The sequence below is a fragment of the Allochromatium humboldtianum genome (assembly GCF_013385175.1).
Classification (GTDB): domain Bacteria; phylum Pseudomonadota; class Gammaproteobacteria; order Chromatiales; family Chromatiaceae; genus Thermochromatium; species Thermochromatium humboldtianum.
This window is the reverse complement of record NZ_JABZEO010000003.1, coordinates 1-115,343: the sequence shown is the minus strand read 5'-3', so window position 1 is coordinate 115,343 and position 115,343 is coordinate 1. Positions and strand designations below refer to the sequence as shown.

Annotated in this window: 88 protein-coding genes (1 of these 88 running past the window's edge); 41 read left to right on the top strand and 47 right to left on the bottom strand. The window is 65.4% G+C overall.

The genetic code is table 11. The annotated features are described in order from the left end of the window. Both HW932_RS05205 and HW932_RS05200 read left to right on the top strand, forming a co-directional pair. Nucleotides 1-1,005: the 3' portion of a circularly permuted type 2 ATP-grasp protein gene (locus HW932_RS05205; RefSeq protein ID WP_176975440.1), read on the top strand. The gene continues 471 nt to the left of window position 1, outside the view; only the last 1,005 of its 1,476 coding nucleotides appear in the window; its start codon lies beyond the left edge, outside the window; the stop codon is at nt 1,003-1,005. A 14-nt stretch (nt 1,006-1,019) separates the two neighbouring features. Continuing rightward, nucleotides 1,020-1,970, top strand: coding sequence for an alpha-E domain-containing protein (locus tag HW932_RS05200; RefSeq protein ID WP_176975439.1), 951 nt, complete (start codon nt 1,020-1,022; stop codon nt 1,968-1,970). Between the two features lie 52 nt (nt 1,971-2,022). Here the strand turns inward: HW932_RS05200 and nikR are convergent, their stop codons facing one another. Next, nucleotides 2,023-2,445: a nickel-responsive transcriptional regulator NikR gene (gene nikR, locus HW932_RS05195; protein WP_012969743.1), complete on the bottom strand. Its 423-nt coding sequence runs from the start codon at nt 2,443-2,445 to the stop codon at nt 2,023-2,025. 164 nt (nt 2,446-2,609) lie between these two features. On the opposite strand from nikR, the gene HW932_RS05190 reads away from it, so the two are divergent. After that, nucleotides 2,610-4,295 carry an ATP-binding protein gene (locus HW932_RS05190; protein ID WP_176975438.1) on the top strand — a complete coding sequence of 562 codons (1,686 nt, stop codon included), beginning with the start codon at nt 2,610-2,612 and terminating at the stop codon, nt 4,293-4,295. 8 nt (nt 4,296-4,303) lie between these two features. Beyond that, nucleotides 4,304-4,789, top strand: a complete 486-nt coding sequence (locus tag HW932_RS05185) for a hypothetical protein (RefSeq protein WP_176975437.1) — start codon at nt 4,304-4,306, stop codon at nt 4,787-4,789. Nucleotides 4,790-4,810: 21 nt separating this feature from the next. Here HW932_RS05185 and HW932_RS05180 read toward each other — a convergent pair whose 3' ends face one another. The 14 genes from HW932_RS05180 to bioB all read right to left on the bottom strand — a co-directional run bounded on the left by HW932_RS05180 (nt 4,811) and on the right by bioB (nt 17,582). Further along, nucleotides 4,811-5,569, bottom strand: a complete 759-nt coding sequence (locus HW932_RS05180; protein ID WP_176975436.1) for an energy-coupling factor ABC transporter ATP-binding protein — start codon at nt 5,567-5,569, stop codon at nt 4,811-4,813. A 43-nt stretch (nt 5,570-5,612) separates the two neighbouring features. Further along, nucleotides 5,613-6,386, bottom strand: a complete 774-nt coding sequence (gene cbiQ, locus HW932_RS05175) for a cobalt ECF transporter T component CbiQ (protein WP_176975435.1) — start codon at nt 6,384-6,386, stop codon at nt 5,613-5,615. After that, complete coding sequence (locus HW932_RS05170; RefSeq protein WP_176975434.1) at nt 6,383-7,027, bottom strand: hypothetical protein; 645 nt, start codon at nt 7,025-7,027, stop codon at nt 6,383-6,385. The genes cbiQ and HW932_RS05170 overlap by 4 nt, the downstream gene beginning before the upstream one ends. Further along, nucleotides 7,020-7,640, bottom strand: coding sequence for a cobalt transporter CbiM (gene cbiM, locus HW932_RS05165; protein ID WP_176975433.1), 621 nt, complete (start codon nt 7,638-7,640; stop codon nt 7,020-7,022). The genes HW932_RS05170 and cbiM overlap by 8 nt, the downstream gene beginning before the upstream one ends. A 25-nt stretch (nt 7,641-7,665) precedes the next feature. Beyond that, nucleotides 7,666-8,439, bottom strand: coding sequence for a DUF4198 domain-containing protein (locus HW932_RS05160; RefSeq protein ID WP_176975432.1), 774 nt, complete (start codon nt 8,437-8,439; stop codon nt 7,666-7,668). A gap of 78 nt (nt 8,440-8,517) precedes the next feature. Then, a complete protein-coding gene (locus HW932_RS05155) occupies nt 8,518-8,880 on the bottom strand; it encodes a hypothetical protein (protein ID WP_176975431.1) in 363 nt (120 codons plus the stop codon). Nucleotides 8,881-9,003: 123 nt separating this feature from the next. After that, the gene (locus tag HW932_RS05150; RefSeq protein ID WP_176975430.1) at nt 9,004-10,458 is read right to left on the bottom strand and encodes an SPOR domain-containing protein; all 1,455 of its coding nucleotides are present in this window, start codon (nt 10,456-10,458) and stop codon (nt 9,004-9,006) included. 139 nt (nt 10,459-10,597) lie between these two features. Further along, on the bottom strand, nt 10,598-11,497 hold the full coding sequence (locus tag HW932_RS05145) for a trypsin-like peptidase domain-containing protein (RefSeq protein ID WP_176975429.1): 900 nt from the start codon (nt 11,495-11,497) through the stop codon (nt 10,598-10,600). Between the two features lie 12 nt (nt 11,498-11,509). Then, complete coding sequence (locus HW932_RS05140; protein ID WP_176975428.1) at nt 11,510-12,739, bottom strand: D-alanyl-D-alanine carboxypeptidase/D-alanyl-D-alanine-endopeptidase; 1,230 nt, start codon at nt 12,737-12,739, stop codon at nt 11,510-11,512. A gap of 67 nt (nt 12,740-12,806) precedes the next feature. Continuing rightward, nucleotides 12,807-13,475: a dethiobiotin synthase gene (bioD, locus tag HW932_RS05135; protein WP_176975427.1), complete on the bottom strand. Its 669-nt coding sequence runs from the start codon at nt 13,473-13,475 to the stop codon at nt 12,807-12,809. Next, nucleotides 13,472-14,347 (bottom strand): malonyl-ACP O-methyltransferase BioC, encoded by an 876-nt coding sequence (bioC, locus tag HW932_RS05130; protein ID WP_176975709.1) that lies wholly within the window; start codon nt 14,345-14,347, stop codon nt 13,472-13,474. Before bioC ends, bioD begins: the two co-directional genes overlap by 4 nt. A 32-nt stretch (nt 14,348-14,379) precedes the next feature. Further along, entirely contained in the window at nt 14,380-15,165 is a 786-nt protein-coding gene (bioH, locus tag HW932_RS05125; RefSeq protein ID WP_176975426.1) for a pimeloyl-ACP methyl ester esterase BioH, read from the bottom strand. Nucleotides 15,166-15,349: 184 nt separating this feature from the next. After that, nucleotides 15,350-16,528: an 8-amino-7-oxononanoate synthase gene (bioF, locus tag HW932_RS05120; protein ID WP_176975425.1), complete on the bottom strand. Its 1,179-nt coding sequence runs from the start codon at nt 16,526-16,528 to the stop codon at nt 15,350-15,352. 10 nt (nt 16,529-16,538) lie between these two features. Beyond that, nucleotides 16,539-17,582, bottom strand: a complete 1,044-nt coding sequence (gene bioB / locus HW932_RS05115) for a biotin synthase BioB (RefSeq protein WP_176975424.1) — start codon at nt 17,580-17,582, stop codon at nt 16,539-16,541. A 180-nt stretch (nt 17,583-17,762) separates the two neighbouring features. Between bioB and HW932_RS05110 the strand changes: the two genes are divergently transcribed. Further along, complete coding sequence (locus HW932_RS05110) at nt 17,763-18,479, top strand: double zinc ribbon domain-containing protein (RefSeq protein WP_176975423.1); 717 nt, start codon at nt 17,763-17,765, stop codon at nt 18,477-18,479. 14 nt (nt 18,480-18,493) lie between these two features. On the opposite strand, the gene HW932_RS05105 is transcribed toward HW932_RS05110, so the two are convergent. The 6 genes from HW932_RS05105 to HW932_RS05080 form a co-directional block, all read right to left on the bottom strand. After that, on the bottom strand, nt 18,494-19,735 hold the full coding sequence (locus HW932_RS05105) for a YfiM family lipoprotein (protein WP_176975422.1): 1,242 nt from the start codon (nt 19,733-19,735) through the stop codon (nt 18,494-18,496). Nucleotides 19,736-19,762: 27 nt separating this feature from the next. After that, complete coding sequence (locus HW932_RS05100; protein WP_176975421.1) at nt 19,763-20,650, bottom strand: transglutaminase family protein; 888 nt, start codon at nt 20,648-20,650, stop codon at nt 19,763-19,765. After that, nucleotides 20,647-23,232 (bottom strand): circularly permuted type 2 ATP-grasp protein, encoded by a 2,586-nt coding sequence (locus HW932_RS05095; RefSeq protein ID WP_176975420.1) that lies wholly within the window; start codon nt 23,230-23,232, stop codon nt 20,647-20,649. Before HW932_RS05095 ends, HW932_RS05100 begins: the two co-directional genes overlap by 4 nt. Before the next feature lie 139 nt (nt 23,233-23,371). Further along, nucleotides 23,372-25,741 carry a phosphoketolase family protein gene (locus tag HW932_RS05090; protein WP_176975419.1) on the bottom strand — a complete coding sequence of 790 codons (2,370 nt, stop codon included), beginning with the start codon at nt 25,739-25,741 and terminating at the stop codon, nt 23,372-23,374. Between the two features lie 96 nt (nt 25,742-25,837). Further along, entirely contained in the window at nt 25,838-26,461 is a 624-nt protein-coding gene (locus tag HW932_RS05085; protein ID WP_176975418.1) for a LysE family translocator, read from the bottom strand. A 62-nt stretch (nt 26,462-26,523) separates the two neighbouring features. Beyond that, nucleotides 26,524-26,661, bottom strand: a complete 138-nt coding sequence (locus HW932_RS05080) for a hypothetical protein (RefSeq protein WP_176975417.1) — start codon at nt 26,659-26,661, stop codon at nt 26,524-26,526. A 171-nt stretch (nt 26,662-26,832) separates the two neighbouring features. Here HW932_RS05080 and rimO point away from each other — a divergent pair, with 171 nt between their 5' ends. Continuing rightward, nucleotides 26,833-28,197 (top strand): 30S ribosomal protein S12 methylthiotransferase RimO, encoded by a 1,365-nt coding sequence (gene rimO / locus HW932_RS05075; RefSeq protein WP_176975416.1) that lies wholly within the window; start codon nt 26,833-26,835, stop codon nt 28,195-28,197. A gap of 12 nt (nt 28,198-28,209) precedes the next feature. Here the strand turns inward: rimO and HW932_RS05070 are convergent, their stop codons facing one another. Next, nucleotides 28,210-28,410 carry a YgaP family membrane protein gene (locus HW932_RS05070; RefSeq protein ID WP_012970253.1) on the bottom strand — a complete coding sequence of 67 codons (201 nt, stop codon included), beginning with the start codon at nt 28,408-28,410 and terminating at the stop codon, nt 28,210-28,212. Between the two features lie 161 nt (nt 28,411-28,571). On the opposite strand from HW932_RS05070, the gene HW932_RS05065 reads away from it, so the two are divergent. Together HW932_RS05065 and HW932_RS05060 are read left to right on the top strand one after the other, a co-directional pair. Beyond that, complete coding sequence (locus HW932_RS05065) at nt 28,572-30,215, top strand: bifunctional aminoglycoside phosphotransferase/ATP-binding protein (protein ID WP_176975415.1); 1,644 nt, start codon at nt 28,572-28,574, stop codon at nt 30,213-30,215. A gap of 147 nt (nt 30,216-30,362) precedes the next feature. After that, nucleotides 30,363-31,667 (top strand): EAL and HDOD domain-containing protein, encoded by a 1,305-nt coding sequence (locus tag HW932_RS05060; protein WP_176975414.1) that lies wholly within the window; start codon nt 30,363-30,365, stop codon nt 31,665-31,667. Here HW932_RS05060 and HW932_RS05055 read toward each other — a convergent pair. From HW932_RS05055 to HW932_RS05035, 5 genes are read right to left on the bottom strand one after another with little or no spacing between them, the layout of a single operon-like run. Continuing rightward, nucleotides 31,639-32,514, bottom strand: a complete 876-nt coding sequence (locus tag HW932_RS05055; RefSeq protein ID WP_176975413.1) for a DMT family transporter — start codon at nt 32,512-32,514, stop codon at nt 31,639-31,641. The two genes, HW932_RS05060 and HW932_RS05055, sit on opposite strands and share 29 nt — an antisense overlap. Further along, a complete protein-coding gene (dusA, locus tag HW932_RS05050; RefSeq protein WP_176975412.1) occupies nt 32,511-33,506 on the bottom strand; it encodes a tRNA dihydrouridine(20/20a) synthase DusA in 996 nt (331 codons plus the stop codon). Before dusA ends, HW932_RS05055 begins: the two co-directional genes overlap by 4 nt. Before the next feature lie 16 nt (nt 33,507-33,522). Further along, nucleotides 33,523-33,867 carry an HVO_A0114 family putative DNA-binding protein gene (locus HW932_RS05045; protein WP_343046959.1) on the bottom strand — a complete coding sequence of 115 codons (345 nt, stop codon included), beginning with the start codon at nt 33,865-33,867 and terminating at the stop codon, nt 33,523-33,525. 10 nt (nt 33,868-33,877) lie between these two features. Beyond that, nucleotides 33,878-34,153: a toxin-antitoxin system TumE family protein gene (locus HW932_RS05040; RefSeq protein ID WP_176975410.1), complete on the bottom strand. Its 276-nt coding sequence runs from the start codon at nt 34,151-34,153 to the stop codon at nt 33,878-33,880. A 52-nt stretch (nt 34,154-34,205) separates the two neighbouring features. Beyond that, on the bottom strand, nt 34,206-36,104 hold the full coding sequence (locus HW932_RS05035; protein ID WP_176975409.1) for an LTA synthase family protein: 1,899 nt from the start codon (nt 36,102-36,104) through the stop codon (nt 34,206-34,208). A 227-nt stretch (nt 36,105-36,331) separates the two neighbouring features. Between HW932_RS05035 and HW932_RS05030 the strand changes: the two genes are divergently transcribed. Both HW932_RS05030 and HW932_RS05025 read left to right on the top strand, forming a co-directional pair. Beyond that, a complete protein-coding gene (locus HW932_RS05030) occupies nt 36,332-39,706 on the top strand; it encodes an ABC transporter substrate-binding protein (protein WP_176975408.1) in 3,375 nt (1,124 codons plus the stop codon). 83 nt (nt 39,707-39,789) lie between these two features. Next, a complete protein-coding gene (locus HW932_RS05025) occupies nt 39,790-40,461 on the top strand; it encodes a DUF3334 family protein (RefSeq protein ID WP_176975407.1) in 672 nt (223 codons plus the stop codon). A gap of 65 nt (nt 40,462-40,526) precedes the next feature. Here HW932_RS05025 and HW932_RS05020 read toward each other — a convergent pair whose 3' ends face one another. Continuing rightward, the gene (locus tag HW932_RS05020) at nt 40,527-40,973 is read right to left on the bottom strand and encodes a DUF2934 domain-containing protein (protein ID WP_176975406.1); all 447 of its coding nucleotides are present in this window, start codon (nt 40,971-40,973) and stop codon (nt 40,527-40,529) included. Nucleotides 40,974-41,186: 213 nt separating this feature from the next. Between HW932_RS05020 and HW932_RS05015 the strand changes: the two genes are divergently transcribed. The 6 genes from HW932_RS05015 (at nt 41,187) to HW932_RS04990 (ending at nt 50,003) form a co-directional block, all read left to right on the top strand. Further along, nucleotides 41,187-42,587, top strand: a complete 1,401-nt coding sequence (locus HW932_RS05015; RefSeq protein WP_176975405.1) for a glycoside hydrolase family 57 — start codon at nt 41,187-41,189, stop codon at nt 42,585-42,587. A gap of 11 nt (nt 42,588-42,598) precedes the next feature. Then, complete coding sequence (locus HW932_RS05010) at nt 42,599-44,068, top strand: glycosyl hydrolase family 57 (protein ID WP_176975404.1); 1,470 nt, start codon at nt 42,599-42,601, stop codon at nt 44,066-44,068. Between the two features lie 519 nt (nt 44,069-44,587). Further along, nucleotides 44,588-45,670, top strand: a complete 1,083-nt coding sequence (locus tag HW932_RS05005) for a DUF2333 family protein (protein WP_176975403.1) — start codon at nt 44,588-44,590, stop codon at nt 45,668-45,670. A 114-nt stretch (nt 45,671-45,784) separates the two neighbouring features. Continuing rightward, a complete protein-coding gene (locus tag HW932_RS05000) occupies nt 45,785-46,444 on the top strand; it encodes an ABC transporter ATP-binding protein (RefSeq protein ID WP_222932249.1) in 660 nt (219 codons plus the stop codon). Then, a complete protein-coding gene (locus tag HW932_RS04995; protein WP_176975402.1) occupies nt 46,441-48,798 on the top strand; it encodes an FtsX-like permease family protein in 2,358 nt (785 codons plus the stop codon). The genes HW932_RS05000 and HW932_RS04995 overlap by 4 nt, the downstream gene beginning before the upstream one ends. Continuing rightward, the gene (locus HW932_RS04990) at nt 48,795-50,003 is read left to right on the top strand and encodes an efflux RND transporter periplasmic adaptor subunit (protein ID WP_176975401.1); all 1,209 of its coding nucleotides are present in this window, start codon (nt 48,795-48,797) and stop codon (nt 50,001-50,003) included. Before HW932_RS04995 ends, HW932_RS04990 begins: the two co-directional genes overlap by 4 nt. Nucleotides 50,004-50,018: 15 nt before the next feature. Here HW932_RS04990 and HW932_RS04985 read toward each other — a convergent pair whose 3' ends face one another. Beyond that, nucleotides 50,019-50,900, bottom strand: coding sequence for an HDOD domain-containing protein (locus HW932_RS04985; protein WP_176975400.1), 882 nt, complete (start codon nt 50,898-50,900; stop codon nt 50,019-50,021). Nucleotides 50,901-51,047: 147 nt separating this feature from the next. Then, on the bottom strand, nt 51,048-54,209 hold the full coding sequence (locus HW932_RS04980) for a response regulator (RefSeq protein WP_176975399.1): 3,162 nt from the start codon (nt 54,207-54,209) through the stop codon (nt 51,048-51,050). Between the two features lie 241 nt (nt 54,210-54,450). Between HW932_RS04980 and HW932_RS04975 the strand changes: the two genes are divergently transcribed. Genes HW932_RS04975 through HW932_RS04965 form a run of 3 tightly spaced genes read left to right on the top strand, consistent with a single transcriptional unit; the run spans nt 54,451 to nt 60,943 of the window. After that, a complete protein-coding gene (locus tag HW932_RS04975) occupies nt 54,451-58,581 on the top strand; it encodes a PAS domain S-box protein (RefSeq protein WP_176975398.1) in 4,131 nt (1,376 codons plus the stop codon). Next, nucleotides 58,578-60,242 (top strand): sensor histidine kinase, encoded by a 1,665-nt coding sequence (locus tag HW932_RS04970; protein WP_425485095.1) that lies wholly within the window; start codon nt 58,578-58,580, stop codon nt 60,240-60,242. The genes HW932_RS04975 and HW932_RS04970 overlap by 4 nt, the downstream gene beginning before the upstream one ends. After that, complete coding sequence (locus tag HW932_RS04965; protein WP_176975397.1) at nt 60,227-60,943, top strand: response regulator; 717 nt, start codon at nt 60,227-60,229, stop codon at nt 60,941-60,943. The genes HW932_RS04970 and HW932_RS04965 overlap by 16 nt, the downstream gene beginning before the upstream one ends. A 97-nt stretch (nt 60,944-61,040) precedes the next feature. Here HW932_RS04965 and queG read toward each other — a convergent pair whose 3' ends face one another. Next, nucleotides 61,041-62,111: a tRNA epoxyqueuosine(34) reductase QueG gene (queG, locus tag HW932_RS04960; RefSeq protein ID WP_176975396.1), complete on the bottom strand. Its 1,071-nt coding sequence runs from the start codon at nt 62,109-62,111 to the stop codon at nt 61,041-61,043. A gap of 260 nt (nt 62,112-62,371) precedes the next feature. Here queG and mnmL point away from each other — a divergent pair, with 260 nt between their 5' ends. The 3 genes from mnmL to ubiV are packed head-to-tail and all read left to right on the top strand — an operon-like array spanning nt 62,372 to nt 65,311. After that, entirely contained in the window at nt 62,372-63,346 is a 975-nt protein-coding gene (mnmL, locus tag HW932_RS04955; protein WP_176975395.1) for a tRNA modification radical SAM protein MnmL/YtqA, read from the top strand. A 20-nt stretch (nt 63,347-63,366) separates the two neighbouring features. Beyond that, complete coding sequence (gene ubiU / locus HW932_RS04950) at nt 63,367-64,362, top strand: ubiquinone anaerobic biosynthesis protein UbiU (protein ID WP_176975394.1); 996 nt, start codon at nt 63,367-63,369, stop codon at nt 64,360-64,362. A 28-nt stretch (nt 64,363-64,390) separates the two neighbouring features. Next, nucleotides 64,391-65,311: a ubiquinone anaerobic biosynthesis protein UbiV gene (gene ubiV / locus HW932_RS04945; RefSeq protein WP_176975393.1), complete on the top strand. Its 921-nt coding sequence runs from the start codon at nt 64,391-64,393 to the stop codon at nt 65,309-65,311. 106 nt (nt 65,312-65,417) lie between these two features. Here ubiV and HW932_RS04940 read toward each other — a convergent pair whose 3' ends face one another. Together HW932_RS04940 and HW932_RS04935 are read right to left on the bottom strand one after the other, a co-directional pair. Further along, nucleotides 65,418-67,445: a diguanylate cyclase domain-containing protein gene (locus tag HW932_RS04940; protein WP_176975392.1), complete on the bottom strand. Its 2,028-nt coding sequence runs from the start codon at nt 67,443-67,445 to the stop codon at nt 65,418-65,420. Nucleotides 67,446-67,567: 122 nt separating this feature from the next. Beyond that, a complete protein-coding gene (locus HW932_RS04935) occupies nt 67,568-68,908 on the bottom strand; it encodes a sensor histidine kinase (RefSeq protein ID WP_176975391.1) in 1,341 nt (446 codons plus the stop codon). Between the two features lie 106 nt (nt 68,909-69,014). Between HW932_RS04935 and HW932_RS04930 the strand changes: the two genes are divergently transcribed. The 3 genes from HW932_RS04930 (at nt 69,015) to HW932_RS04920 (ending at nt 74,987) form a co-directional block, all read left to right on the top strand. Then, nucleotides 69,015-69,761, top strand: a complete 747-nt coding sequence (locus HW932_RS04930) for a response regulator transcription factor (RefSeq protein WP_222932231.1) — start codon at nt 69,015-69,017, stop codon at nt 69,759-69,761. A 299-nt stretch (nt 69,762-70,060) separates the two neighbouring features. After that, nucleotides 70,061-72,775, top strand: coding sequence for a transporter substrate-binding domain-containing protein (locus HW932_RS04925; protein WP_246296669.1), 2,715 nt, complete (start codon nt 70,061-70,063; stop codon nt 72,773-72,775). After that, on the top strand, nt 72,768-74,987 hold the full coding sequence (locus HW932_RS04920; protein ID WP_176975389.1) for a two-component system response regulator: 2,220 nt from the start codon (nt 72,768-72,770) through the stop codon (nt 74,985-74,987). The genes HW932_RS04925 and HW932_RS04920 overlap by 8 nt, the downstream gene beginning before the upstream one ends. Before the next feature lie 4 nt (nt 74,988-74,991). Here the strand turns inward: HW932_RS04920 and HW932_RS04915 are convergent, their stop codons facing one another. The 7 genes from HW932_RS04915 to HW932_RS04885 all read right to left on the bottom strand — a co-directional run bounded on the left by HW932_RS04915 (nt 74,992) and on the right by HW932_RS04885 (nt 84,998). After that, entirely contained in the window at nt 74,992-75,381 is a 390-nt protein-coding gene (locus tag HW932_RS04915; RefSeq protein WP_176975388.1) for a type II toxin-antitoxin system VapC family toxin, read from the bottom strand. Next, nucleotides 75,368-75,628 (bottom strand): AbrB/MazE/SpoVT family DNA-binding domain-containing protein, encoded by a 261-nt coding sequence (locus tag HW932_RS04910; protein ID WP_176975387.1) that lies wholly within the window; start codon nt 75,626-75,628, stop codon nt 75,368-75,370. The genes HW932_RS04915 and HW932_RS04910 overlap by 14 nt, the downstream gene beginning before the upstream one ends. A 150-nt stretch (nt 75,629-75,778) precedes the next feature. Beyond that, nucleotides 75,779-76,150, bottom strand: a complete 372-nt coding sequence (locus tag HW932_RS04905; protein ID WP_176975386.1) for a calcium-binding protein — start codon at nt 76,148-76,150, stop codon at nt 75,779-75,781. A gap of 132 nt (nt 76,151-76,282) precedes the next feature. Next, on the bottom strand, nt 76,283-80,134 hold the full coding sequence (locus HW932_RS04900) for a helicase C-terminal domain-containing protein (RefSeq protein WP_176975385.1): 3,852 nt from the start codon (nt 80,132-80,134) through the stop codon (nt 76,283-76,285). Next, nucleotides 80,127-83,276: a hypothetical protein gene (locus HW932_RS04895; RefSeq protein WP_176975384.1), complete on the bottom strand. Its 3,150-nt coding sequence runs from the start codon at nt 83,274-83,276 to the stop codon at nt 80,127-80,129. Before HW932_RS04895 ends, HW932_RS04900 begins: the two co-directional genes overlap by 8 nt. A gap of 134 nt (nt 83,277-83,410) precedes the next feature. Beyond that, a complete protein-coding gene (locus HW932_RS04890) occupies nt 83,411-84,730 on the bottom strand; it encodes a HipA domain-containing protein (protein ID WP_176975383.1) in 1,320 nt (439 codons plus the stop codon). Continuing rightward, nucleotides 84,720-84,998, bottom strand: coding sequence for a helix-turn-helix domain-containing protein (locus tag HW932_RS04885; protein WP_176975382.1), 279 nt, complete (start codon nt 84,996-84,998; stop codon nt 84,720-84,722). The genes HW932_RS04890 and HW932_RS04885 overlap by 11 nt, the downstream gene beginning before the upstream one ends. A 288-nt stretch (nt 84,999-85,286) precedes the next feature. Between HW932_RS04885 and HW932_RS04880 the strand changes: the two genes are divergently transcribed. Further along, on the top strand, nt 85,287-89,138 hold the full coding sequence (locus HW932_RS04880; protein ID WP_176975381.1) for a DUF3683 domain-containing protein: 3,852 nt from the start codon (nt 85,287-85,289) through the stop codon (nt 89,136-89,138). A gap of 54 nt (nt 89,139-89,192) precedes the next feature. Here the strand turns inward: HW932_RS04880 and HW932_RS04875 are convergent, their stop codons facing one another. Both HW932_RS04875 and HW932_RS04870 read right to left on the bottom strand, forming a co-directional pair. Continuing rightward, a complete protein-coding gene (locus HW932_RS04875) occupies nt 89,193-90,758 on the bottom strand; it encodes an OpgD/OpgG family glucan biosynthesis protein (protein ID WP_176975380.1) in 1,566 nt (521 codons plus the stop codon). A gap of 97 nt (nt 90,759-90,855) precedes the next feature. Beyond that, nucleotides 90,856-91,791, bottom strand: a complete 936-nt coding sequence (locus tag HW932_RS04870) for a LysR substrate-binding domain-containing protein (RefSeq protein WP_176975379.1) — start codon at nt 91,789-91,791, stop codon at nt 90,856-90,858. Nucleotides 91,792-91,883: 92 nt separating this feature from the next. Between HW932_RS04870 and clpB the strand changes: the two genes are divergently transcribed. The 5 genes from clpB (at nt 91,884) to kdsB (ending at nt 99,322) form a co-directional block, all read left to right on the top strand. Continuing rightward, complete coding sequence (gene clpB, locus HW932_RS04865; protein ID WP_176975378.1) at nt 91,884-94,481, top strand: ATP-dependent chaperone ClpB; 2,598 nt, start codon at nt 91,884-91,886, stop codon at nt 94,479-94,481. 191 nt (nt 94,482-94,672) lie between these two features. Beyond that, on the top strand, nt 94,673-96,535 hold the full coding sequence (locus tag HW932_RS04860; RefSeq protein WP_176975377.1) for an AAA family ATPase: 1,863 nt from the start codon (nt 94,673-94,675) through the stop codon (nt 96,533-96,535). Beyond that, on the top strand, nt 96,532-97,404 hold the full coding sequence (locus HW932_RS04855) for a general secretion pathway protein GspB (RefSeq protein WP_176975376.1): 873 nt from the start codon (nt 96,532-96,534) through the stop codon (nt 97,402-97,404). The genes HW932_RS04860 and HW932_RS04855 overlap by 4 nt, the downstream gene beginning before the upstream one ends. A gap of 118 nt (nt 97,405-97,522) precedes the next feature. Further along, nucleotides 97,523-98,527: a tetraacyldisaccharide 4'-kinase gene (lpxK, locus tag HW932_RS04850; RefSeq protein ID WP_246296668.1), complete on the top strand. Its 1,005-nt coding sequence runs from the start codon at nt 97,523-97,525 to the stop codon at nt 98,525-98,527. Beyond that, a complete protein-coding gene (gene kdsB / locus HW932_RS04845; protein ID WP_176975375.1) occupies nt 98,528-99,322 on the top strand; it encodes a 3-deoxy-manno-octulosonate cytidylyltransferase in 795 nt (264 codons plus the stop codon). 82 nt (nt 99,323-99,404) lie between these two features. Here kdsB and HW932_RS04840 read toward each other — a convergent pair whose 3' ends face one another. The 5 genes from HW932_RS04840 to HW932_RS04820 are packed head-to-tail and all read right to left on the bottom strand — an operon-like array spanning nt 99,405 to nt 105,459. Further along, nucleotides 99,405-99,812 carry a hypothetical protein gene (locus HW932_RS04840; protein ID WP_176975374.1) on the bottom strand — a complete coding sequence of 136 codons (408 nt, stop codon included), beginning with the start codon at nt 99,810-99,812 and terminating at the stop codon, nt 99,405-99,407. 11 nt (nt 99,813-99,823) lie between these two features. Beyond that, nucleotides 99,824-101,167, bottom strand: coding sequence for a hypothetical protein (locus HW932_RS04835; RefSeq protein ID WP_176975373.1), 1,344 nt, complete (start codon nt 101,165-101,167; stop codon nt 99,824-99,826). A 3-nt stretch (nt 101,168-101,170) separates the two neighbouring features. Then, on the bottom strand, nt 101,171-103,960 hold the full coding sequence (locus HW932_RS04830) for an ATP-binding protein (protein WP_176975372.1): 2,790 nt from the start codon (nt 103,958-103,960) through the stop codon (nt 101,171-101,173). A 37-nt stretch (nt 103,961-103,997) separates the two neighbouring features. Next, entirely contained in the window at nt 103,998-104,903 is a 906-nt protein-coding gene (locus HW932_RS04825) for an alpha/beta fold hydrolase (RefSeq protein WP_176975371.1), read from the bottom strand. A gap of 55 nt (nt 104,904-104,958) precedes the next feature. Further along, nucleotides 104,959-105,459, bottom strand: coding sequence for a YMGG-like glycine zipper-containing protein (locus HW932_RS04820; RefSeq protein WP_222932230.1), 501 nt, complete (start codon nt 105,457-105,459; stop codon nt 104,959-104,961). A gap of 153 nt (nt 105,460-105,612) precedes the next feature. Here HW932_RS04820 and glyA point away from each other — a divergent pair, with 153 nt between their 5' ends. The 10 genes from glyA to HW932_RS04770 all read left to right on the top strand — a co-directional run bounded on the left by glyA (nt 105,613) and on the right by HW932_RS04770 (nt 115,273). Then, nucleotides 105,613-106,869: a serine hydroxymethyltransferase gene (gene glyA, locus HW932_RS04815; protein WP_176975369.1), complete on the top strand. Its 1,257-nt coding sequence runs from the start codon at nt 105,613-105,615 to the stop codon at nt 106,867-106,869. A gap of 115 nt (nt 106,870-106,984) precedes the next feature. Next, the gene (gene nrdR, locus HW932_RS04810) at nt 106,985-107,497 is read left to right on the top strand and encodes a transcriptional regulator NrdR (protein WP_176975368.1); all 513 of its coding nucleotides are present in this window, start codon (nt 106,985-106,987) and stop codon (nt 107,495-107,497) included. Between the two features lie 50 nt (nt 107,498-107,547). Then, nucleotides 107,548-108,642 (top strand): bifunctional diaminohydroxyphosphoribosylaminopyrimidine deaminase/5-amino-6-(5-phosphoribosylamino)uracil reductase RibD, encoded by a 1,095-nt coding sequence (gene ribD, locus HW932_RS04805; protein ID WP_246296667.1) that lies wholly within the window; start codon nt 107,548-107,550, stop codon nt 108,640-108,642. 72 nt (nt 108,643-108,714) lie between these two features. Further along, nucleotides 108,715-109,374, top strand: a complete 660-nt coding sequence (locus tag HW932_RS04800; RefSeq protein WP_176975366.1) for a riboflavin synthase — start codon at nt 108,715-108,717, stop codon at nt 109,372-109,374. Between the two features lie 46 nt (nt 109,375-109,420). After that, nucleotides 109,421-110,551 (top strand): bifunctional 3,4-dihydroxy-2-butanone-4-phosphate synthase/GTP cyclohydrolase II, encoded by a 1,131-nt coding sequence (gene ribBA, locus HW932_RS04795; RefSeq protein WP_176975365.1) that lies wholly within the window; start codon nt 109,421-109,423, stop codon nt 110,549-110,551. A 30-nt stretch (nt 110,552-110,581) separates the two neighbouring features. Beyond that, nucleotides 110,582-111,052, top strand: a complete 471-nt coding sequence (gene ribH / locus HW932_RS04790; RefSeq protein WP_012970971.1) for a 6,7-dimethyl-8-ribityllumazine synthase — start codon at nt 110,582-110,584, stop codon at nt 111,050-111,052. 1 nt (nt 111,053) lies between these two features. Beyond that, the gene (gene nusB, locus HW932_RS04785; protein ID WP_176975364.1) at nt 111,054-111,569 is read left to right on the top strand and encodes a transcription antitermination factor NusB; all 516 of its coding nucleotides are present in this window, start codon (nt 111,054-111,056) and stop codon (nt 111,567-111,569) included. A 10-nt stretch (nt 111,570-111,579) separates the two neighbouring features. After that, the gene (thiL, locus tag HW932_RS04780) at nt 111,580-112,551 is read left to right on the top strand and encodes a thiamine-phosphate kinase (protein WP_176975363.1); all 972 of its coding nucleotides are present in this window, start codon (nt 111,580-111,582) and stop codon (nt 112,549-112,551) included. A gap of 10 nt (nt 112,552-112,561) precedes the next feature. Beyond that, complete coding sequence (locus tag HW932_RS04775) at nt 112,562-113,065, top strand: phosphatidylglycerophosphatase A family protein (protein ID WP_176975362.1); 504 nt, start codon at nt 112,562-112,564, stop codon at nt 113,063-113,065. 159 nt (nt 113,066-113,224) lie between these two features. Continuing rightward, nucleotides 113,225-115,273 carry a response regulator gene (locus HW932_RS04770; protein ID WP_176975361.1) on the top strand — a complete coding sequence of 683 codons (2,049 nt, stop codon included), beginning with the start codon at nt 113,225-113,227 and terminating at the stop codon, nt 115,271-115,273. Nucleotides 115,274-115,343: the final 70 nt, after the last annotated feature.

Below are 115,343 nucleotides of genomic sequence, written 5' to 3'. Positions count from 1 at the left end.
ATCCATATCAGCGGCGTCGATCTGATCCGTGACGAGAGCGGGCGCTATCTGGTACTGGAAGACAATCTGCGCACCCCGTCCGGCGTCTCCTACATGATCGAGAACCGGCTGATCGAGCGCCGTATTCTGCCCGAGTTCTTCCAGCGTTATCGGGTGCGGCCGGTCGAGCACTATCCCGAGCGTCTGCTCCAGCGCCTCAGACGGCTCTCGCCGCGCGGCGCGGAGGACGCCGTAGTGGTGGTCCTGACCCCAGGGATCTTCAACTCGGCCTATTTCGAGCACAGTTTCCTCGCCCGCGAGATGGGCGTGGAGCTGGCCGAGGGACGCGATCTGGTCTGTCGCAACGATCGGGTCTATCTCAAGACTACGCTCGGGCTGCGTCAGGTCGACGTCATCTACCGGCGTCTCGACGACGACTATCTGGACCCGCTGGTCTTCCGCCCCGATTCGCTGCTCGGGGTTCCGGGGATCATCCGGGCCTGGCGGGCCGGCCACGTCGCACTGGTCAATGCCCCCGGCACCGGGATCGCCGACGACAAGGCGGTCTATGCCTATGTGCCCGACATCATCCGCTACTATCTGGGCGAGGAGCCGATCCTGCCGAGCGTGCCGACCTATCAGATGACCGATCCGCAGGACCGCGACTATGTGCTCGACAACCTGGAACGCATGGTGATCAAGGCCGTCTCCGAGTCGGGCGGGCACGAGATGCTGATGGGACCGACCTCGACGGCCGGCCAGCGCGACGACTTCACGCGCCGCATCCAGGCCGATCCGCGCCGCTACATCGCCCAGCCCGTGATCCAGCTCTCGCGCCACATCTGCTATCTGGATGGCGAACTGGAATCGCGTCATCTGGATCTGCGCCCCTTCGTGCTCCACGGCGGTGATGAAATCGAAGTCATCCCCGGCGGTCTGACCCGCGTGGCCCTGACCAAGGGGTCGCTGGTGGTCAATTCCTCGCAGGGCGGGGGCAGCAAGGACACCTGGGTACTGGCCGACTGACGGGAGCCATGCGGATGCTGAGTCGAATCGCCGAATCGCTCTACTGGATGGCCCGCCATCTGGAACGGGCTGACAACACCGCGCGGGTGCTGGACATCAATGTCGTCCACCGGCTGGCGGCCGAGGAGGGACTGACCGAGGAGGGGCAATGGCTGCCGCTGCTGACCATCCTGGGCGCCGACGACCGCTATGCCGAGACCTACCCGGACGGTCGGGTGAGCGTGCCGCGTGTCATCCAGTTGCTGACCCAGGCCGAGGGCAATCCAGGCAGCATCCTCAACTGTCTGCGTCTGGCGCGCGAGAACGCCCGCGCGGCACGCGACCGGATCTCGACGCCGGTGTGGGAGACGATCGACGCCCTCTGTCGCACCGCCGAGGCGCGTCTCAAGGCCACGTTGCCGCCCTGGCAGGCGGCTGAGTTCCATGCCTTCGTCCATCGCGAGGTGGCCACCGTCTATGGCCTGGCACAGGGCACTATGATGCGCGGCGAGGCCCACAGCTTCACCCGCTTCGGCGCCCTGCAGGAACGCGCCGACATGACCGCGCGCATCCTCGACGTGCGCTATCACCTGCTGCTGCCGGACCCCAGTCTGGTGGGTTCACCGCTCGACTATTATCAATGGGGCGTGCTGCTCAAGTCGCTCTCGGGCTTCGATGCCTACCGGCGGCTCTATCAGACCGGGGTGCGTCCGGTCGACGTCATCGACTTCGTGATCCTGAATCCGGACTTTCCGCGTTCACTGGTCTATTGCGTCAGCCGCCTGGAACGCTCGCTGGAACGCATCGGCCAACGGCCCGAGGGCGAGGTGGGTGCTTGTCTGGAACGACTGCGCGCGCATCTCACCGGGGTCGGAGCGGCGGACATCATCGCCCAGGGGCTGCACGAGTATCTGGATGCCTTCCTGACCGCCTTGCTGGATCTGAGCGACGCTCTGACGCGGGATTACTTCAATCACGAGGTGTGATGGGGCAGGGCGTTATGCACGCTCGTGGTGCACGAAGTCGCTGGAAACCGGGTCAATGCTCGACTTTGGACGCGCGCGTCAATTCGGCGAAGCGCACGCCGCGCAGTCCGCCGATCTCCAGACTGAGCCGTTCGATCTCGGCCGGCATCCCGCGGATGATGATGGTCTCCAGACAGTTGTGGTGGTCCAGATGGACATGGGTCGTGGCCACCACATGGACGTACTGACGGTGCTGGATGTCCAGGATCTGCTGGGTCAGCTCGCGCTGATGATGGTCGTAGACGATGGTCAGCACCCCGGCGACCTCGGCGTCGCCGCGCTCCCAGGTCTCCTCGACAATCCGCTCACGGATCAGGTCTCGTACCAGCTCGGAGCGCGAGGCATAGCCCTTGTTCACCAGACGCCGATCGAGTTCGTCGAGCAGTGTCTTGGGAAGCGAAACGGTGAAGCGGATGGTTGATTCGGTGCTCGACATCGGCGGGTCCAGGGCGTTGATCCAGCGCCAAGGATACCAATCCGGACCGCACCCTTGAACCGCCGTGTGTTCCCACGTCAAATCGCGTGCGAGACGTATCCGGGCCAAGCGCGCGATAATCGGCCGGGTCGTACAAGCCCAAGCCACATGGAGTCCAGTCGCCAATGTCCACGCCAGATCCCACGCTCATCGGCCGCGTCATCGACATCCAGGGCGGGCGCCTGATCGCCACGCTCTTTCCGTCCGAAGACGGCTTTGCCTCAGCCAAGACGCTGGAGGACGAGTCGCTCCCGGTCGGTCAGTTGGGGAGTCTGGTGGAGGTCCGGGATCAAGCCGGACACATCCTCGCCGAGATCGCCCGCAGCCACGAAGAGGCGGTTGGCACGCGCACCATCAAGGGCGAGGCCAACGCCGCCCCGCGTCAGGTCACGGTGCGCGAGCGGCGGCTGGAGCTGACCGCGCTCGGCGAGATCAATGGCGGCGGCCGGCTCGAACCCGGCGTGAGTCGCTATCCGGTGGTCGGTGCGAGCGTGCATCTGATTCCCACCTCACGTCTGGCGGTGCTGCTGACGCGCCAGACCCAGGTCGCGCTGGAACTGGGACGGCTGTCGGTGCGCTCGGCGCTCAAGGCCACCCTGGAGCCGACGGCCCTGTTCGGGCGCCATCTGGCCATCCTCGGTCAATCGGGCGCGGGTAAGTCCTGGACGCTCTCCAGTCTGATGCAGCGCGTGGTCAAGACCATGCCGCACTCGCACATCGTGCTGCTCGACCTGCATGGCGAATACGGCTGGAAGCGCCCTGACGGCACGACCGAGGGTATCTTTCCGCCCGGCACGGCGCGCTATCTCGACGCGCGCGAGCTGGAGATCCCCTATTGGCTGCTGACCTATTCGGAGCTGGTCGATCTCTTCATCGACCGCGCAGACGTCAATGCCTCGCTCCAGATCGCCTTTCTGCGCGAGAGCGTCTATGCCCTGCGCAAGCAGTCCAATCAGCACGCCGGCATCGACCGGCTCTCGGTCGACTCGCCGGTCTATTTCCCGATCGATGAGCTCTATCAGCGCTTCAAGAAGGCCAACGAGGAGAAGCTCGAATTCGGCAAGGTCAAGGGACCGCTGTTCGGCGCCTTCGACGACTTCCTGGTGCGCTTCCTCTCGCTCTACAACGACGGGCGCTACGATTTCTTCATGCACCCGCGCAAGAACAAGAGTTCGGCCAGCCTGGAAGGGCTGTTGCGTGACTTCGTCGGGCTGGGCGAGCCCAAGCGTCAGGTGACGGTGATCGATCTCAGTCCGGTCCCGGTCGATCTGCGGCCGGTGATCTCGGCCCAGATCGGCCGGCTGGCCTATGAGTTCAATTACTGGAATCCGCGTCGGCACGAATTTCCGCTGCTGCTGGTGTGCGAGGAGGCGCATCAGTACATCCCGCGCGAGTCCGACACCCGTTTCGTCGGTACGCGCCGGTCGATGGAGCGCATCGCCAAGGAGGGGCGCAAGTACGGTGTCACGCTCTGCATCGTCAGCCAGCGTCCGACCGAGCTGTCGGAGACCGTGCTGGCGCAGTGCGGCAACTATCTCTGTCTGCGCATCTCGAACGCCGATGACCAGGAGTATGTGCGCCGTCTGCTGCCCGAAGGAGCGAAGAATCTGGCCGATCGGCTCGCCTCGCTGCGTCGGGGCGAAGTCCTGGCGGTGGGCGATGCCGCGTTGCTGCCGACGCGCATCCAGGTCGACCGGCCCGATCCGCCGCCGTCGAGCAGTGACGCGCCCTTTTCCCAGAGCTGGATGGAGGGGCCGGAGGATCTGGACGTCAACGACATCATCGATCGCTGGTGGCGGCAGGTGCGGTGAAAGGTGTCATGAGCGACGAAAACGGCCGTCGTCGGATTTGGCTCTGGGTGGGGCTGGGGGCGGTTCTGGGACTCGGCGCGATCCTCGTCATCGTCCATTCCGTCTGGCCGGTGCTGTATCCGTCGGCGTCATACGTCGCGTCATTCGATCCGCGCTGCGATCTGCGGGCCGGACCCTGTGAATCGCGTTTCGGCGGCGGTGGCCGGGTGCGCTTCGGGATCGAGCCGCGAACCCTTCCGGTGGCCGCGCCGCTGCGGCTCGAAGTCGAACTCTCGGGACTGGCGGCCGAAGCGGTCGAGGTCGATTTCGTCGGCGTCGAGATGTACATGGGCTTCAACCGCGTGGCGCTGGAATCGCTCGGCGAGGGTCGCTATGCCGGGCACGGCATGATCCCGGTGTGCACGAGCGAACGCATGACCTGGGAGGCGCGCGTGCTGATCCACACCCCGGATGGATTGCTGGCCGCGCCCTTTCGGTTCGAGAGCGCGCCCTGAGTCGTGCGTCGAGCGCAAGGCTCAGTGCGGATGCCGGTGTTCCAGGCTAGTGTGCGGGCCAGTCAGTTCATCCGCTGAGTGCGGGTGCGGATGGCTGTGTCGATGCGCATGGGCATGGCTGTGCAGAATGGCGTCCACGAGCCGACCCTCGACGAGCCGGACCGCCCGTGTCGCCAGCCGCGCCAGGAATGGCCAGTCGTGCGAGACCAGGATCATGGCTTGTTCCATTCCATCCAGATGGGCGATGAGCCGCTCGGCGGTCGCTTCGTCCAGGCCGTTGGTCGGCTCGTCGAGCAGTAGCACTTCGGGACGCATCGCCAGCACGGTCGCGAGCGCGACCAGTCGCTTCTCGCCCGCCGACAACCGGTAGGTGATGCGCTCGGCGAAGTCGGCGAGTCCCAGATGATCGAGCGTCTCCAGGGCGTCGGCGCGTGCCTGTTCGGGCGAGCGACCCAGGTTCAGGGGACCGAAGGCGACGTCCTCCAGCACCGTCGGGCAGAAGAGCTGATCGTCCGAGTCCTGGAACAGCAGTCCGACTCGTGCTCGTACTTGGTGGAAGTCGCGCTCGCTGGCGCGTTCGCACCCGAAGGCGAGGATCCGGCCCGCACTGGGCCGCTTGAGTCCGACCAGCAGATGCAGGAGCGTCGTCTTGCCCGCGCCGTTGGAGCCGATCAGCGCGACCCGATCGCCGGGGGCGAGCCTGAAGTCCAGTTCGCGCAGGACGGTTCGGTCGTGATAGTCGAAACGGACTCGTTGCAGCTCGATCAGGGGCGTCGTCATGGAAGGCGGATGTCGGTGATGAGGGCGGTTGCGCAAGCGGCCATCATACGCCCGGCAGGCCCAAGCCGTGATCCAGCCAAGCCAGAGCGCCCAGCAGTGTCATCAGACCGAGCGCCGCGAGCGTGTCGCCCGGCTGCCAGTGCGGTGTGTCGAGCCGATACAGCCGTCCCCGAAAGCCACGACAGCGCATGGCGTCCATCAGACGCTCGGCGCGCGCGAGACTGCGCACCAGCAACATCCCCATCAGCCAGCCATAGGCGCGCCAGGTGTGGCGGTCGGTACGCGGCACGAAGGCGCGTGCGCGCATGGCCTGACGCAGCCGGACGAATTCGGCATGGATGAGATGGATCTGGCGGATCGTCATCAGCAGCAGATGCGTCAGCTTGTCCGGCACGCCGAGCCGTCCCAGTGCCTGACCGAGCGCCACGGGTTCGAGCGTGCCGACCAGGGCCATGAGCGCGAGCACCACGGCGTTGGCTTTGAGCAGGATCATCAGGGCCAGATCGCGCCCCGCCGTGCTCGCGCTCAGTGAGCCGAGTTCGAACCAGGACGCACCCGGCGTGGTGAAGGGCAGGGTCAGCACCAGGATGAGCATGAAGCCTTCCAGTGCCAGCAGACGCCGGGCCAGATCGCGCGTCTTCAGTCCGGCGGCGAGTGCCAGACCGAGCGCCAGCCCCAGCGCCGCCGCCGTGCTGCCGGGATGATCGAGCCCGACCGTGATCAGCGCGAAGGCGAGCGCCGCACCGACACGCAGACGCGGATCGCGCGCGACGATCCAACCCGAACCGGCGAGATGGGGGATGGGCGTGGCGGTCACGCGCGCTCGCCCGCGCGACGACAACGCCACCAGAGGGCCAGTCCGGTCAGGCCCAGGATGTAGCCGATCCCGCCCAGGACATCCTGGAAGCGGACACGCTCCTCGAGGGCATTCAATCGCTCGGCCAGCGGGTGTGTCTGACGGGCCAGTGCCTGCTCGATGGCGCCGATCAGCGCCGGGTCGAAGGTTTGGGGGGCGACTGGGTCATGGTCGAGCGGAACCTGTGGTGCGGGGATGTCCGCTGGCGGCTGAGTCCGAGTCGGTGGCAGCCCCGAGTCGTCGCTCGGATCGGCTGCGGGCGGGGTGGTGGGCGGCGAAAACGCGCCTTGCAGTGTCTCGCCCGCGATCGTCCATCGAGCACCATGACCATCGCCCGTGCGCGCGACGAGCCGATGCTCGACCGGCGCGAGTGCGCGATAGGCGAAACTCCCGTCGTCCGCCGGCGTCAGTTCGGCGAGCACGCGGCCCTCGCTGTCCTGGACTTCGACCCTGGCGCCGCCCGCCCCGGCACCGCCGACGAAATAGGCGCGACCCCGAATCCAGTCGCCCTCGGTCTGGGCGAAGACCTTGAGCTTGTGGGCCAGGGCCGGCTGGCTCATCAGCGCCAGGAGCAGGAACCAGACGGGAGATGTTCTAGACATGCGAGCGCGCTCCAGTCGACAGCAGCTCGGGCGCGACTCGTTGCAGGAAACCGACGATGGTGGCCGTGACTAGCCCCTCGACCAGGGCCAGCGGCGGATAGGTCAACAGCAGCACCTGTGCCGCCGGGCGGAAGGGTTCGCCACTCAGGGCCAGGGTCGCGGCCACCAGCCCACCCGTCAACATGACCCCCAGGAAGCCGGCCGCGAAGCCGATCCAGACCCGACGCGCCGGACGCACGCGCCCCAGCGCCGGAGCCAGCACCCAGGCGCAGACGAGCGCCGGCAGCGCCATGTTCAGGGTATTGACGCCCAGCACCAGAGGTCCGCCGAAGCCGAAGAAGGCCGCCTGGAGCGCGAGCGCAACCAGGATCGCCGGCACCGCCGTCCAGCCGAGCAGCAGTCCCATGAACCCATTGAGCAGCAGATGGACGCTGGTCGGCCCGAGCGGGACGCTGATGAGCGAGGAGACGAAGAGCGCCGCCGAGAGCACGGCGGCGCGGGGCAGATGATCATAGTCGAGCCGACGCAGTGCCACGGCCAGCAGACCGACCGATGCCAGTCCGCCGCCGATCAGGACGGGGGCCGTGAGCACACCTTCGGGGATATGAGCCAAGCGTCGATCCGCCGTTCCGGTCAGGTTATTTCATGTCGCGCGCATGGACCCAGATGAGCGCGCCGGTCTCGACCGGAACCTCCTCGCCCTCCGGATTCTTCATCGGCCGCTCGCCCTCCAGCAGCGCGGCGAAGCCCCACCAGCCCGCGCGCGGCATGGCATAGGCGAAGACACCCTGCGCATCAGCCTTGACGACCTGGGTGACGAAGGCATCGGCCGGGGCCGTCACTGAGCCGTCGTTGTGCCACTCGACCTCGACCTCGGCGAAGGGCACGGGCTGGCCGTTGCGCTTGACCACGCCACGAAAGAGATTGCCGGTCCAGAGACCATAGGGACGGGTCAGGGGCGTGATCTCGACCGGGAAACCGACCTCGGCGTCCCAGCCCTCGCCGCCGCCGAAGCCATCGACCACGACCTTGGCGTAATGCACGATCATGACGCCCTCGGCCGGCTCCCAATAGGGGGCGGGTTCGACGAAGAAGACATGATCGCCGGGTTGCCCGATCCGGTAGCGGGCGCTGTAGGCCGGTTGGTCGTCCTGGGTGCGTGTCGTCAGGCTGGCCAGCAGATCCTCGCGCCCAGCCGGCGTCAGCACGCCGAACTGGACCGGCCGCCCCATGGCCATGGCCGGGCCGCGTTCCATCGGATGGGTGAAGGTCAGATCCAGCCGGATCTCGCTCTCACTGGGCTCAGTCACCAGATCCGTGGAGGGGATGAGTTCCTGGAAATGGGCCTGGGCACTCAGGGTGCCCAGGAGCGCAAGCCATGCGAAATGACGGAGCGGACTGGGATTGTGCATGAGTGATCGCTCGGAGACTGTCGATGGAGTATGAACGGATTCTGATTCTTCATACTCTCGACTGTCAAGCCAGGCGCTTCATCCGGCATCCGAGAGCATCGATGAGTGTCCCTGATCCCCTTCGGCCGCGATCCGCTGGCGCAAGTGATCGATCTGATCGCCGAGGTCGCGAAGCAGGCCGATCCGCTCACGCAAATAGTCGATCTCTTCCTGCATCCGCATGAGACGCATACTGCCCTGGGCGCGCTCACGGCGGTTGCGCAGTTCGGCGAGCGCCTCCTTGAGCTCCTTCGAACCCTGATCGTTGCGCGTGAACGACTGTGGAATGATCGCCCTGGAACGATCGAAGGTCGAGTCGGACTTCTTGCCATAGACGCGATCGAGGATGGCATCCAGGTCGCTGTCGAATTGAACGCTGGTCTTCTGGAACTGTTTGGCCATGGGCGCGAGATCCCTGAAGCAGTGAGCCTTGCTCGTTTGAGAGCCAGTATATCCAGAAGTCGGCGCCCAAAACCGAGAGCGGTTCCACGAAATCGCCGTCGACCCGAACCGGCGCCGGTGCGATCAGCTCCCGAGTCGCCTCACCTCGATGAGCTCGGTCTCGGACTTGAGCCGGCGAATCCAGATGTTCAGATTGGCCAGCGCCGGGGGGAGCTGGGCGACGACGGCTTCGGCGGCTTCCCGGGTCTCGTGCAGACTATGGATCAGGACGAACCAGGGACGCCCCTGATAGGTCTCCTGACGATAGTAGTAGACGACCGGCAGCACATGATCCGCCGCGAAGCCTTCGAGTGCCTCCAGTGTGTGGAAGCCGATCAGCTGCACCGTGAAGGGGCGGTCGCCGACCTGGACCGGATGGGTCGCGAGCGAGGACGATCTCAGTGCGTCCACGGCCGTATCGGCCTGGTCGGCTGGGACGTCGGGCGCAATCACGGTCTCCGGCGCTGGTGTCGATTCAGGATCTGTGACTGGACGATCCGGGGCGGACTCGCTGGACTCGGCTTCCGGTTCGGTGGTCGGGGCTGGCTCGGCGTCGTCTGCCGAGATGTCTGGTGCTTCGGGGGTTGGCCCGATCTCGTCGAACGCGAGCGTATCTGGGGTCTGTTCCGACTCGGTCTCGGATTCCGGCGCCGGGGTGCTTTCGGTCTCCGGCTCACTCGGTGGGGGAGCCGGTTCCGGTGGCGCCGGCGCGACTTCGGGTTCCTGCTTAGATTCCAGTTCCGGTTCCGACGCCGATTCGGACTCGGATTCCGTGGATGGCGGCGTCTCGGGACTTGAACTCGGGTCCGGCGCGGATTCGGGACTCGATTCCGGCTCAGGTGCAGGCTCAGAGGCGGATTCCGGTTCGGGCTTCGGCTCTGCTTCCGGTTCCGGTTCCGGACCGGACGTGGGTTCGGGCTGGAGACGCAAGTCCAGATCCAGACCCGGCGGGGCTTCCTCGTCGAGGCGTTCGATGGACCTGGAGATCTCAGCCAGGGCGGCGGACAGCCGGTCGAGTTGGGCGCGGGTCTGCGGATCGGGTTCCTTGCGCGACGAGACGTCGATCTGTTCCAGGGTCTTCTTCAGATCGGTCATCTGCGTCTCGAAGGCTTCCTGCGTGGCATTGAGCTTGAACAGGAAGAAGATCAGCGTACCGGCGACCAGGAGACTGAACAGCAACAACAGCATCGCCATGAGCGAGCCATGGCGCTTCAGACGCTCGTCGAGATCGTCGCGCTGGGTCTGGAGTGTGCGCTGCAGGCGCGTGGCCGCGTGACGCCGGTCGTCGTCGACATCGCCGATGCGCGCGATCAGCGAGACCTCGAGCTTCTGGACGTCCTGACGGTATTGGTTGAGGCTGGCCACGATCCGGGAGATCTGGGTGGCCTGCGCCTTGAGATAGCGCTGGAGCACCTCGCCAGCGTTCGTGGAACGCTCGGCGCCGCCCGAGGCTTGAGCTGGGCTGGTGGCGCCGTCCGTGTCGGTCGTCGCGGCGGTCTGGCTCGATGAATCCGGCTGGGCCGTCTCTGTCTTGTCCATTGGACGCTTCTCGTCGCTATGAATCCTGTCGATGCAAGATGAACCACGGTAGCCCTGAACTCTAGAGCAGTCCGTCAATGAGTGCAAACCAAGCCGCCGGACTGTCTTGCTCCAGATGTCGACACTGGAACGATCGCTGTCAATGCCGGCCGGTGACAGCGCGTAGCGCCGCGCGGGCGCGATTGCTGGGCACCGCGAAGCCGATGCCGACATTGCCGCCGGTCGGTCCGATCAGGGCGGTGTTGATGCCGACGACCTCGCCGGCCAGATTGACGAGCGGACCGCCCGAGTTGCCCGGATTGATCGAGGCATCGGTCTGGATCAGCTTGCCGAGCCGGCTGCCGCCGACACCGCTGCGCCCGACGGCGCTGACGATTCCCAGGGTGGCCGTCTGGCCCAGTCCGAAGGGGTTGCCGATGGCGACCACGAAGTCCCCGACCTCCAGTCGGTCCGAGTCGCCGAGCGGCAGCGGACGCAGGCTGACCGGCGGGATCTCCAGGATGGCCAGATCCGAACCGCTGTCGGCGCCGAGCCGGCGGGCCTCGAAGGTGCGTCTGTCCTTGAGTGTGACCTGGATGCGTGTGGCATCCTTGAGCAGATGGTCGTTGGTCATGACATAGCCGCGCGCGGCATCGACGATGATCCCCGAACCCTGACTGCGGCGCCGTTCGGCGGGGTCGATCTCGGGGACGGGCAGCCCCATGCGGTCGAGGAAGTGGCGGAAGTCGGGGTCGTCGAGGAAGGGGTGTTCCTCGCGCGGGATGCGTGAGTCGACCGTGATGTTGACGACGGCGGGTGTCACCCGGCGCAGCAAGGGCGCGAGCGTGGGATAGCCCTGGGAGCCGGGGATCGGGCCGCCCTTGATCAGGCTGGTCGGATCGAATCGTGCCGAATCCGTGCTCGTCGGTGAGGGACTGGTCACGCAGGCCGTGAGTAGCGAGCCGGCCAGCAGTAGCGTTGCCCAATGGAGCCTACGCCCAATCCGGCTGGTGCTGGCGCTGTCGATGGTCGAAGGCGCATGGCCTGGAGCGGCTGACATGGGCGAATCCGTTCAGCGCGCCAGTTGGCTGGCGACCCGGCGTCTGAGGTCGTAGGCCACGGGTTGCTCGATGAGCAGCGCGAACGGCTCCCAGGCGCCGCCGCGCCGGACATAGCCGGCATAGCTGCTGATTCCGCGCAGGGTGCCGGTCTTGGCGAGAACATTGGGGTCGTCGTCCTGCTGGGGCATCAGGTCGCGATAGGGCGCGAAGGCGTCGAGCAGTTCGACGAGCTGGCGTGGGCTCAATCGGTTGGCGCGTGACAGGCCGGCGCCGTCGTCGATTTTGAACGCCGTCCAGCCGAAACGGCGCTGGGCGAAGTCGGTCATGGCGCGCTTGGCCTGGGTCATGCTGATCCGGCCCTGTCCATCCGGTGCGGCCAGACGCAGGAAGAGCGCGTTGGCGACGAAGTTGCTGGAGTACTCGAGCATGGGCGCGACCATTTCGGCCAGGGTGCGGCTGTTGGCGTGGCGCAGGAGGCGCTTGGCGTCGCTCGGCGTGGGCGCGATCCGTTGCTGATCGCCGACCTCGATGCCGGCGGCCCGGAGTTTGGCGGCCAGCAGTTCGCCGAAATAGCGCAGGGCGATCTCGCGTTCGCGCAGGTTGATGCGCTGCTTGCCGGCCGGTCCCGAGCGGCCGAGACGTTCGCCGGTGGCGGTCAGGGGCGTCTGTGGCTCGGCGCTGCGGATGCGTTCACCCTCGCGGATCAGATTGAGGGTGTTGAAGTTCGCCGCCAGCGCCGTGACCGGAGCGTCGTAGGGATTGCTCGACGACGAGCGTCCGGCGATCTCGACGTCCGGATCGAAGAGGCTGTCGTCGAGACCGATCCCCGCGGCCCGGCGCACACCCTGCTGTTTGAGTGCCGCGACCAGACGGTCGAGTTCCTCGGAGACCAGATAGGGATCGGCGGCCCCCTTGACCCAGAGCCAGCCGGAGGCGTCCTGGAAGACGTCGGTGTGGAAGCGATGGTCGCGTCCCCAGGTTTCGAGCGCCGCGTAGGCGGTCAGGAGCTTCATGGTCGAGGCCGGGATGCGTGCGGCCTCGGCCTGATAGGCGATCCGGTCATGTCCGCGCTCCTTGACCAGCAGACTGGCCTGCGGGAGCGAGCGCACTTGGGCGACCGGGTCGTCGGCCAGAGCCGTGTGCGCGAGACCGAGCCAGAGCGCGGCGATGAGTACGAGCCGGTGGGGGCGATGGGCAGTCATCTGAGTCAGGGGCTGTGGTTGACGGGCGCCGGACAGCATACCGCAATCCCGAACTCCAACCGTATTCAGAATGACCGGCTTCGAACGCCGCGCGTCCTTTCAGTCTTCAGCGACCCATGTGGAGACAGGCGGCGATGGTTTCGGCATCCGGCTCAGCCATCCAGGGTACCAGGCCGAGACAGGGGGCCTGGATCAGCGTCTGGAGCGTCTCCAGATTGGCCTCTGGGGCCAGCATGTCCGGATCGACCTGATTGGCGATCCAGCCGGCCAGTTGCAGACCGCTCGACTGGATCGACTCGGCCGTCAGCAGGGCATGGTTGAGGCAGCCGAGCTTGAGTCCGACCACCAGAATCACCGGCAGATCCAGTGCGCGCGGGATGTCGCCGACAAAGCAGTCGGGACCGAGTGGGACGCGCCAGCCGCCGACGCCCTCGACCAGCACCCAGTCGGCCTGTCGTGTCAGCTCGGTGTGCGCCGCGCGGATGCGGTCGAGTTCGATCGAGATCCCGACATCCGCAGCGGCCACATGGGGGGCGATCGGTCGCGCGAAGGCATAGGGATTGACGAGTGCATAGGGGACTGTGAACGTGCCCTGGGCCTGGATGCGTTCGGCATCCGCGTTGCGCAGTCCCTCGGGATGCTGGTCGCAGCCGCTCGCGACCGGCTTCATTCCCAGAACGCGATGTCCGCGTGCCTGCAGGGCGGCCATGAGTCCGAGCGTGATCTCGGTCTTGCCGCAGCCGGTATCCGTGCCTGTGATGAAGAATCCGCTCATGGTTCGACCGCCCGGCGGCGTCCGCCGATCGCTGAGAGTGGGATGGCGACTTCGCCGCTGGTTTGACGGTGTTCGGCCGGCTCGGGCGCCCAGGCATGTCCGTACAAGACCTCATAGCTGGCCGGCAGACGGCCGTCGCGCCTGTGGGTCTCGTAGGCGTCGGCGAGTGCGGCCAGTCGCGCGCGGCCGGTCAGGGCGCGTGGACGAGCGTCTGTGGCATTGCGTGCGCCGAGTGTCTTGAGATCGCGCATCAGACCCTGAACGTCGTCATAAGTCAGCGTCAGACGATCGGCGTCCATCACCGGATCGGCGAAGCGCGCGCGCACCAGGGCATCGCCGATGTCGTGCATGTCCAGGAAGGGGCTGACGTGGGTGTGTTCGTCGACCTGGCTCCAGGCGGCGCGCAGTTCCTTGAGCGTGTCCGGGCCGAAGGTAGTGAAGAGCAGCAATCCGCCCGGACGCAGCACCCGTCGGCATTCGCTGAAGGTGCGCTCCAGGTCGTTGCACCACTGGAGCGCGGCATTGGAGACGATCAGATCCACCGCGCCGTCGGCCAGCGGCAGCGACTCGGCATCGGCGCAGACGCACAGCGGCCGACGCCACCAGCTTCCGCGTCGGCGCGCCTGGAGCAGCATCCCGTGGGCGAAGTCCAGCGCCAGTACGCGCGCCTTGGGATAGCGGCGGGCGAGCGGGTCGATGGCATAGCCGGTACCGGCGCCAAGGTCGAGAATGCGTTGGGGCGCGAGTCGAATGTAGTCGAGCCGCCCGAGCATCCGGTCGGCGATCTCGCGCTGGAGTACGGCGACACGGTCGTAGTCGGCGGCGGCGCGTTCGAAGCTGAGCCGGGCGCGGGTCTTGTCGATCGGGTGCATGATGGCGGCCTTGGGGTCTGGCGTCGTGATGTTCAAAGGGCGTCCAGAAAGGTGCGGATGGCCCGACCGGTTTCATGAGGGTGCGAGATGTGGGGCGCATGGGCCGCGCCCGCGATGGTCTCGACCTGCGCCTCGGGCATCAGCAGTTCGATGCGTTCGGCGACCCGTGCCGGAACCAGGGTGTCGTGTTGGCCGAACAGCCAGAGCGTCGGGCAGCGGATGTCGGGGAGCTGGGGACGCAGGTCTTCCTCTCGCAACAGATCCAGGCCCAGGGCGAGTGCGGCGGGCTTGGGTTCGGGACGTGCAGCCAGTTCCTGTTTGAGGGTGCGGAGTGTCTCGCGCGCGGTGTCGCTGCCGCGCGTTTGCAGGGCCAGGAAGCGGTTCAGGGTGCCGCTCGGGTCGGCGAGCAGGCCGTCGTGGAACTGGGCCAGGGTCGCTTCGGGCATGGCGGGCGTCCAGTCGGTCGCCTGGGTGAAGCGCGGGGTGGCGGTCAGGAGGACCAGTCCGGCGACACGCTTGGGCGCGTGCAGGGCGGCGGCCAGGGCGATGAGTCCGCCCAGCGACCAGCCGACCCAGACGGCGCGTTCGGGGGCGGCGTCCAGGCAGGCTTCGGCCCAGCCCCAGAGATAGTCGCGTCCGGTAGGGAAGGGGCTGTCGCCATGTCCGGGTAGGTCGATGCGGTGTTGAGTCAGGCCGTTCCAGGTGGGTTCTGGGACGCCGTTCCAGATGGCCGAGTTCATGCCCCAGCCGTGGAGCAGGACCAGGTCGGCGGTGGTTTCAGGGGCTGGAGTGTGCGGGGGAACGGATTGGTTCGACATCGGTTGTGGTTTCGGTATGGTTGCTTGACTCGGTAGGTGGGTGGCTCGGGGCGCCGTCGTCGGGGGGACGCCGTGAATCCATCCCTGGAGGCTTGACGACCGCATCCATGCGGTCGACACCCCCCGCCGACGGCGCCCCGAGCCACTCGACGGCCTCATCACGGGCGGCTGGGCGTTGGTTCGGCTAGGTCGGCAATCTGGCCAGGGCCGCGAGCAGTCGGTCGATGTCATCAGCGGTGTGGGCGGCTGAGAGTGTGACGCGGAGCCGCGCCGTGCCTTCGGGAACCGTTGGGGGGCGAATGGCTGTGACCAGGAGGCCGGCGGCTTCGAGCGCGGCGCTCCAGGCCAGTGCCTGTTCGGCACTGCCGGCCAGGATCGGCTGGATGGGTGTCGGCGAGTCCATCAGGTTCAGTCCGATTCGGGTCGCTCCGGTGCGAAAGCGGTCGATCCACTCTGCCAGCCGTTCGCGCCGCCAGTGTTCGCGTCGGTTGATAGCGAGACTGGTCAGGGTTGCCTCAGCCAGTGCCGGCGGCGTGGCCGTGGTGTAGATGTAACTGCGCGCGCTCTGGATCAGGGTTTCGATCAGTTCCTCGGAGCCGGCGACGAACGCGCCGAAGGTGCCGAATGCCTTGCCGAGTGTGCCCATCAGGATCGGAACGTCTTCGGGGTCGAGTCCGAAATGATTCGGCGAGCCGCATCCTTCGTGTCCCAGCACGCCCAGGCCGTGCGCGTCGTCGACCATCAGCCAGGCGCCGGAGTCGCGCGCGATGGCGGCCAGTTCAGGCAATGGGGCCGGATCGCCGTCCATGCTGAAGACGCCGTCTGTGACGATGAGCCGCGCGGGGTCGCCGGCGATCAGGCGCTTGAGCGCCTGGACATCGGCGTGCGGATAGCGGCGCAGTCGGGCGCGTGACAACAGGGCACCGTCGAGCAGTGAGGCGTGATTGAGCCGGTCCTCGAACACCGTGTCGGTCCGTCCGGCCAGGGCGCTGATGACGCCCAGATTGGCCATGTAGCCGGTCGAGAAGAGGAGGGCGCGCGGGCGTCCGGTGAACTCGGCCAGCGCCTCTTCCAGGGCTTGATGGGCGCGGCTGTGGCCGTTGACCAGATGCGCCGCGCCGCTGCCCACGCCCCAGCGTTCGGCCCCGTCGCGCAGGGCGGCGATCACCTCGGGGTGATTGGCCAGACCTAGATAGTCGTTGCCGCAAAAGCTCAACATCGGTCGGCCGTCGACTCGCGCCTGGGGTTGCTGCGGGCTGTCCTGGAGCCGACGGCGCCGATAGAGCGACTGGGCCTTGAGCGCGTCGAGTCGCGGGCGCAGTTCGGTCTCGGGGTTGGGGCGGCTGGATGGCGGTCGCTCCATGTCTTGCGCCTCAGAGCCGGATCTTGTGCTCGGTGGTCTTGTGGCAGGCGCCCGGCTCGGTGCGTTCGGCCTCGACCTGTTCGAAGGCCAGACCCAGACGCTCGAACAGTCGACGGTCGCGGTCGGACTCGGCATTGGGCGCGGTCAGCAGTCGCTCGCCGTAGAAGATCGAGTTGGCGCCGGCCAGGAAGCAGAGCGCCTGCAACTCGTCGCTCATCTCGCTGCGTCCGGCCGAGAGGCGCACATGCGAGCGCGGCATGATGATCCGCGCCGCCGCGACCACGCGCACGAACTCGAAGGGATCGAGCGCGTCGACGCCGAACAGCGGTGTGCCCTCGACCTGGACCAGCAGATTGATGGGGACGGATTCGGGATGCGCCGGCAGGTTGGCGAGCTGGCGCAGCATGGAGGCGCGGTCGCGGCGCGATTCGCCCATGCCGAGGATGCCGCCGCTACAGGTCTTGAGTCCGACCGTGCGGATGTGCTCCAGGGTGTCGAGCCGGTCCTGATAGGTGCGGGTGCTGATGACCTGACCGTAGAACTCGGGCGAGGTGTCGAGGTTGTGGTTGTAATAGTCGAGTCCGGCGTCCTTGAGCCGGCGCGCCTGTTCGGCGGTCAGCATGCCGAGCGTGACGCAGGTCTCAAGCCCGAGCGCATGGATGCCCTCGACCATGGCGATCACCTGTTCGAGATGGCGGTCGGTCGGGTTGCGCCAGGCCGCGCCCATGCAGAAGCGGGTCGCGCCCTGGGACTTGGCGGTGCGCGCCGCCTCCAGCACGGTGTCGAGCGGCAGGATGCGCTCGGGTTCCACGTCCGTTGCATGGCGCGCGCTCTGGCCGCAATAGCCGCAATCCTCGGGGCAGGCGCCGGTCTTGATGCTCAGCAGGGTGCTGACCTGGATGGTATTGGGATCGAAGTGGGCGCGGTGGACGCTCTGAGCCGTGAACAGCAGATCGTTGAACGGCTGATCGAGGATCGCTTCGATCTCGTCGAGAGACCAATCGTGACGGAGTGCGGGCGGCGACTGGAAAGCGGTGGTCTGGGTCTGTGACATGGGCGGAATGAACCGGATGTGGCTTCGAAATCGGTCGTGACGAAGCGATAAAAGGCCCATTACTCTAAAGGGCTTGTTTGACTTGTCAACTGATTTTGGTTCTCAAGGTTTACAACTCGATCCGCTGACGTCGGTTCCGCTGGTGTGTGAGGGATGTCATGATCGAGGGGAGACAGCGCCGTGTGGAAACTCGGTTTTGGGGGCGATCGCAGTCTGCTCGACAGCCTGTTCCCGCCGACCTGTCTGCTCTGCGGCGCGCCCGGCGAGGCGGGCCGCGATCTCTGCGCCGGTTGCGCGCTGGATCTGCCCTACAATCTCCGTGCCTGCGCCCGGTGCGCGCGTCCCTTTCTGGTTCCACTGCCGGACGGGGCGATCTGCGGGGACTGCGAGCGCCGCCCGCCGCCGTTCGACGCCTGTCTGACGGCCTTTCGCTACGAAGGCGCGGTGCCCTTCCTGATCACGGGCGCCAAGTTTCGTGGGCGGCTCAACGCCGCGCGGCTACTGGGTCAGTGTCTGGCCGAGCATGTGCGCGAGTCGGCGGACGACTGGCCCGAGGCGCTGGTCCCCGTGCCGCTGCATCCGCGACGCCAGCGCACGCGCGGCTACAACCAGGCGCTGGAGATCGCGCGCGTCACGGGCCGCGCGCTGTCCCTTCCGGTCGAACCGCGTCTCGTCGCCCGCCCCCGCGCCACGCCGCCCCAGACCGAACTGACGGCACGCGCCCGGCGGCGCAACATCCGGGGCGCCTTCAAGGCGATGGACGCTCTCACGGGGCGGCATCTGGCCATCGTCGATGATGTGATGACGACCGGAGGCACGGTCTCCGAACTGAGTCAGGTGTTGATCGACGCCGGTGCCGTGCGGGTCGATGTCTGGGCCGTGGCGCGGACGCTCTAATCTCAGGCGTGGATTCAGCCCGGCGACTGTCGGTACAGCCCGCGTGACTCGATATGACGGTCGATCTGTTCGATCAGGCGCTGGTACTCACGCCGTTTGTCCGTGCCGAGACGATCCTCGAAGCGCGCCTGACTCAGTCCCTCGGGCAGGCGGTCGATGCGCGGCATGAAGTCGTCCTCCCGTAACCCCGCACGCGCGACGGACTGAAGCCACCGGGCGCTCGCCGCCTTCTCGGTGGCCAGCCGCGCAAAGCGGATACCTGCACGGTTGGCCATCATGTCAGCGAAGCTGAAGCCGCTGCCGCCATTGGCGTCCGACATCTCCTTGTACCAGCCGACCAGACTGGAGAGCGTATCCGTGCCCTGGACGGCGAGCGCCGCCGAGGTCATGAAGTGCTGACTCAGGTCGACCCGACCGCGCAGCAGCACCAGACGCGGGCGCGCGCGCGGCTCGGTCGAATCATCGTCCGGCGCACGGATGGACTGGCCGTTGACATAGGCCGCCAGCGCCAGGATGAGCGCGCGATGGCCGGCGATCGGGTCCATGTCGTTGGCCGTCTCCTGGAGCAGATGGGTGAGCAGATCCGACAACGGAAGCGGCTTGCGCCCAGGTTGCGCGGCGGCATAGCGGATGATCGCGTCCTGAGCGGCCAGCACCCGTGGCAGTTCATCGGACGCGATCATGCCGCCGCTGAACCGCTCGATCATGTCGGGGCGCCAAGTGTAGTCGAGCGTCAGCCGTTCGGGCGTGAAGCGGACCTCATGCACCATCTGCGAACGATCGAGCGCCTGGAGCGCCTGCTCGGCCAGTGCCTGCGCCAGGGAGCCGGGAATCGGCAGTCCGGCGATCCGCGCCGACTCGACCCGAGGCAAGGGATCGTCCTCGACCAGTTCCAGCTCCAGATTGAGATAGCCGTCGAGCTGATCCAGCGGCAGCTTGAGCGAGAGGGCCAGACTGGCCCGGCCGGCACCGAGACGCACCTGCGCCTGACCCTGTCCACTGCGTCCGAGCAGAGCATTGAGCAGCAGATTGGCCTGCGGCTCGGTGAGTTCGAGCCGGTTGCTCGAAGCCGCGCGCCCGTGATGCCGGCGCTGCTTGGCGAGCCAGTCGGCCGCCCAGGTCTGTTCGGCCGGACTCGGCGGTGAAGGCTCGGCGACCAGTGGGCGGCGATCCAGCGCCAGGGCCAGTCCCAGGACGAGCGCCGCAACCAGCCCAAGACCCGTGATCCACAGCAGACTTTTCAGTAACAAACGCATATGAAGAGGTGTCGTGTCGGTGCGGGTTCAGTCCACTGCCTCGCCGATCCGATTGACGTCCACCGCCACGCTCAGATCATGCTGTCCGCCCCCATAGAAGATCCCGCGCAGCGGCGTGACATCCTGGAAATCGCGCCCGATGGCCGTGGTGATGTGCTGCTCGACCGGAATGCAGTCGTTGGTCGGATCGAAGTCGATCCAGCCATGATCCGGCACCAGCACCGAGAACCAGGCATGCGAGGCGTCCGCGCCCTGGAGCTTGACCTGACCCGGCGGCGGCAGCGTCTCCAGATAGCCGCTCACATAGCGCGCCGCCAGTCCCAGCCCGCGCAGTCCTGAGATGGCGATATGCGCGAAATCCTGACAGACCCCCCGACGCTGGCGCATCACCTCGGCCACCGGCGTGGCGACCGTGGTCGCGGTCGGGTCGTACTCGATCTCGCGATGGATGCGGGTCATCAGATCCAGCGTCGCCTCCAGTATCGGTCGCCCAGGCGTGAAGGAGACGGCGGCGAAGGCGTGCGCCTCGTCATCGAGCGGCACCTGCGGCGAGGGCAGGGTGAAGATGCGCGCATCGCTCATCAGCCCATCGCCGCGATCGTAGAGCCGTTCGAGCGCCAGTTCCCAGGGTGTGGTGCGCTCAGGAAGCGGTGTGGGCACGGGCATGATCTCGACCTCGCTCAGAGCCGTGACCTCCAGTGCGCGATGCGCCTGCTGGATCGAGAAATAACTGACCCGATTGCCGAAGAAGTCCTCGTGCTCGCGGCTGACCGCCGGCCAGGGATCGACACGCAGACTCGCGCTCAGGCAGCGCTGGGCGCGGGTGTCGATCGGCTTGAGGTGCGCGATGCTGTGACAGAGCGAGACCGGATCGGCATAGTCATAGCGGGTCACATGCTGGACCTTGTATCTCATACGGGCACCTCGGCGACGCGAGACAACAGACTGTGCGGCTGCTCCTCATGCCGGAAGTATTGGGCGGTGATGGCGTCCGACAGGGCGGCGAGCTGGAGGTTCAGGTCGGCCAGCATCTCAGCGAGCCGGGCGCGCTGCTGGCCGCTCTCGTCGACCTGGATGAGCTGATTGATCTCGGCCAGACGGATGTCTGTCAGGCTCTTGAGCGCGAGCTTCTCGGCCGGTGTGCGTCCGACGGCCAGATCGCCGCGCGGCAGCTCCGTCACCAGCCGCCCGAGCATGGCGAGCTGATAGGCCAGCGCGCGCGGATTGCCTTCGTCCTGGAACACCAGATCGAGCAGGGCGCCGACGCGCGTCCCGCCCCGATAGCGGCGCCGGTAGGTGATGGTGCTGTCAGTGACGCCCAGCACCGCCTCGATCAGCATGTTCTCGTCAGCCTCGCCGGCGACCGGCACCAGGGTCGAGCGCAGCAGACTGGCCGTGGTCGCGCCCCGCTCCAGTCGGCGTCCGGTCTCCAGGAAGTGCCAGCCCTCGTTGTGGGTCATGTTCTCCTGGGTCAGACCGGAGAAGGCCACCAGTGATGTCACCAGCGGGTCGAGTTCGTCGAGTGCCTGCGAGAGCACGCGCGGCGGATGATCGGCCAGACTGGCCTGAAGCGCCTCGATGTCGCCGATGATGCGCCAGGTGTCGGCCGAGAGCCGGTCGCGCACCGAATAGGCGGCTTGACCCAGCGCCTCCAGCGTCTGCGGCAGACTGCCGACCAGACTGCGATCCGAGATCAGTGCCAGCAGCTCCGGAACCGGATCGTTCAGACGTTCCTCAGCGCCGGGACCGAGAAAACCGGGGAAGGTCTGGGTCTGCTGGGTCAGCGCCTCCAGCAAGGCGCGCAGACAGGACGAGCTGGCCGGCGAGAGCGGATAGTCACTGCGTTCGGCGTACTTGAAGATGGTGACGCGCAGCAGGCGCACCAGCCCCTCGGCGCGCTCGGCATAGCGTCCGATCCAGAACAGATTGTCGGCCACCCGGCTGGAGACGGCGCTTTCCTGGACCACGGCCGGAGTGATCTCGGAGAGCGGGAGCAGGGTCTCCTGACGCTCGGGTTCGGAGGCCAGCACCCAGACGTCCTTGCCGAGTCCGCCGAGCTGACCCGACAGGGGCAGGGCGGCTTCGGGCGTCGAATGCACCCGACCCAGTCCGCCCGGCATCACCGCATAGCCTTCCTCCTCGGCGATCAGGAAGGTGCGCAGGGTCGTCGGTCGCGGTTCGAGCTGACGGCCGATCAGGGCCGGCGCGGTCGCCGGCACGACCGGCTCCTGGGCGATGTAGCGGCGCGGGTGCGTCTCGATGGCGCGCACCAGCCGCGCGCGCGCCTCCGGTGCCAGCGTGCCCGGCTGGATCGGCGTCGGATCGAGTGCCGGATGGACCGGGCGGACGATGAGCCGGTCGAGGTCGTCGAGTACGCGCGCCCGCGACTCGGGGTCGCCGCACCACCAGGTCGGGGTGTCGGACAGCGCCAGTTCCTCGCCCAGCAGGTGCTGACAGAGCGCCGGCAGAAACGCCTTGAGCGCCGGATGCTCCAGCACCCCGCTGCCAAGCGCATTGGCCAGGGTGACATTGCCCAGCCGCGCCGCCTGGACCAGTCCGGGAATGCCGAGCAGCGAATCCTCGCGCAGTTCCAGCGGATCGCACCAGACGTCGTCGAGTCGGCGCAGCACGGCATCGATGCGCTCCAGGCGTCCGAGCGTGCGCAGCCAGAGCGCGCCGTCGCGCACCGACAGATCCGCGCCCTGCACCAGGGTGTAGCCCAGATAGTTGGCCAGATAGGCGTGCTCGAAATAGGCTTCGTTGCGCGGACCGGGCGTGAGCACCACCACGCGCGGTTCTTCGCCGTGTTGGGGCGCGAGTCGGGTGAGGGCACGGCGCATCGAACGGAAGAACCCGGCCAGCCGATGGACGTGCGAGTCGCGAAACACGCTCGGCAGAACGCGCGAGAGCACCACGCGGTTCTCCAGCGCATAGCCCGCGCCCAATGGGGTCTGGGTGCGGTCGCTGATGACCTGCCAGTGGCCATCGGGCCGGCGGGTCAGATCGGCGGCGTAATGGATCAGGGGCCGTCCTTCGGCGCACTCCACGCCGCCGCAGGGCAGCAGATAGCCGGGATGACCGTCGATCAGCTCAGCCGGGATCAGCTCCAGCCGGACCAGATCACGGGGGCCATAGAGATCGCGCAGGATCAGGTTGAGCAGCTCGGCGCGCTGGATCAGACCGCGTTCCAGCTCGGCCCATTCGTCGCTGCGGATCAGCAGCGGCAGCAGATCCAGCTCCCAGGGACGCGACATGCCGCGCGGGTCGCCGTGCGGATTGTAGGTGACGCCATTGTCGCGGATCAGGCGACGCGACTCGCCCCAGCGTTCCTCGATCCCGGCCGGGCCGAGCGTGCGCAGTGCATCGAGCAGATACTGCCAGTGCGGACGCACTTCGCCCTCAGGCGTGCGCATCTCGTCATAACAATCGGGCAAGGGGACATAGGCGTCGACCAGACCCGGTTGGTCAGGGAGCGACGCCAGCTCGGGTGGAGACATGGGATGGGACTCGTTCGGGGCGCGGAGCGACGATTAGACACGTCATCCGGGAGGCTTGCAAGGCGCGGGCGAGTCCGTCATCGCGCCTCATGCCTTGCATCGCCGGTCGAGCGCGTCGGCCGAATCGTCTGTCACCGGCTCAAAACGGCCAGACCCACTCATCCACATCCGGCTTGTCGATGCCGTGCTCATAGGCGTAGTTGCGGCACTCGATCTGCTGATCGCGCAGCTTTTCCTTCACATGCGCCCCGGCGACCTGGAGTCGCGGCACGCGGTTGATGACATCGATCGCCAGACTGAAGCGGTCGATCTCGTTGTTGATCGCCAGTTCGAGCGGTGTGTTGATGTTGCCCTTCTCCTTGTAGCCGCGCACATGCAGATTCTTGTGATTGGTGCGCCGATAGGCCAGTCGATGAATCAGCCAGGGATAGCCGTGGAAGTTGAAGATGATCGGGCGATCCTTGGTGAAGAGACTGTCGAAGTCCGCATCCGACAGCCCATGCGGATGCTCGCCCGCCGGCTGGAGCTTGAACAGATCCACGACGTTGATGAAGCGGATCTTGATGTCGGGGAAGTGCTCACGTAACAGCGCCGTGGCCGCCAGCGCCTCCTTGGTCGGGATATCGCCGCACCCGGCCATCACCACATCGGGTTCGGCGCCCTGATCGTTGCTCGCCCAGTCCCAGATACCGATGCCTTTGGTGCAGTGCTTGATGGCTGCATCCATGTCGAGATACTGCAAGTGGCTCTGCTTGTCGGCGACGATGACGTTGATGTCGTCGCGGCTCTGGAGACAGTGGTTGACGGTCGAGAGCAGGGTGTTCACATCCGGCGGCAGATAGATGCGCGTGACCTCGGGATTCTTGTTGACGACGACATCGAGGAATCCCGGATCCTGATGGGTGAAGCCGTTGTGATCCTGACGCCAGACGGTCGAGGTGATGAGCAGATTGAGCGAGGAGATCCGCGCGCGCCAGGGAATGTCCTCACAGATCGACAGCCACTTGGCGTGCTGGTTGTACATGCTGTCGATGACATGGACGAAGGCTTCATAGGTGGCGAAGAAGCCGTGACGCCCGGTCAGCACATAGCCCTCGTACCAGCCTTCCAGGGTGTGCTCGGAGAGCATTTCGAGCACGCGCCCGTCGGGTGAGAGTTCGCCGCCGTCGGCATCCTCGGGCCTGTAGTCGCACAGCCAGAGTTTTTTGCTGACCTCATAGACCGCATCGAGCTTGTTGGAGGTGTTCTCGTCCGGGCCGAAGACGCGGAAGTTGTCCATGTTCTTCAACATCACATCGCGCAGCAACGCGCCGGTCGGCTTGGTGTTCATGGCGCGCGCGGTGCCGGGCTTGTCGACCCGGATGGCATAGTCGCGGAAATCCGGCATCCGTAGCGCACGGCGCAGCAGTCCGCCGTTGGCGTGCGGGCTGGCGCTCATGCGCTTGGTCCCCTGAGGTGCGAGCGCCTTGAGTTCGGGGATCAGCCGTCCCTGGGCGTCGAACAGCTCTTCGGGTCTGTAACTGCGCATCCAGTCTTCGAGCTGCTTGAGATGCGCCGGATTGTCGTGCATCCCCGAGAGCGGCACCTGATGCGCGCGCCAGAACCCCTCGACCTTGTGCCCATCGACCTCGGACGGCCCCGTCCAGCCCTTGGGCGTGCGCAAGACGATCATCGGCCAGTGGGCGCGCGTGGCCTCGCCGCTTTCGCGCGCCTGCTGCTGGATGGCGCGGATCTGGTCGTGACAGGCGTCCAGCGTCGCCGCCATGGTCTGATGCAGGGTCAGCGGATCGTCGCCCGCGACGAAATGCGGCGTCCAGCCATAGCCGCGCATGAGACTGGCCAGCTCCTCGTCGGGGATGCGCGAGAGCAGGGTCGGATTGTTGATCTTGTAGCCGTTGAGATGCAGGATCGGCAGCACCGCGCCGTCGCGGATGGGATTCAGGAACTTGCTCGAATGCCAGGAGGTCGCCAGCGGCCCGGTCTCGGCCTCGCCGTCGCCGACCGCCACCGCGACCAGCAGGTCCGGATTGTCGAAGGCTGCCCCGAAGGCATGCGAGATCGAATAGCCCAGCTCGCCGCCCTCGTGGATCGATCCGGGGGTCTCGGGCGTGCAGTGCGAGCCGATGCCGCCGGGGAAGGAGAACTGCTTGAAGAACGCCTTCAGACCCTCCTCGTCCTCGCTCTTATTGGGATAGATCTCGGAATAGGCGCCTTCCAGATAGACCGGCGCCAGCACGCCCGGCGCGCCATGACCGGGACCGGCGAGAAAGATCGCGTCCTGATCGCGCTCACGGATGATCCGGTTGAGATGCACGTACATGAACGAGAGTCCGGGACTCGCGCCCCAATGACCCAGGAGCCGCTGCTTGATGTGCTCCGGCTTGAGCGGTTCGCGCAACAGCGGATTGTCGCGCAGATAGATCATGCCCACGGCCAGATAGTTGCAGGCGCGCCAGTAGGCGTCGATCCGGTCGAGCTGCTCGGGTGTGAGCGGGGTGGTGGTCGTCATCGGCTGTCTCCTCCTGTGCCAGGGTTGCTTCGGAACACGATACAGAGCGATTGTGAACGTCTGACGGCCATCAGACCCGATCGTTCAATCGATTTTTCAGCCGTCGATCCAGCCGAGCCAGACGCCTCCTTCATACATGAGCACCAGACCCAGGATCATCAGGACCAGACCGAGTCCGCGCAGAGTGTAGAGATAGACGCGCCCGCTCATGAAGGCACGCGACCGCCCGACCAGCAGCGCCAACGCGATCTTCGCGCCGACCAACAGGGCATAGAAGCTGATCAGGAACACCAGGAGCGCGCCTGGACTCTGGCTCATGGCCTTGGCCATGATGGGCGCGCCGACGCTCGACCAGAACAGATAGGGATGCGGACTGAGCAGATTGGCCAGCATCCCCTTGGTCAGCGAACGTGAGGCCGGCGCCTCACCATCGAGTCGGACCCCTTGAGTACCGAGCGTGCGCCAGCCCAGAAACGACACGAAGCCGCCGCCGACCAGTGACAGCACGCCGAGCACGCCATCGAGTTCCGCGAGCCGCGACAGGAGCGCCAGGGTCAGCAGGATGAGCGGTGCGTCGGTGAGCAGCGGCGCGATGGCCACCTTCATTCCGGCGCGTGCGCCATGCTGGAGCGTCTCCGAGATGACGAGCGTGAGCACGGGACCGGGCGCGAGTCCGGCAGACAGGCCCAGCACGATTCCAAGCACCAGAAAGCTCAGCATCCCGAATCAGACCATTCCGTCCAAACGAACGCCGACCGTGGCATGGAACGAGCCGTCGCCGTTCAGATGAGTTCCTGGGTGACGAACAGATAACCCAGGGCGACCGTGACCACGGCGATGGCCACGTAAGGGAGTAGAATGCAGATGCCCGGCAGGTCGTTGCAGATCCGACTGTACTTGCAGAGTTTACAGCTTCTCATCAGTCTTTCTGTCCGCTCGTCTGTGTGTGAATGGCGATTCGGCTCGCCCGTGGACGGGCCGGACGATGATCGATCTCGGGTATCGTTGAAAGCCGCGCTATCCTTACCCAAGTTTGAGCCAGGTTCAATGGTTCCTTCCGTTCATTTCTCAATCCCAGGCATCGTCATCCCTTGAAGACCTCATCCAACTCCAGTAGCGCGCTCCATCCGCACGGACTGGCTCCACGCATCGGTTTCGTCAGTCTCGGCTGCCCCAAGGCCACGGTCGACTCCGAGCGCATCCTCACCCGGCTGCGCGCCGAGGGCTATCAGCTCCAGCCGACCCACGCCGAGGCCGATCTGGTCATCGTCAACACCTGTGGCTTCATCGATTCGGCGGTCGATGAGTCGCTGGACGCCATCGCCGAGGCGCTCGACGAGAACGGTCGGGTGATCGTCACCGGCTGTCTCGGCGCGCGCGCGGAGCTGGTGCGCGAGCGGCATCCCGAAGTGCTGGCCGTCACCGGCCCGCACGCGCTGGAAGAGGTGATGACCGCCGTGCACGCGCATCTGCCGGCCCCGCACGATCCCTTCACCAGTCTCATCCCGCCGCAGGGTGTGCGGCTGACGCCGGGCCACTATGCCTATCTGAAGATCTCGGAAGGCTGCAACCATCGCTGCCGCTTCTGCATCATCCCCAGCCTGCGCGGCGATCTGGTCAGTCGCCCGATCGGCGAGATCCTCGACGAGGCCGGGCGTCTGGTCGAATCCGGCGTGCGCGAACTGCTGGTGGTCTCGCAGGACACCAGCGCCTATGGGCTGGATCTGGGTCATCGACCCGACTTCTGGGGCGGTCGCCCGCTGCGCACCCACATCACCGAGCTGGCGCGGACCCTGGGCGAGTTGCCGGCCTGGATTCGGCTGCACTATGTCTATCCCTATCCGCATGTCGACGAACTCATCCCGCTGATGGCCGATGGGGTGATCCTGCCCTATCTGGACATGCCGCTCCAGCATGGCAGCGAGTCGGTGCTGCGTGCGATGCGCCGTCCAGCGGCAACCGAGAAGGTGCTGGACCGTCTGTCCCGCTGGCGTGCCGATTGTCCTGATCTGGTGCTGCGCAGTACCTTCATCGTCGGCTTTCCGGGCGAGACCGAGGACGATTTCGAACGGCTGCTGGACTTTTTGCGCGAGGCGCGGCTCGATCGGGTCGGCTGCTTCCCCTATTCGGCCGTCGAGGGCGCGGCGGCCAACGAGTTGCCGAATCCGGTGCCCGAGGCCGTCAAGCAGGAACGACTGGAACGCTTCATGGAGGTGCAGGCCGGCATCAGCCGCGAGAAACTGGCCGCGCGCGTCGGACAGCGGCTCACGGTGCTGGTCGACGTGGTGGAGGAGGACGCCATCATCGCCCGCAGTTACGGCGACGCCCCCGAGATCGACGGCGAGGTCATCATCGAGGGCGCCTGGGAGATCGATCCGGGCGACTTCATCGAGGTCGTGATCACCGAAGCCGGCGAACACGACCTCTGGGCGCAGCCGGTCGAAGAGGACGACTGAGCGGCGTCAGGCTCAGAACGCCGGCCCGCTCTGTTTGCCGAGCTTCTTGAGGATGATCGCCAGCGGACAGAAGCCGGTGAAGGCCGACTGGAACAGATTGGCGCCGACGAAGGCGGTGAACCACAGCCAGTAGGGGCTGACGAAATGGGCCAGCAACAGTGAGATCAGGATGAAGCCGCCGGCGACGGCGAAAACGATGCGTTCGATCGACATGGAATTCTCTACACTTGATAGTGGGATGGATGGCGATCGGATCTTACTGAGTCGAGGCGGCCTTGTTCAACCGAGCCCGGATTCCAGCCACGACACATCATCGTGCACGGACATTTGGTCGTGTGCGCACTCCAGCGCGTGTCGGGTCACGGGGTAGGGCGATGAAGCAAGACGATCTTTCCGTTTTGATCGAGGCACTGCGGCGCCCTCAGGCCTATCCGCACGAGGCCGGCAGCGTCGAGCACATCGAGACCCATATCTCGCATGTGTTGCTGGCCGGTGAGTACGCCTACAAGTTCAAGAAGCCGCTGGATCTCGGTTTTCTCGACTTCTCGACCCTGGAGCGGCGCCGGTTCTGCTGCGAGGAAGAACTGCGGCTCAACCGCCGTCTGGCCCCTGATCTCTATGTGGGCGTCGTCACGGTCAACGGCACACGCGATGCGCCGCGCATCGACGGCGCGGGGCCGATCCTGGAATACGGCGTCCGGATGCGCCGCTTCCCACAGTCGGCCCTGCTCGACCGCCAGCCGGTGACGGATGAACTCATGACCCGGCTGGCCGAGCACATCGCCGACTTCCATGCCGGCATTCCCATAGCCAGTCAGGGCAGCGGTTTCGGAGCGCCCGAGCGGGTGCTCGAACCCATGCTGGAGAATCTGACCCAGATCCGCGCCCGTCTCGACGATCCCGAGGCGCTGGCGCGTCTGGAGTCCCTCGAAACCTGGATCCGCGCCCGCTTCGAGACACTGACACCCGTGATCGAGCAGCGCCGTGCCGAGGGCTTCGTGCGCGAGTGTCATGGCGACATGCATCGCGGCAACATCGCGCTCGTCGACGACCGGATCCTGATCTTCGATGCCATCGAATTCAATCCCAATCTGCGCTGGATCGACACCGCCAGCGAGATCGCCTTTCTCGTCATGGACCTGGAGCAGGAGGGCGAGCAGGGCGCGGCCCAGCGTTTCCTCAACCGCTATCTGGAACGCAGCGGCGACTATGGCGCCCTGGCCGTGCTCGACTTCTACAAGGTCTATCGCGCCCTGGTGCGGGCCAAGGTGCTCATGATCCGGTCGCGACAGGACGACCTTCGGCCCGAAAAAGCCGCCGCCATTCGGAGCGACTTCGCGCGCTATCTGGATCTGGCTCTGTCCTACACCCGGACGCGCCGTCGCCATCTGCTCATCGCCTGCGGTCTGCCGGGGTCGGGCAAGAGCCGGCTGTCCTATCGACTGCGCGAGGCGTTGCCGCTGATCCATCTGCGTTCGGACGTCGAGCGCAAGCGATTGTTCGGACTGGGCGAACTGGCGCGCACCGCCAGTAGCATCGATCGCGGCATCTATTTCCCGCGCGCGACCGACTGGACCTATGAGCGTTTGCATCGTCTGGCCGACGATATCCTGGCCAGCGGTTACGACGTCCTGGTCGATGCCACCTTCCTCGCTCGCCGGCGGCGCGAGCACTTCGCGGCCCTGGCGCGTCGGCATCGGGCCGGATTCGCGATCCTGGCGCTGGAGGCCCCGCTGGAGGTGTTGCGCGAACGGGTGGTGAGACGTCTCGCGCAGGGAGCCGATGTCTCCGAGGCCGATCTCTCGGTGCTGGAGTGCCAGTACGCGAGCCGCCAGCCCCTGAGCGAACTGGAGCACAGCCGCGCGCTCGTCATCGATACCAGTCGCGACAATGCCTTCCCCGAGATCCTCGACCATCTGCGCGCACTGCTCGCCGCCGAGCCGGCGCCGGAACGAACCCCTGATATCGACGTGCCGCCCGCCGAATCCAGTCGGGCTCGACAGCGGGGTTCGGCATGAGCCGGTGCGCCCCCATTCGGGGTGGGCGGTTCGCTCAGCGGTGATTCGAACCGGCGAGTCTCCCCGGAGTCTGGCGCGCTCGTGCTCGAAGCGTCACAATATAGCCGTCATCTCCAATACACTCATAATGTGGTCGACGAGGGAGCGATGTCAGACACATTTCTCGGCATACAGCCGATCTTCGACCGCGACCAGCACATCATCGCTTACGAATTGTTGTTTCGTGGTCTCTTCGGCGGATTCGAGGACGACCCGATCGACCCCGATGCGGCGACCTCGCAGGTCATCCTCAATGCCTTCACCGACATCGGTGTGGAGCGTCTCGGGCGCGACAAGCTGCTCTTCCTGAATCTGACCGAGGGTTTGCTGACGAGCGACCTCATCCGGACACTGCCGCCGGATCGGGTGGTGCTGGAGATCCTGGAGACCGTGCGGATCACGCCCGCCCTGGTCGAGTCCGCCAGATCACTGGTCGGTCTGGGCTTCACGCTGGCCCTCGACGACTTCGTCTACTCGCCCGAATGGGATCCGCTGCTCGAGATCGCCCGGATCGTCAAGTTCGACGTGCTCGGTGACGATCGCACCGCGATCACGGCCAAGCTGGCTTCGCTTCCCCGGACCTGTCGTCCGCGCCTGCTCGCCGAGAAGATCGAGACGCACGAGCAGTTCCAGGACTGTCTCGGTCTGGGATTCGATCTCTTTCAGGGGTATCACCTGGCCAGGCCCGAGGTGCTCGCCGGCAAGCGCCCCCCAGCCAATCATGTGCAAGCCCTGCGGTTGCTGGCGCGTCTGCAGGACGACGACATCGGTTTGCAGGAGGTCGAGCGGATCATCAGTCAGGACGTCACCCTGAGTTATCGTCTGCTGCGCTTCATCGGCAATGTCGCCATCTCTCAGGCGCGTCCCATCCAGACCCTGATGCAGGCCATCTCGCTCGTGGGTCTACGTACCGTGCGCCAGTGGGCGGCACTCCTGACTCTGGGGTCACTGGACTCGGTCAATCCGCACAGCTTCACGCGCTCCCTGACCTATGCGCGCTTCTGTCAGATCGTCGGTGAACGCCGTTTCAGCCAGGACAAGGACGCACTCTTCACCGTGGGTCTGTTCTCCAACCTCGACGAGATCCTGTTGATCCCCTTGCACGAGGCCCTGGAACACCTGCCCCTGGATCTCCGCATCAAGCAGGCCATTCTCGAACACAAGGGATTGCTCGGCGCCGTCCTGGCCCATGCCAAGGGCTTCGAGGACGACGAGCGATCCTCGGACGAGCGATCCTCGGATGAGTCGCTGCCGGGTCTGGACGCCGAAACGCTCGCCGTCTATTTCCTCGAGGCCTTTGCCTGGGCGCGCGATCTCCAGCAGCAGGTCGAGACGGGTGATCGCGACGCACACGATCAGGAACGCCATCCCCCCCGCGACGACCTCAGAGCACGATCACGACCACACCGCTGAGCATGAGCACGCCGGCCGGCAACCGCGCCGCCATCCCCGGCTCGCGGAAGATCAGCGCGCCATAGAGGATGCCGAACAGCAGGCTGGTGCGCTTGACGGCGATCATATAGGCGACCTCGACCTTCTGGATCGCCAGGAAATGGGTGAAGACCATGATCCCGAGCAGTCCGCCGACCGTCAGCACGGCCCAGGGGTGTCGCGCGAGCCGCACCAGCCGACTCGGACGCGGCAGGACGATGACCACCGCGACCGCGATCCCGAGCAGGGCGAAATAGAAGGCGCCGAAGGATTCGGGCGGCAGATAGCGCATCGCGCCCTTGCCCAGGGTCGCCGTGAGCGCATAGAGCGCGGCGACGCCGAGCATCATCCGCGATCCGGGTTCGTCGAGTATGGCGACGAAGGGCGCGACCCAGCCCTGCCAGTTGCGCCGATGGGCGTGGGCGCTGTTGAGCAGCCAGGCCCCGGCGACGACCAGCAGGATGCCCAGGACGCCGCGCGCCGAGACCTGTTCGCCGAGCAGGCCCCAGGCCACGCCGATCACGAACACCGGGGTGAAGGCCAGATAGGGCAGGGTGAGTGAGAGCGGATGGTCGCGGATCGCGGCCACATAGAGCCACATGGCGGCCATCTCCAGCGGCAGCATGACCGCCATCCAGCCCCAGAAGGCCCAGGGCAGTTCGGTGAGCGGCGGCATCCCAATCAGCAGCGGCGTCATCAGCAGTCCGGGGATGCAGAAGCGCACCACCAGCAGTTCGCTCGCCGTGAGATCGCGCAGCCAGGCCTTGGCCGCCGCATCGGCGCTGGCCAGGGTGAAGGCGCAGATCAGCGCCAGCGCGATCCAGCTCATGAACGTGCGTGATCGCCGAACCCGAGTACCTCGACCCCGGCGCCCGGCCGGTGGGCCTGTTCGCTGATGCGCCGCCGCCAGGCACGCGCGCCCGGCTGGCCCTGGAAGAGTCCGAGCAGATGGCGGCTCATGGCGTTCATCGGCACGCCAGCGGCGAGCTGACGCTCGGCGTAGGGGATGAAGGCTTCGAGCACCTGCCGGCGTGTCGGAATGGGGTGATCGTCGCCGAAGACGCGCCGATCGGCCTCGGCCAGGATCCAGGGATTGTGATAGGCCGCGCGTCCGATCATGACCCCATCGAGATCGTTCAGGAACGCGACGGTCGCGTCCAGGGTCTCGATGCCGCCGTTGATGACGATCGGGAGATGCGGGAAGTCGCGCTTGAGATCGCGCACCACCTCGTAGCGCAGGGGCGGGATGTCGCGATTCTCCTTGGGACTCAGGCCCTTGAGCCAGGCCTTGCGCGCGTGGACGATGATGGCATCGCAACCGGCCTCGCTCAGCCGACCGACGAAGTCGACGAGTTCGGCATAGCTGTCGCGCTCGTCGATGCCGATGCGATGTTTGACCGTCACCGGCGCCCGCACCGCCGCGCGCATCGCCGTCACGCAATCGGCCACCAGCGCCGGCTCGGCCATGAGACAGGCGCCGAAGCGTCCGTTCTGGACCCGGTCGGACGGGCAGCCGACGTTGAGGTTGATCTCGTCATAGCCCCAGTCCTCGGCCATCCGCGCACAGCGCGCCAGATCTTCGGGGTCGGAGCCGCCGAGTTGCAGGGCGACCGGGTGCTCGGTCGGGTCATAGCGCAGAAAACGCTCACGGTCGCCGTGGATCAGGGCTCCCGTGGTGATCATCTCGGTATAGAGCAGGGTGTGGCGGCTGATCAGACGCAGGAAGTAGCGACAGTGTCTGTCGGTCCAGTCCAACATCGGAGCAACGGATAGGCGTCGGTTGTGTTGCAGCGCGAGCCGTCGAGCGGGAACGTCCGTCATGATTGGATCTTCGACCTCAGGCTGCCGCACTGTAGCTCAACTCGACCTGCACGGCCTCATACGGAAACGACAGCTTGCCCTCGGGCGTCTTGTCGAGCAGCCCGCAGGTCAGCAACACCTGGACATCGCTGTGGACGCCCTTGATGTCGCGCTCCACGCGCCGTGCCACTTCACGTACCCCCAGCGGCCCGGCCCCCGTGAGCGCGCACAGGATGGCCCAGCGATTGGGGTTGAGCGTGGCCAGCAAGCGTTCCTCGCTGCGAAACGAGTACCGGCAGCCTTGGGGTTCGCCGCGAAACGCGGCCTTCATGCGTGCTTTGACGGATTCGATGTCAGACACGCCGATGATGAGTGTGCTCACGGCGTTCTCCTCACAGACGGCCGACATCGACCCAAAAGTCGTCGATCAGCCGATCCGGATCGGTGAATGAATAGGGAAGCTCGCGCTCCCCGAGATGTTTGTGGTCGCCTTTTCCCGCTTCGTTGTCGTAGCGCAACAGGCAAACGCCATCGACGACCAATGCCAAGCGGTACTTGTAGCGGTGCGAGCTTCCGGGCAAGGGCGCCGGAAGCTCGAAGATCGACACGCTGACGAAGCGATCGTCAGCCAGATCGAATCGCTCTTTTTGGATCAGGGTCGCCAGCATGATGGAGTTATGACATCAAGCCGGCATGATGTCAATGAACCATCACTTCAGATCACAGCGGCGTTTGCGAACCAGACTGAACAGCGGCGGCGCGGAAGCGGCGGCTGGGTAGTTGCAGTTCGAGCAAGGCGTGCTGCTCACCGCTGAAGAGATCGGTACGCAGGGTCTCGACGGCCTGGAGCCGGCGTGCCGACTCACTGCACGCGGCGGCGTCGGTCTCGGCGCCGCGACAGACCCGATCCCCGTCCGCGCCGGCCTCGACGACGAGGTGAACGCCGGGCAGCGGACGGATGCGCCCGGACTCGCCGGTTTGCGCGGCCAGCTTGAGGATGCTCGGACGCTGATCGCCGAGCCGGTCGAGCAGTAGCGCCGGCAGTTGATAGGCCGGGATATCACCGACCGCCACAGGCCCGCGCTCCCCATCGATCAGGATGAGCGGCGTCTCGACCAGGGTGCGGAACATGGGGTCGGTGAACTCGCCGCGCTGTCTGGCCAGCAGACCGGATTCGGTATAGCCGCCGAAGTTCGGCGTCAGTGCCGGCAGATGGTCGCCGAAGAGCACGATCAGGCCGTCCGGATCGGCCGCGCGCAGCTCGCGCAGGAAGGCCATGAGTTCACGCGACTTGTAATAGAGCGTATTGGCATAGGCGGCGACGACCTCGTGCCCCTCGGCCGCCGTGATGACCGCCGGGCGGCGCTCGTTGAGCGGGTAGGGCAGATGGCCGAAATAGGTCAGCAGATAGTCGAACACCGGACGCGGGCCGCCGAGCGTCGTACCGAGCCGCTCCATGACCTGCCGGTAGAGCGAGGCGTCGCTGAGAAAGGCCTGGTTCATGTCGTCGAGCGCGAAGTCGCGATCGGTCCAGTAGGTCTCGAAGCCGAGGCGCCGATAGGCATTGACCCGGTTCCAGAAAGACGCCGCATTCGGATGCGAGGCGAGACTGTGGTAGCCGGCCTCGCCCAAGTGCGCAGGCAGACAGGGCACGTCGCGCTTGAGTCCGGTCTCGAAGAAGACGTTGTCGGCCGTCACCGGGAAGCCGCACAGGATCTCGAACTCGGTGTTGGCCGTATAGCCGCCGAAGACAGGCGCGAGCAGGTGCGAGTGTCCGGCCTGCGCCCAGAGCCGACGAAACTCGGGGTCGAGCGGATCGGCCGAGAGCCGCGAGGCGGTCAGCGCCATCGGATCCCAGAAGGACTCCAGGACGATCATGTGCAGATTGCGCTTGGGTTGGGCAAAGCCGGCGCCGGCGGTGTTCTGCACGACCTTGACGAACTCGCCGGTCCGCTCGCCCGCCACCAGCCGCAGTGCCTGATCGACCTCAGGCGCCGTCGGCGGCGGCACACGCCGCGACAGCGCGCGCGTGGTCTCCTGGAGCAGATGGATCGGCAGGCCGCGCGACTGATAGTTCGCCGGTTGATTCCAGACGGAATGCCCGAAGTGCTGATCCATCACCCGCACCAGATCGGCCGGAAAGCTGATGACCAGTCCGACGGCTGCACCGATGAGTGCCAGATTGGCCCAGGTCCAGCGACGTTTCCAGTCGACCGACCAGACGAGCAGCAGGGTCGGCACGGCCACCAGCAGCACGGCCCCGACCAGCGACCAGCCGTCGAGCAGCAGGAACATGTTGCGCGCCGCCGCGAAGTCGTCCGGCATCACGGGCGCGCCCAGGGTCGAGAGCTTCATGGCGTTGCCGAAGGTCAGCACACCGAAGACGGCCGTGGCGGCGATCATGAAGCACGTCAGCGAGCGGGCGATCGCGAACAGCACCGCGCCGAGCAGCAGATGGGCGACGAGATCACGGGTGTAAGCCGAGTCCCAGGGTTCGACCTGGAGGAAGTGGCCGCCGGCCCGGATGGCCAGCCAGTGCCAGACGAGCACGAACACGAGCGCCGCGCACCAGGACAGGACGCGCGAATGGGCACGAACGAACGAGAGCACCGATTTCATGGAGTGGGAGTCCGGCAAAGAGGGGCAAAGGCCTGTATCCACTCGAAATGCTAGCGAATCTTAACCAAATTGTCTTCGGATCTTAACGAAATCGACATTTTTTCATAATCGACACACTGACGAACCAGACACGGTCAAGTTGCCTATAATCCTCTCCTGGTACTTCTTCACCTCGATAACGCTTCGAGGCCAGAGCCGACCCTGGCCGCGCCCTGCCTGGACGATCCATGACCGACTCCACAGCCAAACCGATTCGACTGGGACTCATGAGTCCGCTGACCGGCCTGGTCTCCATCTACGGACAGGAGATCGCCTGGGCCGGGCGGATCGCCTGTGACGAGGTCAATGCCGCCGGCGGTGTCCTGGGCCGCCGGTTGGAACTGATCGTCGAGGACGACGGCAGCCTGCCGGAGACCGCCGTGCCCGCCGCCGAGCGTCTGCTCGACGAACACGGCTGCACGGCCCTGATCGGCAATCTGCTCTCCAACTCGCGCATCGCCGTGGCCAGCCAGGTCGCCGAGGCGCGTCAGGCGCCCTATCTGAACTTCTCGTTCTACGAGGGCAGCATCCAGAGTCGCTACTTCTTCCATTTCGCCGCCCTGCCCAATCAGCAGATCGAGCGCATGATCCCCTACATGGCGCGCGCGATCGGACCCAAGATGTTCTTCGCCGGCAGCAACTACGAATGGCCGCGCGGCTCGATCGACGCGGCCACGCGCGCCCTGCGCGACCTCGGCGGCGACGTGGTGGGCGAGGAATATCTGCCGCTGGGGAGCGCGCCGATCGACAAGCTCCTCGATCGCGTGCGCCGCTCGGGCGCGGACGTGTTCGTGCCCTATTTCGCCGGCGCCGAGCAGGCGCGGTTGCTGACGCGCTTCTCCCAACTCGGACTCAAACGACGCATGGCCGTGGTCATGGGGCATTACGACGAGGCCATGGCCGCCACGCTCGCGCCCGAGGTGCGCGAGGGCTTCTATTCCTGCAATACCTATTTCATGGAGCTCGACACCCCGGCCAACCAGCGCTATCTGACGGCGCTGGCCGCACTCCCCGGGGTCTCGGGGATCTGGCCCGACGGCAATGGCGTGCTGACCAATTTCGGCGAGGGCGTGTATCTGTGCGTACATGCCTTCGCCCGCGCCGCCAATCAGGCCGGTTCGCTGGAGACCCAGGCGCTGCTCGATGCGCTGGAGCACATCGAGATCGAAGGACCGCAGGGCCGGGTGCGCATGGACCCGGCGACCCATCATGCGCACGTCAACACCTATCTGGCGCGGGCCACCTTCGAGGGCCGCTTCGAGATCGTCACCACCTTCGGATGTCTGCCGCCGCATATCCCCGAGCGTTATCGTCAAGTCACGGGGCCGGTCATGCCGTCGCTGCCGGAGATCCCCCCGCTGGCCGTCGATACCGTGCAGGGGGAGGTGGGTCTGCCGGCACGCGCGCCCGGCGCCACCGACCGTATCCTGGCCAGCATCGATGTCGGTGTGCTGGCCGTCAGTGCCGACGGGGTCATCGTCGAGGCCAATCGACGCATCGCCGAGATGTTCGGCTATGCGATCCGGGAGCTGATCGGGTTGCCGCTCCAGGAGCTGATCCCGCCGTCGTTCCGTCGCACCCATGTGCTGCATGTCGAGCGCTTCCTGCATGGATCGGCATACGACCGGCGCATGAGCGAGCGCTCCGAACTCAGCGGCTATCGCAAGGACGGCTCGACCTTTCCGGTCGAGATCTCGCTGTCCAAGATCCAGGTCGAGGGCCGCTGGGTGATGGTGGCGACCATCCTCGATGTCACCGAGCGCCGGCTCGCCGAGGAGGAGCTGGTCTGGAATGCCATTCACGACCCACTCACCGGCCTGCCCAACCGGGCGATGATCCAAGAGCGTCTGGAGCGCGCCCTGCGGCGCTCGAAGCAACAGGGACAGAGTGTGGCGCTGCTGTTCATCGATCTCGACGGCTTCAAGCTCGTCAACGACAGCCACGGCCATCAGGCCGGCGACGAGCTGCTCAAGACGGTCGCGCAGCGTCTGGTCGATCATGTGCGTCCGGGCGACACCATCGGCCGGCTCGGCGGCGACGAGTTCGTGGTGCTCTGCGATCATGTCGAGAGTCCGGCGGCGGTCGCCAACCTCGCCGACCGGCTCAACGACCTGCTGCGCGAACCCGTGACGCTCTCGGGACGGCGTCTGTTCGCCTCCGCCAGCATCGGTCTGGCCATCGGTCACGGCACCACCCACAGTGCCGACGATCTGCTGCGCAATGCCGATGCGGCCATGTATCAGGCCAAGGAGCAGGGCCGCGACGGCTGGCGTTTCTTCAGCGAGGAGATCCACGAACAGGCGCGGCGGCGGCTCGACATCATCAACGGTCTGCGTCAGGCCATCGAACGCGACGAGTTCCAGGTCCGGTTCCAGCCCATCCTCTGTGCCCAGAGCCAGATCATTCGCGGCGCCGAACTCCTGTTGCGCTGGTTCCCGAGCGGAGGCGAGGTCTCCCCGGCGCATTTCGTGCCCATCGCCGAGATGAGCGGCTCGATCGTGCCGATCGGCAAGTGGGTCTTCCGTCAGGCCTGTCTGGCCGAACGCCAGTGGCGCGACCAGTTCGGCGTCGAGGCGCCCTATGTGAGCGTCAACGTCTCGGCGCGCCAGCTCAACGACGAGGCCCTGGTCGAGGAGTTCAGGGGCATGCTGGCCGAGACCGGCGCCGATCCCGAACGCATCCTGCTGGAGCTGACCGAGACCTCGCTGATGAGCGACGTCATCTTCAACCTCAGCGTGCTGAACCAGCTCGCCGGACTGGGGCTGCGGGTGGCGGTCGATGACTTCGGCACCGGCTATTCCTCCTTGGCGCAACTGCTGCGCCTGCCCTTGAGCAAGCTCAAGATCGACCGCGAGTTCGTCGACGGACTCGACAAGCGCCACGACAGCCGCGCCATCGTGCATGCCGTTTGCAGCATGGCGCGCGCCATGAACCTCAAGGTGATCGCCGAGGGGGTGGAGAACGCCAGTCAGTTCGGCTATCTGCGTGATCTGGGGTGCGACTACGTGCAGGGGTTCCATTTCTATCGCCCGCTGCCGCCCGAGGAGTTTCTCGCCCTGCTGCACGAGTCCAGCGTCGCCGGGCGTCTGGCCAGCTCGGACGATCTCTATTCGCTGCTCTATGTCAGCCAGGCCAGCCGGCCCATGAGCGCGTCCGAACTGCGGACCCTGCTCGAAAAGGCGCGCGAATCCAATCGTGCCCAGGGCATCACGGGATTCCTGCTCTATTTCAACGAATCCTTCATGCAGATCATCGAGGGGCAGCGCGCGCGGGTTCGGGCGCTGCTGGAGCAGATCCGGCGCGATCCGCGTCATCACGGCCTGCGGATCGTCTTCGAGGGCGGCATCCAGCAGCGGGCCTTCGTCGGCTGGAGCATGGGCTTCCGCGACATGGAGCACATCACCCATGCCCAGTTCCTCAAGGGCCACAATGGGCGGACGATCGACTTTCTCGAAATGGCCGAGGATCCGCGCGTCTGTTACAACTTCATCGCGGCCTTCGCGCCGGATACCAGTCAGCTTCCGACGAGCTGGGATGGGGGCCGGGACGATCCGCGACGCTGAACGCCGAATTGGCGTACTGTATGACCCGGCGGCCTAGTTTCGCCTTTTTCGTACACCACCGACCCATTCAGGAACCAAGACCCGTGGCAAAGACAAAAGCGATCTCGACCGATGACGTGTTGCTGATGCTGTGCACCTCCGTGAAGAAGGTACTCTCGGTCGCCACCCAGACCCAGCTCACCTATTCACCCATGGTGCAGAAGATCACACGCACCTGTCTGCGACCGGACATCGGCTGCTTCGTGCTCTTCGACGGCAGCTTTTCGGGCCTGGTCATCATCAACTTCTCCGCGCCGGCGGCCATGGAGCTCTATCGCGCCTACATGATGAGTATGGGGATGCCCGAGTCCGAGCTGGCCACCCAGCATACGTCCGAAGAGGTCGGCAACATGCTCGGTGAGCTGATGAATCAGATCGTCGGGGATTTCACGGGCAACGTGGGCAGTGAGCTGCTGGTCTCGATCAATCAGAACCAGCCCAAGATGCTCACCATCAACAAGGAGGTGGTGGTCAGTATCGACACCAATCTGGATCGCGCCCAGGCACGGCGCGTCTCCTTCTCGACCGCCAATCGCAACGTCTTCTACATGGAGCTGGCGATGGATCGCACCGAGTTCATCCAGCTGCATGAGTTCGAGCGCGAGGAGATCGATCCGGACCGCATCGTCGAGGAAGTCGGCCGGCAGGAGACACTGGCGAGCACGAGCAATCAGACGCTCGTCGATCAGAGTCTGCTCGACGAACTGGGACTTTAGAAACCGGACTCGCCACGCGACGGGCGGCTTCTCGCCGGGCGTGGCGAACGGTGGGGCGCTGGACTTCAGTGCCCGGTCATCACCCTGGCGCGCGCGATGAGCTCGTCGATCTCGCGCTCGGCCGCCGCCCAGTCCTCGGCCTCGTGACCGGGGGCGAAGCGGCGTTTCTCGGCCTTGTAGTAGGCCGCCTCGCGGATCATGTCCTGGCGTTTCGCCTCGGAGACCGTCGCCAGTTCGCGCAGACTGCCCTGGTGATCCGAGAGCTTGGGGGCGGTCGATGCGCTGGACTTGCCGCGCTTGGGCGTGGTTGCGGCCGGTGTCGCCGCGGACACCTTCTTGCCCGTTGACTTCGACGCGCTCTTCTTGGCCGGCACGGGCGCGGACTCGGTCATGTCAGTGGGTGCGGCAGGGGAGCGGCTGGACTCGGGAGCCGGACTCTTGAGAGCCGTGGTCTTCTTGGTAACAGCCTTTTTCGCCGCCGTCTTCTTCGTCACGATCTTGTCGTCAGCCATGTCACTCGCTTGCCTCTCGATTCGGGGTGGCAATCGATAGGATACACAACAATCGGCGCTTCGCTGCGGTTTTTGTGTCGCCCGAGATTCATCGATCGCAGCGCCGTGTCCGGATCGAGAGTGAACGAGTCATTGGTCATGCGCGCGTGATGAATCCCGGCCCCCGGCTTTGCTATCCTTGGTTCCATCCCAAGCCGTCATCGGGGAGTTCTCATGGCAACCGTCCATCACGCGCTCGTGCTGAATCTCCACCAGCCGCCGGGCAATCTCCAGGAGCTGCTGGAACACCAGACCTGGGAGGCGCGTGAGATCCTGTTCGCTCTCGATCGCATCCCGCGCAGTCTCTGGGGGCGCGAGGACCTGGCGCGCGTCCATCTGTCGCTGTCGGGAACCCTGCTGGAGACGCTGTCCGATCCGGTCTTCCAGGAGCGCGTCTACGGTATCGTCGATTGCGGCGCGCTGCTGTGGCATTTGCAGAATCAGGCGCTGTTCGAGGTCGTCGGTACCGGCTACTTCCATCCGGTGTTGCCGCTGATCCCGGAGGCCGACCGGCGCGAGCATCTGGCGCGCTGGCTCGACATCGCTCGCCATCTGTTGTGGCGTCCTCAATTCCAGGGCTTCTGGCCGCCCGAGATGGGGTTCTCGATGGAACTCATCCCGTTGCTGCGCGCCTTCGGCTATCGCTATGTCTTCGTCGACAGCGAACACGTCGAGCCGGTCACGGAGATGAGCTGGCAGGAGCTGCGCTACCGGCCGCACATCGCCCGGCATGGCGATGATGAAATCATCGTGGTGGTGCGCGACCGCGAACTCTCCGATGCCCAGGAATCGGGCATGGATGTCGACTGGTTCCTCAACGAGGTCGCCGAGCGCACCAGGTGGTGTGACTTCGCGCCCCTGGTGACGACCTGCACCGACGGCGAGAACGGCGGCTGGTTCCGCAACGTCACCGAGGGCGCGAACTTCTGGAGCGCCTTCTATCTGCCGCTGCTGGATCGGGTCGCGGCGGGCGAGGCCGACGTCCGGCCGACTTTCGTCAGCGACTATCTCGACGAGCACGGCGTGCACGGCGAGGTACGGGTGCGCACCGGGGCCTGGAACACCGGCTGGCATCACGGACGCGACTTCACCCAATGGATGGGGTCGGAGCGGCAACGTCAAGCCGTCGCCGACTTCGCCGAGGCCAGCCGCATGATCCATGACGCGCGCTGGTTCGCCGGTGAGCGTGGTGTGACCGAGGGGCCAGAGTCCGACGCGCTCGCCGAGGCGTTGTGGCATCTGCTGCGTGCCGAGACCAGTTGTAACCTCTACTGGGGCGAGTCCTGGGTGCCGCGCGCCGAGGCCGATCTGCATGCCGCGCGTCAGGCCCTGGAGCGTGCGGTGAGTCTGGCGCCGTCGCCGACGGCGCCGGAAGTCGGATCTGAAGCCGAAGCTGAAAACGAACCGGATGTCATGTCCGCGACGCTCGCACCCGAATCCGCGTCCGCCCGAAGCGCGTCGCACGACACCGAATCGGGCGTTCGCGATGCCTTGCCGACCGACCCATCCCCGGACGCCGCCGTCGAGGCCACGTCCACTCGCGGCGATGTCGACCCATCCGCCACCCAACCCTGAAGGAGCCGACCGTGAATCCCATGCCCGAATACATCGGAGACGTGCCCAATCTGTCCGGACAGGAAGCGGACGTCGCGCAGGTCGTCGCGCGCGGACGCGAGCGTGAGCTGTTCGCCAGACAGGGCGGGGTCGATTTCGGCGCCATCCGTGCCGCCACCGCCATCGCGCTGCACCAGCATCAGCCGTTGATCCCCGCCGGCGGCGCGGATCTGCACACCGCCGCGCTCATCAGCAATCTCCAGTACATGATGGAGAACCAGCACATCGGCGACAATCACAACGCGCCGACCTTCGTCTGGTGCTACAAGCGCATCGGCGAGTTCGTGCCGCAGTTGATCGGCGAGGGGCACTCGCCGCGCTGCATGCTCGAATACTCGGGCACATTGCTGCACGGGTTGCGCAAGATGGGCGAGCATCACGTCATCGACACGCTCAAGACCGTCACCTGCAATCCGGACTACAACTGGGCGGTCGAATGGCTCGGGATGCCCTGGGGCCATGCAGTCGCGCCCTCGACGCCGGTGCAGGACTACCGGCTGCACGTGCGCGCCTTCCAGCATCACTTCGCCGCCATCTTCGGCTGGGAGGCGCTGGAGCGGGTGCGCGGATTCTCGCCGTCCGAGATGGCGCTGCCCAATCATCCGGATGTCGCCTACGAGTTCGTCAAGACCCTGGTCGACTGCGGCTATCAATGGGTGCTGGTTCAGGAACACACGGTGCACCGGGTCGGCGCCGAGCAGCATCCCGAGCGCCCGCACATCCCGCATCGCTTGGTCTGCACCAATTCGCATGGCGAGACGGCGAGCATCATTGCCATCGTCAAGACCCAAGGGTCGGACACCAAGCTCGTGGCTCAGATGCAGCCCTGGTACGAAGCGCAGGGCCTGAACCGGGTCGAGCTGGCCGGCCGTTCGATCCCGCCGCTCGTGACCCAGATCGCCGACGGCGAGAACGGCGGCGTCATGATGAATGAGTTCCCGCCCAAATTCATGGAGGTGGTGCGCGCGGCCAGTCACTCGGCCACGCCGTTGATGAATGCGAGCGAATATCTGGAACATCTGTTCGCCGCCGGCGTCGAACTGTCCGATCTGCCCGAGATCCAGCCGCTGTTCCACGATCGCATCTGGGCGCGGATGCAGCCGGGCGACGGTCCCGAGAAGCTCAATCAGGTGATCGAGGAACTCAAGCGCGAGGACGGACGCTTCCACATGGAAGGCGGAAGCTGGACCAGCGACCTGTCCTGGGTCAAGGGCTACGAGAACGTGCTCGGCCCCATGGAGGAAGCCAGTTCGTGCTTCAACGAAAAGGTGCTGCGCCCCGGCGTCTCGCCCGATCATCCGGCCTACCGCAACGCGCTCTTCCATCTGATGTCGTCGCAGACCAGTTGCTACCGTTACTGGGGCCAGGGACTCTGGACCGACTATGGCCGCGAGATCTGTCGCCGCGCAGTCGAGATCGTCGAGCGAGATTTCGGGGGATGATAGAATCCACTCCTATCGAGCCTGTTGCCGTTTTGATCGTCGTCAGGCTGGAGTCAGGATTCGAGCCGTCAACTACCCCCGCCTTCAGGCGGGAACGTGTTGAAAGACAGGTTCCGGAGTTGACCAGGGGAACGCCATTGAGTCGAGGCAAGACGTTGAGATGGCTCCGTTAGCGTGGAATCCGGCGCAAGCCGGTGCAATAGGCACTCCGGAATGCTTCCTCAGTTCCGGACACTGCGGCTGGTCGTTAAACAGGCCTACGGGGTTGAAGCCAGTGCGACCACCAGGGACGGACCCGAGAGGGTGCAAAAACCCAGGCGTAACGTCCCCGAGGGGAGCGAGTCGGGAATGCCGGCCCGACTCCGTCACTAGGCCCTTACGGGCAGAGCCTTGCGGCCCGGCAGGTGGAAAGCCTGCACCTATTTTCGGCGGCGGCGAGGTCGTAGCCGCTATCCCTCCCCGCCCTGAAGGACGGGGTTTCTCGCGGAGGAACTGATGAAAATTCAACGGAGAACATGAATGGGTGTCAAAACATCCTTGAAAAACTTCAACCCTGTCCAGTCGATCAAGGATCGATTGACCCGGCTGCTGGAAGTCTACAATCCGAAGGTCTGGCGCGAGCGCGGCATGGGTTGGACCCTGGGGCTGTTCGTCGTCACCTACCTGGTCGTGGTGGTCGTTTTGGGAATGCTCTGGTCGCGTTCGCCGGAGACCTTCGACGTGCGTGCCAATGCACTGGCCACGGTCGGCGGCGACGAGAGCCGGCTGGTGACCGGCGCCTACACTGCGGCTACCGCCATCCGCATCGGCCAGACCCTGCTGGAAAAGCCCGGCGGTTTTCTGAGCAACGACATCTTCCCGCCCGGCGTCTATCTGGACAACATCCCGAACTGGGAATTCGGCGCTCTGACCGAGTTGCGCGATATAACCAATGCACTGCGCAACGAGCTGACCCGTGCGCAATCGCAGTCGGGTGAGGATCCTGATCTGCTGCTCGCCCAGCCGCAGTTCAACTACAACACCGAGTCCTGGATGTTGCCCTCGAGTGAGTCCGAATATCGTCGGGGCATCCAGGCGCTCGAAAGCTATCTGAACCGTCTCACCCGACGCGAGGCGCAATTTTTTGCACGTTCCGATAACCTGATACTCTATCTCCAGGTCGTCGAACGTCGTCTGGGCAGTCTGGCACATCGTCTGTCCCAGGCCGTGAGCGAGGATGCAGTCGAGACCGATCAGGGCGACGAAGCGGCCGCCCGCTCAGCGAATCCGGCAGGCGGCCAGTCCCTGATCACGTCCCGCACGCCTTGGTCGCAGATCGATGACGTCTTCTTCGAGGCACGCGGTTACACCTGGGCCTTGCTGCATGTGCTCCAGGGGCTGTCTCTCGACTTCGAGCCCATGCTCAAGAGCAAGAACGCTCTGGTTTCGGTCAATCAGATCATATTCAAGCTTCAGGAAACCCAGAAGCCGATCTGGAGTCCGCTGATCCTCAACGGCACGGGCTTCGGCCCCATGGCCAACCACTCGCTGGTCATGGCTTCCTACATCGCGCGTGCCAATGCGGCGGTCATCGACCTGCGTCGTCTGCTGGAGCAGGGCTGATCCTCGCGTGAAATGAGTGGATCGCGTGGTTCGGCCCCGCGACCCATTCAGGGTCACGACAGCGAGTCTGCCGCGCCTGTGTTCCAGGCGCGCGGACTCACCAAGGTCTATGTCATGGGCGAGGTGCGGGTCGAGGCCCTGCGGGGCGTCGATCTCGATCTCTATCCGGGCGAACTGGCGGTGCTGCTTGGACCATCGGGCAGCGGCAAGTCGACACTGCTCAATATCCTGGGTGGTCTGGATTCGCCAACCGGCGGTCAGGTGATCGCCGCCGGGCGCGATCTGACTCAGGCCGGAGAGCGGGCGCTGACCGCCTTTCGCCGTCAGGTCGTCGGCTTCGTCTTCCAGTTCTACAACCTCATCCCCAGTCTCACCGCACGCGAGAACGTCGCCATCGTCACCGAGATCGCCGAAGATCCGATGACGCCCGAGGCGGCGCTCGATCTGGTGGGGCTCGGCGCGCGTCTCGATCATTTCCCCGCTCAGCTCTCGGGCGGCGAGCAGCAGCGCGTGGCCATCGCGCGCGCCATCGCCAAGCGTCCGCGCGTGCTCCTGTGCGACGAGCCGACCGGGGCGCTGGATTCGACCACGGGCGTGCGGGTGCTGGAGGTGCTGGAGCGGGTCAACCGTGAGCTGGGCACGACGACCGCCGTCATCACCCACAATGCCGCCATCGCGGCCATGGCGGATCGCGTGATCCTGATGGCCGATGGGCGGATTCAGTCGGTGCGCACCAATCCCGAGCGGGTCGCCCCGCGCGAGATCCACTGGTGAGCGCGCTCGACCGTAAGCTTTGGCGTGAACTCTGGAACCAGCGCGGTCAAGTGCTGGCCATCGCCGTGGTAATCGCCGGCGGGGTGTCGACGCTGCTGATGTCGCTGGCCACGCTCGATTCGCTGACCCTGACGCGCGATGCCTTCTATCGCGACTATCGCTTCGCCGAGGTCTTCGTCTCGCTCAAGCGCGCGCCCGAGTCGCTGCGCGAGCCGATCGCGGCCATTCCAGGCGTCCGGCAGGTCGAGACGCGGGTGGCGGCGGCGGTCAATCTGGACATCCCGGACTTCGCCGATCCGGCCACTGGGGTGCTGGTCTCGCTGCCCGAGCGTGACGGACTCAACCAGCTCCATCTGCTCGCCGGTCGGCTGCCCGAGCCGGGTCGCGACGACGAGACCGTGGTCAGCCAGGCGTTCGCCGAGGCGCATGAGTTCGAACCGGGCGCGCATCTGTCGGCGATCATCGACGGACGTCTCCAGCGCCTGACGATCGTCGGCATCGCCGTCTCGCCCGAGTACATCTATCAGATCAAGCCGGGCGATCTCTTTCCCGATTTCGCGCGCCACGGCGTGCTCTGGATGAACCGCGAGCCGCTGGCGCGCGCCTATGACATGGATGGCGCCTTCAATGATCTGCTGCTGACACTCACCCGCGAAGGGCGTCCCAAAGACGTGATCGAGCGGCTGGACGTCCTGCTCGAACCCTATGGCGGTCTGGGCGCGATCGAGCGCTCGGATCAGCTCTCGGACCGTTATCTCGATGCCGAACTGGAACAGCTCGCCGGTATGGCACGGCTCATCCCCGGTGTCTTCCTCGGCGTGGCGGCCTTTCTGCTCAACGTGGTGCTGGGGCGTCTGATCGGCGCCCAGCGCGACCAGATCGCCATCCTCAAGGCGTTCGGCTACAGCGCCCGGCAGATCGGCGGGCACTATGTGCGCTGGGCGCTGGTGATCATCCTGCTCGGACTGGTCATCGGCCTGGGGGCCGGACTCTGGTTCGGACTGGCGATGGCGGAACTCTATCGCGGCTTCTTCTACTTTCCCTATCTGGAGTTCAGTCTGCGCCCGCCGGTGATTGCGCTGGCCGCTGTGGTGACGCTGGGCGCCGGACTCACCGGCACGCTCGCCGCCGTTCGCCGCGCCGTGCGTCTGCCGCCGGCCGAGGCGATGCAGCCCGAGCCGCCGCCGCGCTATCGGCCCACGCTGGTCGAGCGGTTCGGACTTCAGCGCTTTCTGAGCCAGCCGACGCGCATGATCCTGCGCCACATCGAGCGCCGTCCGCTCAAGTCGCTGCTCTCGATCCTGGGGATCGGTCTGGCCTGCGGCATCCTGATGGTCGGGCGCTTCCAGGAAGGGGCGTTGGACTATCTGATCCAGGTCCAGTACGGGCTGGCGCAGCGCGACGATCTAACCGTCACTTTCAGCGAGCCGACCTCCCGTCGGGTGGTGCTCGAACTGGGCGCGCGGCCCGGCGTCGACTGGGCTGAGCCGACCCGTCAGGTCGCGGTGCGTCTGCGTCAGGCCAATGCTAGTCAGTCGACGGCGATCCAGGGGCTGGAACCGGACAGCCGCTTGCGGCGCATCCTCGACGATCGGCTCCAGGTTCAGAGACTGCCCGCCGAGGGACTGGTCCTGAGCGATCAGCTCGCACAGTTGCTCGGTGTTGGCGTGGGTGATCGGGTCGAGGTCGAGATCCTGGAGGGACGGCGCGAGCGGCATCGGGTCGTGGTCGCGGGGCTGGTGCGCGAGTTCACCGGCCTTTCGGCCTATATGGATCTGGAGGCGCTCAACCGGCTGCTCGGCGAGGGCGAGGCCGTGACCGGCGCGCTGCTCGCGGTCGAGCCAGGGGCGCGCGATCGGCTGGTGGCCGAATTGAAGGCCGCGCCACGGGTGGCGGGCGTGACCGACCGGCTCACAGCGATTCAGAGCTTCATGGATTCGATGACCGAGATCGTGCTGAGCTTTGCCTTCGTCAGCACGCTCCTGGCCGGCAGCATCGCCTTCGGCGTGGTCTACAATGATGCGCGCATCACGCTCACCGAGCGCGCGCGTGAACTGGCGACACTGCGGGTGCTAGGCTTCAGCCTCGGCGAGATCACGGCGATCCTGCTGGGCGAGCTGGCGCTCCTGACCGCCATCGCCATCCCGGTCGGATTCGGCATCGGCTGGGGGCTGATCGCGCTCATCGTGCGCGGTATCGAGTCCGAACTCTATCGGATACCGCTGATCCTGGAGCCGAGCGTGTTCGCCTTCGCGGCGAGCGTCATCCTGGTCGCCGCGCTCCTGTCGGGCCTGCTGGTCGCGCGCCGTCTGCGCCGGCTGGATCTGGTCGCCGTACTCAAGACTCGCGAATGAACGTCAAAGGTCTGCTCATCCGTCGTCGTGTCGGCCAGCTACTGGGAGCCGTGGCGCTGCTCGCGCTCCTGATCTGGGGTTTCCGTCCCGTGCCGCGTCTGGTTGACGTCGAACCCGTCACGCGCGGTCCGCTGGCCGTCACCCTGGTGGCCGAGGGCCGCACGCGCGTCGTCGAGCGCTATCGGATCTCGGCGCCGGTCGATGGTCAGTTGCAGCGGCTGGAACTGGAGGTCGGCGATCCGGTTCGGGCCGGGCAGGTGATCGCCGTTCTCGACGCCCAGGTCTCGCCGGTGCTGGATCGGCGCAGTCAGGAACGCGCCCGTGCGCGGTTGGCGAGCGCCGAGTCCGATCTGGCCGCAACCCACGCGGCGGTGACGGCGGCCGAGGCGTCGTCGAATCTGGCGCGGATGGAACTGGAGCGCATCGAGCATCTGGCCGGACAGGGGATGGTCTCGCGCACCCAGCTCGATCAGTCGCGCGCCGAGTCGCTTGGTCGCGATGCGGAACTGGAGGCGGCGCGCTTTCGCGTCCAGAGCGCCGAGCGCGATCGACTGGCTGCATTGGCGGAACTGGAATATGCCGGAGAATTGGCGGCGGGGGAACAGGGGCAGCTGGAACTCAGAGCGCCGATCGCCGGCGTCGTGCTCAAGCGCGAGTCCGAGAGTGCGCGCGTCGTTCACGCCGGTGATCCGATCCTGGAACTCGGCGATCCGCGTGCGCTGGAGATCGAGGTCGATGTGCTCTCAGCCGACGCCGTGCGGCTGGCGGTCGGGATGCGGGTCCGGATCGAACGCTGGGGGCAGTCCAGTCCCCTGGAGGCCAGGATCAAGCGGATCGAGCCGGTCGCCTTCACCAAGATCTCGGCACTCGGCGTCGAAGAGCAACGGGTCTGGGTCATCGCCGAACTGCTTGCGCCCCAAACTGACTGGACGCGGCTGGGCGACGGCTATCGAGTCAACGCCCGTTTCGTACTCTGGGAGGCCGAAGACGTGCTCCAGGCGCCGACCTCCAGCCTGTTTCGGCACGGCGAGGGCTGGGCGCTGTTTCGAGCGGTCGACGGACGCGCCCGTCTCACCCCGATCGAGATCGGACGGCGCGGCGCACTCCAGACTGAGTTGAGACGCGGCGTCGAGGTCGGTGCATCCGTGATCGTCCACCCCGATCGCGAGCTGGCCGACGGAACACGCATCACGCCACGCCAGTGATGTTCAGAGGCCAACTCACCAGCCGCCATTCACGGCCTGCCGGCAGAGCGCCTCCCATTCCGGCTCGCCGATGTCGAGCATATTCCCGGCCTGATCGCGGTACTCCAGCATCTCGGCCGTCTCATCGGTGCCGTTGGCCAGGGCGACGAGATAATGCGCCAGCTGCCCGAGCGCGATCAGGCGCGGGATGCGCCGATCCTCGGCCTCCAGATGGCGTGTGCCGTGATGATGCAGGATCGCCAGCGCGATGAACTCAGGCAGCTTCCAGTTGTTCGCCAGCAGGAACCCGACCACCGTGTGATCCGTGCCGAGCGTGGCGCGCTCGTGGATCAGCAGCTCGCTGGGCGTGCTGTCGGCGCGGAAACTCCACTCAGCGATGTAGTTGTCGGTGACATTGGCGAAGATGAGACTGCCGACATCATGCATGATGCCGAACAGATAGGCCTCGTCCTCGCCGATGTCCGGCGTCAGACGCGCCACGGCGGTGACGATGCGCGCCGTCCCCAGGATCGACTCCCAGAGTACGCGCACCGGCCCCTGATTGACCTCCAGCAGACGGTTGATCGCCTCGGCCGTCACCAGATTTGTCAGACGCGCCAGCCCCAGGAGCCCGGCGGCCTGATGGACGCCGGCCACCTGCGCCGGCAGATTGAACGCCGGCGAGTTGACGACGCGCAACACCTGCCCGGTCAGCACCGGATCCAGGGCGATGAGGTCCGAGGCTGCCTTGAGATCCGGCTCGGGGCGTGTCAGCTCGCGACGCAGGGCCATCACCACGTCAGGGATCTGGGGTACGGGTGCGCGGCGCACCACGTTCAGCGCGGCCTCGAACACCGGCTTGGACGGATAGAGCGAGCGATTCGAGGTCTGGCGTTGGGCAAGGGCTTGAGCGGTCATGGCGACTCAGCGCGCTCCATGGAGAAAATGAGATCGATTTATACTGGATAGTGTTTTCTCGCGCCCAAACCAAGCGCGGTTTTGTGATCCTGTTCTCGATTCGATCGCCCCCGGCGCAGGGACCGCACATCACCGAAAGCTGTCACCTCAGAGCGAGTGTGCCGGTGCAGACTCGGACTGGATGCGTTCCACGAGTTCGAGTGCTTCCTCGAACTCGAATCCAAGCAGGTGGCGCTCGACACGCTCGAACGACTCTCCGAGACTCGACTGCAACAGGGACCGCTCGCTGCGCAGGAGCGCGATGGCCTGAGTGTCGTTCTCGCGCAGCCGGGCGATGAGTGTTGCGATCAGACGTTCCTGCTGTTCCCGGTGATCGGGGGAGGCGGACGGAATCGACGCCGTTTCGGTCTTGGACGCTGTGTGCCGTTCTGCCAGCGCCTGGGTCAGGGGCGCGAAAGCCGTCGCGATCCGGTCGATCGCTGTGCGAATCGACTTGGCCTGGAGATCGGGATCGGCCTTGAGCATGGCATCCAGCCGGGTGGCGGCCTCGGCGATCTCGTTCGCGCCCAGCGTGGCCGAGACGCCCTTGAGGGTATGCGCCAGTTCGCGCACGCTCGCCTTGCTCCCGGACTCCAGCGCCCTGCTCATCTTGCGCGTGTCGTCGCGATGGTTGTCGGCGAAACGTTGCAGCAGCGCGAGATATTTCGTCTGGTTGTCGCTCATGACCGCCAGGCCCTGTGCCGGATTCAGACCCGGCAACGTGCTCAGCCGCGCGATGGCGGCCTCGGTGTCGGGTCCAGGCGGCGCCGGGGGCGCGCTGACCGGGCCGGAGGCCGGAATCCGATCGGACTCGGTCTTGGGCAGCCAGCGCAGCAGCGTCTCGAACAGATCGCGCGGTGAGACCGGCTTGGGCACGAAGTCATTCATGCCGGCCTCCAGACAGTGCCGGCGGTCCTCCTGGAAGGCATTGGCGGTCATGGCCAGGATCGGTTTGTCGCGCCAGCCCGACAGTCTGCGGATGAGGCGGGTCGCTTCCAGTCCATCCATGACCGGCATCTGCACGTCCATCAGGATCAGCGCGTGCCGGCCCGTCATGGCCAGCTCGACGGCTTCGCGCCCGTTCTCGGCGGTATCGACCTGTAGCCCGACGGCCTGTAGCAGATCCAGCGCGACCTCGCGGTTGACGGCATTGTCCTCGGCCAGGATCAGGCGGGCGCCGGCATGGTGCGCGCGCAGTCGCTGTTCGGCCAGCGCATGGGCTTCGGACACGTCGTTCGAATCACCCTGTCCGCGTCCGAGCCGCACCTGGAGCCAGAAGGTGCTGCCCACGCCCGGCGTGCTCTCGGCGCCGGTCTCGCCGCCCATGAGTTGGGCCAGCTGCATGTTGATGGCCAGCCCCAGTCCGGTGCCCCCATAGCGGCGCGTGGTCGAGCTGTCGGCCTGCGAGAAGGCCCGGAACAGGCTCGCGAGCTGCTCGGGTGCGATGCCGATCCCCGTGTCCGCGACCTCGAAGCGTACCAGGACGCCGCTGTCGTCCTCGGCGACGGGCCGGGCGCGCAGCACGACCGAGCCGCGCTCGGTGAACTTGACGGCGTTGCTGGCATAGTTGAGCAGAATCTGACGCAGACGTGTGACATCGCCATGCAGCCAGCGCGGCAGGCCGGTGCTCTCGATGGTCAGTGTCAGCCCCTTGGACTGGGCTGCATCGGCCACCAGCGAGCGCACCTGATCGAGCAGGGATTCGAGGACGAAGTCGGCATTCTCAAGTTGCAGCCGTCCGGACTCGATCCGGGAGAGATCCAGGATGTCGTTGAGGATGGCGAGCAGATGGCGCGTGGCGCTCTCGATCTTGCCCAGACGTTCGTTCTGCGTCGCCGTCACGCCATCGCGGCGCAGCAGATGCGTCAGTCCCAGGATGGCATTCATGGGGGTGCGGATCTCGTGGCTCATGTTGGCCAGGAAGGCGCTCTTGGCGCGCGTGGCGCTTTCGGCCAGTTCGGCGCGGTGTGCCAGCTCGACTTCCATCCGGCGCAGTTCCAGGGTACGGGCCGCGACGAGTTCCTCTAGATGGGCGCGTTGCTGGAGCTGCTGGCGCTGGCGCAACAGGTAGAGTCCGGTGACGCTCATGAAGATGGCCAGGAGTCCGGCGAGCGTGATCCAGATGGAGCGCTGGACGAACCCGGTGAGGATCTCGTTGTGATCCATCTTGGCGAGCAGAAACCATGAGGTTCCGGGAATGGGGACGACGATTCCCATGACGGGCTGCCGGCGATCGTCGAGGCCGGTGACGATCGCGCCGGGTTCGGCGGCCGCCGCCCACATCCAGTGGGCTGGTGAGTCGGGGTCGTCGAATGACTGATAACGGGAGACGGACTCGGATCGCAGAGACGCGACCTGCCCCAGAACCAGGAGCCGATCACCATCACGCCAGAAGAGCAGGGTCTCGACCGTCTGGCCGATCTCCGGGCCGGCCATGGCCTTTTCGTTCAGCCAGTATTCGGGGTCGCCATGCAGGACGACCACAGGGGCGGGCCGGGTCTGGGCGAGTGGGACGAGGAAGTCGAGCCGTGGATTGTCGCGCAGACCCAGATAGGGATCGATGCGATGGATCTGACCATCCGAGCTGGCCGTTGCGGCCGCGCTCAGTACTCTGGAGGCCAGTCTGGGCGGCGCTTCGTGACTGGACCAGAGCGTCCGGCCCAGCGGGTCGAGCAGGGTGATGGCGCCGAAGGTGTGTGAACCGATGAATTGTTGCAGCCGCTCCTGGAGCTGCCGGCCGGATTCGGCATCGCCCTGGCGCCAGTCCTCGTAGAGCCGGGCCAGAAAGAGGCTGGTGTGAATGAAACGGGCGTCCTTCTCGCGCTCCCAGAGCCAATTCTCGATCTGATTCTGCTTGAGTATGGCCATGGCCCGCAGGCGTTCGGCCTGATCGGAGCGTTCATGGTGGTGATTGTGGACGATGCCCCCCGCCGTCAGAGCCGCCAGCGTACCGGCGAGCACGAGGAACGGCCACCACTGGAAGCGCACCATGGCCGTGCCGTTCGGTTTGGCTCCGCGGGCGACGCTCAGGTCATTGGGCGACCGCAGCAGCGCATGGAGCAGTGCGGCGGTGACGGCCACGAAGAGGATTCCCTTGAGCGCGCTGGCCAGGGCGAGCTGGGCGGCATCCTGGAGCAGATGCTCCAAAAGCAGATCCGACACCAACACCCAGAGACTGGCGAACACGGCATAGAGCAGCACGGAACCCAGGGTGCGGCGGTTGGACGGTGGCGGATTGACAGAGGGCTGGGTTCCTTGGGTATCGACCATGATCTCGGGCTGCCAGGTTGGACGGGCGCGAAGCTCGCCGGATGGGCGGATCTCCTGAGTCTCGTCGAAGCGGCGGACTCTGGTGTGAGGCGCTGAGATTGCCCGCCAACTCGATGAAAAACTGTGACGAATGCCTCAAAAGGATAGCAATCCTTGGTTCGGCTGGTGCAATATCCCCCATATTTCAGAGAAAGTTCCAACGCGCGGGCACAGCGCCCCCGCGCCAACGAATCCCGAATCAATGAAAGACACCGATCGCGACCCCATACAGCCGGACGCCCGTAACCTCCCGAACAGGGGGGATGAGTTATCCGCCGATGAGATCCGCGAGCGCGCCCTGACGGCGCTGCATCAGGGGCGCTTCCATATTGCCGACGAGCTGTTGCAGGGCGCCAACGCCGAACTCACCGCCATGGTCGAGAGTCTGCGGATCTATCAGGTCGAGTTGCAGATCCAGAACGATGAACTGCTCCGCAGTCAGCGTCAGACCCAGTTGGCCCTGGAACGTTTCACGGCCTTCTTCAACGGTCTGCCGATCGCCGAGCTGGTGGTCGACCGCTACGGCCTGATCAAGGAGGCCAACTACGCCGCCCAGGATCTCTTCGAACTCAAGCATTCGCACATCCACCAGCATTATTTCACGCGCCTGATCGGCGAGACCGATCGCGGCCTGGTGGCCGAACTCTGGAAGCGGCAGTTGCCCGAGGCGCGCAAGACCCTGACGCTCAAGGAGATCCATTTCCACGGTCGCGCCGGCGAGCCCTTCATCGGCGATCTGCATGTCGCGCCCCTGTCGGACTTCGAGGGCGAGAGCGATGATTATGTCTGCGCCATCCTCGACCGCACCGAGTCGGTGCGTCAGCGTCAGGCGCTCCGTGCCTATGGCGAACGGCTCCAGCGACACGAAGCCGAACTCCAGGAACGTCTCAAGGAGATGCGCGGACTCTACGACGTCCTGCGCGAGACCAACCGTCACGAAGCGCCCATGGAGGATGTCCTGCAACGGGTGGTCGAGCGGTTGCCGGAGGCCTGGCAGTTCCCGGATCTGGCCGAGGCGTGCATCCTCCTGCCGGAGACCGGCTTCCAGACGCCGGGGTTCGCCCCGGGCGACCGGATGCTGCGCTCGCCCATCCTGGTCGATGGCCGCGAGGCCGGCGAGATCCTGGTGGCCTATCGCGAGCCGCCGCCGCCCGGACTCGATTCATCGATCTTCCTGCGTGAGGAGCAGGCGCTGCTGGAGGCCGTGGCCTCGCACATCGCCGTCTATGTCGAGCGTCAGCGCGACGCGCAGCGTCTGAGCGAGAGCCGCGAGCATTATCAGGTGCTCGCCGAATACAGTCCGGACTGGGAATACTGGCTCGGTCCCGACGGTCGGTATCGCTACGTCTCGCCGGCCTGTCGCGAACTCAGCGGTCACACGGCCAGTGAATTCCTGGCGGACCCGGATCTGATCGCGCGTCTGATCCATCCCGAGGATCGCGCACACTGGATGCGGCACTTCAACGAAGTCCTGGAATCCTGCCACGCCGACCACGACTGCATCCAGTTGCGCCTGCATGCACGCGACGGACGCGAGCACTGGGTCGAGCACATCTGCAATCCGGTGTTCAGCACCGATGGGCGTTATCTCGGGCGGCGCGGGGTCTTTCGCGACATCACCGAGCGCAAGCACATCGAGTCCGAACTGACCAAGCGCTCGCTCGCCGTCGAGCAGAGTCCGGAGAGCATCGTCATCACGGATCTGGACGGCTGCATCGAATACGTCAACGACGCCTTCACCGCCAACACCGGCTATTCGCGCACCGAGGCGCTCGGCCAGAATCCGCGCATCCTCAAATCCGGTCTGACCCCGCCTGAAATCTTTGACGAACTCTGGGAGTCGCTGCTGCGCGGCGAGGTCTGGCACGGCGAGCTGATCAATCGGCGCAAGAACGGCGAGTTCTATACCGAACTGGCCAGCATCTCGCCCATCCGTCAGGCCGATGGACGCATCACGCACTATCTGGCCGTCAAGGCCGACGTCACCGAACAGAAGCGTCTGGCCGAGGAGCTGGAACAGTACCGTCATCATCTCGAGGAAATGGTCGAGGCGCGCACGCTGGAGCTGCGCCAGCAGACACGCTCGCTCCAGGCGCTGATCGACAACCTGCCCCATTTGGCCTGGATGAAGGACCGCGAGGGGCGTTTCGTCGCGGTCAACCGGGTCTTCGCCGAGGCCAAGGGACGCGCGCCCAGCGAGATCGTCGGTCTGACCGACCATGAACTCTGGCCGCGCGAGATGGCCGAGCGCTACCGCGCCGACGACACCGAGGTCATGGCCGGCGCCTCACAGCGCACAGTCGAGATGCCGAGCGTGACCAATCCGGGCGCCATCTACGAGACCTTCAAGGCGCCCATCATCGACGACACCGGCGAGGTGCTTGGGACGGTCGGTTTCGCGCGCGACATCCGCCCGCAACGTGAGATGGAAGCGGAACTCGCCCGCCGCGCCGAACTGGCCGAGAGCGCGGTGCGCGCCAAGAGCGCCTTCCTGGCCAACATGAGCCACGAGATCCGCACGCCGATGAACGCCATCCTGGGGCTGGCGCATCTGCTGCGCCGCGAGCTGGTCGAGCCGGCCAACATCAACCGGCTCGACAAGATCGAGAGCGCGGCGCGTCATCTGCTGACCGTGATCAACGACATCCTGGATCTGTCCAAGATCGAGGCCGGCAAGCTGCAACTGTCCGACGAGGACTTCTCGGCGGTGATGCTGGTCGATCAGGTCAGCTCGCTGATCCTCGACGAGGCGCGCGCCAAGGGACTGAGTCTGAAGGTCGACCTGGCCCCGGATCTGCCCTGGATGCGCGGCGATGTGACACGCCTGCGTCAGGCCCTGCTCAACTATGCCAGCAACGCCGTCAAGTTCACCCATGCCGGCTTCGTGACGATCCGCGTGCGTCTGCTGGAGCGCGACGCGGCGGTGTTGCGGGTGCGCTTCGAGGTCGAGGACACGGGCATCGGCATCCCGCCCGACAAGCAGTCCAAGCTCTTCCAGGCCTTCGAACAGGCTGACACCTCGACCACGCGCCGCTATGGCGGCACCGGGCTGGGTCTGGCCATCACGGCGCAACTGGCGCGGATGATGGGCGGAGACGCGGGCGCCGACAGCATCGCGGGGCAGGGCAGTACCTTCTGGTTCACGGTCAGTCTCAAGCCCGGTCAGCCGGGACTGATCGTCACGCACGCCCATCGGCTGGCCGCCGAGTCCGAGATGCGCGACCGCTGTGCCGGGGCGCGCGTGCTGCTGGCCGAGGACAATCCGATCAATCGCGAGGTGGCGCTGGAGCTGCTCAACAGCGTCGGGTTGCGCGTGGAGACGGCTGAGAACGGTCAGGTCGCGCTGGAGATGGCCGCCGGCGAGGACTATGACCTCATCCTGATGGACGTGCAGATGCCGGTCATGGACGGCCTGAGCGCCACGCGCGCCATCCGCGCCCTGCCCAGTTGGCGCGACAAGCCGATCCTGGCCCTGACGGCCAATGCCTTCGAGGAGGACCGTCGCGCCTGTCTGGAGTCCGGCATGAACGATTTCGTGCCCAAGCCGGTCGAGCCGCTGGATCTGTTCGACGCCCTGTTGCGCTGGCTGCCGGAGCGTCCTGGTACGGCTCCAGCGCAAGCGGACGGCTCCCGGTCGACGGCAAACACCGCCGCCACCGACGAGGCGGGGAGCGAGCGCTCGGGTGCGCGTCGCGCCGACCTGCTGGCCGCCATCCGTGTCCTGCCCGGCATCGATCTGCGTCAGGGGCTGGCGAGTCTGCGCGGCAGCCAGGAGAAGTATCTCAAGCTCATCGAGCGCTTCATCGGCTCGCATGCCGATGACCCCAAGCATCTCGCCGAGGCATTGGCCAACCGCGACGGCGAGGCCCTGGCGCGTCTGGCGCACGGACTCAAGGGCGTGGCCAGCACCCTGGGATTGGTCGCCATCGCCGAGCAGGCCAGGGCGCTCGAGGCGGCGCGTCGTCCGGAGGCCTTCGAGGCTCCCGACAGGCTCGTCGAGGCGATCGACGCCATCGATCATGCCTTGCTGGCCCTGCGCAATGCCGTCGAGCAGTCGCAGACGCCCGCCCGGTCGTCGAGTCCACCCGATCCGAGCCTCGATCCCGAGCAGGCGCGCGCCCTGCTCGACGAGCTGGCGGCGCTGCTGAACGAAGACAACGCGCGTGCGAATACGCTCTGCCAGCACGAAGCGGCGCGACTCGCGGCCATCATGCCCGATGAGCACGCTGAACTCGCGCGTCTGATCGATCGTTTCGACTTTGAGTCGGCGTTGGAACTGGTCGCAATCGTCCAGGCACGCTTGAGTCGACCCGAGGGAGTTCAGCCCCGGTGACGGCCGCCACGACGACGCGGCTCTCCGGTCGGCGCATCGCTCCGAACTCCGGGGGCCAGGGCCGCGAGACCCTGGATCGGCGCGTCCACGAGATCCTGCGCGCGGCCGATCTGAGGCGCCCGCTGTGGGCGCTGGGCCTGACGCTTGCCGGTCTGGCCGCGCTGCTCGCCGCCCAGGTCGCCTGGCCCGAAGCGACCTGGGCGCGCTGGAGTCTGTTCGGGATGCTGGCGCTGGGACTGGCCTGCACCGTGCTGGTCTGGCGACGGCTGCGCGATCGGCTGTTGCGGCCGCTGGTGCGTCTGGAGCATTCGCTGACCCAGGTCTGTCAGGGCGAGCCGGGGGCCGGCGACAGTCTGACCGAGACCGGGGTGTTGCAGGGCATCGCTCAGGACATCCGCAGTCTCAACGAGGAGCTGACCGGTCTCTACGAGGACATGGACGATCGCGTGGCGCGCCAGACGCGGCGTCTGGCCCAGAAGACCGCCTCGCTCAAGATCCTCTACGACGTGGCCGCCGGCATCCATCAGACCGAGAGCGTGGAGGAACTGCTGTTGCGCTTCCTGCGCGTGCTCAAGGAGATGATCAACGCGCGCGCGGCGACGGTGCGTCTGGTGTTGCCGGACGGCACGCGGCGGCTGATCGGCTCCATCGGGTTGAACGACGATCTGGTGCGCGAGTCGGACATGGCGCCGGTCGATCTCTGTCTGTGCGGCAATGTGCTCGCGCCCGGCGACATCCTGTGCGACAACGACGCGCGCTACTGCTCGCGCCTCTATGGCCGGCGCATGTTCGCCAGTTCCGAGATCGAGGTGGTCACGGTGCCGCTGGAGCATCGCGACGAGCTGCTCGGCGTCTATAGCCTGTTCCTCGATCGCCCCGGCCTGAAGGGGCGCGAGGACATCATGGATCTGCTGTTCACCGTCGGTCATCATTTGGGCATGGCCATCGCCAAGCAGCGTTCGGACGCCGAGGCGCACCGGCTGTCGATCGTCGAGGAGCGCAACGCGCTCGCCCACGAGCTGCACGATTCACTGGCGCAGACCCTGGCCAGTCTGCGCTTCCAGTGCCGGATGCTCGACGACTCGCTCGCCGGCTGTTCCATTCCGCCCGAGGCGCGCAACGATCTCACGCGCATCCGCAATGGTCTGGACGAGGCCCACACCGAGCTGCGCGAGCTGCTGGCGAGCTTTCGCGCGCCGCTCGACCGGCGTGGGCTGGTGCCGGCGCTCGCCAAGCTCACCCAGCGGCTCGGGCGTGAGACCGGCGCCCATGTGCTGTTCCAGAACGACAGCCGTCCGTTCGAGCTGTCGGCGACCGAGGAGTTGCAGTTGCTGCGTATCGCTCAGGAGGCGCTGGCCAACATCCGCAAGCACGCTCAGGCGCATACGGTGCGGGTGTTGCTGACGCGCGAGAGCGGCGGGCGGCATGTGTTGTTGATCGAGGACGATGGGGTCGGTTTCAGCCCGCCGGATGAGCAATCCCCGCCGGGCGAGTGCATCGGGTTGTCGATCCTGGAGGAGCGCGCGCGGCGCATCGGTGCAGAACTGCGTATCGAGAGCGAGCCGGGGGAGGGGACGCGGGTGGAGATCGTCTTCGATGCCGGCCGTCGTCCCGGACGTCAGACTCAGGGCCTGGAGGCGGATCGATGCGCGTACTCCTGATCGATGATCATGCCTTGTTTCGCTTTGGGCTTCAGGAGTTGCTGGAGCGGCGCGGTATCGAGGTGGTGGCGGCCGTGGGCGATTCCAGCACTGGAATCGAGCGGGTGGCCGCGACCCGTCCCGATGTGGTCCTGCTCGACATGCGGATGCCGGGGCTGAACGGGCTGGAGTTGTTGCGCCGGTTGCGTGCGGCCCATCAGTCGATGCCGATCGCGATGTTGACGACCAGTGCCGAGGAGCGCGATGTGATCGATTCGCTCCAGAGTGGGGCGCAGGGGTATCTGCTCAAGGATATGGAGCCGGATGCGCTGATCGCGGCCTTGGGTGAGATCGTGCAGGGGCGCACGGTGGTGGCGCCTGAGTTGATGGGGGTGCTGGCGCGGGCGGTGCGGGGTGAGTCTAAGCCTGTGACTGTCGTGAGTGGCGGGGCGGCGGATCTGACCCCGCGCGAGCAGGAGATCCTCTGTCATCTGGCCGAGGGGCAGAGCAACAAGACCATTGCGCGTGCGTTGGGGATCTCGGAGGGGACGGTCAAGCTGCATGTGAAGGCGATTCTGCGTAAGCTCGATGTGCATTCGCGGGTCGAGGCGGCGGTGATCGCGGTCGAGCGGGGATTGTGTGAGCGGGGGGGCTCGGGTGGTTGCGGTGGCGGTGTTGGTGGCAGTGGCGACTCGGGCGCCGGCGGTCGGGGGTCGCCGTGAATCCATCCCTGGAGGCTCGACGACGGCATCCATGCCGTCGACGCCCCCGACCACCGGCGCCCGAGTCGCTTGAGCGTCGGTGGTTGCGGCCGGCGCTTTAGGGGAAGCGTCCGGCAAGCGCCCAGGCTACGTGCTCGCGCACCAGTAGGCTGGGGTGGTCGGCGCGGGCTTCGAGTGCAGTCCGGACTTGCGGTGAGTCTGGGGCGTTGCCGAGCGCGACGGCGAGGTTGCGTAGCCAGCGTTCGTGGCCGAGGCGTCGGATCGCGGAGCCTTCGGTGCGTGCGAGGAAGGTCGGTTCGTCCCAGGCGAACAGGGCGATCAGGGTGGCCGTGTCCAGGCCGTGACGGGGCAGGAAGTCGGTCTCTTCGGTGAGTCGGGCGAAGCGGTTCCAGGGGCAGACCAGCTGGCAGTCGTCGCAGCCGTGAATGCGGTTGCCGATCAGGGGACGCAGCGGTTCTGGGATGGCGCCCTTGAGTTCGATCGTCAGATAGGAGATGCAGCGTCGGCCATCGACCTGGTAGGGGGCGACGATGGCGCCTGTGGGGCAGGCGTCGAGACAGGCTTGGCAGCGTCCGCAGTGATCGGTCATGGGCTGATCGGGCGGGAGCGGCAGGTCGGTGTAGATCTCGCCGAGGAAGAACCAGGAGCCGGCGCGCGGGTTGACCAGATTGCTGTGTTTGCCGATCCAGCCGAGTCCGGCCTTTTCGGCCAGCGGTTTTTCCATCACGGGCGCCGAGTCGACGAAGACGCGATGGCCGAAGGGGCCGATGTGGGCGGCGAGTCGGTCGGCCAGATGTTGCAGTCGCCGGCGCAGGACTTTGTGATAGTCGCGTCCGAGCGTATAGCGTGAGATGAAGGCGCCGGCCGGGTCGGCGAGCCGTTCATGGATGGCGGCGCGGGATTCGGGCTGGTAGTCCATCCGCGCCGAGATCACGCTCAGGGTGCCGGGCACGAGTTCGGCCGGGCGTGAGCGCTTGGCGCCGTGACGGGCCATGTAGTCCATTTCGCCGTGATAGCCGCGCGCGAGCCAGTCGCGCAGACGCGGCTCGGCGTCCGTGAGATCGGTGTCCGTGATGCCGATCTGCTGGAAGCCCAGTTCACGTCCCCAGGTCTTGAGGCGCTCGGCCAGTGCCTGGGGCGTGTCGGGTAGGCGGGTGTCTTGGCTCAATGGGCGATTGGTACGATTGATCGAAATATTCGGTCGGTAAGGACGCGAGAGCCGCAGGACAGCTATCAGAAATCCGAGCAGCAACGGTATCCAGGATACCACCGAGCGAATGATCCAGCGGGATCCGTCGTCTCGGTTGCGGCTCTAGGGCAGCGGTCGTGAATGAACTGGATGCGCGTTTTGCAGGAGGCGCGATTGATCACTATACTGACGGGTCCGGATCGAACGCCGATCGCCGCCGCTCGGTTGATGTCAGACCCATGCCTTCCCCGTCCGCTCCACATCGCGCGCTCAGTGATCGCGTCAATACCTTCGGTCAGTATCTGCTGAAGCGCTACGGCCAGCGGGTGCACAAGCTCGCGCTCAATGCCGGCTTCACCTGTCCGAATCGCGACGGCGCCAAGGGACATGGCGGCTGCACCTTCTGCAACAACGTCTCCTTCGGCCCCAACGCCAAGCGCTCGCCCGAGATCGACCCGCAGCTCGACGCCGGACGCGGCGTGCTCGCCAAACGCACGGGCGCGCGCCGGTTCATGGCCTATTTCCAGACCTACACCAACACCTATGACGAGATCGCGGTGCTGCGCGAACGCTATGACAGCGCACTCACGCACCCGGATGTCGTGGGGTTGTCAGTCGGCACGCGCCCGGACTGCGTGCCGGACGCCGTGCTCGACCTGCTCGCCGGCTATCGCGCGCGCGGCAAGGAGGTGTGGCTGGAGCTGGGCTTGCAGTCGGCCAACGACGCAACGCTCGAGCGCGTCAATCGCGGTCACGGCTTAGCCGAGTACCGCACGGCGGTGACGGCGGCGCATCGGCGCGGCATCCCGGTCTGCGCCCATCTCATCGTCGGGCTGCCGGGCGAGGGCCACGCCGAGGCGCTGACAACCCTCGACCGGGTGCTGGAACTCGGCGTCGAGGGACTCAAGGTCCATCCGCTGCACGTGGTCCGTCACACCCGGCTGGCCATCGACTGGCGACGGGGCGACTATCAGCCGCTCGCCATGGACGACTATGTCGCCATCTGCGCCGATCTGGTCGAACGCACGCCGGCCAGCGTGGTCTATCATCGTCTGACCGGGACGGCCTCGCGCGACATCCTGCTCGCGCCCGACTGGTGCAACCGCAAATGGGCGGTGCTCAACGCCATCGAGGCCGAACTGTTCCGTCGCGGCGCCCGCCAGGGCGACCGCGCCGACACCCTTTCCACTCATCGACTCGTCAACACCGCTTGATCCTCGGGGGTCCAAACACCATGGAGCTCGTCTGTCCCGCCGGCAATCTGCCGATGCTCAAGGCGGCCGTCGACAATGGCGCCGATGCCGTCTACATCGGTTTTCGCGACGATACCAACGCGCGCCACTTCGCCGGTCTCAATTTCAACGACAAGCAGATCGCCGAGGGCGTCAAATACGCCCATGACCGCCGGGTCAAGGTGTTCGTCGCCATCAACACCTATGCCCAGCCCAAGGGGTGGGAGCGCTGGACGGCGGCCGTCGACCGCGCCGCCGGTTTCGGGGTCGATGCCATCATCCTCGCCGACATGGGCGTGCTCGACTATGCCGCCGAGCGTCATCCGAACGTCAATCTGCATCTGTCGGTTCAGGGGTCGGCGACCAATCCGGCGGCGATCGGCTTCATGCAGCGTCATTTCGGCATCAAGCGCGTGGTGGTGCCGCGCGTGCTCTCGCTGCAACAGGTCGCGCACCTGATCCGCGAGACCACGGTCCCGGTCGAGATCTTCGGTTTCGGCAGTCTGTGCGTCATGGTCGAGGGGCGCTGTCTGCTGTCCTCCTATGCCAGCGGCCAGTCGCCCAACACCTTCGGCGCCTGCTCGCCGGCCTCGCATGTGGAGTGGCGCGACACGCCGCAGGGTCAGGAGACGCGCCTCGGCGGCGTGCTGCTGGAGCGGCGTTCGCACGGCGAGGCGGCCGGCTATCCGACCATCTGCAAGGGCCGCTACCAGATCGACGGCGAGCTGCGTCATGCCATCGAGGAGCCGACCAGTCTCAACACGCTCGACATCCTGCCCGACATCCTGGCCGCCGGGGTCAGCGCCATCAAGATCGAGGGCCGCCAGCGCAGCACGCGCTATGTGACCCAGGTCGCCAAGGTCTGGCGCGAGGCGATCGACAGCTGCAAGCGCAATCCGCAGGCGTTCCGGCCCAAGGAGAGCTGGAACCAGATCCTGGCGCAGGTCTCCGAGGGTGCGCAGACCACCATCGGTCCCTACGAGCGCACCTGGCACTGATCCGATAGCGAACGATTCGAACCCACCCATGTCAGCCTTGAACACCCCAGCCCATCGCCCGCGTCTCTCGCTCGGCCCCATCCTCTATCTGTGGCCGCGCGAGCAGGTGCTCGATTTCTATGCCGAACTGCTCGAAGCCCCGGTGGACGTCGTCTATCTGGGCGAGACCATCTGCTCCAAACGCCGTCAGCTCAAGCCCGAGGACTATTGGGAGCTGGCCGAGCGCGTGACCGCCGCCGGCAAGCAAGCCGTCATCTCGACCCTGGCCCTGATCGAGTCCGACGGCGAATTGAAGACCCTCAAGCGGATCTGTGCCGATGAGCGTTTCATGATCGAAGCGGGCGACCTGGCCGCGCTCGATTTTCTGGAAGGGCGCCCCTTCGTCGCCGGGCATTCGATCAATCTCTACAACCATCGCACGCTCGCCTTCCTGGCCGAGCGCGGACTCAAGCGCTGGGTGATGCCGGTGGAGCTGGGTCGGGCGACGGCCGCCGAGCTGCTCCAGCGTCGGCCCGAGGGCGTGGAGTGCGAGCTGTTCGCCTTCGGCCGACTGCCGCTGGCCTATTCGGCGCGCTGCTTCACGGCCTACAACCGTGGACTGGGCAAGGACAACTGCGAGTTCTGCTGCGGCGACTATCCGGATGGCGTGCTGGTCACGACCCAGGAGGGCCAGGAGTTCCTGAGCCTCAACGGCATCCAGACCCAGTCGGCCGGCACCCACAACCTGCTGGCGTCCCTCGATGAGGTGCGTGCCCTGGGCGTGGATCTGCTGCGCATCAGTCCGCAGTCCAAGCATACCGCCGATGTGGTCCGTACCTTCGCGGACTGTCTGACCGGCGATCTCGACCCGGCCGAGGGCACGGCGCGCCTGCGCGACTGGGCGCCCTCGGGTCTGTGCGACGGCTACTGGACCGGCGAGTCGGGCTACAAGGTCGGGATGCCGGCTTAGGCCGGAGCGATTTGGCGAGCAGGCTGCAACGATCCGGATCCGCCTATCGCTTTCCGGCAGGCGTGCTCGCCGACAAGGCCGGCGCGGTATTCCGTGCCGACCGTCGTCACGCCGGCGCAATCCGACTGCGCCCGGCGCGCTTGGCTTCATACATGGCCATGTCGGCGCGCCGAAACACCGCCTCCTTGCCGTCCAGCCCATCGAGCAGCACCAGCCCGATACTGGCACTGCAACGATGCTCCACCGGAGCCGCATCCCCCGGACGACACAGCCGATAGCACTCGGTCAGACGCGCCAGCAGCTTTTCGGCCACGCGCTGGGCATCCGCGCGCGCCCTGTCCACATCGACCGACAGATGCTGCAGCAGCACCACGAACTCGTCGCCTCCGTAACGGGCCACGGTATCGACGGCCCGCACCGATTCCACCAGACGTCGAGCCACCTCCACCAGCAGCAGATCGCCCACGTCATGGCCATGCCGGTCGTTGAGCGGCTTGAAGTTGTCCAGATCGATGAACAGCAGCGCCCCGCATTCGCCGTGACGCTGGCCATTCGCCATGGCCTGCTCGACCCGGTCATCCAGCAGACGCCGGTTGGGCAGTCGGGTCAACGGATCGAAGAAGGCCAGTTGCCGGACCTGCTCCTCCAGCCGGCGGCGCTCGGTGATGTCGATGGCCAGCGAGATCACCTCCTGCGGCTCGCCCTCCTGGCGCGGCAGCCAGGCGTTGAACCATTCGCAACTGATGACACGGCCGTCGCGGGTGAGGTTGTCGTTGATGCCGTGCGGCCGGTGTGAGATGTCCTGCACCACCTGGGCGATATCCTCGGCCAGCTGTCGGCGTTCGGCTTCCGGCAGCAGGAAGTCCATGTAGCTGCGACCGAGCACCTCCTCGCGCGACCAGCCGAACAGCGACTCGGCCTGATGGTTCCAGTCGGTGACGATGAACCCCTCGCGCCAGACGATGCCGGCCGAGGCCGAGGACTGGAAGATGACCCGATAGCGTTCCTCGCTGCGCTGTTTCTCGGCCATGGCGCGCGCCAGACGGCGATGGGCGCGATGGATATACAGGGTGATGCCGGCCACCAGCACGAGCACCGCCAGACTGATCGCCAGGGCCGAATACAGCCAGGTCAGGTCGACATCCGGGTCAGGCTGATAGAAAAATCCATCCAGGGGCCGATCCGGCTCGACCAGACCGAAACGGGCGAAGGTGTTGGCGATATGACGCCAGCGCCCTGGGTTGCTGTGGCCCAGCTCGATCACCTCGGGATTGATGAGCCGTCGCAGCGCCTGCGCCTCGTACTGCAACTGCTCGCGGGATTTGCCCTGGGTGTCGTAGTGTTCCAGGATCAGGTCGACGATCTCGTCGGGGTGCTCCAGGGCATACTGCCAGCCGCGCAGTGAGGCGGCACGGAAGGCCGCGACCCGTTGCGGGTGTTGCTCGACGAGCGCCTGGGTCGTGAAGAGCAGATCGCCATAGAAATCCATGCCATAGCTCTGCGGGCGCAGGGTGCTGAAGGGGATGCCGGCCTGCTGCAGGACGAAGGGTTCGTTGGAGACATAGGCATTGAGCGCCTCCACTCGACCGTCGAGAAAGTCGGTCAGATGGTTTTCGTCGGGAACGATCCGCAACCGTTCCAGTGGAATGCCCTCGTTGAGGAACATGACCTTGAGTTCGACGTCCTGGTCGCCGCCCATGAGCGCGATGGGGCCGGCCCCCGGCAGCCCCAGCTCGGAGATGTGGCGGTTCTCGCCCCGGACCAGCAGCACGTTCGGCGAATGCTGGAACACCGGACCCAGCATCACGACCGGCTTGCCCTTGAGATAATCGATCACCAGGCTGGAGATCGAAATGCCGAACTCACTCCGGCCTGAGAGCACGGCGGCCACCGGATCGGCGCCGGGTCCGCCTTCCAGAAGATGGACATCGAGTCCGGCCTCGCGATAGAACCCCTTGTGCAGGGCCGCGTAGTAGCCGGCGAACTGGAATTGGTGCTTCCAGCGCAGTTGGAGCGACACCGGCTCCAGGGCCAGCGCCTCGACGCCGAAGAACACCATGAGCAGGCCGAGCAACAGCCGGGCGGCGCGTCTCGTGAAGCGATCGTTTTGCAGAAGGCGAGACCCGTGAACCATCGAAGCCCTTCCAGCGCAACCCAGCGTCGAGTGTCAATCTGAGATTCGGATCGCCTGGCGACACGGCGGCCGACACGACGAGACCCGGTGCGATCCTATAAGAAAATACGGCGCAGCGGCTCTCAAAACCTCTCACTCGACGAGAGTTTCGGGCGCTCGGCGGTCTGGGGGAGGCACAGCACCATGCAGGCGCCCCGTGGCTGGTTGTCCAATGCGTGCAACTCGCCGCCATGCCGGTGCGCGATCCGCTGGACGATCGTCAACCCCAGACCGCGGGCGAATTCACCCCTGGCGTTGTAGAACGGACTGAACATTCGGGCCTTGTCGCGTTCCGACAACCCCGGCCCGCGATCGGCCACGCGAATCTCCAGCCCGGACTCCGTGCAGACCAGCGCGAGCACGGGGACGCCGGATTCGGGAGGCGTGTGCTCGATGGCATTGTCGATCAGATTCTGAACGGCGATGCGCAGTTGCAGCGGATCGCCCCACAGCGACACCGGCGTCTCGGGCAACTCGGCCGTCGCCGCGATCTCGGGCGGGTAGAGGTCGAGCACCTCCCGCAGCAGGGCGGCCGGATCCAGCTCGACCCAGTGCTCGGGACCAGCCGGACGTTCGAGTCGTTCCAGACTCAGCAGCCCCTCGGACACCCGGATCAGGCGCCGCGTGGAGAGCCGGATATCGTCCAGGCGACGGACGATATCAGGTGCGAGACCGGCCTGCAGAAAACGCAGTGAGTCCAGCGACGCCTTGATCGAGGCCAGGGGCGTGCGGAACTCGTGGGAGACCTCGGCCAGGAACCGGCGGCGATCTTCGTCGGCCTGGGCCAGCTCGCCGAAGGCGTGGAGCAGCGCCCGGTCGTCCTTCTGCTTGGCCAGCAGCAGAAAGCCGAAACCGTTGATCGTCACCGTCAGCAACAGCATCAGATACAGCAACTGCGTCAGCGGATCGGTATCGAAGCGTACCAGTGGGGCCAGCGCCAGACCCTTGAGCACGCGCACCGACATCACCAGGGCCATGAGACCATCGATCGCGCCGATGAGGGTGCGCAGCCAATCGCGCTCATCGGCTCGCAACAACAGCCAGGCCATCAGGCCATACGACAGACCGATCGTCGCCGAGAACACCAGCAGGCGCGGCCCCTGAGTATCGAACGTCAGACTGACGGATGACAGCAGTACGAAGCAGACCGCGATCAGGATAATCAGGGGTCGCAGCCAGCGATAGCGCTCCAGCAAGCGCGCGTAGGCCGCCAGGGTCAGACCCGCGCCCAGCACCTGGAGCAGGTTACCGATGAACGCGGGCATCCGGTCGGGAAAGATCCCGCTGGCCAGATTCAGGAAAAAGCCGACGCCCACGATCAGACATGCCCAACGCCAGAGTTCCAGTGCCGGGTTGTCGGTGCGGGACTGACGCATGTAGAGCGTGGCCAGCAGCGCGAACAGCAGGTTGCTGGCGCCGACCATGAAGGACAGGGTCTTGGGGTCGAGCGCGAATATGGCTTGGGGTTTTCTCCGGCGATGCCCGCTAGAGTACCATCCGGTGTCTCACCCAGACGATGTTCAGGCGGCCATGGAACACACCCTCTTCCCCATTGCGATCGTCGAGGACGAACGGATCTTGCGCGACGAGCTGGCGTTTCAGTTGACCCATCTAGGGTTCGCGGTCGAGACCTTCGAAACCGCCGCGCAGCTCTACCGGCGGCTGGCCGTGTGTCGCTACGCGGTCGTGGTGCTGGACATCGGTCTGGCGGACGAGGATGGTCTGTCGATCTGTCGCTATCTGCGCCGGCACGACAAGCAGCTCGGACTGGTCTTCATCACGGCACGGGCGACGCGCGACGATCGGCTGACCGGTCTAAAGGCCGGCGGCGATGCCTATCTCACCAAGCCGGTGGACATCGACGAGCTGGCCTTGCTGCTCAGACGGCTGGCCGAGCGTGCCGGCGACGCACTCGGCGGCGGTCCGGCGACGCGGCTCGATCCGTCTGGCACGCCCGGCAGCCGGCGGCTGGAGTCGGATGGCTGGCGGCTGGAATCCGGCGGCGACGTACTGCGTGCTCCGGATGGTCAACGGATTCGGCTCAGTCTCAACGAGGCCCGAGTGCTTCAGGTGTTGCTGCACCGTCCCGGCGAGGTGGCGGCGGCGCGGGAGCTGGCCAAGTCCCTCGGGTTGTTGCCGGACGAATACGACAAGCATCGCATCGAGGTGATCATCAGCCGTCTGCGCGACAAGGTGTTGCGCGAGACGGGTCTCGCCCTGCCGCTCTATACAAGGCGCGGCCTGGGTTATCGCTTCGATCCGGCGGACTCGCTATAGATTCCAGTGGCGGCCGAGTCGAATAGAGAGACCTTCGAAGGCCGGATTTAACGCTCCCTTCATCATCGACGGTTACACTTCGCCGCTGAAATTTCCCACGTTAGGCCGTTCGGCCTGATGCACTGCGTCTCATCGTGTTCGGAGTCCGGGAACAGCGGACAGCTCCTGTGCGGATAGGATGACAGGGGACGCGACCTCAATGAAATCCTCTGAACGAGATCGATCCGTATGCGAACATTCAGCCTGCGCCTGAATCAGGGGCTGATCCTCGAACGGCGAACGGATCAGAGTCCAGCGTGATGCGGATGTTGCCATGGCTGCTGTTTTTGGTTCTGCTGACGGTCTCCACGGCGGGAGCGGCCGGCGACGCCGGATCCGACGGCGCTCTCGCGCTGACGGAGGCCGAGCGCGCATCCATTACATACTTTGATTCCTTTCGCACCGCCGGCGGCACGCTCGTGCTGACGGAAGCCGAGCGCGCCTTTCTCCAGGCCCATCCGGTGATCCGTGTCAGCAACGAACTCGACTGGCCGCCTTATGATTATTTCGAGAACGGCAGGCCGCAGGGCTATTCGGTCGATCTGATGCGGCTGCTGGCCGCGCGGATCGGCGTCGAATTCGAGTTCGTGCAGGGCGAGAGCTGGGACGCGCTGGTCGATCTGTTTTGTGCCGGTCGGATCGATCTGCTGCAACCCGCCGACAAACCCCGGAAGCTGCTGGACTGCGCGACCTTCTCGCCGCCCATCGTGCGGGGCGCCAACCAGTTCCTGACCCGCCGCGATCACCCCAGGGTCCGGTCCATCGCCGACCTGTTCGGTTCCGTGGCGGCGTCGCCCAGGGGCTGGGAGCAGACCGAGCTGCTGAAAAAACGCTTCGGCGATAAACTCAGGATCATCGAGACCGCCAACATCAGTGAGGCCATCGCCGCCGTGAGTCGCGGCCAGGCCGACTTCACCACCGACTTCGCCAATGTCCTGAACCACCACATCGCTCACTCGGGCTACGTCGACCTGAAAGTCCAGGGCGTGTGGAGCCGGGAAGACAAGGGCGGTGAGTTCTCCGCGCTCTATATCGCGACCCGCAAGGACTGGCCGGTCCTGCAATCGATCATCGACAAGGCCTTGGCGTCGCTGACACCGGACCAGATCCGGCGCCTGCAGGACAGATGGTTCGGCGAGGTCGGCGGCCCGGCCGGGCGCGTTTCACTCTCACCCCGGCAGCTCGACTATCTTCAGCGCAAGGGCACGCTCAGGATGTGCGTCGATCCCGACTGGATGCCCGTGGAACGTCTCACCGAGGAGGGCGTCCACGAGGGCATCATCGCCGATGTGATCGCGCGGCTCGCCGAGATGCTCGACACCAGGATCGTACCGATACCCACCGCGAGCTGGGAAGAGTCGCTGGCCTTTGCGCGGGAGCGACGCTGCGACTTCCTGTCCGGGGCGATCGCGACGCCCGCCCGGCGCGCCTTCCTGGATTTCACGACGCCCTATCTCTCCTTCCGCTCTGTGATCGCGACCCAGAGCCATCAGGTGTTCATCAACGATATCGAATCCGTTCTGGGCGAGACCTTCGGCATCACGCGGGGCCATGCCATGATCGATACCCTGAGGACGCGCTATCCCGGCATCCGGTTGCGAGAGGTCGCCAATATCACGGAAGGACTCGGGCAGGTCCGGGATGGCCGGTTGTTCGGTTTCATCGATGCGCTACCGACGATCGCCTATCGCATCCAGACCCAGGCCATCCTCGATATGAAGATCGCCGGACAACTGGAAGACAGCGAGCAACTCTCATGGAACCTGTCCATTGCCACCCGCCGCGACGAGCCGCTGCTGGGCGAGATCTTTCAGGCGGCGATCGATGCCTTGCCACAGGCGCAGCGTCAGGCCATCGTCAATCGCTGGCTTTCGATCCGCTACGAACAGGTGTTCGACTATGTCCTGCTGTGGAAGATCGTCGCTGGGGTCGTCGGCATTGCCGGCGTCATCCTCTGGATGGTGCTGGTCTGGAACCGGCGACTGGCGAAGCTCAATCGCGAACTCGGACAGGCACGGGCGCAGATCGCCGCGCAGAACCTCGGGCTGGAGCAGCGCGTGGCCGAGCGCACGCACGATCTGCGCGAGACTCTGGCGAAACTGGAGCGGACGCAGGCCAGCCTGGTACAGTCGGAAAAGCTGGCCGCGCTGGGGGATCTGGTGGCCGGCATCGCCCATGAATTGAACACGCCGATCGGTAACGCCGTAATGCTGGCCAGCACCCTGTACGACCAGGAGCGGGCCTTCCGGCAGCAGATGACGGCGGGGCTGAGCCGTTCGGCCCTGCAGCGCTTCGTCGACGCCGTGCGCGACAGCAGCGACATCCTGCTGCGCAGTCTTCAGCGTGCAGCCGAGCTGATCAGCAGTTTCAAGCAGGTCGCCGTGGATCAGGCCAGCTATCAGCGCCGCGTGTTCAGCCTGGACGAGGTGACGCGGGAGATCGCCCTGACCCTCCAGCCGCGTCTGCGCCGCTCGCCGGCCAGACTGGACGTGGACATCGCTCCCGGAATCCGTTTCGACAGTTTCCCCGGCCCCTTCGGTCAGGTGCTCATCAATCTGGTCCAGAACGCGCTGCTGCATGCCTTCGACGATCGCGAGGCCGGTTGCATCCGCATCGAGAGCCAGCCCGCCGCGCCCGGCTTCATCATCATCCGGGTCAGTGACGATGGCAACGGCATCCCCCCGGACAATCTGGACCGGATCTTCGACCCGTTCTTCACCACCCGTCTAGGGCAGGGCGGCAGCGGCCTAGGACTGCATATCGTCTATAACCTGGTGACGGGACTGCTCGGCGGCGCGATCTCCGTGCGCAGTGCTCCCGGCCAGGGCCAGGGCACGGTTTTCGATCTCGCACTGCCCCTGATCGCGCCCCGCGCGGTCGCCGCCGACGCCAACGCGAGTGCGGCGGATCGCCTCCCAGGGTCGGCGATCGCGTCCACCCCGAACGATCCATCACGTGGAACAACCTATGAATGATGCTCCTTCCCTGGATGACGACGATGTCGTCCGGTTCATCGATGAGCCATCGGATTGGGCGCCTTCCACCCAGATCGACCCCTGGCGCATTCTGATCGTCGACGATGAGGCCGATGTCCATGAGGCGACCCTGCTCGCCTTGCGTGACCTGACGATCGAGGGGCGTCCGCTCGCCTTTCTCCAAGCCTATTCCGCCCAGGAGGCGCGCGCCATCCTCGCTCAGGATCCGTCGGTGGCGGTCGTCCTGCTCGACGTGGTCATGGAGTCGGAGGACGCTGGGCTGCAACTCGTGCGCTGGATTCGCCGCGAACTCGACAACCCGTCGGTCCGCGTCATTCTGCGCACCGGACAGCCCGGTTATGCGCCCGAACTCGAGACCATCCGTTCCTTCGACATCAACGACTATCGCACCAAATCCGAACTGACGCGGGTGCGGCTCTTCACCAGTCTGACCGTGGCCATCCGCTCCTACGCGCAGATCCGCCAGATCGAGATGAGCCGTCGCGGTCTGGAATTGATCGTCGAGGCCAGCACGGGACTGATCCGGCGGCGTGCCCTGCAACAGTTTGCCGAAGGGGTGGTCACTCAGGTCTGCGCCCTGCTGAACATCGCGCCCGAAGGATTGATCTGCGCCTCGTCCTCGGGTCCGTTCGCCCATGCCGCGCCGCTGGTCATCGCCGCCGCCGGACGCTATCGGGAGACGATCCATCGCCCGCTGGCGGAACTGCACGAGACGCCCGTCCGCGAGGCGCTGCGCCAGTGTCTGCTCGAAAAACGTCACAGATTCGACCAGGGGGTCTGTCTGTATTTCGATGTCAGCGAGACGCAGGGCATGGCCGCCTATCTCGCCATGACCGGCGAGCCCAGCCGGATGGATCGCCATCTGCTGGAGGTCTTCTGCGCCAACATTTCGGTGGGCTTCGAAAACGTCCTGCTGCACAACCGGCTCTTTCGGCTCGCCTATTATGATCCGCTCTCGGGTCTGCCCAACCGTAACCGCTTCATCCAGCTCGTCGAGGAAAAGGGCGGCGATCCAAATATGGCGCTGGCGTTGCTGGATCTCGACGACTTCGCCGACATCGCCACCACACTCGATCATCATTTCGGCGACGAGGTGCTGCGGGCCGTGGCCGAGCGGCTGGTACAGACCTTTGGATCTGGAGTCATTCTGGCGCGGGTCGCGGGTGACGCCTTCGGCCTGCTCGGCCCCCGCGACCTGATCACCCCGGAGCGAATCCAGCAGGTGTTCAGCGAACCGCTGAGGGTGCGTGACGAAACCATCCGCCTCTCGGCCACGAGCAGCCTGATCACATTGAACGGTCAACCGGCCAGGGGTGGCGATCTGCTCAAGGATGCCGGCATCGCACTCAAGCAGGGCAAGCGGCTCGGGCGGGGCAAGGCGAACTATTTTTCGGAGGCGCTCGGTCGGGCGGCGCACGAGCGCATGCGAATACTCAGCAGCCTGCGCGCCGCCTTTTCCGCCGAGCAACTCTCGCTCGTCTTCCAGCCGCAGATCGAGTTGGCCAGTGGCCGGGTGATCGGTGCCGAGGCGCTGCTGCGCTGGGAGATCGAGCCTGGACGCTGGGTGCCTCCAGATCAATTCATTCCGCTGGCCGAACAGTCCGGACTGATCGTGCCGCTCGGTGAATGGGTGCTCCGTACCGCCTGCCGTGGACTCTATCGTTTGACTGAGCTGGGTTACGCCGGGTTTCGGATGGCAATCAATGTTTCACACGCGCAGTTTCGCGAACCCGGCTTCGTCTCCATGCTGGAGCGCGTGCTCGCCGACAGCCGGGTCGAGGCCGCTCGGATCGAACTGGAATTGACCGAGTCGGTCGCGATGGACCACATCGATGAGATCAACACCAAGCTGGCCGACATCCGGCGCCTGGGCGTCAGGATCGCCATCGACGATTTCGGCACCGGCTATTCGTCATTGAGCGTGCTCAGACAGCTCCATGTCGACCGTCTGAAGATCGACCGCTCCTTCGTCGGCGAGCTCGACGGCCCGGATACCAAGGCCGGTATCGCGCCACTCATCATCGCCCTGGGGCATCAGTGCAACCTGACCCTGATCGCCGAGGGCGTGGAAACCGAGGTACAGCGCCAGTGCCTGCTGGCCATGGGCTGTCAGGAGGCGCAGGGGTTCCTGTTTGCGCGTCCCATGCCGATCGAACGACTGGAGGACTGGATGGCGGCGCAGCCTGGCTAGACGCTCAAACCACCAGGATCTCTTTCGTTTGCAGTCTTCGGGCGCGTTTCGCCAGCTTCTCATCGAAGGTGGCGAAACGCATCGACTGAGCGCTGCCGGCCAGATGGAGCGCGTCGGCGAAATCCATACCTTGCTCATGCCAATCGAGCGCCGTGACCACGACCCCGATATGCTCGACTTCGACCTGTCGCAGCCCGATCAGCTTTCGCAGCGTCGACACGATGGTTTCACGGGGGATCTGATAGGCAAATCGCAGCACCCACTCCGTCTCCAGCAGTACCGTCTTGCTGAGGAAAATGCTGTGTTGCTCGAACAGGGCGATCGCTCTTGGACTCTGCTCCGGGTCGTCATTGGCGACAACCCGCACCACGACGTTCGTGTCAACCGCCAGCATGGCGTTCCCGTACTCCACGAGCGATGGCGTCTTGCATGTCATCCAGGGACTTGGCCGGGCCTCGATACCCGGTGCAACCCACGACTTCATCGAGTGACGTCGATGCAAGGGGCTTGCGGGGTCGCAGGACGACACCATCCGGCCGTGTTTCGATTTCGAGCTCCGTGCCCGTCGACCAGTGGTAGTGGTCGCGAATGGCCTTGGGCAGTATGACCTGACCCTTGCTGGAAAGGCGCGTGGTTTCCATCGCGATCGAGACACCTGTTGGGCGAATGCGGTAAGAAACGATCTTACTCGGAGCCGATAGTGCGAGCAAGGTCAGGCACGATGTTGCTCCTTGAGCGACCTGTGTCGAGCCTGATTCAGGAATAAAGGGGCAGCCGCCATGGCCCTCGCGTTAGTCAAACCCATACCCGCGCTCTACCCAGTAATGCCAGTCGCCAATGGCCTCGAGTGTCTCTTCATCGGCTGCCATCGCTTCGAGTTGCGCCAAGGGAAATCCCATGACACGTCCATGCCAGGTGGCCAGGGCGAATACGTCGTGCAAGCATTCATCCGCCGGCGCGAGGCGCTCGAGTATCAACTCGTCACCGGCGTGCAGAGGCGATATGGAACGCGGCTGAATGCAGCGTGCTCTGAAGGGAAAGTGCAGCTTGTCCTCGAGGTAGTAGTACCAACCCATAGCTTGTTCTTCCGCGCCATAGGCGTCCACGATGATCTCCATCGCGATCCGCTCTTCTCGAGTTTCGTCTCTTTCACGTTTTGTCATGGGTTGATACCCTGTGTAATGCCTCGACGCTTATGTTGCTCGGAAAATCCCCAAGCCTGTACCTGTTGAGCACCTTGGTGAAAACGTTCGTCGCGTTCCCAAAGCCGCACCCGTGTTTTTGTTCAGGCGGACTCACTCGTCTGGAACCGCCGCCAACAGAAGTGTGTTCAGTAAATTCATCTCGTTCGATGCCATGAAATACCGATCGTCAAAGACGGTATCCAATTTCAAAGGGTTCTCATTGCCCACCGCAGCGGCCCAAGGATATTCGGCATAGCGTGGGATGGGCGGCATCACGGCGCTGGTCGCGGACAGGCTCTGGGCGAGCGCATCCCGCCAACACTCAGGCTCTTTGACATCGAAGGGAGCGTTGCCCTCGAGTCGGCGGTCACGGGCCATGAACTGGATGTATCCGGACGGAACGGCAAGCCAGGTATTCGGCGATTTCAGGCCCTTGAGGGTGTTGAATTCGTTGGCGGCGTCCTCCTTTTCTCGCTGCAGGATACGCAACAGGTTCGCAGCCGGCTGACGCAGGCTCTGCGGAAAGGTCCGTTCCGACTCGATGGCCTGAAGCTGATTGATGAGCCGACGCGCCGTGAGGCTGACTTCCGTGGTATGCCCCTCGAAGCTGAAGATCTCCATCTTGTCGAAGCGCTCCCAGTTTTCGAGAAACACGGGTCCGGAGACGAACAGGTGCTCGGGGATCGAGGTACCTTTGGATGCATACAACAGAAGCGGGCGCAACGCGCCTGATGCCAAGTCCGCCAGTTGCTTCGCTTCCTCGTACCGCGCCATCGTTCTCTGATCCGCCGCCCAGGAGGTGGCCGCCTTCAGTGTGGTGCGCGAGAACAGCTCAATGAGGTTGGATTGCGCGCTCTTGATCAATCGGATCTGCTCGTCGTCCTTGATGCGCCGCCAGGCCACATCGGCCTCTTTGATGAACTGCGTCACGCTCTGCGACATGAGGCTGATGAGTTCTTCCAGACCGATTCGCCCCACGGGAACCAGCGCCAGTGACTGACGCAGACCGGCGTCACCCGTGATGCGGGTGAAAATGGTCGCCCGCAGCATCACCAACAGGGTTAGCAGGTCGATGGAATGTCGCAGCCAGTGCAGCGGGTCCGGCGTCTCCTTGGATTCGACCCTGTAGTCATCGATCAACATCACCAACCGACGAGGCACACGGTCGCCGCAAACTTCGGTTCCTTCCGCATCTTGATAGCGACCACGCCCGCGATAGATCAGTTGCGCCATTTCCATCAGTGCCGCCTCGATATTGAATCTCGGCACGGCGGCGATGATGCAGTCGGTCTTCGGGAAGGAGACGCCGCGCGCCCCCGAGGAAGTCATCAAGAATACCTTCTTCTCGTCACGGATCGCCGGTTTGACCAGATACTGGCGCTGGTGTCCCGGGACGGAAGAGTCCAGGACGGCGACCCTGTCCGGCCCGATTTCATCTTCATCCGCCAGTGCAGCGGCGAGGTCGCCCAGGAAGTTCTTGTCCTGCGCAAAATAGATGACTTGCGCCGACCCCATTCTCAGCGCCTTCAGGATTTCTTGTTTGGCGCCCTCCAGCACGGTCTCGCCCATCACGCGGCGCACCGCCTGACGCACGGTTTCCAGCTCGCCCGTGCTGCGCACTTCCGGCGTCACGGAGGTGAGCCGAACCCGGTATTCCAGGGTGAGCCTGTCGGCTGGAAAGCTGTTGGTCATGACGTGGAGCGTCGATTTGGGGCCGCCCGTTCCAATGGGCAATTGCGAAATGGCCATGTCGAATGCACGCCGGCCGGATGATTGCGACACCAGGATCTTATCGGGCGCGTGCGACTGTCCCGCCTGGAGGTAGCGTGAGAGAACGACCTCATTTGCCAGAGAGGCATCCGATATGACCAGGGTGACGGTAAAGGGGCTGACTTCATCCTCGAAGCAGCCGATGAATTCATCGTGAAGCCATGAGGCGATGGCATGTACGAAGGGTGAGCCGGCACCGTCACCGGCCAGTTCGTCGACCATCACGACGATATTTGAGAGACGATCCGCCAATGCACGACGTTCACGGACGCCGGCGGGGTCTCCGGCCTTGCTCGCGAAGAGGCCGGAGAGCGCGTCCATGGTGGTCTTGCCGTCGGGCTTCTCGCGGAAGCCCTGAAGCGCGGCGGTGATGACGACCCGGTTCAGATCCGGGTTCAACGCCAGCAACTCGCGTGTGGTTTTGGCCAGGCTCGACAGCACGCCCGCCCTGGCACGCTCATCGACGATGTCTTCATGCTCCGAAAGGGTGGTTTTACCGAAACGGGAACCGGTGTGCCCCGCCTCGATACGCCGCTCATCTTCGGGGCTGATGACCAGAATGGCTCCGTTCGGCTTGACCAGCGCGGGCACGCCGTCGACCACCACGGCGCCATCCACATGCTTCTTGGTGGCGCGACCGTCTTTCACCTCAGTGCGGTGCCAGCCTGGAGCCGAAGCAATGAGCGCGGCATTGGTTGTGATGGTCAGGATTCCAGACGGCTCATCGCTCCGGCGCGCCAGGCTCTGCGTCACCTCGCGATTGATGACGACGCGCGGGCTGACGTAGAGGAACAGATAGCCTGCGGACTTGCGTTCGAGGTACTCCCGAACGGCGGTCGTCTTACCGATACCTGGATTGCCCTCCAGCGCAACCACGTTGACGCGCCCCGGTATTGAACGGTCCAGGCCGGCCACGATGGCGGCGGCATGGATGTCGCGCAATGTGACCTGACCGTCTTGTGCGCGCGCCTTGAGGAGCGGCCCCAGCGCCCGAGCGGCGGGCCGACCGAAAAACTGTGTCAGGTCCGGCGAGTCCGGCGCCAGGGTCAATGCTTTGGAGAGTTCGTAGCGGTCTGCCGGGTTGGCGAAATTGTCCAGTGTCTCGACGAACTCAAAGCGATAGTTCTCGCCGGGCGCGGGGGCGTGCTTCAGATCCTTCAGGCCATGTTTCAAGCCTGCGGGAAGTCGCTGTAGCATGTTTCGGAACACGCGGTCGACCTGATCTCGCAGGCCCGCTTCGTCGCCATCCGCCGGCTTGCGAGCCTTTCGATACGCCAGCCCCATCTGTTCCATGAGCCGGCGTCGAGGGTCGCCTGGCTTGTCGGCCAAAAACCGGGCGGAAAGGCTTTCCAGTCCATTCGGCGTGATGGCCAGGGCGCGGACGTTGCATGGCTTGGTCAAGACCCCATCGTTCCGCAACCAGGTCGCTGTGTTCGCGGCATATGAACAGCCTTGGCACAGCTTGTAAAACGGCTTGTTACCGCGCATCAGCGCAACGAGATGCGGCTTGATGTCGTCGGACAGCGCGAACGCTTCGCCGTCCACCTCGGCCGTGATCCGGGCAAAGACACTCCGGCTGTCGATGAGCCGACGATGGCGCGTCAGTTCCTCCAGATGGGCGTTCTGGTCCGTGAAGTCCGCGATCGTCTGCGGCATGTCGAAAGCGTATTCCTGAATCAGCAGGTAGTCTTCGCGATCGGCCGACAACCACAGCACGAAGTCGGCATTGGCCGGCTGCCCCTTGCCGGATAACTGCGGGTCGAGTACGCCCTTGAGCGCAAATTCACGGTGGAACGCCTCACGATCCCGGTGTTGACGTTCTTCCAGTTCTTGCGTGTCGCCGGGAAGCAGTAGCGGGCACCACAGCGCCCGCAGCTTCAACCGCTTCCGGGCCGTTCGAAGATGGCTCAGGTATTCCCGTGTAGCGGTGTAACCTGTGCCATAGCCCGTCAGGGCCAGGTGTTCCACGGCGGCCTTGACGCGGTCGCGGAGGGTTACGTCGATGAGGCCCAGGCAGTGGTTCAGTGCTTTGGTCACGTCGAGCAACTGATGCTGCTTCCAAGGTGCGAGCTGGGGATGCTCGGCATCGACCAGTCCTTGCTCGATCAGACAGGCCAGCACACCGCGCTTGACCAGCACTTCATAGGCCTGACCCCAGAATTCAGCCTGCTTTTGGAACGGTAGCTCACTCATCGTCCAAGTCCTTTTGGTGCAGCACCCGTGTGACATGCGCAAGTAGCGCCGGAATCGACAGCAGGATGCTGCCTCTGCGGCGACGTGACACCACCTCCAACTCGCCGGCGGCGGCTGTCCGGTTCGGCGTGGCCCAGGCGAAGGGGTCGAGTACGGGCAACAGCGGTCGGTTTTTCTCCGATGGCTTCTCACTCTCCATGAAGTGAATGGCGCGTAGCACGCTGATGAGCGAGCGCCGCATCTCCTCGGCCTCGCCGGTGCCCAGGATGTTGGCGCGTGTCGCTTCCTGCAGATTGAAGTCGCTCAGACGATGCTCGGCGTCGAAGAAATAGGTGCAGAAGCCGGATTGCGGCTTACCGGCCTCATCGACGACATGCAGTGTGGCGAAGGTGTAGACTGGAAGCAGACTACGCAGGATCTCGGTCGCGCCGTCCCGGTACATGTTCTGGTGCGCATCGTGGCGCAGTACCTCGAAGGCGCTCTCATGGAGGTTGCGCTTGCGCAGACGGGTCGCCGCGAAGACATCGCGTCGCAGCGGGTAAAGATGCACGTCCGGGAATCGCTTGGCCGCTTCGTCGAGAAACGTCAACCTGGAATGTGGTGAGTGTCGTTCGGCGGCGCGTCCGATGCGGCGGTTGCCGAAGTGATGGGATAGCAGGAGGATGTGAAGGTAGCCGAGCTGTTTCAGGCGGGCGATTTCTTCGAGGATGAGATGCGGGAGGCTGAAATCCTGGCGGCTTTCAACGAACCGCGACAGCATCCGGCCCACTCTGACTGTAGTCTGCTCGTCCCGGCTGTCGGCGAAATAGGTTCGGCTGACGAACAGGTAACCATCCGCATCCGGATAGTTCGGATGAGTGTCACAGGGGCGGGTCACATAGCTGACGACCGCGACCCTGTCCAAAGACCCCTCATGCGGAACGCACAGCGGTTGTCCGGCCTGGAGCGCGGCCAGAGCGCCACGGTTCTTCCAGCGCAATGCATCCTGCGCTTCATGTGGAGCGTTTTCAGTCGTGAGCCCCTGAAGTTTGACGGGAAGCTCGCGGGCCAGCGCCTTCTCCACCGCCTGACTGATGGCATAAATGGCCGTGTTTCCGTCCTGAGCGTCGGCTTCGCGGTCGCCCTTGATCTGGCCGGTTTTCTGCAGGCGCACGAGCGTCATGCTCAGTCGAGGACGTGCGGATTGTGCTTTCCGCACCAGTTCGAAGAGGACGATGTAGATCAGCAGGCTCATCCCCGCCACCGTGGCGGCACGCCACTGCTCGGCCTGCACCTTCTCGCGATCCTGTTTGCTGTTCTTCAGGGTCAGAGCGCGCAGGTCATACTCGATGTCCACGCCGCAGCCGATATCGAGCGTGCCTGGGTTCTGCAGTGCGGGTGTCCAGCACTGGGTGTGCTTGTCCAACCGATAGGGAACAAGGCGTACCGGGAGCACATGCGCTTCCAGATTCTTGCGCATCGCCACCTTCCGCACTTCGCCCGCCGCCGTCAGCGAACGCTCTTGCAGGTTGGTTTCCACCCAAACCGAAGCGACGCTGGACGGCCAGGGATCCGGACTGATCCGAATGCGGCTCAACCACGCCACCGTGTCCGGGCCACTGTCGGATTTCACCAACACCTCTTCCCGCTCCGAGTCGAGACCAAGACCGATCAGAAGTTGCCAATCGAAGATGTCCTTCTGCACGGAGATGAACAGCTTGTCGACCGAGCGATTCAGGTTCGTGACGAAGGACGTGGACCTGGTTTTGAGCAACCGCACCATCTCGTCGGCGATTTGAGCCATGACGTCGCGGCGCGAGACCAGTTCGTGGTGCAGGCGCTCCAGTTCGCGAACCGGATCGGCCTTCAACGCTTGCGCGATAGCGGTGGCTTGAGAACGTACGTCACCGCTGGAGGCCCCATGAAGGGACGGTGGAAGCACGAGCGACAGGAACACTAGCTCCGCTATCGGACGCTTCACGTTTTCGTTTGGTCCGGGGGCAGACAGGAGTCGCTCTTTGATCCCATGCAGTCTGGAGTCGAACGCCGGCAGGCCGGTTTGCGGATTGAGGCCATTGACGCGGAAGCGGTACGACACCTCCCGGACCGTCGGTTGATTCTGTTCCGGAGGGATGCGCCGCTCGAACAGTTGCACCGACCCCTCGCACCAGACCGGCAGACAGCTGTAAAACCCGGCTTTACGTAGCTGCTCGGTGAGGTCGGTGTCGTTGGCAACGCCATAGACGGAACTGACGTTCAGTGCGAGCGGCTCACCATCCTGGCCGGCGAAGGACTCGAACGACTCACGCACACGCCGCACATAGCTCTTGAAGCCGGCTTTGTCACTCTGGGCCGCGACCGCTTCCATGATCCGCAGACACACCTGCAGGCGAACACGGGCCATCGCCTCGTCTTCGAGGAATTCGAGAAACCGGAGAATCTGCGAGCCGGGCTGCTCACTTTGCCGCCGGATGGCGTCCGTGATGAAGCCGATGTCTTCCGGGTCTTCATTGTCCGCACGCAGCTTGCGTTCCACCCCAGCCAACATCAATTCGAGCCAGTCCCGGCCGTCGACGGTCTCGATTCCGGACAGCACACGACCGATATCGCGCTCACGCTCGGCCGACGGGCGACTCGTCTCAGCGAATTCGACCGGCACCATAAGCGCGTTTTGCGGAAGCGGCGTGGTCTTGACGTCGACTGACTGCGCCATGACCTTGAGCACTTCGGTCATTCGGCCAGCCGTCAGTGCTTCAAAGTCAAGGTCGCCCAGGCTGTCATTCAGCTCTTTCGTGATGGCCTCACGCACGGCTTTGACCGCCTTGGCCGTAGCCACCTGTGTGCCATGCAAAAGACGCCCGCCCATCTTGGCTGTCGTACCGAACGGCGGGAGATCCGCGTCGCGCAGGAAACCGGTTTCCTCTCCGGGTGCAAAGGAGGTTTTGAAGTCAGGGTCCGTCAGCAACCGTGACATCACTCCACGGGTATTGACGCGAATGCGCGTTTCTTCCTTGGAGAAGAGCTTGAGTGCTTTGACCTCAGCCGCGCCGGCAACGGCGGGAATGGCGTGCGCAAGCAGCTTCGCCAACCTGGCGAGGTCGATGGACGGGGCACGGTCGCTCACGGAAATACGCGAGCCACCCTGGAGGTGGGATGTCGTCATGGTCAGCTCCTTTCATGGCAGGTGGGCCACTTCACCAGGCGAACGGACCAGGTTCACAAGGCGGATATACGTTTGTGCGCTTTACTATAAGCCTGTCCCGAACACGGGGGAAGCTCATCTCCAGGAAAAGGTGTTCAAACGACGGCCATCATCTCGCGAATCTGTGGGGCCAGCTCCAGTTGACGCCGGCACTGCTGTTCCACGATCGTGCTGATCGCCTCGATGACCGCCTCCACCGCCCCAGCGTCCATCGCAGCCGCGCGCACCGCCGGTAGCTGTCGGCGGATCAGCCGCACACGGCGCTCGATTTCCTTGCGCACCTGCGTCGGATGCGTGTCCGTGGCCGCGCAAAACTGCGCCCATTCATAGGCCGACAGCTCCTCGGTACTGAACGCATCCCCGACCGCCATAGCGAAGGTCTGGCTGACCTGAGCCGGATAGAGCGCGCTACAGGTCAGGTCATAGGCCGGAGCCTGCACCGGACCGGCGGCGGTCATGAAAAAGGACAGATTCTTGGCATGCGCATCGGCATTACCCAACAATACCTGAAACACCTGCCAGCGCAGCAACTGCAACCTGGCCTTCGCCGGCTGCGGGCTGGCCGCGATCGCCGCGAAGAACCGCCCCAGCGAGGCCCCATCGCGGATCTCCCGCACATGGGGATGGTCGCCGTAAGGGCGTTCATATTTGTAACTGCCGGCCAGATTGAGCAGTTGGCAGCCGTCGATGACGTGCCGCCGTCGCACCGCCGTCCCGTCCCGGTCGCGATCGAAGCGGGCCACGCTCAACACCGGCTCCGGCAGGTGATGCAGTTCCACCGGCGCAGTGTCCAGCCCCGTGGCCGCCGCCAGCCGCATGCAGAAGAACTCGTTGGATGTCAGACCGGCTAGGCGTGGATCGACGGGATCAGGCTTGAGGATATGAGTGGACGCCAAGTCCGGGCCTTCGACCAGATACCAGTCCTCGCCCTCCGTCAGAACCGCCAGCTTGTCCTGGAAATCGGCGATGGACAAACGCACCTTGTCATCCCAGACCGTGAAGGGGACGTGCGGACGCTGGCGGAGACGTTGGGTGAGTTCATCCGGCGTCAGGAGGCGTTTGTGAGGCTGGTCCCGACCCGGACTGTCCGGGAGCACCAGACGCAGAGCGCCGGCCGTTTCGCGCCCCAGCGCGATCAGCAGGCCGACCAGATTGCCTTTTGAGACGCGGTTGGCGCGTGCCGCCTCCTCCAGAGCCTGACCCTCGGGCAGCAGGTTCTCAAAGAACCGGCGCACGCGGGCGCTGTGATCGTCGGCGGACGACGCGGCCGGCGCGAGCGGGAGCGCCGGACTCAGCGGATAGGCCGCCGGGCGGGCGCACCAGTCGGCGGTATAGGCAAATGAAAAACGGTGCTGCGTGGCGTCATAGGCCAGCGTGCCGACCCGCTCCCGGTCGAGCCAGACCTCAAGCTGCACCCGCGCCTCCGGGACCGCCAGCGTCCGGCGGCGTCTGCCAGGTCAGATGAATCCCCAACCCGTTCATCACCTTGAACGCCAGTGCCAGCGACACCGTGCCGGTCCCGGTTTCGAGGTTTTGCAGGGTCTGCTTGGCGACCTTGACGCTCAGCGCCGTCTCTTCCAGCGTGAGACCCGAGGCCGTGCGCACCGCGCGCACCAGGGCGCCGAGCTGTTGCGGGTGGGTGATAAGTGGCGCTGGGAGGGGTGTGGCCTTGACGGTGCGCATACATTGATCCTTTTTTCTTAGGATCATAGCCGAGCGAGGGGCCGTGAACAATATAAATCTTTTTATGATAGGATTATTCGGTCCGCATTGCCGAACCGCAGTTGTCCATGGTGGGGCGATGTCGTCTGGCCGTGATTGAGCTAGCTTTGTCGATGCTGATCCAGAAAAAGCGGCCTAGCCGCGTGCTCTCCCGGCTGTTCGACGGGTTGCCAAATACCATGGCCGATACCCGACGGATTTGCAGTAAAATTTGTGCACTGCAAAACTCCCAGCCCTGGTTCAGCCCTCATGTCCGATTCCGCTGCCCGTCTCCGCGAGATCCCCTACAACTACACCTCCTTCTCTGATCGCGAGATCGTCATCCGCTTCCTGGGCGAGCCGATGTGGCGCTTGATCGAGGAACTGCGCGGCACGCGCCGCACCGGGCGCTCGGCGCGGATGCTGTTCGAGGTGCTGGGCGATATGTGGGTCGTGACCCGCAATCCCTATTTGCAGGACGACCTGCTCGACAACCTCAAGCGGCGGCGTCTGCTGCTCCAGGCGCTCGACCATCGGCTCGATCAGTTCGAGCGGCGTCTGAACGACAACCGGCGTGCGGCGGAACTGCTGGCTGCCGCGCGCACAGCGGTGAAGCGTTTCGGCAACTGGTTCGAGCAGGAGAAGCACCAGCGCGCACGGTTGCGTCTGGCGCTCGCCGGGATCACGCGCGCGGACAATCTGGACTTCGGCGGTCTGGCCCGCGTCTCGCACGCGACCGACGCCACCGACTGGCGCGTCGAACTGCCGTTCGTGGTCATCTCGCCCGATACGGAGGCCGAGGTCGCGCCCATCGTGCGTGCCTGCATCGACTGCGGTCTGACGCTCATCCCGCGCGGCGGCGGCACCGGCTATACCGGCTCGGCGGTGCCGCTGCATCCGCTGACCGCCGTCATCAATACCGAGAAGCTCGACCGGCTCTCGGGTGTCGAGCGGGTCGCGTTGCCGGGCGTCGATGGGCTGGTGCCGACGGCACATTGCGGCGCGGGTGTGGTCACGCGCCGGGTCTCGGATCTGGCCGAGGCCAACGGGCTGGCGTTCGCGGTCGATCCGACCTCGCAGGACGCCTCCTGCATCGGCGGCAACATCGCTATGAACGCCGGCGGCAAGAAGGCGGTGCTCTGGGGGACGGCGCTCGACAACCTGGCCTCCTGGCGCATGGTCACACCCGAGGCCGAGTGGCTGGAGATCGAGCGGCTGGATCACAACCTGGGCCGTATCCACGATCAGGAACTGGTGCGCTTCCGGCTCTCGCGCTTCGCCCCGGACGGCACAACGCCGCGCGGCGAACCCGAGATCCTGGAGATGCCGGGATCGAGCTTCCGCAAGGTCGGACTCGGCAAGGACGTGACCGACAAGTTCCTCTCCGGCCTGCCCGGCGTGCAGAAAGAGGGTTGCGACGGGATCATCACCTCGGCGCGCTTCGTGCTGCACCGGATGCCGGAGCAGGTGCGTACCGTCTGTCTGGAGTTCTTCGGCACGGATCTGGATCTGGCGGTGCCGGCGATCGTCGAGATCAAGGAGCTGATCGAGTCGCTGCCGGATGTGCAGATGGCCGGTCTCGAACATCTCGACGAACGCTATGTGCGCGCCGTCGGCTATGCGACCAAGGCCGCACGTCACGAGCTGCCGAAGATGGTGCTGGTCGCCGATCTGGTCAGCGATGATGAGTCATCCGTCAGTGCCGCCGCCGAGCAGATGGTCGCCATCGCCCGTGGGCGCGACGGCGAGGGCTTCATCGCCGTCAGTCCCGAGGCCCGCAAGCGTTTCTGGCTCGACCGCGCGCGCACGGCGGCCATCTCGCGCCATACCAACGCCTTCAAGGTCAACGAAGACGTGGTCATCCCGCTCGACCGGCTCGCCGACTACAGCCGGGGCATCGAGCGCATCAACATCGAGCAGTCGATCCGGAACAAGGATGCCATCCTGGCGGCGATCCTCGACTATCTGGACTCGGAGATGCCCGAGGCGCGCACGGCGGGCGACTATGAAGGCTCGGACGAGGCGCGCGCCATCCTGGAGGCCAAGCGAGCGGCGGCGCATGAGTCGATCCGGCGCGTCCGGACGCGCTGGCAGACCATCCTGGAGCGTCTGGACCAGCCGGCCGCCAACAACCTGGATCTACTCGACGAGGCCGCCCGGTCACGGATGCGCGCGGGCGACACGCTAGCGGCCATGATGCTGCGCCGTGATCTGCGCCAGTCGATCCGCGCCGAGGTCGCCGACCGTCTGAACGAGATCTTCTCCGGCCAGGAACTGGCGCGGGTGCGTGAGCGTCTGCGCGAGATCCATCGTCAGGTGCGCGATTCGCGTCTGTTCGTCGCGCTGCACATGCACGCCGGCGACGGCAACGTCCACACCAACATCCCGGTGCATTCGTCCGATTACGCCATGCTGCACGAGGCCGACCGGGTGGTGGCGCGCATCATGGCGCTGGCGACCGGACTCGGCGGCGTCATCTCGGGCGAGCACGGCATCGGTCTGACCAAGCTCCAGTTCCTCGAACAGGAGAAGCTCGACGCCTTCGTCGCCTACAAACGACGCATCGATCCCAAGGCGGTGTTCAATCGCGGCAAGCTGATGCCCGGCTCGGGTCTGGACGGCGCCTACACGCCCTCGCTGCGGCTGGTGCAGCAGGAAGCCATCATCCTGGAAGAGACCGAACTCGGCGCGCTCAACGACGACGTCAAGCACTGTCTGCGCTGTGGCAAGTGCAAGCCCAAGTGCATGACCCATGTCCCGCGCGCCAATCTGCTCTATTCGCCGCGCAACAAGATCCTCGGCACCGGACTCATCATCGAAGCCTTCCTCTACGAGGAGCAGACCCGGCGCGGACTGTCGCTGCGTCACTTCGAGGAGATGAACGACATCGCCGACCACTGCACCGTCTGTCACAAGTGTCTGACCCCATGCCCGGTCAACATCGACTTCGGCAACGTGACCACGCGCCTGCGCCGCATCCTGGTCGAGCGCGGCCAGAAGCGCTTCAGTCCGGGGGCTTGGGCGGCGATGCAGTTCCTCAATCGCACCGATCCGCGTGCGATTCGTCTGATGCGTCTGGGGCTGGCCGAATGGGGTTTTGCGGCCATGAATCAGGCCCATCGGCTGGCCAGGACGCTGGGGCTGACCAGGAAGCGCATCACTCAGCCCGGCTCGACGACGGGACGCCCGGCACTGGCCGGTCAGATGGTCGAGCTGGTCGGACGCTCGGTGCATGTGCCCCTGCCCAAGCGCACCTTCCGCGATGTGCTGCAACTGGAAGACCGCACCCAGGTGCCGATCCTGCGCGATCCGCGCGTCGCCGACGAAGCCGAGGCCGTCTTCTACTTCCCCGGCTGCGGCTCGGAGCGGCTGTATTCGGACATCGGACTGGCCACGCTCGCCATGCTCTGGGAGCAGGGCGTGCAGACCGTGCTGCCGCCGGGGTATCTGTGCTGTGGTTATCCGCAGAGTGCTTCAGGACTGGAGGAACGCGGACGCCGGATCACCATGGAGAACCGGGTGCTGTTCCACCGTGTGGCCAACACCCTGAACTATCTGGATATCAACACCGTGGTCGTCTCCTGCGGCACCTGCATGGATCAGTTGCTCAAATACGAGTTCGAGCGCATCTTCCCCGGCTGCCGCCTGCTCGACATCCATGAGTGGCTGATGGAGCGGGGCGTCGCCCTGGACGGGACGACGGGCGTGCAGTATCTCTATCACGACCCCTGCCATACGCCGATGAAGACCCATGCGCCGCTCAAGGTCGCCGCTAGTCTGATGGGCCAGCCGGTACGGCTCTCGGATCGTTGCTGCGGCGAGGCCGGAACCCTCGGCGCCTCACGGCCCGACATCGCCAATCAGGTGCGCTTCCGCAAGCAGGAGGAGCTGACCGCCGGCATCCAGGCCCTGACCGGCCGCGACCGGGTCGAAGACGGCGCGGTCAAGCTGCTCACCGCCTGTCCGGCCTGTCAGCAGGGACTCGGCAAATATCAGGACGATACCGGACTCAAGACCGACTATATCGTGGTCGAGCTGGCCGAGCGGCTGTTGGGCGCCGACTGGCGCGAGCGCTTCATCGAGCGGGTCCGGACGGACGGCATCGAGCGGGTGTTGCTGTAGTCCAGACCGGACGCGACACCCGCGTCCGTGGTCCGAGTCTGCAACCGTCCCCGGTCAGCAAGCGCCGCGCGCGCTGGCCGGAGTCCACTGATAGAGCCAGGTCTCCGTCAACGCACCGCCCTCGTCATCGCGCAGATAACAGCGCAGATCCACCGGCTCGTCGCCCTCGCTCAGGAGGTCGAACGAGCAGCGCCAAGCCTTGGTGCCGAGAAGCGGGCGCGCGGCCTGATCGCTGAGCGTCCCGCGCGAGGCGGTGATGACGGGCGTCACCGACGCCTTGGCCGTCAGCCCGTCGAGCCGGCCGCCCTCGAAGTCGATGACGAACTTACGCGAGGGCGGGCGGTTCTTCTGGCCGACGATGCCGCCGGCGCCGATACGTGTGGAGATCACAGCGGCGACCGGATCGGGTATCGGCGTCTGTGAGCCCCAGTGGAGACGATAGCTGAAACGCTGCTCCTGTCCGGGCACGAATCCCTGGGCCGGGTTCCAGAAGGCGACGATGTTGTCGAAGGTCTCGTCGGCCGTGGGGATCTCGACCAGTTGTACCGCACCATCGCCCCAGTCGCCGACCGGCTCGACCCAGACCGAGGGTCGCAGATCGTACCAGGCGCCGTCGTCGAGATAGTGGTCGAAATCGCGATCACGCTGCAGGAGTCCAAAGCCCTTGGGGTTGCGATCCAGGAAGGAATTGACCCGCAGGACCGGCGAGTTGACCAGTGGGCGCCAGATCCATTCACCGGATCCGGTGTGGATCGACAGTCCATCGGAGTCGTGGATCTCACCGCGAAAGTCGTCCGAGACCCGTCGATCGTTCTCGCCGTACTGATACATCGAGGTCAGGGGCGCGATTCCGAGCCGTTCGACGGCTCGACGCGGATAGAGCGCCGCGTCGACGTCCATGAGCGTCATCTCGCCCGGAGTGATCCGGAAACGATAGGCGCCGGCCACACTCGGGCTGTCGAGCAGGGCATGGACCGTGACGCCCGTGGACTCGGGGCCGGGCCGTTCCAGCCAGAACTGGCGGAATTCGGGGAACTCCTCGGGGCGTGCCAGACCTGTGTCGATGGCCAGACCGCGTGCCGACAGCCCGTACTGCTTGGTGCCGCCGACGGCGCGGAAATAACTGGCGCCTAGGAACGAAAACATGTCGCGTTCGAAATCCGGTCCGACATGGACACGAAAACCCGCGAATCCGATGTCTTCGAGTCGCTCGGGCTGCCCGACCCGCTCGCCATAGTCGAACAGACCCGCTGAGTAGTGGATCGGATAGGCCAGGCCGTCGACCACCTCATGGATCTGGACGGCGTGCTTGAAATACAGTCCGAGATGGAAGAGTCGCGCCTGGAAGGGCAGCCCTTCGGCGCGCCAGAGGGCATGCTGCGGGTCGAAGCGGATCGATTGATAGGCGTCCCAGTCGAGCTGCTCGACCCAGGCCGGCACGTTCTCGGATGGTGCGATATAGGGCTTGGCGGCCAGTCGGCGCGCCTCGCTACGCAGCCAGTCGTAACTGAAGGGGGCGGCGGACGTGCCCGTCGGCGCCGCGCGCGAGGTCGATGGAAGAGCGGCCCAGCTTCCGGCCAGGGCCAACAGTGTTTGGAGCAGTTCTCTTCGGGTCAGCATGCCGCAGGTTTCCGGCTGTCGATGGATGATGGGGAGGCGATTGTCGAGCCGGATCCGATCGACCGCAAGTGATCGAACGGTTCGCGTTCGGCGACCGTTAGACCGGATGCTTGGGCGACAGTGCTTTGACCGTGTTCGGCAGATGGTCGCGGACGACGGCGGCAAAGGCGTCCAGTGCCTGGCGACGCGGAAAACTCTTGCGGAAGACCAGTGAGATGCGCCGATAGGCATCGGGCAGGGCGGCCAGCGAGCGGGTGACGATCCCGCTGTCGCTCATCCAGCCGCCGCGTATCGCCAGCGCCGGGATGAGCGTGCAGCCGAAGCCGGCGCGCACCAGTTGCAGCAGCGTCTCCAGACTGGAGGCGCGCAGGTCGGCCATCTCGCCCCGTAGCGGACGCTCGCTCAGATGGCAGACCTCCATCACCTGATGGGTCAGACAGTGACCGTCGGCCAGCAGCAGCAGTTCGATGCGCTCCAGATCCTGGGCGGTGATCTCGGGATGGGCGTCGAGCGGGTGGTTGACCGGATGGGCCAGCCAGAAGGGTTCCTCGAACAGCGGCAGGCTCTCGAATTCGTTCTCGTCGACGGACGTGGCCAGGAGCGCGGCGTCGATCTCGTGGCGCGCGAGCCGACCGAGCAGCAGATCGGTGATCTCCTCGGAGAGCACCAGCCTGAGCTGGGGATAGCTCTGCTTGAGCGGCATCAGGATCAGCGGCATCAGATAGGGGCTGAGCGTCGGGATGGCCCCGATGCGCAGCGGTCCGGCCATGGGATCCTGATGGGCGCGCGCGACCTGCTCGATGGCCTCGGCCTGTTCGAGCGCCAGCCGCGCATGGGCGAGGATGGCCGCGCCGACCGGGGTGATCTCGACCGAGCGGTTGGTGCGCTCGAAGATGACCACGTCGAGTTCGTCCTCCAGCTTCTTGATCTGACCGCTCAGGGTCGGCTGGCTGACGAAACAGCGCTCGGCGGCGCGCCCGAAATGGCGCGTCTCGGCGACGGCGAGGATGTATTTGAGGTCACGTAGGTTCACGCGCGCATGATAGCGGAAATCGGCTTGATTCGGGTGTCGCCGTGCCCCAATTTCCCGAGCAAACGACCGGAAATTTTTATGGAGACCTCATCGTGAGACAGGACAAACTGACCGCCAAATTCCAACTGGCCCTGGCCGACGCCCAGAGTCTGGCCCTGGGTCGCGATCATCAGTTCATCGAACCCATCCATCTGATGGCCGCCCTGCTGGACCAGGAGGGCGGCACCATCCGCCATCTGCTCAACAAGGCCGACGTCAACGCCAACAAGCTGCGCTCAGCGTTGGGCGAGGCGCTCGAACGCCTGCCGACCGTGCAGGGCGTCGGCGGCGACGTGCATGTGAGCAACGATCTCTCGCGTCTGCTCAACCTGACCGACAAGCTCGCCCAGCAGCGCAACGATCAATACATCTCGTCCGAGCTCTTCGTGCTCGCGGCGCTTGAGGACAAGGGCACGCTCGGCAGTGCGCTGCGCGAGGCCGGCGCCAGCAAGAGCGCGATCGAGCAGGCCATCCAGACTGTACGCGGCGGCCAAGCCGTCAACGACCCCAACGCCGAGGAGCAGCGCCAAGCGCTCGAAAAATACACCATCGACCTGACCGAGCGCGCCGAGCAGGGCAAGCTCGACCCGGTGATCGGACGCGACGACGAGATCCGCCGCACCATCCAGGTCTTGCAGCGGCGCACCAAGAACAACCCGGTCCTGATCGGCGAACCTGGCGTTGGTAAGACCGCGATCGTCGAGGGTCTGGCCCAGCGCATCGTCAATGGCGAGGTGCCCGAGGGGCTGAAATCCAAGCGGCTGCTGGCGCTCGACATGGCCGCGCTGATCGCCGGCTCCAAGTTCCGCGGCGAGTTCGAAGAACGGCTCAAGGCGGTCCTGAACGACATCGCCCGTCAGGAGGGCAATGTCATCCTCTTCATCGACGAGCTGCACACCATGGTCGGCGCCGGCAAGGCCGAGGGCTCGATGGACGCGGGCAACATGCTCAAGCCGGCGTTGGCGCGCGGCGAGCTGCACTGCGTCGGCGCGACCACACTCGACGAATATCGCAAATACGTCGAGAAGGACGCCGCGCTCGAACGCCGCTTCCAGAAGGTGCTGGTCGACGAGCCGAACGTCGAGGACACCATCGCCATCCTGCGCGGCTTGAAGGAACGCTACGAGGTCCATCACGCCGTCGAGATCACAGACACGGCGATCGTCGCCGCCGCCACGCTCTCGCATCGCTACATCGCTGACCGACAGTTGCCCGACAAGGCGATCGACCTGATCGACGAGGCCGCCTCGCGCATCCGCATGGAGATCGATTCCATGCCCGAGGAGATGGACCGGCTCGACCGGCGTCTGATCCAGCTCAAGATCGAGCGCGAGGCGCTGAAGAAGGAATCCGACGAGGCTTCGCGCAAACGTTTGGCCGATCTGGAGGGCCAGATCGCACGTCTGGAGCGCGAATTCGCCGATCTCGACGAGATCTGGAAGTCCGAGAAGGCCGCCGTGCAGGGCACAGCGCACATCAAGGAAGCGCTCGACCGGGTGCGGCTGGAGATGGAGACGGCGCGCCGCGCCGGTGACTGGACGCGCATGTCCGAACTCCAATACGGGCGCGTCCCCGAGCTGGAGAAGCAACTGGCCGCGGCCTCCCAGGCCGAGCAGGGCGAGAACCGGCTACTGCGCAACAAGGTCACGGACGAGGAGGTGGCCGAGGTCGTCTCCAAGTGGACCGGCATTCCGATCTCCAAGATGCTGGAAGGCGAGCGCGACAAGCTCTTGCGCATGGAGTCCGAGATCGAACAGCGCGTGGTGGGGCAGGGCGAGGCGGTGCGCGCGGTGAGCGACGCCATCCGCCGCTCGCGTGCCGGGCTGTCCGATCCGGGGCGGCCGATCGGCTCCTTCCTGTTCCTCGGCCCGACCGGCGTCGGCAAGACCGAGCTGTGCAAGGCGCTCGCCGCCTTCCTGTTCGACACCGAGGAAGCCATGGTCCGCATCGATATGTCCGAGTTCATGGAGAAGCACTCGGTCGCCCGGCTCATCGGCGCGCCGCCCGGCTATGTCGGCTATGAAGAAGGCGGCTATCTGACCGAGGCCATCCGCCGCCGCCCCTACAGTCTGATCCTGCTCGATGAGGTCGAGAAGGCGCATCCGGACGTCTTCAACGTGCTGCTCCAGGTGCTCGACGACGGCCGCCTGACCGACGGTCAGGGGCGCACGGTCGATTTCCGTAACTCGGTCATCGTCATGACCTCCAATCTCGGCTCGGACATCATCCAGCAACGCGCGGGCGAAGCACACTATGCCGAGATGAAGGATGCGGTGATGGAGATCGTGCGCCATGCCTTCCGCCCTGAGTTCATCAACCGGCTCGACGAGATCGTGGTCTTCCATCCGTTGCAACAGGCGCAGATCCGGGCGATCGCACGCATCCAGCTCGGCTATCTGCAACAGCGGCTCGCGGAGCGCGACATGAGGCTCGAAGTCAGCGACGCCGCGCTCGATCACCTCGGCGCGGCCGGCTTCGATCCGGTCTATGGCGCGCGGCCGCTCAAGCGCGCCATCCGCGCCCAGTTGGAGAATCCGCTGGCGCAGCAGATCCTGTCGGGCCGGTTCGCTCCAGGGGATCTGATCGAGGTCGGTTTGCAAGACGGACAGCTTGCCTTTGAGCGCGTCTTGAAGGGTGATCTGGTCGATTGATACTGATCGAAGTCGATAGCGCGCTTCAGTTTGCTTGACGCCCCCATGCCCCCTGACTAACCTCTCGACAATCCACCGGGCGCGCCTTGACGGGCGCCCGGTTCCAGCCATCCACGCCCTGCGCCAAAGATCCAAGCCGACCGGCCAATCCGCTTCCGGCGCGCGGGCGCGCATTCTGTTGAGCAGCCAGCGTGTACCCGAAATATTTCGGGCTCAAAGAGCCCAGTTTCTCGATCGCCCCGGACCCGCACTATCTGTTCCTGAGCGACCAGCATCGGGAAGCGCTCGCGCATCTGCTCTATGGCGCCAACGAGAGCGGCGGCTTCGTGCTCCTGACCGGCGAGGTCGGCACCGGCAAGACCACGGTCTGTCGCGCCTTTCTCGAACAGTTGCCCGAGGGCGTCGACGTGGCGCTCGTCCTCAATCCGGTCCAGTCGCCCAACGAACTCCTGACCAATATCTGCGAGGAGTTCGGCATCGAGCTGCCGCGCGGCAAGCGCTCCAACAAGGTGCTGATCGACGCGCTCAACAGCTTTCTGCTGAATGCCTATGCCAATGGCCGCCGACCGCTGCTCATCATCGACGAGGCGCAGAACCTGCCGCGTCAGGCGCTCGAACAGATCCGGTTGCTGACCAATCTGGAGACCACCAAGCACAAGCTGCTCCAGATCTTCCTGATCGGGCAGCCCGAGCTGCGTCGTCTGCTGGAGACCCAGGCGCTGCGCCAGCTCGATCAGCGCATCACGGCGCGCTTCCATCTCACGCCGTTCGATCTGGAGGAGACCGGCGACTACATTCGCCATCGTCTGGCGGTGGCCGGTGTCGACCGTCCGCTGTTCACGGCACGCGCCATTCGGCGTATCCACGCGTATTCGGGCGGCATCCCACGGGTGATCAACATCCTCTGCGATCGCGCCCTGCTCGGCGCCTGTGTGACCCGTGGCTCGCAGGTCGATCCGGGGATCGTCGCCACGGCGGCGCGCGAGGTGCGGGGTGAGGCGCTCGACGGTCCGCCGCCGCGCTCACCCCGACGGCTGATGCTGATCGCGCTGGTCTCGTTCGTCCTGGCGACGCTCGTTGGCTTGCTGGCACAGGCGTTGATCACGCCCGAGCGGCGCGAACTCCTGGCCGGCTGGTGGTCGGGCGAGACCAGATTCATGGCACTCATCGAGTCCGTGGTTCCGTTGGCGTCCAGTCCGGCCCTGGAGGAGACCACGACCGCCGTGGCCGAATCCGTCCAGGTCGAGTCGGCGCCGGAGTCGGAGTCGGAGTCGAGCGAGGGCCAGAGTCCAGCGGACGCGCCCGTCCCGGCTGAGTCGTCCATCGTCGCGGCCCCCGGCGTGCTGGCGGTTCCGGACGGACAGGCGGCGCCGGAGACACCCGCCGTGCCGGATGAGTCCTCAGACGCGACCCCGGTATCGATCGCGTCGCTGGCGCTGTCCGAGTCCGAGGCCATGCGCGTGCTGTTGCGCCGCTGGGGCCTGGACCTCAGGACGATCGGCGCCGGCGATCCCTGTTCGCACATCCGCCCATTCGGTCTCGGGTGCGAGTCCGAGCAGGGGCGCCTGAGTCATGTGCGCTTCTTCAATCTGCCGGCCCTGCTGCGTCTGGTCGATCAGGACGGCACAGCGCGCTATCTGGTGCTGGGCGAACTGGACGCCACAGACGCCACGCTCGATCGGCCCGATGGCCGAACGCGCGTGCCTGTGGCCGAGCTGGAATCGGTCTGGAGCGGCGACTATCGTCTGGTCTGGCAGTTGCCGCCGGGCGGTTCGACCCTGATCCGTCCGGGCGCGGTCGGCGAGGAGGTGCGCTGGCTGCGCGATCTGGTGTCACGGGTGCCTGGGCTGGCCATGCTGCCCGGACCGGCCGATCGCTACGATGTGACGCTGGAGAGCGCACTGCGCGCCTTCCAGACGTCCAAGGGACTGACGGCCGATGGGATCGCCGGCCCGCGGACCTTCATCGCGCTCTATCAGACGGTCGGCCTGGATGGCATTCCCCGGCTCGATGAGACCCTGGCGACCACGGCGTCCATGGAGGTCGTGCCATGAGTTACATCCTGGAGGCGCTCAAGAAATCCCAGCAGGAGCGCGGACTCGGTCAGGTGCCGACCCTGGACGCCAGTGGTCTGTTCGTCGAGGACCGCGAACCCCAGGTGACGCATCATTGGGCGCTGCTCGCCGTCGGTCTGGCCGCCCTGGCGGTGGTGATCGCGCTCTATGCGGCCTTCAGGGGCGCGCGGCCCGTCCCCATGACGGCGCTGGACGCACCCAGGGTCGACCCGGCTCCCATAATCCAGCCGCTGACTGTCCAGCCGCAGCCGGCCGTGATCGAGGCGACTGGTGTCGATCCCATCGCCAGACCCCTGGTCGAACCACCACCGCCCAAGCCGGCGCCGTCACGCTCGAGTGCGCCTGAGTCCGGGGCCGGTCCGGTGGTGCGTGCCGCGCCGCCCAGCCAGAGCCAGATCCCCGACCCGGACGTCGATCCCGAGTGGGAGCGCAACCTGTTGCGTCAACTCGAGGCCGAGCAGGCCGCGATGAACGCTGCGCGCGAGATCCTGGAGGAACCGCCAAGGGCGGCGTCGGTGCCGGACGATCTGGTCCAGGACATCGAGACCTTCAAGCAGCAAGTGCGACGCGAGCAGGGCGTGGCGCCGCCGGCGTCCCGGCGCCCGCCGGTCGAGATCCGCGGCGATCCAACGCGCCTGAAGCTGACGCCCCAACAGCAGTCGGCCGTGCCCGGCTATCTGATGACCGTGCATGTCTATGATCCGGATGTCGCCAAGCGCTTCGTAGTCATCAACGCGCTACGCTACCGCGAGGGCGAGGAGACGCGCGAGGGGCTGCGGGTCGAGCAGATTCTCAAGGAGGGCGCCGTGCTCAGTTATCTTGGCAATCCATTCTACGTGGCCCGTTGAGCGCAGCAATTAAGTGGCCAGTCGCCCGGCTCAGGTTATAGCATCCTGAACGCTGTTTTTTGCACGAAATGTCATCGGTTTTTTGCACACAGGCTGCAAGACCAACCACGCTGCATTCTTGAGGAAAGCAACGATCAAGCTGAATCCAACAGACATCTGGTATGGTCGCCGCCATCCGCTCACCTGGCTCCTGCTGCCGCTGTCCTGGCTCTACGGCGCCATCGCCCGTGTCCGGTGCCGTGCCTACCAAAAGGGCTGGCTGGCCAGCGAACGACTGCCCGTGCCCGTGGCCCTGGTCGGCAACCTCACCGTCGGCGGAACCGGCAAGACACCCTTGGTGTTGCGTCTGGTCGAGCTGTTACGCGCCCAGGGCTGGACACCGGCGATCATCACGCGCGGCTACGGCGGTCGCGCCGAACACTGGCCGCAACAGGTCACACCCGAGTCCGATCCCGACCGGGTCGGCGACGAGCCGGTCCTGCTCGCGCGTCGTTCGGGCTGCGTCGTGGTCGCGGGGCCGGATCGGGTCGCGGCCGGCCGTCTGGCCATCGAGCTGAGCGGCTGTGACATCCTGGTCAGCGACGACGGTCTCCAGCACTATCGGCTGGCGCGCGACCTCGAGATCGTCCTGATCGACGGCACGCGCGGCTTCGGCAATGGCCACTGTCTCCCGGCCGGTCCATTGCGCGAGCCGCCCGCACGACTCAGCAGCGTAGATCTGGTGCTCCACAAGGGCGGCGCGGGACCGGGCCACCACATGCAGCTGCGCCCCGGCGAGCTGGTGAATCTGCGTGATCCGACCCAACGCCGTCCGCTGTCGGACCTGAGCGGACAGCGGGTGAACGCCGTCGCCGGGATCGGTCATCCCGAACCCTTCTTCAGGCAACTGGAGGCGGCGGGTCTGGCGGTCGAACGCCGGCCCTATCCGGATCATCATCGCTACCGCGCAGAAGACGCCGACCACTGGAGCGGCCTGCCCGTCGTCATGACCGAGAAGGACGCCGTCAAGTGCGCGCCCTTCGCCGCCAGCGATCACTGGATGCTGCCGGTCACAGCGATCCTGGACCCGGATTTCGAGTCGCACCTTCTCCGCAAAACCGACCAACTCAGAGCGAGTCGCTGAATGGACAGAGATTTCAAGGTCGTCATCCCCGCCCGCTACGGTTCGACCCGTCTGCCGGGCAAGCCGTTGCTCGACATCGACGGCAAGCCGATGATCCAGCACGTCGTCGAGCGCGCCCAGGCCAGCGGCGCCGGCGAGGTCGTGGTCGCCACCGACGATCAGCGCATCCGCGAGGTCTGCGCCAAGCTCGGGATCGCCGTCGAGATGACGGCGTCGAACCATCGCAGCGGCTCGGACCGGATCGCCGAGGTGATCGAGCGGCGCGGCTGGAGCGATGACACCATCGTCGTCAATCTCCAGGGCGACGAACCCTGCATGCCGCCCGCGCTCATCGATCAGGTCGCGTCCAGTCTGGCCGAGCGCGAGGAGGCCGGCATGGCCACGCTCGCCCATCCGATCACGGACAGTACGACGCTCTTCGATCCGCACGTGGTCAAGGTCGCCATCAGCTCGACCGGCTTTGCGCTCTATTTCTCGCGCGCGCCCATCCCCTGGCATCGCGATGAGTTCCTGGGCAACAAGGCACGCCTGCCCAAATCGGTCGACTTTCTGCGCCACATCGGACTCTATGCCTATCGGGCCGCCTTTCTCGCCCGGTTCGTCAGGCTCGCGCCCGCGCCGCTGGAGATCGCCGAGTCGCTGGAACAACTGCGCGCCCTCTGGCATGGCGCATCCATCCATGTCGGGCTGGCCGCCGAGGCGCCCGGACCTGGGGTGGACACCGCGGACGATCTGGCGCGTGTGACGGAGTTCCTGTCGGCCGGCCGGGCATCGCCAGCGCCGTCGCTCGGCTAGAGCAGCGGCCGCGAGACCGAGCGCCGGACCTGAACCTCCAGAGACCTCGCCCCATCGACCGACTCCAGCCCGCTGGAGTGCATCAAGGCGGCGTGCTCAAGACATTCAGCCCGCTCTTCAGATCGGTCTCGTCGACATAGCCGATCGCCCCGCGCGTCTGGATGACGTATTGGATGACCGCTTCGGCGTCGTCGAACTCGCGCGGCGGCGTGCCCTTGCCGACATAACGGCGCACCGTCCAATAGCCGATGTATCCGTCCTCGTCCTGATCGAGATAGAGCTCCAGAAAACGTCGGCGCAGTGCGCTGCCGGCACGCAGATCGACCGGCGTCACACGCAGGCCGTTCAGCTCGACCATCTTGCCGGTGTAGATGCGTTGCAGGCTGACGCGGTCGAGGGTCTTCAGTTCCGCGTGGCCGATGACGATGGGGTCGGCCCGCAGGGGCGGGACGCAGAGTAGCGACAGCGAAAGGGCGAGTAATGTACGCATGTCGTTCACCCTCAAAACGTGAAGCTGTAGGAGAGTGAGAAGACATTGATCTGGCGCCCGCCACTGTCTTCGTCGGGCGGTGCGTCGACGAAGACCGACAGACGTCCGGTGCGCGTGTGCATCCATTCGGCCTTGATCCGGCTGGTGGGCGAGAGGCTGTAGGAGGCGCCGAGCGCCCAGGAGTGCTGATCGTAGGGGCTCAGCAGATCCGCGCCCGTGCGCTGTGAGGCATTGATCAGGTCCGCCGATGGAATCGTCTGCGGAAGGCGCGTGTCGTTGAGTCCGGTGATGAAATCGAGCGCGGCCTCGCTGGTGCGGATGCCCGACCAGTAGACGTAGGGCGTCCAGCGCCCGACACGCTTGAGCAGGGCCAGATAGCCGGCGCTGGTATCGGCTCCGGTGGTGGCGTTGTCGAAGCGGCGGCGCCCGTATTCGCCCACGAGCCGGAGGTCATGCGGCAGCGCGATCTCGGCGCCGAACGTCAGCACCCAGATGTCGTAGTGGTCGACCATGGGGACGCCCGGGCCGGGAAAGGCGTCCAGGATCTGGTAGTAACCGAGTCCGGGGGCGATCTCGACGAATGGAAAACGCTCGGGTACGGGCCCCTCGTCGCTGGTCGCCTCGGCCCGGTGCAGCGCCAGACGCCAGGTGTTTCGATCGTCGCGCAGCGACAGGACCAGTCCAGCCATGTTCACGTCATAGCCCAGATAGAAGGTTCCGGCCGAGAAGACCGGCTCCAGTCCGTTGCGCAGATAATAGTGCCAGTTGGTGTGGGTCTGACCCAGATAGCCTTCCAGGGTCCATTCGCGATCCGCGTCGAACCAGGTCTTGGCCAGCGAGAGTCCGGTGAAGTCCTGGGTCGGCAGGATCGAGTAGGCTTCGGTCGGCAGGCGCGCGAAGTCGAAGGTGATCCCAACATCGCTGTTGGCCGAGTAGAGCATCAGCGGCAGGCGCTGCTTGCCGAGGCGCCAGAGCAGATCATTGGTCGGACGCCAGGAGAGGAAGGCCCAGGTCAGGGTCGGATCCCAGGCATTGTCGTCGCGTTCCGAGGGCGCGGCCTTGGCCTGGAGTGTCAGCGACCAGGCCGCCGACAGGCGCGCGTCCAACTGGATGGCGGCCAGCGAATCACGGTTGAGCGTGCCGTGATCGTCGATATGGCGCTGATAGATGAAATCCTGATCCGAGACGGCGCCGCCGAGTGTGCCGAAGCCCGACAGCGAGAGGTCGGGCGGGGTCGAGAGTGCTCCGGATGCCGGCAGACAACAGCCGACGAGCCAGAGCAGTGTCCGGAGTGATCGCGAATCTCTTCGATCGCTCGATCCCCGCCCGGTGTCGAGTGAACGCCGATATCGCATGTTCTAGTCCTCCATCTCGTCCATGTCGCGCGCCATTTGCAGGAGCGACAGCGCGGTTTCGAAGTCGAAGTCGTTCAGCGCCCGCTCGACCTGCCGCCGTGTCGTCGCGGTCAGGAACCGAGCGAAGGATTCGACCTGTGCTCGCCAGATGTCCAGCGCCTCGACGTTTCCCTCGTCCAGGCACTCGATGAGCCGTTCCAGTTCGGCCCGTGATCCGGCGCATGAGGCCGGCTCGCCGGCGGTCGGTCGGCCGTCCGTCGTGATCGACGTCCAATCATAGGCTTGCAGATGATCCAGCATGGCGTCCAGTGGCTCGATGAGACGCTGGAGCCGCTCCCGCGAGCCTGGATCGGACTTGTGGGCCATCTGCTCCAGCTCTGCCGCCGCGGTTGCGATGGCGTTCATGCCCAGGGTCGCGGCGAGTCCCTTGAGTGTATGGGCGAAACGGATCGTTTCAGCCCAATCGCCCCGCTCCAGGGCACTGAGCACCGCGCTCGGCTGGCTTCGATACTGGTTCAGGAATTGGTCCAGAAGGCGACGATAGAAACCGAGGTCGCCGCCGACGCGCTGTAATCCCTGCTGGCTGTCGAGACCCGGAACGAGCGGCGCCTCGACCCTGGACGCCGGACAGGCGACCGGGGTCGCTGTGTCGTCGCCCGTGTCCACATGATGATGGGCGGCGAGCAGGGCATAGAGTGTGCTTGGCTCGAAGGGTTTGGTCAGATAGCCCTGCATCCCCAGTGCCAGGGCACGCTCGCGTTCTTCGGACAGGGCGTGCGCGCTCATGGCGATGATCGGCAGTTCGGCATAGCGTTCCTGAGCGCGTATCCGCGCCGTGGCCTCGTAACCGTCGAGCACGGGCATCTGTAGATCCATGAGTACGACCGCGTAATGGTCCGGCGGATGCGCGGCGAGTCGCCCCAGCGCCTCCTGACCGTCGAGCGCGACGTCGATGCGCGCACCCTGTTTGCGCAGGAGTTCGACGGCGAGCTGGCGGTTGAGCGGGTTGTCCTCGACGAGCAGAATGCGCATCCCCTTGAGTGAGCCGACTGGAGCGGCAGGACGTGAACCATCGTCGAAGTGGTCACTGGACGGGATGGGATCGGCTCCGGCCGGCGCGCGTTGGAGTCCGATCTCGAAGGCGAAGGTCGATCCGAGACCGGGCCGGCTCTCGACCTCCAGTCGCCCGCCCATCATCTCGACCAAACGCTTGCAGATGACCAGTCCGAGTCCAGTGCCCCCGTATTCGCGGGTGGTCGATCCATCGGCCTGTGTGAACTCCTGAAACAGCCTGGAGCATTGTTCCGGGGTCATGCCGATGCCGGTGTCCTCGACACGGAACGCGAGGCGCGCCTCCAGCGCGTTCACCGCGAGCAGCTCCAGCGTCAGCCGGACCTGACCTCTGTGCGTGAACTTGACCGCGTTGGAGAGCAGGTTCACCAGGATCTGGCGCAGTCGTAGCGAGTCGCCGATCAGATCCAGCGGCTCGCGCGCCGTCCAGGAGCGGTCCGGCGCGAACGACAGCACGAGTCCCTTTTCCACGGCGCTCTGCCGGACCAAGACCAGGGCCTCCTCGATGACCTGGTCGAGTGACAGGGGTCTGGACTCCAGCTCCAGACGCCCGGCCTCGACCTTGGAGAAATCCAGGATGTCGTTGAGGATGCCGAGCAGTGAGCGGGCGGCGGACTGCGCATTGACCAGATAGTCGCGCTGGCGTGCATCCAGTTGGGTATCGAGCGCCAGATAGAGCATGCCGATGACGGCGTTCATCGGCGTGCGGATCTCGTGGCTCATGTTGGCCAGAAAGCGGCTCTTGGCCAGTGTGGCCGACTCGGCTCGCTGTCGCGCCCGCTCCAGCTCGCGCTGGGCGCCCTTGCGTTGCTCGATGTCGCTCTCGACCGCGCGCGCCATTTCGTCGAGCGTCGAGCCGAGCACCTCCAGCTCCTCCACGCCGTCCAGGGTGCCGACGCGCGCGCCATAGTCGCGCTCGACCAACTGTCCGGCCGTGGCGCGCAGCCGCGCCACCGGACGCAGGACATAGCCATTGAGGACGTGCAAACCGATGGCCACCAACGGGATCATGAGCAGGAACCAGAGTCCTGAAGCCCAGATCCAGGACTGTAGACGGGCACGCGCCTCGGCCAGCTCGATGCCGGTTCGCCGGTCCACGCGCGTCAGCAGGGTTTCGATCGACTGCGAGAGCGCCCAGCGCAGACGCTGATAGTCGCGACTGTCGATGCGCTCCCTGGCATAGGCGCGGTTGGGGGTGCCGTCGGAGACGAATTCGCGCTTGAGCGGATCATAGAGTCCCTGGGTCGCGGCGAAGGCGATCTGTTCGAGCTCCTTCAGCGCCTCACTCGCCGCCAGCGCCTGGTCGAGTACCTCCAATTCGGCGGCCACGAGTCCGAGCGAGCGCATCCGCTCCCGAAGCGATTGGCGCTGTCCCGAATCGAGGGCACGATGCTCGGATTCGCCCGCGATCACCGCTTCCCAGTAGAGCAGGGGGGTTGGATGCGCGAGCCTGGGTTTCTCACCCTCACGGATCGCCAGGATGTCGTAGTAATAGAGCAGGAAACGGGTGTCGCCCGAGTTGACATAGAGACCGACCAGCCGTCCGAGCAGCTCGGATTCCTGCCGCAGTTCATCGACGAGGACCAGGGCGCGCTGGCGATGATCCAGCACCTCGGTCAGACGGGCATGCGCCTTCCAGGCCAGGAGCGTGAAGGAACCGTTCGCGCCCAGCATCAACAGCAGGGCGATGGAGAGCGCGGTGGCGAGATGACTGAGTTTCACGCGAGGGAACCTCCTTGAACCCCGGATGCTCTCTCGCTCAGATCTCCAAAGATCGAACGGTCCGGGTCAGAAAACCGTCGATGGCGGCCAGGAAGGCCTCGGGGCGTTCCTCCTGTGGCAGATGGCCGGCGTCGGCGATGACCTGTAGCTCGGCCCCGGCGATGGCCTTGGCCAAGCGCTCGCTCTCCTCCGGCTTGACGGCGCGATCATGCTCGCCGGTCACGACCAGCGTCGGAAGATTCAGTGCACCGAGACGGGGATCCAGATTCAGGCGCCGGGTGGCGAGAAAGAGCTCCATGAACGCCTTGTTCCAGGGGCCGAGCATGAAATCACGTTTGAACTCAGCGAGCGTCTCATCGCTCAAACGCTCCTGACGGTACCAGAACTTGCGGATCGCCTTCTCATAGAGCCGATCGATCATGAAGCCCATGAGACGGGTGAAGGCCGGCTTCAGCGCACGCATCATCGCCAGCACCGGCGCCGGAACCTCACTGGTGGCATAGCCGCTGTAGACCATGGCATCGACCAGGATCAGTCCCTGGACGCACTCGGGTCGGCGCAGCGCCGTCATGAGTGCGATGGTGCCGCCGGTCGAGCTGCCGACCAGGATGGCGCGTTCGAAGCCCAGCGCCGCGATCAGCTCCGCGACCAGTTCGCCCTGCGCCTCGGCGCTGTAGGGCGATGGCCCCCGGTCCCCGCGTTTGGGCAATGGACGCGAGGTCAGCCCGCACACCGGCCGATCGAAGGCCACAACAGTGGCCCGTTCGGCCAGGGGGGCCATGACGGCGGACCAGGATTTGAGGCTCAGAAAGCTGCCGTGCAGCAACAGGATCAGGGTTTCACCCGATCCCTGGCGTTTGTAGTGCAGCCGGAAGCCGGCGACCTCGATGAACCGGCTGTCGGGGTCGGCGAGCTGGGTTTGATAGGATTCGAGGGTATCCATGGTGCGAGGACCGTCTCCTGTGTTGGCGCGGCGACCCGCGCGCTGTGATCAGGCGCTAGCGATAGGCGCGATAGCGTTCGATGCAGTTGTTGTAGTAGACGTCATAGACCTGCTGGGTGTTTTGCAGGGTACCCTGACTGAGCGCCGCCCCCGTGGCCGCGCCGGCCAGGGCGCCGGCGCCGGCCATGTCATGCGTCTTGGGACGCCCTGGGCCGCCGGGTCCGCCTGGACCGCCCGGTCCCCTGGGGCCACGCGGCGGCGGTCCATGACGACTGGGCGCCTGGATCTGATTGCCGATCACGGCGCCGGCAATGGTGCCGATGGCCGTGAAGGCGACCTCCTTGTTGACGTTGTCCTGTTTGGCCTGCTCGGCGGCCTGATAGGCCTGTTGGCGGCAGAGGCTGTCGGCCTCCATCGAGACGCCGCCCCGACCGCCGACCTGGGCGGGATAGGTCGGCATCATGGGCGTGGGCTGCATACCCGAGCAGCCGGTCAGGATGGCCAGACCCATCGCTGACGCGATCAGGGGACGCGCAAATCCAGTCGTGCTTGTCATGCAGGGCTCCTGAAGGTGTTTTGGAGATAGGAACTCGGTCGAGACAGGCATCCGGCGAAAAAGGTAGCCGGCCATTGGGTTACAAGCAAATCGCGACGTCATCGTCAAAACTCGATACACTACACTGCTTTTCGGCGCCCGAGGCGACAGACCATGTTCGAGAAGACCCAACAGATCAGCGATTACGACCCGGAACTCTGGGCGGCCATCCAGGACGAAGAGCGTCGACAGGAAGAGCATGTCGAGCTCATCGCCTCCGAGAACTATACCAGTCCGCGCGTCATGCAGGCGCAGGGCAGCGTGCTGACCAACAAGTATGCCGAGGGCTATCCGGGCAAACGTTACTACGGCGGCTGTGAGCATGTCGACGTCGCCGAGCAGTTGGCCATCGACCGCGCCAAGCAACTCTTCGGCGCCGACTATGCCAACGTCCAGCCGCACTCCGGCTCCCAGGCCAATGCCGCCGTCTACATGGCCCTGTGCGAGCCGGGCGACACCGTGCTCGGCATGAGTCTGGCCCACGGCGGACATCTGACCCACGGCGCCAAGCCCAACTTCTCGGGCAAGATCTACAACGCGGTGCAATACGGCCTGAATCCCGAGACCGGCGAGATCGATTACGCCGAGGTCGAGCGTCTGGCCCATGAGCACAAGCCACGCATGATCGTCGCCGGCTTTTCCGCCTATTCGCGCGTCGTCGACTGGCAGCGTTTCCGTGACATCGCCGACAGCGTGGGCGCCTATCTGCTGGTCGATATGGCGCACGTGGCCGGTCTGGTCGCTGCCGGCCTCTATCCGAGTCCGGTCCGGATCGCCGATGTCACCACCACCACGACGCACAAAACCCTGCGCGGCCCGCGCGGCGGACTGATCCTGGCCAAGTCCAACCCCGAGATCGAGAAGAAGCTCAACTCGCTGGTCTTCCCCGGCACCCAGGGCGGCCCGTTGATGCACGTCATCTCCGCCAAGGCGGTGGCCTTCAAAGAAGCGCTCGAGCCGAGCTTCAAGACCTATCAGGCCCAGGTGCTCGCCAACGCTCGCACCATGGCCGAGGTCTTCATCGCGCGCGGCTACGACGTCGTCTCCGGCGGCACCGACGATCATCTGTTCCTGGTCAGCTTCATCCACCAGGGACTGACCGGCAAGGACGTCGACGCCTGGCTGGGCGCCGCCAACATCACGGTCAACAAGAACGCCGTCCCCAACGATCCGCAATCGCCTTTCGTCACCAGCGGCATCCGCATCGGTACCCCGGCCATCACCACCCGTGGCTTCGGCACCGAAGAGGCGCGTGAGCTGGCCGGCTGGATGTGCGATCTGATCGACGCACGCGGCGAGCCGGCGGTCATCGAAGCCGTCAAGGCCAGAGTGCTGGATCTCTGCCGGCGTTTCCCGGTCTACAGCCATTGACTCCATCGCTGACGCGATCCCGCCGGATGCAGGTATGACATCAGGTTCGTTGCCATTGCCTTCCCATGCCGTCGTGCCGGCCGGACGCCGGTCGCCGACGGCTGGAGGCTGACCCATGCGCTGTCCCTTCTGTGGCGCACAGGACACCAAGGTCGTCGACTCGCGTCTGGCGGGCGAGGGCGATCAGGTGCGTCGGCGGCGCAAGTGCGAGCTGTGCGGCGAACGCTTCACGACCTATGAGACCGTCGAGCTGAATCTGCCGCGCATCGTCAAGCGCGACGGCAGTCGCGTGCCCTTCGATAGCCATAAGCTGCGCGCCGGCATGATGCGGGCACTCGAGAAGCGTCCCGTGAGCACCGAACAGATCGATCAGGCGGTGGCCCGCATCCAGCGTTCACTGATGTCGAGCGGCGAGAGCGAGCTGCCGGCGCTGCGGGTCGGTGAGCTGGTCATGGACGAGCTGCGCCGGATCGATCAGGTCGCCTATGTCCGCTTCGCCTCGGTGTATCGGCACTTCGAGGACGTAGCCGCCTTCCGCGAAGAGATCGAGCGTCTGGAGCGCCAGCCGGCGCCCGAACTCAGCCGTCAGCAGCTCGATCTGCTCGGTGATCTGGAGCCGGACGACTGATGGCGCTGTCGCGTCCAGTCATGGCGGCTGAAGGAGCTGATCGGTTCCACATGGCGCGCGCCATTCGTTTGGCCGAGCGCGGACGCTACACCACGGATCCCAATCCGCGCGTCGGCTGTGTGCTGGTGCGCGATGGGCAGGTCGTCGGTGAGGGCTGGCATCGTCGCACCGGTGAGCCGCACGCCGAACCACTGGCGCTGGCGCAAGCGGGTGAACGCGCGCGTGACGCCACGGTCTATGTGACCCTGGAACCCTGCTCGCATCACGGACGCACGCCGCCCTGTGCCGAGGCCCTGGTCAGCGCCGGTGTAGCGCGCGTCGTCTGCGCCATGGTCGATCCCAATCCGCGTGTCGCCGGTCGTGGGATCGAGCGCCTGCGTCAAGCGGGGATCGCAGTCGAGGTCGGCTGTCTGGAATCCCAGGCACGCGCGCTCAATCCGGGCTTCATCAAGCGCCATGAACAGGGGCGACCCTATGTGCGCTGCAAGCTGGGCGCCAGTCTCGATGGCCGCACGGCCCTGGCCACGGGCGAGAGCAAATGGATCACGGCCGAGGCCGCGCGGCGCGACGTGCAGCGTTGGCGCGCGCGTAGCTCGGCCATCGTCACTGGACTGGGCACGGTGCTGGGAGACGATCCGAGCCTGAATGTGCGGTTGAGCGCCGCCGAGCTGCCGAGCATGGAGCCGGGCGAGCCGGTCCGTCAACCCTGGCGCGTCGTAGTCGACAGCTATTGGCGCACGCCGCCAGAGTCACGGATGATCGGGCTTCCGGGCCGCACGCTGATCGCCGGTATCGGACCCATGAACGAGGCCGCGAACGCGCTCGAGGCAGCCGGGGCCGAGTTGATCCGTCTGCCGGAGCACGGTGGTCGGGTCGATCTGTCGGCCCTGATGACGGAGCTGGCTCGGCGCGAGATCAACGAAGTTCTGCTGGAGGCCGGATCGACCCTGTCGGGCGCGGCGGTGTGCGCGGGTCTGGTCGACGAGATCCTGCTCTATCAGGCCCCCTGTCTCATGGGGCAGGCGGCCAAGGGGCTGTTCGATCTGCCGGGGATCGATACCATGGCCGATCGCGTCGCGCTGGAGATCCTGGAGGTCCGGCGCATCGGCGTGGATCTGCGTATCCGGGCACGTCCGAACCTATGAAGCCTTTCCAGTGACGATCTCCGTCGACGCCGGTCCACGCGAGATCCCATACCGAGAAGACCCAATCCTTCCATGTTCACAGGCATCATCCAGTCGGTCGGTCTGATTCAGCGTCTGGAGCCGCGCGGCGGTGACGTGCGACTCAGCATCGACACCGGCAAACTGCCGCTCGACGGCGTCGTCCTGGGCGACAGCATTGCGGTCAATGGCGTCTGTCTGACCGCCGTGGCGCTGACCGAGCGCGGCTTTGCCGCCGACGTCTCGCGTGAGACCCTGACTCTGACCACGCTCGGTGCGCTCAAGCCCGGCTCGCGGGTCAATCTCGAAAAAGCACTCACCCTGTCGACGCCGCTCGGCGGACATCTGGTCAGCGGACACGTCGATGGGGTCGGCACACTCCTGGAGCGTCACGAGGACGCGCGCTCCTGGCGGCTTCGAATCCAGGCGCCGGACGAGCTGGCACGCTACATCGCCCACAAGGGTTCGATCTGCATCGACGGCGCCAGTCTGACCGTCAACCGGGTCGAGGGCGCGGTGTTCGAGCTCAACATCGTGCCGCATACCATCCAGGAGACGATCATCGGCGACTATCGTCCCGGCAGCCGGGTCAATTTGGAGGTCGACCTGATCGCCCGCTATCTGGAGCGTCTGCTGCTCGGCGAGCAGGCCGCCAACCCGCAGGCGTCGGGCCTGACGCTCCAATTCCTGGCCGAGCATGGATTCGTCAAATGACGGGTCACTGACTCGCCTACACCGAACAACCGATGAACCAAGACTTATGAGCAGTACAGGCCTGAACACGACCGAGGAGATCATCGACGACCTGCGTGCGGGCAAGATGGTCATCATCATGGATGACGAAGACCGCGAGAACGAGGGCGACCTGCTCATGGCGGCCGATTACGTCACGCCCGAGGCCGTGAACTTCATGGCGAAGTACGGGCGCGGCCTCATCTGTCTGACCCTGACCAAGGAGCGCTGCGAGCAATTGCGCCTGCCGCTCATGGTCAGCGACAACCAGGCCGTCCATTCGACCGCTTTCACTGTCTCCATCGAGGCCGCGCGTGGCGTGACCACCGGCATCTCGGCGGCCGACCGCGCCACCACCATCCGCGCGGCCGTTGCACCCGACGCCGGCCCTCGTGATCTGGTGCAGCCGGGCCACATCTTTCCGCTCATGGCCCAGCCGGGCGGCGTGCTGGTACGTGCCGGACACACCGAGGCCGGCTGTGATCTGGTGCGACTGGCCGGACTGACGCCGGCAGCGGCGATCGTCGAGATCCTCAACGAGGACGGCACCATGGCGCGCCGGCCCGATCTGGAGGTCTTCGCCCAGACGCACGGCATCAAGATCGGCACCATCGCCGATCTCATCCACTACCGGATGCGCAACGAGACGGCCGTGATCCGCGAGTGTGAGTGCGAACTGCCGACGGCGCACGGCACCTTCGATCTGATCGCCTATCGCGACACCATCGACAACGAAATTCATCTGGCCCTGACGCTCGGCAACATCAGTCCCGAGCGTCCGACCCTAGTGCGCGTGCACTTGCAGAATACACTGTGCGATCTGTTCGATACCGCGCACAATGCCTGCGGCTGGCCGTTGCGCGACGTCATGCGTCAGGTGGCCGAGGCGGGCGAGGGCGTGATCGTGGTGCTGCGCAACCGCGATCATTCAGCCGACCTGCTGAGCCGTCTCAAGGATTTTCAGTTCCACGGCAGCGACGATCCGGTGCCCGTGCGCCAGGATCGCGGCGAGCTGCGCACCTATGGCATCGGCGCCCAGATCCTGGCCGATCTCGGGGTACGTAAGATGCGGGTGATGAGCGCGCCCAAGGCGATGCACGCCATTTCCGGTTTCGATCTGGAAGTGGTCGAATACACGGGTGGCCGCTCCGCTTCGTAAAGGTTTGTAGCGATTTTTCAGGAATAGTCGATGAGTATCACAACGATCGAGGGCGCGTTGCGCGCCGACAAAGCCCGCTTCTGTCTGGTGGTGTCCCGCTGGAACAGCTTCGTGGTCGAGAGTCTGGAGAAGGGCGCGATCGATGCGCTATTGCGTCATGGCGCGAGCGAGTCGGATCTGACCATCGTGCGCGTGCCCGGCGCCTTCGAGATGCCGGTGGCCATCGAGCGTATCGCGGCCAAGGGCGGCTATGACGCCATCATCGCGCTCGGTGCCGTCATCCGCGGCGGTACGCCGCATTTCGACTATGTGGCCGGCGAGTGCGTCAAGGGCATGGCTCAGGTCAGCCTCAAGCATGGTCTGCCGGTCGCCTTCGGGGTGCTGACCGTCGACAGCATCGAGCAGGCCATCGAGCGTGCCGGAACCAAGGCCGGCAACAAGGGCGCCGAGGCGGCCATGTCCGCCTTAGAGATGGTGAATCTGCTGAGACAGATCGACTGACATGGCCAAGCCCGAAACCCCACGTCCGATCAGCCCGCGCAGTCAATCACGTCGTTATGCCGCGCTCGCGCTCTATCAATGGCGTCTGACCGGCGATGATCCCATGGCGATCAAGCGCCACCTGCTCGACGATCCCAAATGGCTCGATGCCGTCGCCGCCTCGCTCAATGGCGTGAGCGACGAAGACGAGCTGGCCGCCGAGGACCGTTTCAACTTCAATGTCGAACTGCTCGACGAGCTGCTCAACGGCGTGCCGACCCATATCGATGCCATCGATGCGCAGCTCGATCGATTCCTCGATCGCCCGATCAGCCAGGTCGATCCGGTAGAGCTGGCGATCCTGCGGCTCGGCGCCTATGAGATCCTGTTCTCGGACAACATCCCGGACCGGGTCGCCATCAACGAGGCCGTCGAGTTGACCAAGCTGCTCGGTGCGCACGAGGGGCACAAGTACGTCAATGGCGTGCTCGACAAGATCGCCCGGCGCAAGGCCGGCGACATGGACCGCAAACTCTGAACCGGCCGGCGTGTCCGAGTTTGATCTGATCGGTCGTTATTTCGCCGCGCTCGGCCCCGAGCGCCCGGACGTCGCGCTCGGCGTCGGCGACGACTGCGCACTGCTGGAGATCCCAGCCGGACAGGCGCTGGCGGTGAGCATCGACACGCTCTCGGCTGGCGTGCACTTCTTTCCCGACTGTGATCCCGAGCACATCGGGCACAAATCACTGGCCGTTGGACTCAGCGATCTGGCGGCCATGGGCGCCGAACCGGCCTGGGCGACCCTGGCGCTGACCCTGCCCGCCGCCGACGAGGATTGGATTCGCGCTTTTGCGACTGGCTTCGAGCGGTTGGCGAGCGCGCACGGGATGCGTCTGGTCGGCGGCGACACCACGCGCGGTCCGCTGAGCGTGGCGGTTCAGGTGCATGGTCTGGTTCCGACTGGAACGGCGATCCGGCGCTCGGGCGCGCGTCCGGGTGACGCCGTCTTCGTCAGTGGCACACTCGGCGATGCCGGTCTGGCACTGCGCCGGATGCTGGCCGGCGAGTCGGTCGCGCCCGAACTGCGGCGTCGCCTCGAATGCCCCGAGCCACGGGTCGAACTCGGCCAACGGCTGCGCGGCGTCGCCTCGGCGATGATCGATCTCTCGGACGGTCTGGCGGGCGATCTCGGACATATCCTCCGTGCTTCAGCCGTTGGCGCCGTGCTGGAACTGGATCGCCTGCCTCTGGCACCCCAGCTCGCCGAACTCGTTGCCGCGACGGACGACTGGTCGCTGCCGCTTGCCTCCGGCGATGACTATGAACTCTGTTTCTGCGTCCCGCCCGCGCATATTCCGAACGTCGAGCGGCTGGCCGAAGCGCTTGCATTGCCGCTGACGCGAGTCGGCTGGATTCGCGCGAGCGCTGGACTGGACTTGCGTCGGCCGGATGGTGGTCGTCTGACACGGCCGGCGCGGGGTTATGATCATTTTCCGGTCGCCGACGACCGTGCTGACTAGGAGCCGCCACATGTCCAGCCTCTCTCGTTCCACGGGCTTCGACCGTCGCAAACTCCACCACTGGCTTGCCTTCGGCTTTGGTTCCGGGCTCGCACCCAAAGCGCCCGGAACCTTCGGGACGCTGGCCGCGATTCCGTTCTACCTGCTGATGAGTCCGCTCGCCTGGCCCTATTATCTGGGGCTGGTCGTCGTCTTCACCATCATCGGGATCTGGGCCTGCGACCGAACGGCCCATGAACTTGGCGCCAAGGATCCCTCGGCCATCGTCTGGGACGAGTTCGTTGGCTTCTTCATCACCATGCTGGCCGTTCCATCGGCGCTGTTGACCGAATCTTATGGCTGGGCCTGGATTCTGGCCGGCTTCCTGGCCTTTCGACTGTTCGATATCTGGAAGCCTTGGCCGATCCGAGTCATCGACGAGCGTGTCGAGGGCGGACTCGGCATCATGCTCGACGACATCCTGGCCGGGATCATGGCGGCCCTGACATTGCTGATCTTGCAGCTCCTATTCTGACGTCTTGGCTGAGCACTGCACTCAGGCGCTGAACACGTAATCGATGCGCCGACCTCGTGAGGACATCCCGGCCATTCCTCGTAGACAGTCTCACAAGACGATTCCTTTACTGGTACCCTTGGCAGTCTTCGATCTTTTCGTGTTCGACGAGGTGCCAAGATGGCCGATCACCCGAATGCCGGACTGATCCTGCTACTGTCGTCCGATCCCAGCGAGCAGGCCGATCCATTGCGCCTGGCCCTGGCCGCGCGCGGTGTGCGGCTCGAAACCTGTTCGGATGTCCAGCAGGCGCTCGACCGGATCGAGCTCAGGACGCCGGACCTGCTGGTGCTGTCGCCGGCGTCGGATATCCGTCTGGAAACGGTCAGCGAATCGATCGCTCGACTGCGAGCGGCGGCGTCGAAGCCGCCACGCCTGGTCGTGCTCATCCCGCACGAAGACATCCGTCTCAGACTCGCGGCCATGCGGGCCGGCGCCGACCTCTGTCTGCTTCGCCCCATGAGGATCGAGGAGCTGGCCGATCGTCTGCATCCGCTTCTGGAGACCGGGCCTCAGGAGGCCGATCGCATCCTGGTGGTCGACGATCAGCCGGTCGCCGCACTCTTTGCCTCGCGCATCCTGCAAGGCGCGGGCATGACGACCGAATGTGTCCGCGATCCCTTGCAGGTCATAGGCGTCCTGGAGCGTTTCGAGCCGGATCTGGTACTCATGGATCTGCATATGCCGGGCGTCTCCGGGATCGAGTTGACCGGCATCATGCGCGGACATGAGCGCTTCGCCGATCTGCCCATCATCTTTCTCTCCAGCGAACTGGATCCGGATCTCCAGTTGAAGGCGCTGCGGATCGGCGGCGACGATTTTCTCTCCAAGCCGGTCGCGCCCGATCGTCTGACGGCCTCGGTTCGAGACCGACTCCAGCGCGCCCGCGAGCGGCGGCGACGCCTGCATGTCCCGGAGGCGATCGATCCACTCACCCGGCTCGCCACCCGTGAGCCATTTCTCAAGCGGCTCGACTGGCTCATCGGGCAGGCCTATTCGGTCAAGTTGGCCTTGGTTGATCAGGTTGGTCGGAGCGGTCAGCGTGCCATCGTCTATCTGGAACTCGACGGAGATGAAGAGGCCATGGAGGTTCTGGCGGCCGAGGTCGCCGCACATCACCATGCAGACGACCTGGCGGCTCGTGTGGGTGAGCGGTCGGTGGCCATCCTGATATGGCGCATCAATCATGAATCGATCGCCCACTTCGCCCAGGAGCTGCTCTATCGCGTCTCGCAGGCGCTGATGACGATCGGGGCGTCTCCCCTGGTAGGGGGCGGCTGGTATCCGCTGACGGGCGCCTGTCAGGATGCGGTGACACTGCTGTCGCGAGCCGGCAAGGCTGCGCGGCTATCGCTGATGCGCGCCGGCGAGTCTGTCGGTTCGGCAGCCTCGGTCAGTCCCCAGGACGAATCCTTACGTCGTGAGGCGGCTATTCTGGAGGCCATCGAGGCCGAGCGACTGCAACTGCTCTTCGAGCCCATGTTCACTCTGACCGATTTGAAGGGAGAGCGCTATGAGATGACGCCCCGCGTGCGGATCGGTGACGGCGAACTGCTGCCGCCTGCCGAATTCGTACCGCTCGCGATCCAGGCCGGTCAGGCGGCTCGGCTCGATCGGTGGCTCTTGATGGCGGGTTTGGATGTGCTCGAAGCGCGTCTGCGCCATGATCGACCCGTAATGCTCTTCATCCATCAAACACTCGCCGGTCTGGAGGACGACGCTTGGATCGACTGGGTTCGTGATCAGATCAACGAACGTGATCTGATTCGACTGCGTCCCGTGATCCAGTTCGAGATCGCCGAAGCCGACCAGCATCTCGAACTCGCTGTGCGACGTGCGCGCCAACTGGGCAAGATCGGCATCCGGTTGTGCCTGAACGGCCTGGATCTCAGCGAGCGCGGCCGACGGGTTCTGCACTCCCTGCCCATGGCCTATGTTCGAATCGGTCGTGCCGTCATCCATGGACCTGATGCCGAGTCGCTCCCATGGCTGATCAAGTCGGTCAAGGGATGCGGGGCCAGAGTCATTGCCACCGGCGTCGATGGTCCGGCCACGATCGCGCGGCTGTTTGGGGCCGGAGTGGATTTGATCCAGGGGCCCTATGTCCAACCGCCGGCGCTGGAGATGGACTTCGAGTTTTGCATTCAGGAGGAGGCAGCGCGATTCTGAGGTGGGTCGGTTGGGTAGAGGGCGTTCAAGCAAAAAATTACGTCATAGGGTTGACACAAAATTTGAGGCA

Bases quoted from the DNA above. Each gene is read 5' to 3' on its own strand.
- HW932_RS05200 (WP_176975439.1), top strand. From the start codon at position 1,020: ATGCTGAGTCGAATCGCCGAATCGCTCTACTGGATGGCCCGCCATCTG.
- nikR (WP_012969743.1), bottom strand. From the start codon at position 2,445: ATGTCGAGCACCGAATCAACCATCCGCTTCACCGTTTCGCTTCCCAAG.
- HW932_RS05190 (WP_176975438.1), top strand. From the start codon at position 2,610: ATGTCCACGCCAGATCCCACGCTCATCGGCCGCGTCATCGACATCCAG.
- HW932_RS05185 (WP_176975437.1), top strand. From the start codon at position 4,304: ATGAGCGACGAAAACGGCCGTCGTCGGATTTGGCTCTGGGTGGGGCTG.
- HW932_RS05180 (WP_176975436.1), bottom strand. From the start codon at position 5,569: ATGACGACGCCCCTGATCGAGCTGCAACGAGTCCGTTTCGACTATCAC.
- HW932_RS05170 (WP_176975434.1), bottom strand. From the start codon at position 7,027: ATGTCTAGAACATCTCCCGTCTGGTTCCTGCTCCTGGCGCTGATGAGC.
- HW932_RS05160 (WP_176975432.1), bottom strand. From the start codon at position 8,439: ATGCACAATCCCAGTCCGCTCCGTCATTTCGCATGGCTTGCGCTCCTG.
- HW932_RS05155 (WP_176975431.1), bottom strand. From the start codon at position 8,880: ATGGCCAAACAGTTCCAGAAGACCAGCGTTCAATTCGACAGCGACCTG.
- HW932_RS05150 (WP_176975430.1), bottom strand. From the start codon at position 10,458: ATGGACAAGACAGAGACGGCCCAGCCGGATTCATCGAGCCAGACCGCC.
- HW932_RS05145 (WP_176975429.1), bottom strand. From the start codon at position 11,497: ATGTCAGCCGCTCCAGGCCATGCGCCTTCGACCATCGACAGCGCCAGC.
- HW932_RS05140 (WP_176975428.1), bottom strand. From the start codon at position 12,739: ATGCTGTCCGGCGCCCGTCAACCACAGCCCCTGACTCAGATGACTGCC.
- bioD (WP_176975427.1), bottom strand. From the start codon at position 13,475: ATGAGCGGATTCTTCATCACAGGCACGGATACCGGCTGCGGCAAGACC.
- bioC (WP_176975709.1), bottom strand. From the start codon at position 14,347: ATGCACCCGATCGACAAGACCCGCGCCCGGCTCAGCTTCGAACGCGCC.
- bioH (WP_176975426.1), bottom strand. From the start codon at position 15,165: ATGTCGAACCAATCCGTTCCCCCGCACACTCCAGCCCCTGAAACCACC.
- bioF (WP_176975425.1), bottom strand. From the start codon at position 16,528: ATGGAGCGACCGCCATCCAGCCGCCCCAACCCCGAGACCGAACTGCGC.
- bioB (WP_176975424.1), bottom strand. From the start codon at position 17,582: ATGTCACAGACCCAGACCACCGCTTTCCAGTCGCCGCCCGCACTCCGT.
- HW932_RS05105 (WP_176975422.1), bottom strand. From the start codon at position 19,735: ATGCGTTTGTTACTGAAAAGTCTGCTGTGGATCACGGGTCTTGGGCTG.
- HW932_RS05100 (WP_176975421.1), bottom strand. From the start codon at position 20,650: ATGAGATACAAGGTCCAGCATGTGACCCGCTATGACTATGCCGATCCG.
- HW932_RS05095 (WP_176975420.1), bottom strand. From the start codon at position 23,232: ATGTCTCCACCCGAGCTGGCGTCGCTCCCTGACCAACCGGGTCTGGTC.
- HW932_RS05090 (WP_176975419.1), bottom strand. From the start codon at position 25,741: ATGACGACCACCACCCCGCTCACACCCGAGCAGCTCGACCGGATCGAC.
- HW932_RS05085 (WP_176975418.1), bottom strand. From the start codon at position 26,461: ATGCTGAGCTTTCTGGTGCTTGGAATCGTGCTGGGCCTGTCTGCCGGA.
- HW932_RS05080 (WP_176975417.1), bottom strand. From the start codon at position 26,661: ATGAGAAGCTGTAAACTCTGCAAGTACAGTCGGATCTGCAACGACCTG.
- HW932_RS05070 (WP_012970253.1), bottom strand. From the start codon at position 28,410: ATGTCGATCGAACGCATCGTTTTCGCCGTCGCCGGCGGCTTCATCCTG.
- HW932_RS05065 (WP_176975415.1), top strand. From the start codon at position 28,572: ATGAAGCAAGACGATCTTTCCGTTTTGATCGAGGCACTGCGGCGCCCT.
- HW932_RS05060 (WP_176975414.1), top strand. From the start codon at position 30,363: ATGTCAGACACATTTCTCGGCATACAGCCGATCTTCGACCGCGACCAG.
- HW932_RS05055 (WP_176975413.1), bottom strand. From the start codon at position 32,514: ATGAGCTGGATCGCGCTGGCGCTGATCTGCGCCTTCACCCTGGCCAGC.
- dusA (WP_176975412.1), bottom strand. From the start codon at position 33,506: ATGACGGACGTTCCCGCTCGACGGCTCGCGCTGCAACACAACCGACGC.
- HW932_RS05040 (WP_176975410.1), bottom strand. From the start codon at position 34,153: ATGCTGGCGACCCTGATCCAAAAAGAGCGATTCGATCTGGCTGACGAT.
- HW932_RS05035 (WP_176975409.1), bottom strand. From the start codon at position 36,104: ATGAAATCGGTGCTCTCGTTCGTTCGTGCCCATTCGCGCGTCCTGTCC.
- HW932_RS05030 (WP_176975408.1), top strand. From the start codon at position 36,332: ATGACCGACTCCACAGCCAAACCGATTCGACTGGGACTCATGAGTCCG.
- HW932_RS05020 (WP_176975406.1), bottom strand. From the start codon at position 40,973: ATGGCTGACGACAAGATCGTGACGAAGAAGACGGCGGCGAAAAAGGCT.
- HW932_RS05015 (WP_176975405.1), top strand. From the start codon at position 41,187: ATGGCAACCGTCCATCACGCGCTCGTGCTGAATCTCCACCAGCCGCCG.
- HW932_RS05005 (WP_176975403.1), top strand. From the start codon at position 44,588: ATGGGTGTCAAAACATCCTTGAAAAACTTCAACCCTGTCCAGTCGATC.
- HW932_RS05000 (WP_222932249.1), top strand. From the start codon at position 45,785: ATGGGCGAGGTGCGGGTCGAGGCCCTGCGGGGCGTCGATCTCGATCTC.
- HW932_RS04990 (WP_176975401.1), top strand. From the start codon at position 48,795: ATGAACGTCAAAGGTCTGCTCATCCGTCGTCGTGTCGGCCAGCTACTG.
- HW932_RS04985 (WP_176975400.1), bottom strand. From the start codon at position 50,900: ATGACCGCTCAAGCCCTTGCCCAACGCCAGACCTCGAATCGCTCGCTC.
- HW932_RS04980 (WP_176975399.1), bottom strand. From the start codon at position 54,209: ATGGTCGATACCCAAGGAACCCAGCCCTCTGTCAATCCGCCACCGTCC.
- HW932_RS04975 (WP_176975398.1), top strand. From the start codon at position 54,451: ATGAAAGACACCGATCGCGACCCCATACAGCCGGACGCCCGTAACCTC.
- HW932_RS04965 (WP_176975397.1), top strand. From the start codon at position 60,227: ATGCGCGTACTCCTGATCGATGATCATGCCTTGTTTCGCTTTGGGCTT.
- mnmL (WP_176975395.1), top strand. From the start codon at position 62,372: ATGCCTTCCCCGTCCGCTCCACATCGCGCGCTCAGTGATCGCGTCAAT.
- ubiU (WP_176975394.1), top strand. From the start codon at position 63,367: ATGGAGCTCGTCTGTCCCGCCGGCAATCTGCCGATGCTCAAGGCGGCC.
- ubiV (WP_176975393.1), top strand. From the start codon at position 64,391: ATGTCAGCCTTGAACACCCCAGCCCATCGCCCGCGTCTCTCGCTCGGC.
- HW932_RS04940 (WP_176975392.1), bottom strand. From the start codon at position 67,445: ATGGTTCACGGGTCTCGCCTTCTGCAAAACGATCGCTTCACGAGACGC.
- HW932_RS04935 (WP_176975391.1), bottom strand. From the start codon at position 68,908: ATGGTCGGCGCCAGCAACCTGCTGTTCGCGCTGCTGGCCACGCTCTAC.
- HW932_RS04930 (WP_222932231.1), top strand. From the start codon at position 69,015: ATGGAACACACCCTCTTCCCCATTGCGATCGTCGAGGACGAACGGATC.
- HW932_RS04925 (WP_246296669.1), top strand. From the start codon at position 70,061: ATGCGGATGTTGCCATGGCTGCTGTTTTTGGTTCTGCTGACGGTCTCC.
- HW932_RS04920 (WP_176975389.1), top strand. From the start codon at position 72,768: ATGAATGATGCTCCTTCCCTGGATGACGACGATGTCGTCCGGTTCATC.
- HW932_RS04915 (WP_176975388.1), bottom strand. From the start codon at position 75,381: ATGCTGGCGGTTGACACGAACGTCGTGGTGCGGGTTGTCGCCAATGAC.
- HW932_RS04910 (WP_176975387.1), bottom strand. From the start codon at position 75,628: ATGGAAACCACGCGCCTTTCCAGCAAGGGTCAGGTCATACTGCCCAAG.
- HW932_RS04905 (WP_176975386.1), bottom strand. From the start codon at position 76,150: ATGACAAAACGTGAAAGAGACGAAACTCGAGAAGAGCGGATCGCGATG.
- HW932_RS04900 (WP_176975385.1), bottom strand. From the start codon at position 80,134: ATGAGTGAGCTACCGTTCCAAAAGCAGGCTGAATTCTGGGGTCAGGCC.
- HW932_RS04895 (WP_176975384.1), bottom strand. From the start codon at position 83,276: ATGACGACATCCCACCTCCAGGGTGGCTCGCGTATTTCCGTGAGCGAC.
- HW932_RS04885 (WP_176975382.1), bottom strand. From the start codon at position 84,998: ATGCGCACCGTCAAGGCCACACCCCTCCCAGCGCCACTTATCACCCAC.
- HW932_RS04880 (WP_176975381.1), top strand. From the start codon at position 85,287: ATGTCCGATTCCGCTGCCCGTCTCCGCGAGATCCCCTACAACTACACC.
- HW932_RS04875 (WP_176975380.1), bottom strand. From the start codon at position 90,758: ATGCTGACCCGAAGAGAACTGCTCCAAACACTGTTGGCCCTGGCCGGA.
- HW932_RS04855 (WP_176975376.1), top strand. From the start codon at position 96,532: ATGAGTTACATCCTGGAGGCGCTCAAGAAATCCCAGCAGGAGCGCGGA.
- kdsB (WP_176975375.1), top strand. From the start codon at position 98,528: ATGGACAGAGATTTCAAGGTCGTCATCCCCGCCCGCTACGGTTCGACC.
- HW932_RS04840 (WP_176975374.1), bottom strand. From the start codon at position 99,812: ATGCGTACATTACTCGCCCTTTCGCTGTCGCTACTCTGCGTCCCGCCC.
- HW932_RS04835 (WP_176975373.1), bottom strand. From the start codon at position 101,167: ATGCGATATCGGCGTTCACTCGACACCGGGCGGGGATCGAGCGATCGA.
- HW932_RS04825 (WP_176975371.1), bottom strand. From the start codon at position 104,903: ATGGATACCCTCGAATCCTATCAAACCCAGCTCGCCGACCCCGACAGC.
- HW932_RS04820 (WP_222932230.1), bottom strand. From the start codon at position 105,459: ATGACAAGCACGACTGGATTTGCGCGTCCCCTGATCGCGTCAGCGATG.
- glyA (WP_176975369.1), top strand. From the start codon at position 105,613: ATGTTCGAGAAGACCCAACAGATCAGCGATTACGACCCGGAACTCTGG.
- nrdR (WP_176975368.1), top strand. From the start codon at position 106,985: ATGCGCTGTCCCTTCTGTGGCGCACAGGACACCAAGGTCGTCGACTCG.
- ribD (WP_246296667.1), top strand. From the start codon at position 107,548: ATGGCGCGCGCCATTCGTTTGGCCGAGCGCGGACGCTACACCACGGAT.
- HW932_RS04800 (WP_176975366.1), top strand. From the start codon at position 108,715: ATGTTCACAGGCATCATCCAGTCGGTCGGTCTGATTCAGCGTCTGGAG.
- ribBA (WP_176975365.1), top strand. From the start codon at position 109,421: ATGAGCAGTACAGGCCTGAACACGACCGAGGAGATCATCGACGACCTG.
- ribH (WP_012970971.1), top strand. From the start codon at position 110,582: ATGAGTATCACAACGATCGAGGGCGCGTTGCGCGCCGACAAAGCCCGC.
- nusB (WP_176975364.1), top strand. From the start codon at position 111,054: ATGGCCAAGCCCGAAACCCCACGTCCGATCAGCCCGCGCAGTCAATCA.
- HW932_RS04775 (WP_176975362.1), top strand. From the start codon at position 112,562: ATGTCCAGCCTCTCTCGTTCCACGGGCTTCGACCGTCGCAAACTCCAC.
- HW932_RS04770 (WP_176975361.1), top strand. From the start codon at position 113,225: ATGGCCGATCACCCGAATGCCGGACTGATCCTGCTACTGTCGTCCGAT.